This window comes from Nocardioides sp. NPDC023903 (genome assembly GCF_040639295.1).
Taxonomy (GTDB): domain Bacteria; phylum Actinomycetota; class Actinomycetes; order Propionibacteriales; family Nocardioidaceae; genus Nocardioides.
The window spans coordinates 1-109,405 of record NZ_JBEZZS010000003.1; the positions used below are offsets into that span (position 1 = coordinate 1).

Below are 109,405 nucleotides of genomic sequence, written 5' to 3' on the forward strand. Positions count from 1 at the left end.
GTAGCTGCCGTCGCAGACGAGGTCGGGCGGCAGCGCCTGGGCGCTGAGGACCGGCCCCACCACGGGTGCGAGCGCGCCGATGAGAAGGAAGACGACGAGCTTCTTCATGTGAACCCTCCGAGTCCGGGCGATGTGTGTCTTCATGACGCGCCAACGAGAACATGTGTTGCACCGGCTCGCCCAGGTTCCAGATAGCCGATGCGTACTTCCCGCCGCGCTCCCGCTGCGGCGCGTACCCGGCGGGGAGAAGTTCGACGAACAACGCTACTGAGCCCCTCTCCCGATGAAACGGGGGAGGGGCTCACGTCAGTCAGCGCTCTATGCCCGGCGACGCCACCGTAAGCGTGATGTCTGCCGTTGGCCACTGAATGTTGGAGCGGAATACGTGTCAAGAATCCCTGTCATCTGACACGTTTGCATCACTTGCTCACGTGCGTGCAAGGCTGGAGGAGTGGCCAACCGACTCGCCTCCGCGACCTCGCCCTACCTGCTCCAGCACGCTCAGAATCCGGTGGACTGGTGGGAGTGGTCGCCCGAGGCGTTTGAGGAGGCGCGGCGGCGGGACTTACCTGTCCTGCTGTCGGTCGGGTACGCCGCGTGCCACTGGTGCCACGTGATGTAGCCCCTGCTCAGGAGCAGTCAGTCGGCTTCGTTCCCGATGCGGAACGTGTCATCTCGTGATGCGACGTTCGATTGGCGCCGCCAGGTCCAGGTCAATACATGTCCCGAATAGGTTCCGCTTCGCCGTGGTCGGTCCTGGGTCCTGCCATGTGGATGAGGTGCACACTGCGGGCCAATGGACATCCCGGACGACTTCTTGGATCGATTGTCCTTCCACTAGGTAGACCACGGCAGCCCGGGCCACTGGCGGGACACTTCCGCATCGAACGGCGTCATGCGACAGGCGGCAGGATCGCGTCACCGATTCGGTGCGGCGTGGCGAGAGCGATTCAACCCAAGGCGCGCCAGTCCACCATTTCGTGCATGCCCGCCCCGGCCGTCACGAGTGGCAGGACCGGCACGAAGCAGCGGGGCGACTGGCCCAGCAGGAAGCGAACAGCCGCTGCAACGTCGTCGGCTGGGATCATGCGATCGCGCGTGTGTTCGGGGGCCCAGCTGGTGCCTGGAGTGTCGACGAGTCCGGGTGTCAGCGCGGTGATGTGGATGCCGTCGGGGCTGAGCTCGGCGTGGAGGGAGCGCGAGAGGGCAACCAGGGCTGCTTTGGTGGCGGAGTAGACGGACGCGTACGGCGGTGTCTCGGTCGCCGTCATCGAGCTGACGTTGATGATCCAGCTCGCGCCGTTGGTCCTGGCGGCGTCGCTCAGTTGAGGTAGGGCTTCCTGGATGAGTCTCACAGCGCTGCGGAGGTTCAGCGTGAGCTCCAGATCGAGCTCCTTGGAGGTCTTCCGCTGGATCGGGCCGATGAGGCCGGCGCCGGCGTTGTTGACCAGGAGGTCCAACCTAGCGTGGCGGCGTACGTGTTCGGCGACCACATCCTTGGCAATGTCGGTGGCCAAGTTGGCGGCGACGACGTGGACCCGGTCGGTGCCGAGGCGGGCAGCGGCGCTCAGCAGCTTGTCGCGGTCGCGTCCGACCAGGGTGACCGACCAGCCCTGGTCGACGAGCATGGCAGCGATAGCCAGCCCGATGCCTGCCGAGCCGCCGGTCACGAGTGCGGCCGGGGCGCTCATGCGAGCGAGCGCCGCTCGTCATCGACCCGTGCCGCGATCTCTGCATGCAGACGCTTCTTGTCGATCTTGCCTACCGCGGTCTTGGGCATCTCCTCGATCCACTCGAGTCGCTCGGGCCACTTGAACTTGGCCACGCCGAGGCCGTCGAGGTGGCGTTGGATGTCGGCCATGGAGAGCGGCTCTCCGCGTCCGACGAGATATGCACACGACCGCTCCCCGAGTCTCTCGTCGGGCATGGCTACTACGGCAGCGCCGATGATGTCGGGGTGGCGCAGCAGCAGGACCTCGACCTCCTCGGCGTTGATCTTCTCGCCGCCGCGGTTGATGACGTCTTTGAGTCGCCCCTCAACCGAGAGGAATCGTGAGGTTCCGTAGGTCTGCACGGCGACCAGGTCTCCCGTCCGGTAGAGCCCGGTCGAGGTGAACGCGCCGAGGTTGTGCTCGGCGGCATCGAAGTATCCGCGCAGGGTGTAGGGCCCGGCGCAGCAGAGCTCGCCCACCTCGCCGTCGGCAACCTCCTGCTCGGATCCGGGGGCCAGGACCACGAAGGAGTCCGCGGGAGAGAGTCCGGAGCCGACAGTCGTGAGACGGGCCTCGCGGGGTGCGTCGAGCGGGGTGACCGCGAAGAATCCCTCGCCCATCCCGAACAGCTGACCGCTCCAGATGTCGAGTCCCTCGAGACGCTCGAAGATCGGAAGGGGCACCTTTGCGCCTGAGAGCACCACCGTCCGAAGGGTCGGTGCGAGTTCGTCGAACTCGGGGGATCGGATGGCGTTGTAGTGGCCGTGGCCGAGGAGAACGTCGGTGACCTGGGAAGCCGCGAGGAGTGGAAGAGCCTCGGAGAGGTCGGGGGTGGCGAGGATGAGCGCGCCCCCGACACTTTGGGGGCCGTGCAGTCCGCAGACGATCCCGGCGTTGTGGATCAGTGGGATCAGGTGACCGTTGCGCGTGCTTTCGTCCCAATCCCAGGCAGCGGCGTAGGCGCGTGCGTTGTACCAGTACTCGGCGTGCAGGCGCGGGATGACCTTCGGGACGCCGGTCGTTCCTCCCGACAGCTGGAAGACCGCGACTTCGTCAGGATCGATCCCCGCCTGAATGGAGTCAACGACCTTGCGGGCGGTGGCGGCATCCAGGTGCTGGCCGAGATCCTCGATCCGAGTTCCTGCCCGGTCGGGGCCGGCCGCGATCGTGAGGAGATGACGTAACTGGGGATGCTCGGCCTGCTGCTCCTCGGCGAAGGCGACGAGGTCGAAGCCGCGGGTCCCCGACTCGACCAGGTGCGCGACGGCGCCGGTGCGCTCCGCGATGGTTCCGATCTCGTGCGCACGGTGTACGGCCAGCGTGCAGACCGGGATGAGGCCGGCCTTGAGGACGGCGTACCAGGCAACGACCGTCAGGAGTCGGTTTGTGACCTGGAACAGGACGCGTTCCCCGGGTTCGAGGCCGAGCTCGACAAGTCCAGCGGCCACGCGGTCGGCTCGTTCGTCGAGCTCGGTATAGGAGAGCCGACCCTCTGAGGTGATGACCGCGTCGCGCGCGGCGTACTTCTCGGCGACCGCGCGAAACTCGGCCGCGATGGGGAGCGTCCCCCAGAGACCTTCGGCACGGTACGTCGACACGAGCTCCTGCGGGAACGGGACGACTCGTCCCGACCAGTCGATGCTGCCCATCCTCTGCCCCTCGGCATCTCGCCGCGACGGCCCTGTGACCGTCGACACCAGTCTGCACCGTAAACCGAATTCAACGAGAGCGTCAACTTCTTGACGCACATGTAGAACGAGGCTACCGTGGAGGTACTTGTTGTCGGCCGAAAGGCATCATCGTGGAACTGCGTTCCGTCGCCGTCCTGGGCGGAGGCCCAGGAGGCCTGTACGTCGCTCGCCTCCTCAAGCTGCGCCATCCCCACTGCGCCGTGGACTTGTACGAGCAGAGCCAGCCACATCAGACGTTCGGCTTCGGTGTGGGGCTCGCGACTCGGACCCAGCGCAACCTCGAGGCCGCGGACCCGGAGAGTTTGGCCGCGATCGTCCAGCGGTCGTTCCAGCACGAGATGGCAATGGAGGTCCGCGGACAGCGTGCGCTACTACCTGTCGACAACCTCATTGCCATCGGTCGCTCGACACTGTTGGACGTCTTGCGCCGGCATGCGGAGGAGGCCGGGGTCCGGTTGCATTACGGTGAGCGGGTGTCGGCGGCGGAGCTCGACGCCGAGTTGGTGATTGCGGCGGACGGCGTGAGCAGCGCGACCCGGGAGGGGGCCGAAGACGCCTTCGGTGTCACCGTCGACACTCACGATTCCCTCTATCTGTGGTGCGGAACCGACTTCGCTCTCCCGAGCGCCGTATTTCTGCCTGTCGAGACCGAGCACGGCACGTTCGTGGCGCACGGATACCCCTACGCGCCGGACCGCAGCACGTTCCTCGTCGAGACCGACGAGGAGACCTGGCGTCGGGCCGGCTTCGACCTGACGACGGTTCGCACCCCGTTCGACCAGACCGACGAAGAGTCGCTGACATACCTCAGCGCTGCGTTCGCGGACGAGCTGCAGGGCCACCCCCTCATCGGCAACCGGACCCGCTGGCTTCAGTTCCGCACCGTCCGCTGCGCCCGATGGCACCACCGCAACGTAGTGCTGCTGGGGGACGCGGCCCATACGGCGCACTACTCGATCGGCTCAGGGACGAAGCTCGCCATGGAGGACGGCATTGCTCTCGACGCCGCCCTCGCGGTGGCACCGGACCTGCCGTCGGCGCTCGCCCGCTACGAGACCGAGCGTCGGCCTGCGGTCGAGCATCTACAGGACACCGCCCGGCGCAGCATGCGCTGGTGGGACACGTTCCCCGACCGGCTCGACCTTCCTGTCGACCAGCTGCTCATCGCCTATATGACGCGTGCCGGGAAGGTGAGCGTCGACCGTTTCGCCACCCTCGCCGGCGAGGTCGTTCGTCGCGGGCTGAGCCAGTACGCCGGGTGCGCGGTCTCCGATGTGCCCGACGACGACCGCACCCCGTGGATCCTGTCGCGGCCCTTGGTTCGAGACGGCCGGACCTGGTCATCGCGGTCCGTCTCCCTCGAGGAGCTGGGCGACCATCACGAGCTCGTCGTCGACGTACGCGACCCCTGGGGTCCGGAAGGGGACGCCTTGGTGAAGCAGCTGGCCACCGGTATCGACCACTCCGCGAGCAGCGTGCTCCTTCGCGCCGAGGGTGACCTCGGATCGACGCTCACGATGTTCGACCTGGGGGAACGACTGCGCCGGGAGACTGGCGCAGTCGTTGCGGCGCGGGTCGATGAGCGCTGGATCGAGCATGCCATCGCCGGGCTGGCCAGCGGCCGAATCGACCTGGTGGTCCGAACAACGTCCTGATGCGCCGCCCAGCCTCACGAGGGCCCGATCGCCGAGAACGAGATCGGGCCCTTTGTCGTCCGGATTGATCTCCACTAAGACAGACGGAAGACAAATGGAAACCGCCGGGCCACGGGAACTCCCGTGGCCCGGCGGTTGCGTTCGGTGTTCAGAACCGCTGGCGGAGCCAGTCCTCGATACGCGTCGCCGCCAGCGATGTGCCGGTCGGCGCGCCGGAACGGATCGGCCCACCGAAGTGGGTGCCCTGCACAGCATCGACGGTCAGGTCGCTCGCCGCCAGGGCATCGCTCATCGCCGTGATGTCCGCGGGGAACGACGCCTGATCACCGGTGAACTCCAGAAGGAGGGTGGGGACGGTGACTCCCGAGGCGCAGCGGACGAAGTCGGCGTTGGTGGTGTTGGCCGACCACGTCGAGAGCCAGGCTTCAGCCGTGCTCAGTCGACCGAAGCCGACGAGGCCGTAGTTCGTCAGGTCCGGGCGCCGCCCGAACAGGGAGCCGTATGGCCGCTCGTTGGGATCGAGAGTGAGGTCGACGTTGCGCAGATCCGCATCGGTCCGGTGCACAGTGATCAGCCGCGGCGCCAGCGCGCGCCGCCGCGCGGCCGGGTCGCCGCTCTCGCGGAACTCCTCGTTCGCGAGGCGGGCATGCTCGACGTGCCTTCGTGCGACCGCGTCGATCCGGCGTAGCCGCTGCTCCTGTGCTTCGCGGTAACGCTCGATGAACTCGGCGGCGTACCGGGTCCGCTGCGGGGCCGCCCGGTAACCGTTACGGGCGTCGAATGGGTCGAGTTTCGGATCGACCGACAAAGGGTCGGCCTCGTCCACGACCGACGGGTCGATCACGCGCCGGAGCAGGGCGCCTTGGCCCGGGTGAGGCGCAAGGAAGACGACTCCGTCCGGCAGCGGCATATCGGCGCTGGACAGAGCGACCGGACGTCCCGAGGGTGCCGTGGCCAGTCGCTGCGCCGGATCGAGATCAGCCTGCTGACAGTAGAAGGCGGCCAACGTACCGCCGCCCGAGTGACCAAGGGACACCACGCCGAGTCCTCTCGACCGCAGGAAAGCATGCCCCGCCGCGAAGTCGAGGAGCGCTTGCTCATGAATGAGTGAGAGGTCGTTGTTGGGTGAGCGCGATCCCTGGGTCCACACCGCGTAGCCCGAGCGAAGGAGGTACGGCACGAGAGAGTGGTGGGTGACGTCCTGACGCGGGTGCATGATCGTCACGACGGTCTGCGCGCCCGTGGGCATGCGCAGCACGCCGGTGACCTTGGCGTCATCGGCCGTGACGAGCTCGTGGATCGAGGTGACCACGCCGTCGGGCGCGTCGATCGCATCGACGTAGCGGCCGGCACCGAGCCGGGTCGTTGTGTGCGCCGCTGAGCTGGTCATCGCCGCTCCAGCCGGAGCGCGTCCTTGTCCCACTGGGCGATTCGGCAGCCATCGAGGCCGCCAACGCAGCTGTACCAGACGGCGTGACGGGCGCCCGTCGCACGGCGATCGATGACGATGGGGTCCTCGGACGCGATGACGAAGTACGGGCCGAGTTTGTCGACCTCAACGCCCGGTACGTCCTTGGCCACGGTGGCGATCGCGGTATTTTCGGGGACATCGAGCATGAAGAGCCGGTGCGTCATCGCGCCACCGGCCCTTCCGGCCCGGCAAGCTGATCGGAGCGTACGTCCTCGACGAGGGCCTTCTGATGCTCCTGCCAGGTCTGGGCCCGTTCGACGATGAGCTCGGCCTTGCGTACGAGCAGGTCGTCCATGCCGGCGCCGGGACGCTGAGCGATGTCGACGAGGGCGTCGATGGTCAGGTTGGCGTCCAGGTCCTCCTGCGGGGTGACAGGGCGCAGTGCACGGGTGATCTCGACCATGTAGCCGTTTGGATCATGGGTGTAAATCGACTCGATCGTTTCGTGCTGGATCTGCATCTCGACGGGCCACTGGCTCGCATCGAGCCGCTTGCGGTACTCCAGCAGGTGGTCCTCGCTGTCCACATGGATCGCCAAGTGGCGCGAGCGAACGAACCACTCCGGCGTCTCGTCTCCGAACTGGGCGTACACGTCGCCTTTCGATACCTCGGGCGCGGGCAGACCGAAGTAGTAGAAGAAGGCGATGCGGTCGTCGTTGCCGATGTCGAAGAAGAAGTGGATGAAGTCCGGGTGGTCATCAGGGCCCCAGCCGGCGGCACAGATCGAATGGACGACCGGAAAACCCAGGGCGTCCCGGTAGAAGCGCACTGTGCCGACGGGGTCGAAGGTGGGGAAGGCGGCGTGGTCGACGCCGCGGACCAGGTGCTGGTCGGAGAGCGAGCTCATCGGATTCCTTTCGGCGTGGATCGCAGGGGGTTTCAGGTGGTGGGCTGCAGGCTGTCGGCGCGCAGCAGGGAACCGGCGCTAGGGATGTCCACAGGCAGTCCCGCGGCGCGCAGGATGCTGTAGGCGCCGGCCGTCGCGGCGGACAGTACTGGCACACCCAGCTCCTGCTCGGCCGTCTCGACGAGAGGGAGCGACGGCATCTGGACGCATGCCGAGATGACGAGCGCGTCGACATCGGCCAGGTCGAGGCTTCGGGCTGCCTCCATGACCCGGTCGCCGGGGATGCAACCGACCTCGCGGTTGTCCTCGACCTCGAGCGCACGCCAGTCGGCGACCTCGAAGCCTTCGGCCTCGAGGTAGGTCACGACCTTCTGCGCGAGCGGCTTCATGTAGGGGGTGACCAGCGCGATGCGTCGCGCCGACAGCGCTTGGAGTCCTTCGACCAAGGCCCCTGCGCTCGAGCGGACGCGCGCATCGGCACCGCCGGTCGCGAGCTGCTCGGCGACGAGACCCTCGACTCGCTGGTGTTCGCCCGGCCCTACAGACATCAGGGCGACCAGGCAGGCGTAGAGGATGACGTCGGTCGAAGCGTCACCGAGCTCGAGGATGCAGCGCTCGCGTTGCGCGTTCATTGCGGCGAGCTGTTCGGGCGAGACCTTTGCCATCCGCATGCGGCTGGCGTGGAACGAGAAGCTCGCCTGCGGGTGCCGGTTCAGAATCGCCGGCATCTCCGTCTCGACCGTCACGTTGGAGCTCGGGACGACCAAGCCGATTCGTAGGTGGTTCATGAGGGTCCTTTCCTTCTTGATCCATGATTCAACGCATGCGACAAAAAGTCAACGTATGCGTCAATTGCTCGGGTTCCCTGCTCTTGACGTTCAAGTCAAACTATTGACGGAGATGTCACATCGATCTACCGTCTGCGTCGACACCAAGGAGTTCGACATGCAGACATCCACGACCGTGACTGGAGCCGGGCTCAATGTTCGGCGGACCCCAAGAGCCGTTCTCGCGCTGAGCTTCGCTGCGCTTGCCCTCGAGGGCTATGACCTGATCATGTACGGCACGGTGGTTCCGAGCCTGCTGAGCTACCAGGCCTGGGATCTGACCACCGAACGAGCTGGCTTCCTCGGGTCGCTCGCCGTCTTCGGCATGCTGATGGGTGCCCTGGGCTCGGGTGCCCTGACGGACAGGATCGGGCGACGCAAGACCATGGTCTTGAGTGTGACCCTGTTCTCAGTCGCGATGGGCTTGTGCGCCGTCGCCGGGAGCCCTGGCCAGTTCGGGTTCTTCCGGTTCGTCGTCGGTCTCGGCGCCGGCGGGCTCATGCCAACCGTCGTCGCGCTCATCGTCGAGTATTCGCCGAGACACCGGCGAAGCCTCAACACGGCCATCGCCTTCACCGGCGTCGGCATCGGCGGCGCATTCGCTGGCTTGCTCGCCATCGTCCTCGTGCCCACCTATGGTTTCCGGGCGATGTTCGCCGTTGGGCTGGCGCCTCTGATCGTCGTGCTACCTCTCTTGCTCCGCCACCTTCCCGAATCGGTTGAGTACCTTCGAGCACGAGGCCGCGCGGACGAGGCTCGCGCGGTGATCGAGCGCCATGGCCTAGAGGTCGACCTCGAGAGCGTCGACGGTTCGGCCGCCCCCGTAGCCGCCGGGGACGCGACCGGACGACGGGCGCAGGTGCGCACCATCTTCGGTAAGGACTTGCTTGCGACCACGCTGCTCTTCTGGGTGGCGACGTTCCTGTGCCTCCTGGTGCTGTTCGGCGCGAATGCCTGGCTGCCTGCGCTTATGGTCAAGGCCGGCTACGGGCTGGGCTCGGCGCTGTCCTTCCTTCTGGTGCTCAACCTTGGCGCTGTCTTCGGAACTCTGGCTGCCTCGCCACTGGCCGATCGATTCGGCTCGAAGCCGGTTGTCGCCGCAGCGTTCTTGGCCGCCGCGGGGTCACTCGCGCTGCTCGCTCTGCATCCGCCGACCGCTGTCGTCTACCTCCTCGTCGCCGTAGCGGGCGTGGGCACCACCGGCACCCAGATCCTGATCAACACGTATGTCGGGAGCTCCTACCCGACCGACAGCCGGGCGACGGCCCTCGGCCTGTCCCTGGGGGTCGGCCGCCTGGGCGGGGTCCTTGGGCCTATCTATGGTGGCTATCTGCTGGCTACCGGTCTACCGGCCTCCGGCCAGTTCTACGCGTACGCCGTACCCGCGCTCGTCGGCTGCCTGGTCATTCTCGCCGTCCCTGGCGCCAAGCGCACCGGCCTGATGACTGGGGCTGGTACCCGTGCGTGAGGCGGTAGTCGTCAGCACCGCGCGGACGCCGATCGGAAGGGCGTACCGGGGCGCGTTGAGCGGGGTCTCTGCGCCGGAGATGGCGGCGCACGCCATCACGGCAGCCCTCGGTCGCACGCCGGTCGAGGGCGGCGAGGTGGAGGACGTCGTCCTGGGTTGCGCCATGCAAGAAGGAACGTCCAGCTACAACGTCGCACGACAGGCGGCCCTGCGCGCAGGGCTGCCGACCAGCGTCCCAGGCATGAGTCTTGACCGGCAATGCGCATCGGGCCTGATGGCGATCGCGACCGCAGCCAAGCAGATCATTGCGGACGGAATGCAGGTGACGGTCGGAGGTGGAGTTGAGTCGATCTCCTTGGTACAGAACGACCACCGCAACACCTACCGCGCACAGGACGCTTGGCTCGCGGAACGAGGACACGCCATCTACGTGAGCATGCTGGAGACGGCAGAGACCGTCGCGGAGCGCTACGGCGTCACGCGGGAGACGCAAGACCAGTACGCCCTGGAGTCCCAGCGGCGTACTGCGACGGCGCAGGCGGCAGGTCTGTTCGGCGAGGAGATTGCTTCGTTCCACCTCGATGCGGATGAGGGCAATCGCCCCTCGACGACGATCGAAGGTCTCCGTGCTTTGTCGCCCGTACTCCCAGACCGTCCGGCGCACCCGGCGTCGGTTACTGCGGGGAACGCGTCGCAACTGTCGGACGGCGCTGCTGCTGTCGTCCTCATGGAGGCCGGCGAGGCGTCCAGGCGCGGCCTTGATCCGCTGGGCGTCTATCGCGGGATGGCGGTGGCAGGGTGCGAGCCGGACGAGATGGGAATCGGCCCGATCTTCGCGATCCCCCGACTATTGCGTCACCACGGCCTCAGCGTCGAGGACATCGACCTGTGGGAGCTCAACGAGGCGTTCGCCTCTCAAGCGGTCTACTGCCGAGACCGGCTGGGGATCGACCCCGACCGTTACAACGTCAACGGCGGGGCCATCGCCATCGGCCACCCCTACGGGATGAGCGGAGCCCGCATGGTCGGCCACGCGCTTCTGGAAGGGCGGCGCCGCGGAGCGCGGTACGTCGTCGTCAGTATGTGTGTCGGCGGCGGCATGGGCGCAGCCGGACTCTTCGAGCTGCGATGACGCGCCAAGTCGCTTGACGTGACCGTAAAATCGATAACATCAACGTCATGAGCACCAGCAAGCCCCGCGCGAAGACCAAGGCCGGCAAGGACGCCGAACCGACCCGCACCGGAGTCCGCCGCGGCCTGGTCGAGCAGGAGATCTACGATCACGCAACCCGGCTGTTCGCGGAACGTGGCTTCGCGGGCACCAGCTTCCAAGACATCGCCGACGCCGTCGGGCTGACTCGGCCGGCGCTCTATCACTACGTGAGCAGCAAGGACGAGCTCCTTGCGAAGCTGGTCGCTGAGATCACTCAGGACTCCGCCGCCGGCATCCAGGCGATTGCTGGTCGTGACGACATCGATGCCACCCGCAAGGTGCATGAGATCGTCGCCATGAGCGTGCGCCGCCAGGCGGAGAGTGCAGCGCGATTCCAGCTCCTGATCCGGTCCGAGGCCGACCTTCCCGAGGGCATCGCCGCCACGCACACGGCCGGTCGCCGCGCCGTGCTCAAGGCCATGGCCGGGGTCATCGAGGACGGGGTTGCACAGGGCGTGTTCCGGCCCGTCGATCCGCGCGTGGCCGCACTCGGCCTGCTGGGCATGAACAACTGGGTCGCCTGGTGGTATCACCCCGACGAGCGCAACGACCTCGACCAGATCTGCGAGCAGCTGGCCGACATGGCCGTGGCGTCACTTGTCAACCCTGACGGCAGCGCCACCACTCGCGCTGAGCCGCGCGACGTCCTGCGACTGATCCGCCGCGACCTCGACCACCTCGAGGATCTGCTCGACGGCTGAGCGGCCACGACTCATCACCCTCTGTCAGGCCCCCGCGAGATCGCGGGGGCCTGACGCGTTTTGCGACCGGCCAGAACGGGAGGTGGAGCATCTTTCGATTTACGCATACGTCAACCTATTGACGTTACTGTCGAATCGTTCTAGCGTCTGTGACTACGGACACAACGAAACGAGGATGCTCATGGCTTACGTCATCGGTGTCGACGTCGGCGGAACCTTCACGGACGCCGTACTCGACGACGACGCAGGGAACATCGTCGCGGCGAAAGCGCCGTCGACACCGCCGGACTACTCGCAGGGCGTGATGGACGTGCTGGGTGTGTTGGCCGAACAGCTCGGCATGCCGGTGGAGCAGATGCTCGCCGACACGCACCACATCGCCCACGGCACAACGTCGTCGCTGAACGCGCTGGTGATGGGCAACGTGCCTCCAGTCGGCTTCCTGACGACAGCCGGACATCGCGACTCGATCTTCATCATGAACGTCGAGGGCCGCTACCTCGGCGGATCACCCGACCAGCTCCAGAACGTGTTGGGGCAGAGCAAGGACCACGGCCTGCTGCCCAAGCGGCACGCACTGGAGGTCATCGAGCGCGTCGACCGTGATGGCACAGTCGTCGTTCCGCTGGACGAGGAGTCGGTGCGTACCTCGGTCCGCAAGCTTCTCGACGCAGACGTCAAGGCGATCGCCGTGTCCCTGCTGTGGTCCTTCAAGAATCCAGCCCACGAGCAGCGGATCCGCGAGATCGTCCACGAGATCGACCCGGACATGTTCGTCGCCCTCTCGTGCGAGGTCAGCCCGCGGATCCGGGAGTTCGCCCGTAGCTCCACGACAGTGATGAGCGCCCAGATCGGTCCCGGCCTGCGCGACTATCTCGGCTCCTTGGAGGGCCAGCTTCGCGAGCACGGCCTCATTGGCCCGCTCCTTGTCATGCAGAGCAACGGTGGCGCCATCGCCGCCGCCGAGGCGCCTGCCACCGCCATCAGCACGGTGGGATCGGTGCTCACCGGTGGCGTCGTCGGTGCTGTCTCGCTCGGCGAACAGCTGGGACACAGCAACATCATCTCCACCGACGTCGGTGGCACCACGTTCCTCGTCGGCCTGGTCGTCGATGGTGAACCGGTGCGGACCAGCAGCACCATCATCAACCACCATCCGATCAACGTGCCGACCCTCGAGGTCCACGCCATCGGCTCCGGCGGTGGAGCGATCGCGTGGCTCGACAAGGGCGGCAACCTGCAGGTCGGGCCGCGCAGCGCGCAGTCGGTGCCTGGACCCGCGTGCTACGACGCCGGAGGCACCGAGCCGACCAACACCGACGCAAACCTCGTGCTCGGGATCCTCCCGGAGACCGGTCTGCTGGGTGGACGTAAGGCGCTCAACGTCGAGGCGGCGCGTGAAGCCATCCGTGTGCAGATCGCCGAGCCCCTCGGTCTCAGTGTCGAGGACGCCGCTGCTGCGATCTACGCGATCCAGAACGCACAGACCGGCGACCTCCTCCGCAAGACCGTGGTCGAGACCGGCCACGACCCGCGCGACTTCGTCCTCTACGCATTCGGCGGTGCCGGCCCTGCCTACTGCGGCTTCTACTCCGCCGAGGTCGGGGTCAAGGAGTGCATTGTGCCGCTCGGCCCGGTGGCTTCCGCCTTCTCGGCCTACGGTCTTGCCTCCTCCGACATCGTGCTGGCCTCCGAACTCTCGGACCCGGGCCAGATGCCGCTCGACCCGGCTCGTGCGATGGATAACTTCACCTCATTGGAGGAGCAGGTCAACGCCGCGCTGGAACGGCAGGGCCTCGACTTCGAGCGGATTGAAATGGTCCGTTCCCTCGACCTGCGCTACACCGCGCAGCTCGCCGAGGTCGCCGTCGAGGTCCCGGGCGGCGAGCTCGACACGGCGGCGATGGCCCAGGTGATGGCCGACTTCGAGCAGCGCTACGCCGAACTCTTCGGTGAGGGCACCGGCTTCAGTGCCGCCGGCGTCCAGGCGATCACCTTCCGTGTCCGCGGCACCGGCGTACTGCCGTTCTCACCTGCCCTGCCGAAGGTGGACCCCGCGACCGACCCTGACCCGTCCGTCGCGCTCCACGCGATCCGCAAGGTCTGTCTCGACCCTCGCTTGGGGTACGTCGACACCCCGGTCTACGACTACCGCAAGTTGCGCGCCGGCCACCGGATCACCGGCCCGGCGATCATCGAGGTCCCCACGACCACCGTTGTCGTACCGCCGGAGATGACCGGCACCGTCGACCACCTCGGCAACCTGACCATCACCACCAGGAACTAAGAGGAACTGACATGACGATGCAGATTCCCGGCTCGGAGCACTTCTCCAGCCGTCCCACGAACCTTGACGAGATTGCCGCCGGACTGCCGGACTCCCTGGAGGTCCACACCGTCAGCCAGGAGCAGATCGACGACCTGGATCCGCTGACGTACGAGGTCGTCCGGCACCGGCTCTGGTCGGTGACCGAGGAGATGGGCGAAGCGCTCAAGCGAATGTCCGGCTCGCCGATCGTCACCGACGCCAACGACTTCGACTTCGCCATCTGCGACGAGCTCGGCCAGGAGGTTCAAGTCGGTCTCTACAACACCATGCTCGCCGGCGCGGTCGACCTGGCGATCTATTGGACGCTGCGCAACCGGTCGCACAACCCGGGCATCCGCGAGGGCGACATGTTCCTCTGTAACGACCCGTGGGTCGGCGGCGGACTGCACCAGAACGACGTCATCGTCTTCCAGCCGGTCTTCCACGACGGCAAACTCTTCGCCTGGACCAGTGCTATCTGCCACGAACCCGACCTCGGCGGCGTGGGTCTCGGCTCCTTCAGCCCGGCCGCGCAGGACGTCTTCTCCGAGGCCCTGCCGACGCCACCGATCAAGGTGGTCAAGGACTTCGACCTGCAGGACGATGTCGTCGACGTATGGATCCGTCGTTCACGTGTGCCGATGCTCGTCAACCTCGACCTGCGCGCCAAGGTCGGCTCCAACACGGTCGGCCGCAAGCGGCTCGAGGAGGTCATCTCCCAGTACGGTGCCGACACTGTCAAGGCCGTCATGAAGCGGATGATGGCCGACGCCGAGGGCCGGATGCGCACCAAGCTCAGCGACCTGCCCGACGGCACCTGGGAGGCGACCGGCTATCAGGATCAGTCCCACGAGGGTGACCGTGGAGTCCACAAGATCACCGTGGCCATGACGAAGCAGGACGACCACCTGACCTTCGACTTCACCGGGACCGACCCGCAGGCCGGGATGATCAACTGCACCTACGCCGGCATGCGTGGCGGAGTGATGCTCGCCCTTCTCCCGATCCTCGCCAACGACATCCCTTGGTCTGCGGGTGGCCTGATGCGCTGCTTCGATCTGGTGTCGGAGGAGGGCACGATCAACAACGCGACCTTCCCCGCCGCCGTCAGCCGTGGCCCGATCGGGCCGGCGTGGTTGACCGGCACGTTGGTCGCCCAGTGCCTGTCCCAGATGCTCGACCGGTCCGCCGACCTCGGCAAGAGCGTCCAGGCGGCCTGCTGCGGCACCTGGGACACTGCAGTTGTCGCGGGTCTCGATGAGCGCGGTGAGGTACCGACGCCCTTCCTCAACGTGATGATGGAGCCGATGGCGGGTGGCTTCGGAGCCCGCCCTGAGGTGGACGGCATGGACACCGGCGGGCTGTTCTGCATCCCGATGGGCCGCATTCCCGACGTCGAGATGACCGAGTTCCTCTACCCACTGCTCACCCTGTGGCGACGCGAGGAACCCGACTCCGGCGGCCCGGGTCGCCAGCGCGGGGGAGTGAGCGCCTCGCTGGCCGTCACCCTGCACGGATCCTCGCAGCCAGCCGGTCTCGTACTCGCCTCGGCAGGCAAGGCAGTCTCGCAGAACAACGGCCTCGCGGGCGGCTATCCGGGCAACACCGGGCTGGACGCCGTCGTCCGCCAGGCAGACGTTGGGCAGGTCCTCGCCGACGGCCGAATCCCCCAGTCTCTGGAGGAGTTCGGCGGCGAGGTGGAGATCGGGAACTGCTATGCCCAGTCGTACCTCGCGCCCGGCGAGGTCCTCTACATGAACTGGCAGGGCGGCGGCGGGTACGGCGACCCGCTGCTCCGCGACCCGCAGGCCGTCCTCCACGACATCGTCGAGGACAAGGTGAGCCCCACCGCTGGTGCCACCGTCTACGGCGTCGTTCTCACCGACGGCGTGATCGACCAAGCGGCGACCATGACCCGACGAGCGGAGCTGCGCGACGAGCGACGGACGCGGTCACGGACAGAGCCCCGGGACCGCGGCACGATCGACACGACGCAAGCGCGTCGCATCGACGACAACCTCGTCATCGACGGCGACACGGTCGGCTGCGCGCACTGCGGCCACGGCCTGGCTGACGTCACCCGCGACGTGTCGCTCGGTCTCGCGATCTACGACGGACCGTCAACCGACGCGGGCCCGCAGGTCACCTCAGATCCGGCGCACTACGTGGACGACGCGATCGTCTTCCGCCAGCTCTGCTGCCCCGGCTGCTGGACTGCGATCACTTCGTCGATCGTCCCGGCCGACCACATCGACACGACCGGAGACGTCTCCCGCCTCGGAGTCCGGGGTGTCGTCACGACACAGTAGGTTTCGGTGCGTCGCAGCCCCGGCCTGGTGCGGTCGGGGCTGTCACGCAGTTCGTCGAATGGCGACACAACGCCGGCAGTGGAGTTGCCCAGCGTGAGTTCGCAGCGCGTGACCTGCCTTGTCCGTGCAAGGCTGGGGGAGTGGCCAACCGACTTGCCGATGCGACCTCTCCGTATCTCCTTCAGCACGCCGCGAACCCCGTCGATTGGTGGGAGTGGGGACCTGACGCGTTCGCGGAGGCACGACGGCGGGAGGTTCCTGTGCTTCTCTCCGTCGGTTACGCCGCGTGCCACTGGTGTCACGTGATGGCGCACGAGTCGTTCGAGGACGAGACGACGGCGGCGTACATGAACGAGCACTTCGTCAACATCAAGGTCGACCGGGAGGAGCGGCCGGATGTGGACGCGGTCTACATGGCGGCGACGACGGCGATGACCGGGTCGGGTGGGTGGCCGATGACGGTGGTGCTGGACCACGACGGGAACCCGTTCTTCGCCGGCACCTATTTCCCGGACATGCCTCGGCACGGGCAGCCGGCGTTCACGCAGGTGCTGCAGGCGCTCTCGGAGGCGTGGACGCAGCGGCGGTCGGAGATCGGGGCGGTGGCGGAGAACGTACGCCAGCATCTGGCCAACATCTCCGGGGCGGCCGGGGCCGCGGGCGACTGGCAGGTCGACGTCGATGCCGCGGTCGAGACGCTGGCCAAGGAGTTCGACCCGATGGCGGGCGGGTTCGGAGGCGCCCCGAAGTTCCCGCCGTCGATGGTGCTGGAGTTCCTGCGGCGGGCGGCCGGGGCGCTCGGGGCGGACGCGCGGGTCTCGCACATGCTCTCGCGCACCGTCGCAGCGATGGCCGGCGGCGGGATCTACGACCAGCTCGGGGGCGGGTTCGCCCGCTATGCCGTCGACCGCGGCTGGGTCGTTCCGCACTTCGAGAAGATGCTCTACGACAACGCGCAGCTGATCGGCCTCTACGCCCGCCTCGGCACCGAGCTCGGCGACCGGGTGGCCCGGGAGAGCGCGGACTGGATGATCCGCGAGCTCGGCACCGCCGAGGGTGGGTTCGCCTCCGCGCTCGATGCCGACAGCGAAGGGGTCGAGGGAAAGTTCTACGTCTGGACCCCGGGCGAGCTCGTCGACGTCCTCGGCGCCGAGGACGGAGCCTGGGCCGCGGAGGTCTTCGAGGTGACCGAGGCCGGCACCTTCGAGGAAGGCGCCTCGACCCTCCAGTTGCGGCACCGGCCCGACGACACCGAGCGGCTCGAGTCGGTCAAGGCGCGGCTCCTGGCCGCGCGTGCGGAGCGGGTACGCCCGGCCCGCGACGACAAGGTCGTCGCGGCCTGGAACGGCCTGGCGATCAGCGGTCTGGTCGACGCCGGGCTGCTGCTGGGGGAGCGGCGCTACGTGGACGCGGCGGTCACGGCCGCGGAGCTGCTGTGGCGGGTCCACGCTCAGGGCGCGCGTCTCCTCCGCGTCAGCCGTGACGGCCTGGCCGGGGCTCACGCGGGAGTGCTGGAGGACTACGGCTGCGTCGCGTCGGGATTCCTGGCGCTGACCCAGGCGACCGGCGACAGCACCTGGCTCGACCGGGCGACGGCGCTGCTCGACACCGCACTGACCCACTTCCGCGCTGAGGACGGCGGCTTCTACGACACCGCCGACGACGCGGAGGCGCTGGTCACCCGGCCGCGCGACCCGTCCGACAACGCCAGCCCCAGCGGCACCAGCGCGATGGTCCACGCGCTCGTCACCGCCCACGCGCTCACAGGAGAGGGCCGCTACCGCACGGCCGCCGAGGAGGCGCTCGCCGCCACGAGCAACCTGATGACCACGGCGCCCCGGTTCGCCGGCTGGTCGCTGGCGGCCGCGGTGACGATGGCCGAGGGCCCGCTCGAGATCGCGGTCGTCGGACCGCCGGGACCCGACCGCGACGCCCTCGAGGACGCGGCTCGGCGCAAGCCGGGCGCGGTGGTCGTCGTCGCCGACGAGGCCCGCGACGACATCCCGCTGCTGAGCAGCCGCACTCCCGTGGACGGGAAGGCGGCGGCGTACGTCTGTCGGGGGTTCGTCTGCGAGCGTCCCGTCACCACCGTGGGGGACCTGGCCAAGACCCATACCTGATCCCGGGCAACTATGTGGTGATCCCCTATGTCGGTGCGCGCGTAGAAGTGTAACTTCGGTCACATGACGGTCGATGTGGTCGCGTTCCTGGAGCTGCTGGCCGGGGATGCCGCGGAGGCCGACTTCGAGGGACCGTCGCAGGCCGCGCGAGCGGCGGGGGCGACCGTCGAAGAGCAGGACCGCATCGACTACGCCAAGCGGCTCGCGCTGCAGGTCAGGGCGACCCTGGAGGCGCGCCGCCGGCGCGAGGGCGAGCTCGGGGCGCTGTTCGAGTCGGCCAACGACCTGGCGATGCTGACCAACCTGGAAGCGGTGCTGCAGGCGATCGTGACCCGGGCGAGGCAGCTGCTCAACAGCGACGTCGCCTACCTGACCCTCAACGACGAGCGTCGTGGCGAGTACATGCGGGTGACCGAGGGGATCCTGACCAAGGCCTTCCGCTCCACCCGGATCCCCTACGGCATCGGGCTCGGCGGCCTCGTCGCCCAGACGATGAAGCCCTACTCGACCGCCGACTACATCCCCGACGAGCGGTTCCGGCACGCCCCCGACATCGACGGCGCGGTCAGCGGCGAGGGCATCCGGGCGATCATCGGCGTACCCCTCCTGCTCGGCACCCAGGTCATCGGCGTCCTCTTCGCCGCCAACCGCACCGTACGTCCCTTCGGAGCCGAGGCCAGCGCACTGCTCGTCTCCCTGGCCGCCCACGCCGCGATCGCGGTGGACAAGGCCCGGCTGCTGGAGGAGACCCGCGCTGCGGTCGCCGAGCTCGAGGTCACCACCCGCAAGCTGCAGACGCGCAACGAGACGGTCGAGCGCGCCGCCGACGCTCACGACCGGCTCACCCGGATCGTCGTCGAGGGTGGCGGGGTCGACGATGTCGTACGCAGCGTCGCCGAGGTCCTCGGCGCCCGGGTCGTGGTGCTGGACCTGAGCGGTGAGACCATCGCCAGCAGCGCCCCGGATCAGCCCGTCTCCGACTACGAGGCGGCCGTGACCAGGCGCAGCCTCGACCTGAGCCGCACCGCCGGCAGCGGCGACATCTATGCCACCCCGGTCCTCGCCGGCGCCGAGCAGCTCGGCTCGATGCTCCTCGGCCCACGCGAGGCCGACCGTGAGGACGGCGACCTGGAGGACGGCGACCAGCGGATCCTGGAGCGTGCCGCGCTGGTGACGGCGCTGTTGCTGCTCTTCCGCCGCAGCGTCGCCGAGGCCGAGGGACGCGTACGCGGCGAGCTCCTCGACGAGCTCCTCTCCGGCACCACGCCGGACCCGGAGACGCTGCGCGAGCGCGGCCGGCTGCTGCAGGCGGATCTGTCCCGTTCCTATGCCGTGGTCGTCGCGAACGTCCCCGGCGACCGAGCCCGGGTCGGTCAGGCGGCGACGTTCGTCGCCGCCACCCACGACGGGTTCGCGGCGGTGCGGCAGGGGCAGGTCGTGCTGATCTTCCCCGACTGCGATGCCCGCGCCGCCGGCGAGCTGGTCGTCGAGGGGCTGCGGCTGTCCGCGGGCGCCCCGGTGACGGTCGGCGCCGCCGGCCCGGTGCCGGGACCGCTGAGCAGTCCCGGCGCCGTGGTGAAGGGCTACGACGAGGCCCGCCGCTGCCTGGCGGCCGCGATGACCCTCGGGCGCGAGGGCCAGGTGGTCACCGCCGACGACCTCGGCTTCGTGGGGCTGCTGCTCGGCTCCGACGGCCACCCGGCGGCGTACGTCACCTCACGGCTGGGGCCGGTGATCGACTACGACACCGCGAAGGGGTCGAAGCTGGTGGAGACCCTGCGGGCCTACTTCGCGGCCGACCGCAACCTCACCCGCACCGCCGGCGCGCTGCACGTGCACGTCAACACCGTCACCCAGCGGCTGGAGCGGGTCACCCGGCTGCTGGGCAAGGGCTGGCAGGAGCCGGAGCGCCAGCTCGAGGTGCAGCTGGCGCTCCGGCTCCATCAGCTCGTCGCCTAGAACTGCCTAGGAACGCCGCCTGCTCAGCCAGAGATGACGGGCGGTGCCCCAGATCCCGCGCCGGAAGAGCAGCACCACGGTCACGAACACGCCGCCGGTGACGATCCCGATCCCGTCGAACCCGGACGAGGCCAGGTAGTCGGCGAGCATCACGATCAGCCCCGCGCCGATCACGCCGCCCCACAGGGTTCCGATCCCGCCGAGCACGGTCATCAGGACGACCTCGCCGGAGGTTGCCCAGTGCAGCTCGGGCAGCGCCACGAAGCCGTGCGAGACGGCGAAGACGCCGCCGGCCAGCCCGGAGAGCCCGGCAGAGAGCACGAAGACGATCAGCTTGTAGCGCTCGACGTCGTAGCCCAGTGCCCGGGCCCTCGGCGCGTTGTCACGGATCGCGACCAGGACCCGGCCGAAGGGGGAGTGGACGATCCGCCAGGCGGCCCACATCCCGAGCAGGATGATCGGCAGCGCCGCGTAGTAGAAGAAGAACGAGTCGGTCTCGACGGCCTCGATCCCGAAGAACGACCGCGGCACGCCCTGGAGCCCGTTCTCCCCGCCGGTGAGCGAAGAGGCCTGGTTGGCGATGAAGAAGAGCATCTGTGCGAAGGCGAGGGTGACCATCGCGAAGTAGATCCCCGACCGCTTCACCGACAGGTAGCCGATCGGCACCGCCAGGACCATCGCGAAGAGCGCCCCACCGAGGACCGCCACCGGGAACGGGACGCCGAAGTGGATGGCGATCAGGCCCGTGGCATAGGCGGATCCGCCCCAGAACGCGGCATGGCCGAACGAGAGCAGCCCGCAGTAGCCCAGCAGCAGGTCGAGGGCCACCGCGAAGAGCGCCCACGCGGCGATGTCCATCGCCACCGGCGGATAGACGAACCACGGCAGTGCCAGCGCCACCACCAGCCCGACCGCCAACAGGACCAGTCGCTGCCACGGGCGTGCGCCCGCGATCGCCGCATGTTGCTCGGTGACGCTCGCACCGGCCGTCGCGATCGACGTCATGCCGTCGCCTCCTCTCGGCCGAAGAGCCCGGCAGGCCGGGCCAGGACGACCACGGCCATCAGCACGAAGATGAGCACCTGCGCGAACGTCGGTGCGTACGCCTGCCCGAATGCCTCCACGAGTCCGACCAGGAACCCGCCGACGACGGCGCCCACGATCGAGCCGAGCCCGCCGATCACCACGACCGCGAACAGGATGATGATGAAGTCGCTGCCCATCTCGGCGGTGATCGCCCGGAACGGAGCCGCCAGCACCCCGGCCAGGCCGGCGAGCGCGACCCCGAAGCCGAACACCGGTGTCACCCAGCGCCCGACGTTGATCCCGAGCGCACCCGCGAGCTCGGGCCGCTCGGTCGCGGCGCGGACGATCATGCCCACCCGTGTACGCGTCATCAGCAGCCAGACGCCGAGGCAGACGAGCAGCGCGACACCGATCACGAAGAGCTGGTAGACCGGCAGCCCGACGCCACCCACCTGCACCCGGCCGGACAGCACGTCGGGACGCTCGTAGGGCAGACCGCTCACGCCGTAGCGGCGCTTGACGAGGTCGACCAGCAGCAGGGTCAGCCCGAAGGTGAGCAGGAGGTTGTAGAGCGGGTCGAGCGGCAGCAGCCACTGCACCAGCAGTCGCTCGACGAGCATCCCGAAGACCAGCATCAGCAACGGCACCACGATCAGCGCCAGCCACAGGCTCATCCCGACGGTGTCCAGGAGCACCGCCGCGGCGACCGCTCCCAGCATGTAGAAGGCGCCGTGGGCGAAGTTGACCACGCCCAGCACCCCGAAGATGACCGCCAGGCCGAGCGCGGCCAGCGCGTAGAAGCTGCCGGCCGCGAGCCCTTGGACGGTGTACTGCAGAACCGCGTTCATACCTATCCCTCTAGACCTCGCGCCTACATCGAGCAGCCGGACTCGGCCGCCGGTCGGAACGCCTCCTCGGCCGGGATGGTCTTGATGATCTCCTCGTAGTCCCAGTCCTCCTTGACGTCGTCCGGGCCCTTGACCCGAGCCAGGTAGACGTCGTGGATGACCCGGTGGTCCTCGGCGCGGATCTCACCGTTGCGCAGGAACATGTCCTCGACCTTCTTGCCCTCGAGCTCCTCGACGACCTTGTCGGCGTCGTCGGTGCCGGCCGCCTGGACCGCCTCGAGATACTGCAGCGCCGCCGAGTAGTTGCCCGCGTGGGCGTACGTCGGCCGGTCGCCCGTCTCCTCCATGAAGCGGTCCGCCCACTCGCGGGACTCGTCGTCGAGGTTCCAGTACCAGGCGTCGGTGAAGATCGTGCCCTCGAACGCCTCGACACCGAGCGAGTGGATGTCGGAGATGAACATCAGCCCGACGGCCAGGTCGATGCCCTGGTCCTTGAGCCCGGACTCGTTGTACTGCTTGACCAGGTTGATCAGGTCGCCACCGGCGTGCATGGTGCCGATGACCTGCGGTTTCGCGGCTCCCGCCTTGGTGATGTACGTCGCGAAGTTGTCGTTCGGGAACGGCGTCGCGATCGTGCCCGCGACCTCACCGCCGCCGGCCTCGATGGCGCCGGTGAACGACTTCACCATGTCCTGGCCGAAGGCGTAGTCGGGGTAGATCAACTGCCAGTTCTTGTCGCCCTCCTCGGTCACGACGGTGCCGGTGCCGTTGGCCAGCATCCAGGTGTCGTAGGCGTAGTGGAAGGTGTACTTGTTGCACTGCGCGCCGGTCAGCTCGGTGGTCCCGGCGCCGATGTTCATGTAGAGCTTCTTCTTGTTCTTCGCCTGCGTCGCGACGGCCAGCGCCGCCGACGAGGTCGGCACGTCCAGGATCACGTCGGCGCCCTCGCGGTCGTAGAGCTCCTGGGCCTTGGTGTTGGCGATGTCCGGCTCGTTCTGGTGGTCGGCCGAGGTCACCTCGATGTCGTCGACGACGGCCTCGTCGCCGTACTTCTCCTGGTAGTCGTCGATCGCCATCTGGATCGCGATCTTCGAGTTGGGGCCGGAGACGTCCTTGTAGACGCCGGAGGCGTCGTTGAGCAGGGCGAGGACCACCTTGTCGTCGGTGAAGTCGCCTCCGCTCGCGCTCGGACCGCCGGCTCCGCAGCCTGCGGTGACCAGGACACCGGACATCAGTACGGACGCGCTGGCAACAAAGCGTTGCTTGTTCATCGTGTCTCTCCTCGTGGGGTTGGGGGACTGCGATATCTGCTTGGGGTCAGATCCCGAGGTGTTCGAGGAGCTCGTCCTGACGTTCGACGAACTCGGCGTTGTCGAGGCTCTCGACCAGGCGGCCCTGGGCGAGCAGGTAGTGGCGGTCGGCGACGGTGGCGGCGAAACGTACGTTCTGCTCGATCAGGAGTACGCCGATCCCGGACTGCTTCGCGGTCCGCACGATGTCGCCGATCTGGGCGACGATGACGGGGGCCAGCCCTTCGGAGGGCTCGTCGAGCAGGAGCAGGCGGGCGCCGGTGCGGAGCACCCGGGCGACGGCGAGCATCTGCTGCTCACCGCCCGAGAGCGTCGTGCCACCCGCTCGCCGCCGGCTGCCGAGAGCCGGAAAGGCGTCGTAGACCTGTTCCAACGTCCAGGCGGACTCGGAGACCTTCGGAGGCAGCAGGAGGTTCTCCTCCACGCTCAGGTTGGCGAAGATGCCGCGGTCGTCCTGCACCCAGCCGAGCCCGGCGCGGGCTCGCTTGTGCGCGGGCAGCGAGGTGATCTCGCGGCCGTCGAGCCGGATCGATCCGGTCAGGTGCTTGTGGAGGCCCATCAGGCAGCGTACGAGCGTGGTCTTGCCGGCGCCGTTGCGACCCACGAGGGTGACGACCTCGCCCTCGGCGACGCTCAGGGTGGCCTCGCGCAGGGCCTGCGCCTCGCCGTACCACGCGCTCAGGTTCTCTATCTCAAGCACTGTGGGCCTCTCCGAGGTAGGCGGTGATGACGCGCGGGTCGGCGCGCACCTCGTCGTAGGGCCCCTCGGCGAGCACCGAGCCCTGCTGCAGGACGGTGACCCGGTCGGCGAGGTGGGCGACGACGTGCATGTTGTGGTCGACGAAGACGACCGTGCGGCCCTCGGCGATGCGCCGGACGAGCTCGATGGTGCGGTCGACGTCCTCGATGCCCATCCCCGCCGTCGGCTCGTCGAGCAGCAGCAGCCGGGGCTCGACGGCGAGGACGAGGGCGAGCTCGAGCGCCCGCTTCTGGCCGTACGCCATCAGCCCGGTCGGCTTGTCGGCCAGCTCGGTCAGGCCGACCTCGGCCAGGAGCCGGTCGACCTCCTCGCCGCGCCGGCTCAGCAGCTTCTCCGAGCGCCAGAACTTCAGCCCCTGGTTGGTGAGCCCCTGGAGCGCGATCTCGACGTGCTCGCGCGGGGTGAGGTTCTCGAAGAGGCTGGTGATCTGGAAGGAGCGGGCCACCCCGTGGCGGGTGATCCGCTCCGGTGCCATCCCGGTGACGTCGTCACCGAAGACCGTGATCCGCCCGCCGGTGGGCTTGAGGAACCCGGTCAGCAGGTTGAACAGGGTCGTCTTGCCGGCGCCGTTGGGGCCGACGAGCGCGTGTACGGTGCCCTCGGCGACCTCGAGGTCGACGGAGCTGACCGCGCGGAAGCCGCGGAAGTCCTTGGTGAGACCCTCGGTCCGTAGTGCGCACCTCGGGGTCGGTGTGGTGCTCGTCACAGGGGCGACGCTAGGGAAGTGGTGAGACGTACGCCATAGGGGTTCGGGACACACTGAGCCCGCTCAGTGTGTGGTTCATCCCCATGCTGGCCCGCGAGTGTCCGGCTCGCGCCCGCCCACATCTCGACCGCCGGAGTTGTGTGCGGCGGCCACATGGCGCACGTCACACCGCGTCGCGATCCTTGAGCAATGGCCCCCACCCTCGTACGCAGATTCCTGACCGTCGGCTCGTCGCTCGCCCTCGCCGCCGCGGCCCTGGTCGTCGGCCAGGCACCCGCGAGCGCCGCGCCGTCCACGACCGCCGACTGCGAGTCGCTGGTCGGGCTGAGGATCCCCGCCCACCGCATCGGCCTGCCGACCACCGGTGCCGAGGTGACCGCGACAACGTCGATGCCAGCCTCCGGGACCGGCCCGACCGCGCTCCCGGCCTACTGCCGCGCCGACATCGCGATCCATCCGGTCGACCCCGCCGCCCCGGACATCCGGATGGGCCTGGCACTGCCGCAGGGTTGGAACGGAAAGACGATGATGTTCGGCGGTGGCGGCTACAACGGGACCGTCCCGAACCTCGCCCAGAACGTGCCCTTCGGGCCGGTCGATCAGCGCACCCCGCTCGGCCGCGGCTACGCCACCTACGCGAGCGACTCCGGCCACCAGGCCGACACCACGCGCCACCCGATCGGCAGCCTGGACGGCTGGTTCGGCCAGAACGACGAGGCGGTGCGCAACTTCTCCGGTGACGCGCTCAAGAAGGTGCACGACACCGCCACGTATGTGATCACGGGGGCTTTCGGCCGCGCGCCCGCCACGGCCTACTTCGCCGGCGGCTCGACCGGTGGCCGGGAGGCGCTGGCGGTCGCGCAGCGCTGGCCGCGCGACTTCGACGGGGTGATCTCCGCCTACCCCGCCTGGAACGCCGCCACCCTCGACCTCTTCTTCGGCCGGATCACCCACGAGTTCGGCAAGCCCGGCGCTTTCCCGTCGAAGGTCCAGCAGGACCTCGTCGCGCAGCGGGTCCTGGCCGCCTGCGACGGCGGCGACGGGCTCGCCGACGGGGTGATCTCCGACGAGGCCGGCTGCGACTTCGACCCGGAGACGCTGCTGTGCGGCGACGGCGAGACGCCCGGCGCCACCTGCCTCTCTCGCGAACAGGTGGATGCGATCGTCGCAGCCGACAGCAGTTGGCGGCTGCCCTACCGGGTGGCGAGCGGGGAGTGGGGCTACCCCGGGTTCCCGGTGCTGTCCGGGGCACGGATGTCGACGCCGGTCCTCGGCTTCGGCACCACCGCGCCGGCCGACCCGATGCCGGTGACCGCCGGCTACGGCATGCAGTTCTGGAACCAGTGGGTCAAGTACTTCGTCGCCCGCGACCCGCAGATCAGCCCCTTCGCTATCGATCCAGCAGACCCGGGGGAGTGGCAGCGTCGGATCAGCGAGCTGACCGCGCTCCAGGACGTCAACGACGCCGACCTGCGCCCGTTCGCCCGCTCCGGTGGCAGGCTGATCATGGTCCACGGTGCCGCCGACGAGCTGGTCAGCCACCGCTCCACGATCGACTACTACCAGCGCGTCCAGCGGGTGATGGGCAAGCGGGCGACCGAGGGTTTCTCCCGGTTCTACCTGGTGCCCGGAGCCAACCACGCCAACTTCGCCCCGGTCGCCTTCTCCGCCTCGTACGACTCGCTCACGGCCCTGGAGAAATGGGCCGAGCGCGGCGTCGCTCCGAGCGCGAATCAGGTGGTCGCAGACGGAAACGTCGGGGCCGGCCGCACACGCCCGTTGTGCGAATGGCCGGCCTGGCCCGCGTACGTCGGAGGGCCCGCCTCGGAGGCGAGCAGCTTCCGGTGCGAGATGTGACGGACTACACCCCCGACCTTTCAAGTCCATCAGCCGAGATGGTTTCCTATCCCTCATGTCTGTTTGGCGCACCAAATCCATCGAGCAATCCCTTGCCGATGCCGAAACCCCGGAGTTCAAGCTCAAAAGGCGGCTCACTTCGGTAGACCTGACCGTCTTCGGGATCGGCGTCATCATCGGAGCGGGAATCTTCACCCTGACCGGTAGAGCCGCGGCCGAGTACGCCGGACCGGGTGTCGTCTTCTCCTTCATCATCGCCGCGATCTGCTGTGGCTTGGCGGCGCTGTGCTACGCCGAGTTCGCCTCGACCGTGCCGGTGTCGGGGTCGGCGTACACCTTCTCCTACGCCACCCTCGGCGAGATGCTCGCCTGGATCATCGGCTGGGACCTGATCCTGGAGATGGTGCTCGGTGCGTCCGTGGTCGCGCAGGGCTGGAGCAGCTACCTGGTGACGTTCCTCGAGGAGATCGGCCTCGGCTGGCCCAAGGGCTACGGGCCGGACGCCAACGCCGACTTCGGTCAGCCCAACCTGGCCGCGCTGCTGCTCGTGATCGTCCTGGTGGGCCTGATCGCGATCGGCATCAAGGAGTCGCTGCGGGTCAACCTCGTGCTGGTCGCGGTCAAGCTGTTCATCGTCCTGTTCGTCATCGTTGCCGGCATGTTCTACATCACCGGCTCCAACTACGACCCGTTCATCCCCGACCGTGCCGGTTCCGTCAGCGGTGAGGGCATCCACCAGCCGCTGATCCAGTGGGCCTTCGGCCTCGAGCCGCAGACCTTCGGTGTCCTCGGCATCATCTCGGCCGCGTCGGTCGTCTTCTTCGCCTACATCGGCTTCGACGTGGTCGCCACGACCGCGGAGGAGGCCAACAACCCGCAGCGCGACCTGCCTCGCGGCATCATCGGCTCGCTGGTGATCTGCACGATCCTCTACGTCGCCGTCGCCCTGGTCATCACCGGCATGGTGAAGTACGACCAGATCGATACCGAGGCCGCGCTCGCCACCGCGTTCCGCGACGTCGGCCGCGGCGGCTTCGCAACCCTGATCTCGGCGGGCGCCGTGGCCGGTCTGACCACGGTCGTGATGACGCTGATGATCGGCGCCATCCGGGTCATCTTCGCGATGAGCCGCGACGGCCTGTTCCCGGTGAGGTTCGCCCACGTCAACCCGAAGACCGGCACCCCGGTCCGGATCACCCTCACCGTCGGCGTCTTCGTCGCGATCGTGGCCACCTTCACCCCGATCGGCAAGCTCGAGGAGATGGTCAACATCGGTACCCTGACCGCGTTCGCGCTGGTCTCGATCGCCGTTCCGATCCTGCGCAAGCGTCGCCCGGACCTGCCGCGCTCGTTCAAGGTGCCGTTCAGCCCGGTGCTGCCGATCGTGGCCGCGCTGATCTGCATCTACCTGACGCTCAACCTGAGTGTCGAGACCTGGCTGCGGTTCCTGGTGTGGATGGCGATCGGCTTCGCCATCTACTTCCTCTACGGCTACCGCAACTCGCGGGTCGGCAAGGGCGGCGACGACAAGGCCGTCGAGCCGCTGCACATGTGAGGCTCTCCTAGAGGAGTTCTCCTGACGAGGAAGGGGCGCGCGGCCGGTGGCCGCGCTCCCCTTTCGTCGTCTCGATGTCACCTGACGGCGTCGACCAGACGATCGCCCAGGTCGGAGCGGAGATAGAGGACCGACCGGCCGTGGCGGGCCGAGGTGAGCAGCCCGGCGGCGCGCATCGCCCGCAGGTGCTGGTTGACGGCCGTGGCGGTGACCCCGAGACGTACGGCCAGCTCGGTCGACGATGCCGGAGCCGCCAGCAGGGTGAGGAGCCCGGAGCGGGTCTCGCCGATGAGATCCCGCAGTGCCCGCGGCGCCTGCGGCCGGTCGCTGGTCCAGAGGGTGCCGAGACCGCGCGCCGGGTAGAACATGACCGGCGGCTCTTCGGGCGAGATCGGCGTCGACGGGTTGCGGCTGAACAGGGTGGGCACCAGGGTGAGCCCGTCGCCTGCGGTCGTACGCCGGTAGTCGACCTTCGACGTGGTGAGCCGGATCGTGAGGAGGTCGTCGGCGAGGGTGACTCGCGGCGAGATACCGGCGAACATCGACGCCATGCCGGAGTGGACGATCGTCCGGCCGCGATAGACGATGTCGGCCTCCAGCACTGCTCGCATCCGCTGCCAGTGCGGTTCGAAGCACGCGTCCCAGTAGTCGCGCAGCGCGGTGAGGACGCGGCGCAGCACCACCTGCGGGCGTCCGCTCAGGATCGCCGGCGGTCCGCCGTCGAAGTGGACCGCGGCGAGGTCGGCACGTACGCGCTGCGGCGAGGTCGCCGCGATCACCTCGAGCTCGTCCTCGAGCCGGGCGAGCGGCGTTCGCGGGCGCGGGTTGAGGAAGTCCGGTGTCCAGAGTCGCTGGTTGGTCAGCGCCAGCAGGGTCTCGCGATCCAGGTCCGCGCTGCCGACCGTACGGAGCCAGGGCAGGTGGAGCGGGAACCGCCCGGGGTCACGCAACGCCCGCAGCGACAGGGTGAGCTCGTTGAGCGGCGAGATGGCGAACCGGACCTCGCTCAGGTCGGGACCGGCCAGCTCGTACCTGATCATGAAGCAATACGCTACATCGTTAGCGCGCGCGGGCGCGGGGTGCGACAACTGGGCCCATGATCCGCCTTCCCAGCGACCCGGTCGAGCGCCCGCTCGTCGGCGCGGTCGCCGCCCTCTCGCTCGCCCGCGGCATGTTCTTCGCCGTCAGCGCGCTCTACTTCACCCGCACGGTCGGCCTCTCGGCGGTGACAGTCGGCATCGGCCTGACCGTCGCCGGAGCGGTCGGAGTCGTGGCGACGTACGCAGGTGGGCGGCTCAGCGACCGGTGGGGCGCCGACCGGGTGCAGCTATGGGCGATGGCGAGCTACGGTATCGCCCTGCTCGCTTACGCCCTGGCCCGCGACGTGGTCGCGTTCGTGCTGGTCGCGACGTGGGTCTCGGCCTCGCGAGGCTTCCAGTCGAGCGCCCAGTCGACGCTGGTCGCGCGCTGGTTCACCGGCCCCGAGCGGGTCGCCGTACGTGCCCGGCTGCGCGTGGTCATGAACGTGATGATCGGCGCGGGCACCCTGCTCGCCGCACTGGCCCTGGTGGTCGACACCGGGGCCGCCTATCGCACCACGATGGTGGTCGTCGGAGTGCTCACCACGCTCGCGGCGGTGCCGCTCATCGGGCTCAGACGACGGGTCGCCGGCCTGGCCGAGTGCATGGACGCCGGCTCCGGACCGACGGTGACCCCAGGGCCCTCACCGCTGCGCGACCGCACCTATGTGACCGCCACCGTGCTCAGCGGCGTGATGGCGATCCACTTCGGGGTGACCTCGATCGGGGTGCCGCTGTGGGTGGCCGACCACACCGATGCGCCGACGGTCCTGGTCTCGCTGCTCCTGGTGGTGAACACCGCCTACGTCGCGCTCTTCCAGGTGCGGGCCTCGCGCGGCACCCACGACATCGCCACAGCGGGCCGGGCCGTACGAGGTGCCGGGTTCCTGCTGCTCGCCGCCTGCCTTCTCTTCGCAGTGGCGGCCTATGCGGGCCCGGTCTTCGCCACGTGCCTGTTGCTGCTCGCCGCGCTGGCGGCCTCAGCCGCCGAGACGCGCGGCGAGGCGGGCAGCTGGGGACTGGCCTTCGAGCTAGCCGACCAGCAGCGGGCCGGCGCCTACCAGGGCGTGAGCCAGATGGGCTACGCGCTGGCCCACATGCTCGCGCCCCTGGTGGTGACCGCGACCGCGATCGACCACGGCACCGGCGGCTGGATGGTGCTGGGCGGGCTCTTCGCCGTCACCGGCATCCTCACCGCGCTGCTCGCCCGGCAGACCGCCGCGGCGCGCGCCCAGGATCAGCGCAGCGAGTACGTCGCCAGCGAGACGCCGGTGTAGTGCACGATGAACGCGAGGATCGTGAAGGTGTGGAAGACCTCGTGGAAGCCGAACCACTGCGGCCACGGGTTGGGCCGCTTGAAACCGTAGATGACACCGCCGGCGGTGTAGAGCGCGCCGCCGACACAGATCAGCGTGAAGGTGGCGATCCCGATCCCGACGCCCAGTGCGACGGCACCGGTGAAGAAGGACGGGATGAAGAAGATCGCCGCCCAGCCGAGCGCGATGTAGTTCGGGACGTAGAGCCAGCGCGGTGCCTCGGGCCAGAAGACCCGGAAGAAGACGCCCAGGATGGCCCCGGTCCAGACCACCGAGAGCAGCACGACCTGGGTGACGCCGTCGAGGAGCAGCAGCGAGAACGGGGTGTAGGAACCCGCGATCATCAGCATGATGTTGGCGTGGTCCCAGCGCTTCAGGATCGTGTGGGAGCGCGGGCTCAACTTCCCCATCGCGTTGCTGCGGTGGTAGATCGCGGAGACGGTGAAGAGCAGCAGCGCGGCCATCGTGAACACCGCCGCGCCGATCCGTGGCGCGCCGGCGGGAGCGAGCACGATCAGCACGATCCCGGCCGCCAGGGTGAGCGGGGCGCTGGCCAGGTGGATCCAGCCGCGCAGCTTCGGGAGGGCCTCGTGAACGGTCGAGGAGACCGAGTCGGTGATCGTGCCGACCTTGAGGCGCATCGCGTCCGTCATCTCGCTCATAAGGGCCAAGGCTATCGGTCCACCCTGAAGATCAGGTGAACCCCGTCCCGCTGGGAGATGTGGGCGCGGCGCCGATACCCTTCTGCACGTGGCAGACTGGAAGGAAGGCGTACGTCGGGTTCTCTACCCAGCCTACGAGGCGCGGATGCTCCGCAAGCTCGACACGTCCAAGCTGCCCAAGCACGTCGGGGTGATGCTCGACGGCAACCGTCGCTGGGCCAAGGAGGTCGGCCAGTCCACGGCCCACGGCCACCGCGCCGGCGCCGCCAACATCGAGCCGCTGCTGACCTGGTGCGACGAGATCGGCATCGAGGTGGTCACCCTGTGGCTGCTCTCCACCGACAACCTCAACCGCCCCGCCGACGAGCTCGCACCGCTCCTCGAGATCATCGCCGACGCGGTCGACTCGCTTGCAGACGTACGCCGCTGGCGGCTGCACCCGGTCGGCGCGCTAGATCTTCTGCCCGACTGGCTGTCCCAGCGCCTCAAGGCCGCCGAGGAGGCGACCCGGGACGTCGACGGGATGCTGGTCAACGTCGCGGTGGGCTACGGCGGCCGCCGCGAGATCGCCGATGCCGTACGCGCCCTGCTCAACGAGCACGCCACCCGCGGCACCTCGCTGGAGGAGCTTGCCCAGATCATCGACGTCGAGCACATCGCCGACCACCTCTACACCAAGGGCCAGCCCGACCCAGACCTGGTGATCCGTACGTCGGGGGAGCAGCGCCTCGGCGGGTTCCTGCTCTGGCAGAGCGCGAAGTCGGAGTTCTACTTCTGCGAGGCCTACTGGCCCGACTTCCGGCGCACCGACTTCCTGCGTGCCCTGCGGGCCTACGCCCACCGCGAGCGTCGCCTCGGAAGGTGATCGCTGTCCTGACCACTGGACGGAACATTTCGGTGGTGTCACCAGGTGTTCACAAAGAAAAATCGTTCGTGTTGCCACAGACCGTTGGTCCGGCGTCGTAGCGTTGTACCAACGGCGGGGAACAAATTCCCGTCGCACCTGGAGGCCCGTTACGTGAGTAGTCACGAACCGAACCTGCGTCAGGATCTCATCGATCCCGACGGGTGTGAGGCGGTCGGCACCCCGACTGACGGTCCACCGTCCGGTCCATCTGATTAGTGATGAAATGACCGGACTCATGGGTGTATGAGCCGGTCGCGAGAGGTGATCCGCGTGGCCAACCGAACCACGAACGAGCATGTCACCGAGGCCGATACGTCGGCCGCTCCGACACCGGCGTCGGAGTCTTCCCCCTCGGAGAGCGAGTCGCCTTCAGTGCGTACTTTCGTTCTCGACACCAGCGTCCTGCTCTCGGACCCGAAGGCAATGACGCGCTTCGCCGAGCACGAGGTCGTGCTCCCGGTGGTGGTGATCACCGAGCTGGAGGGAAAGCGGCACCATCCGGAGCTGGGCTACTTCGCCCGTTCCGCACTCCGGCAGCTCGACGAGCTGCGGATCACCCACGGCCGCCTGGACACCGCGGTCCCGGTCGGAGAGACGGGCGGCACCATCCGCGTCGAGCTCAACCACACGGACCCGTCCTCGCTGCCGAGCGGATTCCGGCTCGGGGACAACGACACTCGGATCCTCGCGGTCGCGCGCAACCTGAAGGGCGACGGGCTCGACGTCACCCTGGTCTCCAAGGACCTGCCGATGCGGATCAAGGCGTCCGCGGTCGGGCTGAAGGCCGAGGACTACCGCGGTGAGCGGATCAACGACTCCGACCCGGGCTACTCCGGGATGGCCGAGCTGGACGTCGCCGCGGCGGACGTCGACGAGCTCTACGACGACGGCGTCCTCGACCTCGACACGGCCCGCGACCTGCCCTGCCACACCGGTCTGGTGCTGATGTCGGACCGCGGGACCGCGCTCGGCCGGGTCGGTCCCGACAAGCAGGTCCACCTCGTCCGCGGCGACCGGGAGGTCTTCGGGATCCACGGCCGCTCCGCGGAGCAGCGGATCGCGCTCGAGATGCTGCTCGACCCCGAGGTCGGCATCGTCTCCCTCGGTGGCCGGGCCGGCACCGGGAAGTCCGCGCTGGCGCTGTGCGCCGGCCTGGAGGCGGTCATGGAGCGCAACCAGCACAAGAAGGTGCTCATCTTCCGTCCGCTCTTCGCCGTCGGCGGCCAGGAGCTCGGCTACCTGCCCGGCACCGAGGGCGAGAAGATGTCGCCGTGGGGCCAGGCGGTCTTCGACACCCTCTCCGCGGTGACCACGCAGGACGTGATCGACGAGATCATCGACCGGGGCATGCTGGAGGTGCTGCCGCTGACCCACATCCGCGGCAGGTCGCTCCACGACTCGTTCGTGATCGTCGACGAGGCGCAGTCGCTGGAGCGCAACGTGCTCCTGACGGTGCTCTCCCGCATCGGCGCCAACTCGAAGGTCGTGCTCACCCACGACGTCGCCCAGCGCGACAACCTCCGGGTCGGACGCCACGACGGCGTGGTCGCGGTGATCGAGAAGCTGAAGGGCCACCCGCTCTTCTCCCACGTGACCCTGACCCGCTCCGAGCGCTCGCCGATCGCCGCGCTCGTCACCGAGATGCTGGAGAACGTGGTGCCGTAGTTCTTCCGCCGTAATCATTGTCACGTCAACGGCCCCAGACCTGTAAGGTCTGGGGCCGTTGTGATTTCTGTGACTCATGTTACGGAAGTGATGCTCAGGACGGTCATTTCTGACCTACAAACGGTGCGTCCGGTTTGATACGGGGTTGGCGCTCATGCATTGTTTGCGGGTCTGCAATGCCTCAGCCCCCGAATGAGAGCCCGTGACCAAGCCAGTTCATCGTGCCCCGCGACATCGCGGTGCGCCAGCGAATCCGCTTGTCGACGTTCCGCACAAGGCTGCGCGTACGACCGCCAAGACAACCCTCCTCCTCTCCGTCCTCGCCCTAGGCGGGACGGGCGCCGCAGTCGCGGGTGGGGTGGCCTACACCGGCCCCGCCACCGACGACCCGACGCTCAGCGCGGGTGAGTCGGCAGCCGCCGACATCCCCGAGCTCACCGACGCCCAGCGCGCCGCGATCGAGGCCGAGTCCGCCGCCCGTGGCGGCGAGACCTCCCTGTCGCGTTCGGCCGGTGACCGCCGCGAGGTCGCCGACCCCGGCAAGCAGGCCGCATTGTCGGCCAGCAACGACGTACGGGCCATCGCCGGCGTCGAAGAGATCGAGATCGATCTGCGCAACCCCAAGGACATCGCCAAGTCGATGCTCGGCGACTTCGGCTGGGGGATGGACCAGTTCTCCTGCCTGGAGCCGCTGTGGGAGAAGGAGTCCGGCTGGAACCACACCGCCGCCAACCCCTCCTCCAGCGCCTACGGCATCCCGCAGGCCCTCCCGGGCTCAAAGATGGCCAGCGCAGGCGACGACTGGGAGACCAACCCCGCCACCCAGATCGAGTGGGGCCTCGGCTACATCAACGACCGCTACGGCTCCCCCTGCGGCGCCTGGAGCCACTCCCAGTCCGTCGGCTGGTACTGAGCCAACGCCGAGTCGGCTCATCCTGACCTGAAATCTCGCCGAGTCGGCGCGTTAGAACGCGCCGACTCGGCGTGGTTCTTCGTCAGTTCGAGCCGACTCGGCGCCTGATCCGGTCAGGATGAGCCGACTCGGCGTTTCAGGGGTGGGTCATCGACTCGACGTCCAGGGCTTCGTCGAGCTGGGCCTCGGTGAGGGTGCCGTTGGCGACGTAGCCGAGCTCGAGGACGGTTTCCCGGATCGTGGCGCCGTTGGCGAGGGCCTGCTTGGCGACCTTGGCGGCGGCCTCGTAGCCGATGTACTTGTTGAGCGGCGTGACGATCGAGGGGGAGGACTCGGCGTAGGCGCGGAGGCGCTCCGGGACGGGGACGATCCCGTCGACGGTGCGCTCGGCCAGGACGGTCATCGAGGTGGCGAGCAGACGGATCGACTCCAGCACGTTGCGGGCCATCACCGGCATCGCGACGTTGAGCTCGAAGGCGCCCGAGGCGCCGGCGGCGGTCACCGCGGCGTCGTTGCCGATCACCTGGAAGGCGACCATCAAGGTGGCCTCGGGCACGACCGGGTTGACCTTGCCGGGCATGATCGAGGAGCCCGGCTGGAGGTCGGGCAGGTGGATCTCGGCCAGGCCGGTGGTGGGGCCCGACGACATCCAGCGCAGGTCGTTGTTGATCTTGATGAGGCCGACCGCGATCGTCTTCAGTACGCCGGAGAGCTCGACCAGCGAGTCGCGGGTGCCCTGGGCCTCGAAGTGGTTGCGGGCCTCGGTGAACGGCTGACCGGTGCGGCTGGAGAGGTCGGCGATCACGGCCTGCGGGAACCCGGCGGGCGTGTTGATGCCGGTCCCGACCGCGGTCCCGCCCAGCGCCAGCTCGCGCACCCTCGGGAGCACCGACTCCAGCCGCTCGGCCGCGTAGCGGACGGTGGCTGCGTACCCTCCGAACTCCTGGCCCAAGGTGACCGGCGTGGCGTCCATCAGGTGCGTACGCCCCGACTTCACCAGGCCGGAGAACTCCTCGGCCTTCGCCTCGAGCGAGCCGGCCAGCACGTCGATCGCGGGCAGCAGCTGCTCGGTGACGGCGACGGCGGCCGCGACGTGGATCGCGGTCGGGAAGGTGTCGTTGGAGGACTGGGAGGCGTTGACGTGGTCGTTGGGATGTACCTCCCTGCCGGCCCGAGCCACCAGGGAGGCGATCACCTCGTTGGCGTTCATGTTGGAGGACGTGCCGGACCCGGTCTGGAAGACGTCGATCGGGAACGCGTCGTCGTGCCGGCCCTCGGAGACCTCGCCCGCGGCGGCGATGATCGCCTCGGCCTTGTCGCCGGGCAGGACGCCGAGGTCGAAGTTGGCCTTGGCAGCGGCCGCCTTCACATGACCGATCGCATGGATCAGCGCGGGCTCGATGGGCGTGCCCGAGATGGGGAAGTTCTCCACGGCCCGCTGGGTCTGGGCGCGCCACAGCGCGTCCTTCGGGACCCGGACCTCTCCCATGGAGTCGTGCTCGATACGAAAGCTCATGTCGTCCATGTTTGATTCAACCTTTGACTAGTTGGTGCCATTCCCTCGCGAGACCCCACCGGCAGAGAGCCGGCCCACATAGAGCCAGTACGTCTCGGAGTGCCCCTGCAGGTCGACCGGGTAGGAGAGCGCCTCGGCCTCGTCGAAGACCTGCGCCATCACCTCCAGCAGCGCCGGAGCCTTCGCCGCAGACCACACCACCACGGTGCCACCCGGGGCCGTGGCCCGCCGGGCATCCGCCAGCGCGGGCGCCTCGTAGAGCGCTCCGTTGGCGTCGTGGACCAGGTAGCCGGGGCCGTTGTCCACGTCCAGGAGCACGACGTCGTACGCCTCGGCACGGCTCTCCCGCAGGACCACGGCCACGTCGGCGACCTCGATGTGGACGCGCTCGTCCTTCAGCAGGTCGGGGCCGTGGGGGATCCGGCCGACCCGCATCCACTCGACCAGGCGCGGCTCGATCTCGACGACCGTGACCGCCTCGACCCGCGGGTCGGTCAGCACGGCCTCGAGGGTGAACCCGAGCCCGAGGCCGCCGATGAGCACGTGCCTCGGCTCCGGGTGCAGCTCGAGGGCGTGCGTCGCCAGCGCCTTCTCGGTCGAGGTCTCCCGGGTGTCCATCACGAAGATCCCGTTGGCCCGCAGCTCCAGGTGGCCGTCCGCTCGATGCCGTAGGGCCAGGCCACCGTCGACGATCACCGATTCAGTCCCGCTCACGCGTCCATTGTGTCGGATGTGGGTACCGGGCCCTTCATGAGCGATGACAACACCCAGTTCCCAGCCCAGCAGCAGGAGCCTCCCGGGCTCACCGGTGAGATGGACCCGCTGCCCGACCACGGCGAGTCCAGCTACCAGGGCCACGGCCGCCTCGATGGCAAGGTCGCGCTCATCACCGGTGCCGACTCCGGCATCGGCCGCGCGGTCGCCATCGCGTACGCCCGTGAGGGGGCCGACGTGGCCTTCACCTACCTCCCGGAGGAGGAGCCGGACGCCCAGGAGACCTCGAAGCTGGTCGAGGAGGCCGGACGTACGCCGCTGGCCATCCCGATCGACCTGCGCGAGCGTGAGGCGTGCGACGAGGTCGTCGAACGCACCGTGCAGGAGCTCGGCGGCCTCGACATCCTGGTCAACAACGCCGGCTACCAGTTCGCCCGCGACAAGGGCCTGACGGACATGGACGACGAGCGGATCGACCGGACCTTCAAGACCAACCTGTACGCCCTCCTCTGGCTGAGCCGGGCCGCCGTCCCGCACCTGAAGAAGAGCAAGGGCTGCGTCATCAACAACGCCTCGATCCAGGCGTACGAGCCGACGACCAGCCTGCTCGACTACGCGGCCACCAAGGCGGCCATCAACAACTTCACCGTCAACCTCGCCGCCGAGCTCGGCCCCGACGGGGTCCGGGTGAACGCGGTGGCCCCGGGGCCGATCTGGACCCCGCTGCAGCCGGCGACGCAGGCGCCGGAGAAGGTGGAGAAGTTCGGGGCCAACACGCCTTTGGGGCGCGCCGGCCAGCCGGCCGAGGTCGCGCCGGCGTTCGTCTTCCTGGCATCACCGGCCGAGGCGTCCTACGTCTCCGGCACCGTTCTCGGGGTGACTGGGGGACGGCCGGTGTTCTGATGGCCGCGAGCAGCTTTCACGACGAAAAGATCGAGGGCGGCGGTCCGGACGAGCGGCCGGAGGAACGGATCACCCGCAACTGGAACGAGCTCCTCCAGGAGCTGCGGGTGCTGCAGACGGGTGTGCAGATCCTCACCGGCTTCCTGCTGACCGTCCCGTTCTCGCCCCGCTTCACGGACCTGGCCGACCATCAGCAGACGATCTACCTCGTCGTGCTGGTCGGCTCGGTCATCACCACGTCCCTCATCATCGCTCCGGTCTCCTTCCACCGGATCCTGTTCCGGCGCCGCCAGCGGCCGTGGCTGGTCAAGGCCTCGCACGGCTGTGCACGGGCCGGACTGGCAGGCTTCGCAATCACCTCGGCGCTGGTCGTGCTGCTCGTCTTCGACGTCGTCCTCTCCTTCGGAGCCGGGGTCGTCGCCGCCGTCTGCGTCCTGGTCCTGTTCGTCTCGCTGTGGGCGGGGCTGCCGCTGATGAACGGGAAAAACAACTCCCACTGATCCGATGTGATGACCACCACAGCGGGAGTACGCTGGGGGGAAACCGAGTCTTGGTGGGCTTATGTGGTCGATCTTCTGGATCCTCGTCGCGGTGCTGCTCGGAGTGGCCGAGGCGTTAACGATGACGCTGGCGTTCGCGTTCGTCGCCGGCGGGGCGCTGCTTGCCGCGGGCAGCGCGGCCCTCGGCGCGCCAGTGCTGGTGCAACTGCTCGTCTTCGTCCTCGCGGGCGGTGGCAGCGTGCTGCTGGTGCGGCCGGTGGCGCGTCGGCACCTGGCGATGCCGCCGCCGTCGCGTGACGGCACCGACGCGCTGGTCGGCCGCCAGGCGGTCGTTCTCGCGGAGGTGAGCTACGCGCACGGGCTGGTCCGGCTCGCGGGTGAGGAATGGACCGCCCGGCCCTATGACGAGGACCTGGTCATCCCGGTCGGATGCCGGGTCGACGTGCTCGAGATCGAAGGCGCGACGGCGCTCGTGCACCCGCGCGACCCGCTGTCGCTGTCCCCCTAGAGGAGGGCGTACGAGATGGAACTTCTGCTGATCGTTCTGGTCATGGTCGCGCTGGTCGTGGGGGCGGTCGCCTCGACGGTGCGGATCGTGCCGCAGGCCCGGCGCTACAACATCGAGCGCTTCGGGCGCTACCGGATCACCCTGCAGCCGGGGCTCAACTTCGTGATCCCGCTGGTGGACCGGGTCAACACCAAGCTGGACGTACGCGAGACGGTCTACTCCTCCAACCCGCGGCCGGTGATCACCGAGGACAACCTGGTGGTCAACATCGACACGGTGCTCTACTACCAGATCACCGACCCGCGGTCGGCCGCCTACGAGGTCGCCAACTACCTGCAGGCGATCGACCAGCTCACCGTCACCACGCTGCGAAACCTGATCGGCTCGATGGACCTGGAGAGCACCCTGACGTCGCGCGAGACGATCAACGCGCGGCTGCGTGAGGTGCTCGACGACGCCACCGGGAAGTGGGGGATCCGGGTCAACCGGGTCGAGATCAAGGCGATCGACCCGCCGGCCTCGATCAAGGAGGCGATGGAGAAGCAGATGCGGGCCGAGCGCGACAAGCGCGCCGCCATCCTGCATGCCGAGGGCAAGCGGGCCTCGCTGATCCTCGAGGCAGAGGGCACCCGGCAGAAGTCCATCCTGGAGGCGGAGGGCAACCAGCAGGCCAGGGTGCTCGAGGCCGACGGTGAGGCCACGGCGCTCGAACGGGTCTTTCAGGCGGTCCACGCCAACGACGCCGACGCCAAGGTCCTGGCCTACAAGTACCTCGAGATGCTGCCGTCGCTCGCCTCGCACGGCAACTCGTTCTGGGTCATCCCCGGCGAGCTCACCGAGGCGATGCGTACGGTCACCGGCGCCTTCGCCGACAACGCCTCCTCTATGCGGTCGGCGAAGGTCTCGGACAACGGCCACGAGGCAGGACGTACGCCGCCGGTTCCCTCTCCTCACGAAGCGATCGAGCAGGCCGAGCACGAGGCGGCCAAGGCGGTCGAGGCGGCTCAGGAGGAGTCGGCCCGGGCCGATCGCATCATCGGGTGACGCCGCGGGAGGTGGCAGAAACCCGTTTCCTAGGGCACCTGGCCGCTGACAGGATGGCCGGGTGCCGCTGCCCACTCCGACGCTGAAGACCGAGCGGTTGCGGCTACGGCCGTTCGCCGACACCGATGCCGAGCCGCTGTTCGCGCTCCAGAGCGATGCGTACGTCCTGCGCTACTGGGACTCGCCGCCGTGGACCGACCCGGCGCGTGCCGAGCAGTTCATCGCCCGGAGCCATGAGATGGCCGAGGAGGGGAGCGGGGTGCGGCTGGTCATCGAGAGCGACTCCACCTTCGTCGGCTGGTGCACCGTGAACTCCTGGAATCCCGAGTTCCGCAGCGCGTCGCTGGGCTACTGCCTCGCCCGGGCCGGGTGGGGCCACGGCTTCGCGACCGAGGCCGTGGGCGCGGTGCTGGGGTGGGCGTTCGAGACGCTGGACCTGAACCGGGTCCAGGCGGAGGCCGACACCCGCAACGCCGCCTCCGCACGCGTGCTGGAGAAGCTCGGGTTCACGCTGGAGGGGACGCTGCGCGAGGACTGCGTCGTGAACGGCGACGTCTCGGACTCGTGGGTGTTCGGCCTGCTCCGGCGGGAGTGGATCTCCCGGTAACGGGGTACCGCACCGGACATGAGCCAGCAACCGCTACCAGCAGAGGGGCCCGACGACCCCGAGTACACCGAGGAGTCCGGGCAGGTCTCCGAGACCCAGCGCCTCGACGAGGACGAGGCCGGCACGCCGATCGCGCCCGCGGACTCGACGGCGGGCTATCCCGACTCCGAGTCCGGCGACCCGGACACGCGGGGGTCCGGACCGAGCGAGGCGCCGCCGGAGAACCGGCGCGACAACGAAGTCTAGGGACCCCCTCGGCCCGGGTGCAGGAGAAGCTGGGTTCAGGCTCGAGGGGGCATCAGGCGCGTTCGTGGCCTCCAGCAGGATCAGCCGAAGAGGTCACCCAGCCAGGACTCGCGGTGGTGGCCGCGTCGGTTGTCCTGGCGGCGGTCGTCGTCATAGTCGCGCCGCTCGTACTCCCGCTTGTCATAGCGTCGCTCGTCGCGCTTCTCCTGGCGCTGCTCCTGACGCGGCTGCTGGTAGCCGCCGGGCTGCGGGGCGCCGACGGACCGTTCGACGATCTTGTCGATCTCGCCTCGGTCCAGCCACACGCCACGGCACTGCGGGCAGTAGTCGATCTCGATGCCTTGGCGCTCGCTCATCATCAGGGTGGCACCGTCGATGGGGCACTGCATGGGGGTCTCCTCGTCGTCGGGGATCGGCGCCCATCAACCTATCCGGTCGTCCGGCACCGCCGATGCTCAGCGCCGGCGGACGTCCGGTCTTCGGCCGTTCCGGAAGGAATGGGATCAGTCGCCGAGACGCTTGAACGGCTCGATGGCGAAGACGACGTCGACGGCGACGTCGAAATAGGCGGCGATCCGCAGAGCTAGATGCAGCGAGGGGCTGTATTCGCCCCGCTCCAGGTAGCCCACGGTCTGGTAGTGGACGCCGAGGGCGTCGGCGAGCTCCCGACGGGAGATGCCGCGTTCGGCGCGTAGCATCGCGATCCGGTTGTAGACGGTGTCCGATTCGTTGGCCACAGGTCAGTAGCCCCTGGACATGACCTTGTCGCGCGCCGCCGCGATCGCGGAGCCGGTCTGGCGGCGAGCCATCCGGCGGAGCACGATCGGTGCCAGCACGAGGCCGACCACGGCCCAGACGCCGAGGACGCCGAACATCTCGACCGTGCGCCAGGAGTCTCCGATCTCCGCGGCCTCCGCCCCCGCGGGCATCATCGCGGACCGCGTGCCGAGCCCGAGCCAGTAGAAGGGGAAGATCTGCCCGACCCACTGCAGCCAGGTGGGCATCGCGGTGATCGGGTAGAAGATGCCGGAGATCGCGATCAGCAGCATCGAGGCCAACATGATCAGCATCGACTGGGCGCTCGACTTGAAGATCGAGCCGAGCGCCGACCCGATCGGAACGGTCGCGACCATGCCGACGACGAAGATGACCGGGAGCAGCAGCGCCGTGCGGCCGTCGATCCGGAGGTCGCCGATCACCGTCATCGCGGGAATCGCGAGCAGCACCAGGCTGGCCAGCGTGGTCAGCCCGAAGAACCAGATCTTGCCGATCAGGTAGCCGAGCATTCCGTCGGGCGTCGCTTTGGCCCGCAGCAGCGTGCCGTCCTCACGGTCGGTGGCGATCTGCATCGCCGGGCCCGCGAGGCCGCCGAAGGCGATCGACATCCCGATCAGGCTCGGCAGCACCATCGCACCCAGGGCGAGGTCGGTGCCGGGCACGGTGTTGCCGCGCATGAACAGCAGCGTCACCGTGAAGCTGACCGGGAACAGGAGCATCCAGAAGATGTCGCCGACGTCGGTCAGCGAATACTTGGTCTCCAGCCAGCCGCGGTGCAGCCCGGCGCGTACGGCAACGCCGCGCGTGCTTGTCGTCCCGGTGGTGATCATGAGAGCGCCTCCAGCTTCTCGTGCTCGTCGGCCTGGCCGCTCTCGACCCGCTGGACGAGCGCGAGGTAGGTGTCCTCGAGGTTGGCCCGTTTCACCTCGAGCTCGGTCACGTCGGGGTTGGTCGCGAGCAGGCGGCGTACGAACTCGGTCGGATCGCGGTCCTCGACGGCGTGCACGTGCCGCTCGCCTCCGGCGGTCCAGCGGACCTCCGCCTTGGTCGCGAGGTCGAGGGCCAGCTTGTCGGGACTGCCGTCGGCGATGATCGTGCCGCGGTCGAGCACGAGGATCCGGTCGGCGAGCTTCTCCGCCTCGGCCAGGTCGTGGGTGGTCAGCAGCACGGTCGTGTTCTCGAAGTCGGAGAGCCGGTGCACGAGTTCGTGGAACTCTCGTCGCGCGTGCGGGTCGAAGCCGGCCGTCGGCTCGTCGAGGAACACCAGCTCAGGACGGCCGACGATACCGATCGCGACGTCGACCCGGCGGCGCTGGCCGCCGGAGAGCCGCATCACCCTCTGGTCTGCGTGGGCGGTGAGGCCGACGACGGCGAGGAGCTCGTCGACGTCCCACGGGCGAGGGACCTCAGCGGTGGCGTACGGCGCATAGAACCGCGCGTGGTAGTCGAGCAGGTCGCGCACCCGCCAGCGGCTGTGGTCCCGCCATGACTGGAGCACGACGCCGACCCGCGCTCGCCACCGCTCGTCGCCCCGTGCCGGGTCGGAGCCCAGCACCGAGACGTCGCCCGAGGCCGGCATCCGGAATCCTTCAAGGACCTCGATGGTCGTGGTCTTGCCGGCGCCGTTGGGGCCGAGCAGGGCGACGACCTCGCCGCGACGGGCGGAGAAGGTCACGCCCTTGAGCACGTCGTTGCTGCCGTAGCGCACCCGCAGGTCGCGTACGTCGAGCGCGAGGTCGGTGAGCGCTGTTGTGCTCTCGCTATCGGGCATAGCAGGAATACTACGACCGATAGACGAAGTGTGACAGCGAATTGGGTAGGCCCCCCGCTCAGCGCTCCTTGGAGCGCACCCGGATCCCGGTCAAGGGGACGGTGGTCGTCCCGCTCGGGTCGGTGAAGAAGTCGTTGCCCTCGCCGTCGACGACGATGAAGGCCGGGAAGTTCTCGACCTCGATCTTCCAGACCGCCTCCATGCCGAGCTCGGGGTACTCGAGCACCTCGACCGACTTGATGCAGTCCTGCGCGAGCCGGGCGGCGGGGCCGCCGATGGAGCCGAGGTAGAAGCCGCCGTAGGTGCCGCAGGCCTCGGCCACGACCTTGGAGCGGTTGCCCTTGGCGAGCATGACCATCGAGCCGCCCGCGGCCTGGAACTGCTCGACGTAGGAGTCCATCCGGCCGGCGGTGGTCGGGCCGAAGGAGCCCGACGCCATCCCCTCGGGCGTCTTGGCGGGCCCGGCGTAGTAGACCGGGTGGTTCTTCAGGTAGTCCGGCATCTCCTCGCCGGCGTCGAGGCGCTCCTTGATCTTGGCGTGCGCGATGTCGCGGGCCACGACCATCGGGCCGGACAGCGACAGGCGGGTCTTGACCGGATGCTGCGAGAGCGTCGCCAGGATCTCCGACATCGGCTGGTTCAGGTCGATGTCCACGACCTCGCCGGCCGCGATCTCCTCGGCCATGCCGGCATCGGGCATGTACTGCGCCGGGTCGGTCTCGAGCTGCTCGAGGAACACCCCGTCGCGGGTGATCTTGCCCAGCGCCTGGCGGTCGGCGGAGCAGGAGACCGCGATCGCCACGGGGCACGAGGCGCCGTGGCGGGGGAGCCGGACGACGCGTACGTCATGGCAGAAGTACTTGCCACCGAACTGGGCCCCGATCCCGAAGGACTGGGTCAGCTCGAAGACCTTCTCCTCCAGCTCCGTGTCGCGGAAGCCGTGGGCGCTCATCGAGCCCTCGGTCGGGAGGTTGTCGAGGTAGTGGGCCGAGGCGTACTTGGCCGTCTTCAGCGCGAACTCCGCGGAGGTCCCGCCGATGACGACGGCGAGGTGGTACGGCGGGCAGGCGGCGGTGCCGAGCGAGCGGATCTTCTCGTCGAGGAAGGTCAGGATCCGGTCGGGGTTGAGGATCGCCTTGGTCTCCTGGAACAGGAACGACTTGTTGGCCGAGCCGCCGCCCTTCGCCATGAAGAGGAACTTGTACTCCGGGCCGTTCTCGCCCTCGGTGGTCGAGTAGATCTCGACCTGCGCGGGCAGGTTGGAACCGGTGTTCTTCTCCTCGTACGTGGTCAGCGGCGCCAGCTGGGAGTAGCGCAGGTTGAGCTTGGTGTAGGCGTCGAAGACACCGCGGCTGACGGTCTCGGCGTCGTCGGCGCCGGTCAGCACGCCCTCGGACTTCTTGCCCATCACGATCGCGGTGCCGGTGTCCTGGCACATCGGCAGGATCCCGCCGGCGGAGATGTTGACGTTCTTGAGCAGGTCGAGCGCGACGAAGCGGTCGTTGCCGGAGGCCTCGGGGTCGTCGATGATCTTGCGGAGCTGCTGGAGGTGGGCCGGGCGGAGGTACTGGTTGATGTCCTTCATCGCCTCGGCGGTCAGCCGGCGGATCGCCTCGGGGTCGACCTTGAGGAACTTGCGCCCGTCGACCTCGATCTCTTCCACCCCCTCGCTCGTGATCAAGCGGTAAGGAGTGTCGTCCTTGCCGGTCGGGAGGAGGTCGGAGTATCGGAACTCAACGTCAGCCACGGAAGAGAATCGTACGCCGCCACGGCCCCGGTCCCGGCGTCGGCTCCGGAGCCGAGACCAGGACCGAGACCAGGACCGTGACCAGGGGAAGCGACAACCTCAGGAGTGGTCGTGGACGACCACGCCGCGGATGTTGGCTCCGTTGAGCAGGTCGTCGTACCCCTCGTTGACCTGCTCGAGCGTGTAGGTGCGGGTGATCAGCTCGTCGAGCTTGATGTCGCCCTTCTGGTAGAGCCCCAGGATCCGCGGGATGTCGTACGTCGGGTTGCAGTCGCCGAACAGGCTGCCCTTGATCGTCTTGCGGAACAGCGTGGTCACCGCGCCGGAGAGCTGGATCGTCGGCTCGGTGAGCTTGTTGAGACCGGTGAGGACAAGCACCCCGCCCTTGCCGATCGCGTCGAAGCCGTCGGTGACGTTCTCGGCGGTGACCAGGCCCTGGGTGAGGATGGCGGAGTCGGCGAGCTGGCCGCGGGTCAGGTTGGTGACCTCGGCCAGCGCGGAGGCGGCGTCGGCGAAGGCGTGGGTGGCGCCGAGCTGGAGCGCGGCCTCGCGCTTGTTCTCCAGCGGGTCGACGGCGACGACGTACTTCGCGCCGGCCAGTCGCGCGCCCTGGACGGCGTTGATGCCGATGCCGCCGATGCCGTAGACCACGACGGTGTCGCCGGGCTTGACCGCCGCGGTGTTGACCGCGGACCCGAAGCCGGTGGGTACGCCGCAGCCGACCAGCACGGCCGACTCGAGCGAGAGGTCGTCGTCGACCTTGACCACCGAGTTCTGGTGGATGACCCCGAACTGGCTGAACGTGCCGAGCATGCACATCGCGCCGTACTGCCCAGCGGGTCCGGTGATCGGGAACCGCTCACCCGGCAGGTAGCCCTCGAGGATGGTCGCGCCCATGTCGCAGATCGACTGCTGGCCGTTGGAGCAGTAGCGACAGGTGCCGCAGTTGGGGATGAAGGAGCAGACCACGCGGTCGCCGGCCTTGACCCGGGTGACGCCGGGGCCGACCTCCTCGATGACGCCGGCGCCCTCGTGACCGAGGACCATCGGCAGCCGGGCCTCGAGGTCACCGTGGGCGATGTGCACGTCGGAGTGGCACAGCCCGGCATGCGTGTAGCGGATCAGCACCTCGCCCGCCTGGGGCTTGTCGAGGTCGAGCTCCTCGATCACGATCGGCTTGCCGGGTTCGTAGACGACTGCAGCCTTGGTCTTCATGCTGACTCCTAGCGTGTTCCGGGATGGGAGCGGGGGATCCTTGCCACAGTCCCAGCGCCGTCGGCCGCCGGGTGTTCAGAACCTGAACAGTTCGCTTCCGGTCGACAGGACCGCCGGTTAATGTGACGTAAGCCACATTCGATGGGGGGATGCTGTGCCGACCACGACGTCATCGCATGACCCGTCGTCGCCTGAACCGTCAGCGCCGGAGCGGATCGCCGCGTCGTGGCATCGCTCGCGGCTCGCCGGGGTCGACCCGGTGCGCGCCCACGGTTCGCTCTCACCGGTCGACATCGACCCGCACGGATCCCTCTACGTGGCAGCCGATCCGGTCCTGAACGAGCTGGCCGAGAACCTCGACGGCACGACGTACGCCACCTTGCTGGTCGACCGGGACTGCCGGATCGTGCACCGCTGGTGCGGCCGGGCGCAGGTGGCGAGGGCGTTCGACGGCCTCGGGGTGGACCTGGGTGCCAGCCTGCTCGAGGAGCGGCTCGGCACGAACGCGCCGGGAACCGCGCTCGAGACCAGGCTGCCGGTGCTGGTGCACGGCCCCGAGCACTTCGCCGAGATGCTACGCGACTTCAGCTGCTTCGCGATGCCGATCCGGCACCCGGTGACCCACCGGATCGAGGGCGTCCTCGACATCACCTCCCTGGCCAGCGACGCCAACCCGCTCCTGCGGCCGGTGGTGCAGCGCGCGGTGACCGACATCCAGCGGCGTCTCCAGGACGGCAGCCGCACCACCGACAAGCAGCTGCTCCTGGCCTTCCATGAGGCCGTGGTGGCGTGCCGGGGTGCGCTGGTCGCGGTCGGCGAGAACCTGACCGTGGCCAACCAGACGGCCCAGGACACCCTGACCGGCGCGGATATCGCCGTGCTGCGGATCCTGCTCCAGGACGTACATCTTCCGGGGGCGACGGTCATGGACATGAACCTGGAGTCGGGGGAGTCGGTCCATGTGCATGCCGAGGTGCTCGACACCCGCCGGCTGGCCGCGCTGGTACGCATCGAGCCCCGCGAGCCGCGACGTGGGCTCTCGGTCAGCGCGATGACCGAGGAGGCACGGGAGCCGGGGACGATCCTGGTGGCCGGACCTCCGGGGTCCGGACGTACGTCGCTGGCCAGGGAGCTCGCGCCGTCGTCGCCGATCACTCTGCTCACCGGCGCCACGACGGTCCTGGAGGGCGACGGCAACTGGGCCAAGCAGTTCCGGCGCCGGATGGCGGCCGGAGTGGGCACCGTCATCATCGACGGCCTCGAGCTGCTCTCCGACGCGCTCCTCGGTGTCGTCGCGGATGCGCTGGAGAGCCGGACGCGCGCCCACGTGGTGATGGTCTCGGCCCCGTTGGCGGAGCTCTCCGAGCACACCGCGGCGGTGGCCGCGCTGGCCTCCCGCGTCGAGGAGAAGCTGCCGCTGGCGGCGCGGCGCGACGAGATCCCCGGGCTGGCCCGAGAGCTGCTCTCCGGGATCAACCCGGACGCCTTCCTGACGCCCGGCGTCGAGCGGATGCTGGTCGAGCACCGCTGGCCGGGCAACGTACGCGAGCTGCGGGCCGTGCTCGCACATGCCGCCGCCCGCCGTCGGTTCGGCGCGATCGTCGCCGCCGACCTGCCGCCGAAGCTCGGCTCCGTGCCGGGGCCGCGGGCGGCCGTCCGGCCGCTCGACCAGGCCGAGCGCGACGTCATCCTGCACGAGCTGATCAAGCACGACGGCAACAAGGCCGCGGTCGCCCGCGAGCTCGGCATCTCGCGCACCACGCTGTACGCCAAGATGCGGGCGCTGCGGATCTCGACCTACTAGAAGTATCCCGCTGTGCGGGCCCTCGGGCTGCGGCCGCTCGGGGATGCGCGCTATGGTCGGAGACGTCCACACGGGAGTCCGCGGCAGCGGGCTGAGAGGGAGCTGGAGCCGCTCCGACCGTTACACCTGATCCGGATCATGCCGGCGAAGGAAGTGATTGGTTGTGCTTCTTCCACGTATTTTCTGTCTGGTCTCCTCGACCGATGACCTCGCCCTGCTGCCCGACTTCGCCGAGGCCGGGGTCGCCGGCTTCCAGGTCCGGGACAAGGCCGCGACCACCCGGGAGCTGCTCGCTCTGACGGCGACCGTGATCGAGCGGGTCGGTGCGTACGACGCCTGTGTGGTGGTCGACGACCGGCTCGACGTGGCGCTCGCGTCCGGTGCGCACGGCGTCCACCTCGGTGCCTCCGACCTTCCGCTGGCCGAGGCCCGGCGGATCGCCGACGCCGTCGCTCCGGGGCTGGTCATCGGCGCGACCTGCCGGGACCGTGCCGCGGTCGAGGCGGCCGCCGCCGTGGGCGCGGATTACGCCGGCTTCGGCCCGATCTTCGCCACCACCTCCAAGGCCGGGCTCCCCGACCCGCTGGGGGTCTCCGCGGTCTCCGACGCTGCCGGTGTCCTCCCGCTGATCGCGATCGGCGGGATCTCGACGGCTTCCGCCGGGGCTGTACGCGCCGCCGGTGCCCACGGGGTCGCCGTGATCGGCGGGCTCTGGCGACAACCCGACCCACGCCAGGCCGCGAAGGAGCTCGTGGAAGCCGTCGGCTGATGCGGGCGCGGATCCTCGGTGCCGGGATCGTCGGGCTCTCCGTGGCCGACGAGCTGATCCGCCGTGAGCACGAGGTCACGGTGGTCGATCCGGCGCCGGGCTCGGGGGCGTCGTACGCCGCGGCCGGCATGCTCAGCCCGGCCGGTGAGGCCTGGTACGGCGAGGAAAAGCTGACCCGGCTCTGTCTGTCGTCCCTGGCGCTCTGGCCCGACTTCGCCGCCCGGCTCGGGGTGCCCGTGCACACCCGCGGGACCCTGCTGGTCGGCCTCGATGCCGGGGACGTCCAGCAGGTCGAGCGGCAGCTCTCGGTGCTCGATCTCGCCGGGGTCTCCTACGAGAGGCTCCTACGCCGCGAACTGCTCGCCCGTGAACCCGGACTCGGCCGCGTGGCGGGCGGGGCCTTCCTCGCCGAGGACCACTCCGTCGACCCGCGTGCGGTCGTCGCGGCCCTGCTCGATCGGGTCGGGGACCGTGTTGGTCTCGACACGCCTCCGCCTAGCGGCTCCGGCGGCTCGACCGACGGAACCGCTGGTCGAGCCGCCGTCGTGAGGGACGAACGACGGCGTGTCGAGACCAACACGGTCACCGTCATCGCGACCGGCGCGAAGCTGCCCGCTCCGTACTCCTCCCTTATCCGCCCGGTGCGCGGCGATGTGGTGCGCGTGCGGACGCAGGAGCGAGTGGAGCGGACGGTGCGGGCCTGGGCGCACGGCGAGCAGATCTACGTGGTGCCGCGGATCGACAGCGACGAGGTGGTCATCGGGGCCACCACCGAGGAGCGCGACGGTCCGCTGCTGCCGACCGTCGAAGGCGTGTGGAGGCTGCTCGACTCCGCCCGCCGGGTGGTGCCGGCGCTCGACCGCGCGAGCGTGGTGGAGGTGACCTCGCGGGACCGCCCCGGGACCGCCGACAACCTCCCGCTGGTCGGTCCGACCCACGAGCCGGGCGTCGTGCTCGCCGCGGGCGCCTACCGCAACGGGGTCCTGCTGGCGCCGCTCATCGCGCAGCTGGTGGCCGACCACATCGAGACAGGGTCAGTGGAGCCCGCGGTCGATCCGCGCCGGTTCCGGATGAAGGAGGACGGATGAAGATCACCGTGAACAGCGAGCCGACGGAGGTCAGCGGCACCGTTGCCGACCTGCTCGAGGCACGTACCGGCGACCGGCGGCCGAGTGGCATCGCCGTCGCCGTGGACGAGGAGATCGTGCCGCGCGACGACTGGGCGCGATGGCAGCTCCAGGACGGTCATGTCGTCGAGATCGTGACGGCGGTGCAGGGCGGATGACCACCCCACCGATGACCAGCCTGAAGATCGCCGGGCGCGAGCTCTCCTCACGCCTCTTCCTCGGCACCGGCGGCCTGCCCAACCTGGCCCTGCTCCCCGACGTCATCGACGCTGCCGAGCCCGGTCTGGTGACGGTCTCGATGCGGCGTACGTCCTCGACCGCGTCCGGTGGACTGCTCGAGACACTGCGCGCGGCGGAGGTGCCGATCCTGCCCAACACCGCGGGCTGCCTCTCGGCACGCGAGGCCGTGCTGACCGCCGAGCTCGCCCGCGAGGCGCTGGAGACCGACTGGGTCAAGCTGGAGGTGATCGGTGACGAGACCTCGCTGATGCCCGACGCCGTCGAGCTCGTCGAGGCCGCCGAGCAGCTGGTGCGCAAGGGCTTCACGGTCCTTCCGTACGCCACCGACGACCCCGTCCTCGCCCGCCGGCTCGAGGACGCCGGCTGCGCGGCGGTGATGCCGCTCGGCTCGCCGATCGGGTCGGGGCTGGGGCTGCTGAACCCGTACGCGATCGAGGCGGTCGTCGCCGCGGTGTCCGTGCCCGTCGTGCTCGATGCCGGTGTCGGGACGGCCTCGGACGCGGCCCTGGCGATGGAGCTCGGCTGCGCCGCCGTCCTCGCCGCCACCGCGGTGACCCGCGCCGACGATCCGGTCGGGATGGCTCACGCGCTGCGCCTGGCCGTCGAGGCCGGGTACACCGCCCGCGCCGCCGGCCGGATCCCGCGGCAGGCGGTCGCCCGGGCCTCCTCGCCGATGGAGGGCCGGATCGCATGAGCGCGCTACCGCGACTGCTCGTCCTCACCGACCGCTCCCAGCTGCCGCTCGGCCGCAGCCTGTTCGCGACGATGGCAGCGTGCGCCGAGGCCGGCCTGACCCACGTCGTGCTCCGTGAGCTCGACGAGCCCCTGGAGCATCGAGCAAAGCTGGCCGACCTGCTCGCCGGACTCGGCCTGAACGTGATCGCCGCCCACACCGCTCTACCCGCCGCAGTGGGCCTGCACCTGCCCGCATCCGCGAGCTGCAACACCTCACCCGTAGGACTACACCGCGGTCGCAGCTGCCACAGCGCCACCGAGGTCGCCACCGCGGCCGAGGAGGGGTTCGACTACGCGATGCTGAGCCCGTACGCGCTGACCGAGTCCAAGCCCGGCTACGGGCCGCCGCTCGGACCGGATGCGTTCGGAGACCTGCCGCTCCCGACGTACGCGCTGGGTGGGATCACCCCGGACAACGCCGCCGAGGCGGTGGCGGCCGGGGCCCATGGCGTGGCTGTGATGGGCGCGGTGATGCGCGCGGAGGAGCCGGCCGAGGTCGTACGTGACCTGCTGGCCGCCCTCGGCACTGCGGCGGTGGCGTCATGAACCCGCCGGTCGCTCTCACCGTCGCGGGCACCGACTCCGGGGGAGCGGCGGGTACGGCGGCCGATCTGGCCACCTTCGCCGCGCTCGGCGTGCACGGAGCCTGCGTGATCACCGCCGTCACCGCCCAGGACACAACCGGGGTCAGCGACATCCACGCCGTCCCGATCGCCACCGTCGAGGCTCAGCTCCGCGCCGTCTTCGACGATCTTCCGGTCGCGGCGGTCAAGACCGGCATGCTCGGCAGCGCCGAGGCGGTCGAGCTCGTCGCGCGTCTCTGCGCCGACCGGCCTCTCGTCGTCGACCCCGTCCTGGTCGCCACCTCCGGCGCGGTGCTCGGCGGCGAGGACGTACGCCGCGCCTATCTCGACCATCTGCTCCCCGTCGCCACCGTCGTCACCCCCAACCTCGACGAGGCCCGGGCCCTGGCCGGGCGCGACGGATCGCCCGAGGGGCTGGCGGTTGCTCTCGCTGATGGCTCGACCAGCGGGTGCGCCGTGATCGTCACCGGAGGCGACCCGGAGGCAACGGGGACATGCACAGACTGGCTCGCCGAGCCGGGGAAGCCGCCGATCCCGCTCACTCACCCCGCCGTCCCCACGAACAACGACCACGGCACCGGCTGCACCTACAGCTCGGCCCTGGCCGCTCACCTCGCCTACGGCGCCCCGCTGCACGAAGCGGCGGAGCAGGCCGCTGCGTACGTCATCCGACAGCTCACCAGAAGCCAGCACTGGACCCTCGGCCGCGGCCGAGGACCGATCGCCCACACCAAGGAGACCGCATGACCGTCCACCCCGCCCACACCCGCCTCGAGATCGGCGACCTGAAGGTCCCGGTGACCCGGGTCGCGCTCACCAACGGCGAGACCTTCGACCGCTACTGCACCGAGGGCCCCGGCTCCGCTCCGGAGCAGGGCCTCCCGCCCCGCCGCCTCGAATGGATCGAGGAGCGCGGCGACACCGAGCAGTACGAGGGACGCCCGACGGACCTCCGGGACAACGGCAAGACCGCGGTACGCCGCGGCGAAGCCACCCAGGAGTGGCAGGGCGAGCGCCGGCAGCCCCGGAAGGGCAAGAACATCTCGCAGATGCACTACGCGCGACAGGGCATCATCACCAAGGAGATGGCCTACGTCGCGGTGCGCGAGAGCTGCGACCCCGAGCTGGTCCGCGAGGAGGTCGCGGCGGGCCGGGCGATCATCCCCAACAACGTCAACCACCCCGAGTCCGAGCCGATGATCATCGGGAAGCGGTTCCTGGTGAAGATCAACGCCAACATCGGCAACTCCGCGGTCACCAGCAGCATCGCGGAAGAGGTCGACAAGCTCACCCACGCGATCACCTGGGGTGCCGACACGGTGATGGACCTGAGCACCGGCGACGACATCCACACCACCCGCGAGTGGATCCTGCGCAACTCACCCGTCCCGATCGGCACCGTCCCGATCTACCAGGCCCTGGAGAAGGTCAACGGCGAGGCCGACAAGCTGACCTGGGAGGTGTTCCGGGACACCGTCATCGAGCAGGCCGAGCAGGGCGTCGACTACATGACGATCCACGCCGGCGTACTCCTCCGCTACGTCCCGCTCACGGCCAACCGCGTCACCGGCATCGTCAGCCGCGGCGGCTCGATCATGGCCGGCTGGTGCCTCGCGCACCACGAGGAGAGCTTCCTCTACACCCATTTCGACGAGCTCTGCGAGATCTTCAAGCAGTACGACGTCGCCTTCTCCCTCGGCGACGGCCTCCGCCCGGGCTCCACCGCCGACGCCAACGACGAGGCCCAGCTCTCCGAGCTGCGGACGCTGGCCGAGCTCACCGAGCGCGCCTGGGAGCACGACGTACAGGTCATGGTCGAGGGCCCCGGCCACGTCCCGCTCAACCTCGTGGAGGAGAACGTACGCCTGCAGCAGGAGTGGTGCCACGGCGCGCCGTTCTACACGCTGGGCCCGCTCGCCACCGACATCGCGCCCGGCTACGACCACATCACCAGCGCCATCGGCGCGGCCACGATCGCCATGCACGGCACCGCGATGCTCTGCTACGTCACCCCCAAGGAGCACCTCGGCCTGCCGGACAGGGACGACGTGAAGACCGGCGTGATCACCTACAAGCTCGCCGCCCACGCCGCCGACATCGCCAAGGGTCACCCCGGCGCCCGCGACCACGACGACGCGCTCTCCAAGGCGCGCTTCGAGTTCCGCTGGCGTGACCAGTTCGCCCTCTCGCTGGACCCGGTCACCGCGGAGAGCTTCCACGACGAGACCCTGCCGGCCGAGAACGCCAAGACCGCCCACTTCTGCTCCATGTGCGGCCCGAAGTTCTGTTCGATGAAGATCAGCCAGGACGTACGCGACCGCTTCGGTGGAAAGGACGGCGCGTCCGCCGAGGAGATCGAGGCGGGGATGCTGGAGAAGTCGAAGGAGTTCGCGGCAGCGGGCAGCCGCGTGTATCTCCCGCTCGCCGACTGACCTGACTCGGCGGGGCCCTGGCCGACCGGCGGCCAAGGCCCCGCCGCCCCCAGAGCTACCCCTCGGCGCGCAGGCTCTCGACGACCCGGGGCAGCCCCTCCGAGCCGTACCCCGCATCGATCTGTCTGGCGATCAGCGCCTGGACGGCAGCGATCGGGGCGGGATCGATCCCCTGCTCCTCGCTGGCACGCACGATGTGCGAGAGGTCGGAGAACTCCAGGCTCTGCTGGCCCGCGACGGTGTAGTCGCCGCCGTCGATGACCTTGGCGTAGCCGGCGAGCTCCCCGGTCATGGCGGCGAGGAACGCGGCCTGTCGAGCGGCGAAGTCCGACGCGCTCATCCCCATGGTGGCGACCATCGCGGCACCGTGGAAGAAGCCCGTGAACATCTGGTACATCCCCGACAGCATCGCCAGGTCCACCAGCGACGCCCGGCCGGCGTCCTCGCCGTGGAACTCGCTCGTGGCCCAGACGTCGAGCGTCGGCAGGAGGGCGTCGTACGCAGCCCGCGAGCCGCTGTAGAAGATCTGGCCCGCGCGGGCCCCGATCATGGCGGGCACGGCCATGATGGCGCCGTCGAGGTAGTCGATGCCGTGCTCGGCCGCCCAGGAGGCGAGCGCACGCGACTCGTTCGGCGTCGTGGTCGTGACGTTGACCAGGGTGCGGCCACGCAGCTCGCCGGTGGCCAGACCGAGGGTCTCCTCGACGGAGGAGTGATCGAGCAGGCAGGCGATGACCACGGGGCTGGCCAGCACCGCCGCGGGGACCGAGTCCGCGGCACCGGCGCCGCGGGCCACCAGGTCCTTGGCGCGGCCAGGCGTACGGTTCCAGACGGTCACGGAACGGCCGGCGTCGAGCAACGCGCTCGCCAGCGCGCTGCCCATCGCGCCGAGGCCGAGCACGCTGATGTCGGTCGAAGGGATCGAGTTTCGATTGGTTTCTGACACGTCATCCATGCTGGAGGACATCGCCCGGCTGCGGGAGTACCCACTATTTACTGGGGTACGCACCAATCGGTCAGTGCCCAGTCTCAGGGTTGAACCTGAGAGACGGGCGACACCTACGCCGATAGCATTCAGGATCATGGGACTCCCTGAACCGCACCCCGGCCAGCCACGCCGAGCCGACCTGCGCGTCAGCGATGCCGACCGCCATGCGGTGGCCGAGATCCTGCGCGAGGCCGCGGGCGAGGGCCGGCTGGACATCGACGAGCTCGAGGAGCGGCTCGAGGAGACCTACAAGGCCAAGACGTACGCCGACCTGGAGCCGATCACGCAGGACCTGCCGATCGCGGGGCAGGCGCCCGTGATGCCCGCGGCGCCGGCCGCCGGCGCGGTGCCGGTCGTCTACAGCGAGGGCGAGGCGAGCGACAGCGCCAGCGCGTTCCTGAGCAACGTCGAGCGCAAGGGCGTGTGGGTGGTTCCTCAGCAGTTCTCGGTCCACGCGGTGCTGGGCGACGCCAACATCGACCTGCGCGAGGCGCACTACTCAGCTCGTGAGGTGGTCATCAACGCGACCTCCGTCCTGGGCAGCGTGAAGGTCACCGTCCCACCGAACGTGCACGTGATCGTGGAGGGCAATGGCGTTCTCGGGGAGTTCAACGAGCCGTCCGCGAAGGTGCCCGAGGCGCTCACCGCGGACTCCCCGGTGGTGCGGGTGCGGGGCCTCGCTGTGCTCGGCGACGTGACCGTCAAGCGTCGGGGCCCGCGCGGCCCGAAGCGCACGCTGAGGCAACACCTCGGCCTGGAGTGATGCCATCGGGGGATTGTTGAGGCGTTCCTCCGAGCCCCCCACTAGCATTCGCCCCATGGGAACGACCCCCGAGCCATTCCGCGGCCAGAATCCTGATCCGAACCTCCGGATCAGCGATGCCGACCGCCACAAGGTGGCCGACATCCTGCGCGAGGCCGCAGGCGAGGGCCGCCTGGAGATCGACGAGCTCGACGACCGCCTCGAGGCGACCTTCAAGGCCAAGACGTACGCCGACCTGATCCCGATCACCGTCGACCTGCCGGCCGTGGGCACCCCGGCGCCGCCGGTCCCGGTGTCCAAGCCCGCCACCGGGAACAGCCCCGCGGTCTTCGCCGCCAACCCGATCGAGAGTCAGCTCTACGTCGCGGTCATGAGCGGCGTCGACCGTCGCGGGGTCTGGACGGTGCCGGCGACCGGCAACGTGATCGCCCTGATGGGCGGTGCCGACCTCGACATGCGTCAGGCGCAGTTCTCCGCGCAGGAGACCGTGATCTACGCCAACGCGATCATGGGCGGGGTCAACATCACCGTCGGCCCCGATGTCCAGGTCGTGATGCAGGGAGTCGGGATCATGGGCGGCTATGTCGGTCCGCGCGGCATCGAGCCGACCGGTGGTCCCGTGCTGCGGGTCAAGGGCCTGGCGCTGATGGGTGGCGTCACCGTCATCCGCAAGCCGTTGAAGGAAGCGAAGGGCTCGCGGCAGCTGAGGATGCCGCCGCCGCACGAGCTGCACTGAGCAACACATCTCGGGGGATGGTCCGCTCCGCGGACCGATTTTGTCGTGCCTGGAAATCAGGCACTAACCTCACCTGAACAAGATATTGTGTAGTTACATAATAGACAAAGGAGTCTCGGGATGAAGCCGAAGTGGAGCGCACTGCTGGGCGCCGCACTCGTGGCCGTCGTGGCCCTGATCGCCGGACTCCTGGTCCTCGGACCGAAGACGGTCGCCGCCGGGTCTGCCGCCGCCGACCCGTCGGCCGCACCGGTCGAGGACGCGGCGGAGCTGGCCGCCACGACCGACGAGCGCCCCAACATGGTCCTGATCCTGATGGACGACTTCTCCCTGGAGCTGCTCCGCACGATGCCGGAGGCGACCAGGATGGCGGCCGAGGGCGCGACGTACCAGAACTCCTTCGTCATCGACTCGCTCTGCTGCCCCTCGCGCGCGGCGCTGCTGACCGGGCAGACGCCGCACCACACCAAGGTGCTCACCAACACCCAGAACGACCCTGAGCACCCGGTCGGCGGCTGGTCGGCCTTCCAGCGCTACGGCAACGTCGAGAAGCAGTTCAGCATCGGGCTCCAGGAGGCCGGCTACACGACCGGGTTCGTGGGGAAGTACATCAACGCCTACGAGGCCACCATCGGTGCCGACGGCAAGCGCGTCCCGCCGCCCAAGGTGCCCGGCTGGGACTCCTGGAACGCGCTCCTCGGCGGCGCCTATGGCGGCTGGGGCTACCAGAGCACCTTCCTCGACGGCAACGGCGCGGTGCAGCTGCGCAACCACCCGCGACCGCCGACCTCGGCCGGTCCGGCCGTGAAGGACGCCGGGTACGCCGGCAACGTCACCCGCGACTATGCCTTGGACTTCATTGAGAAGCACCGCGACGACGAGGACCCCTACTTCCTCGAGATCGCCGCCTACGGGCCCCACTCGCGTCTCGGCCACCACTACCCGGGCCTGGACACCTGGTTCCCGCCCGCGTTCGCCGACCAGGCGCCTGCGGGCAACCCCGCGGGCGGCAACTGCGGCCGGGTCGAGTGCGCCGACCTGACGCTCAAGGACCTGGCCGGCTACGGCGACGACCGCTGGGACAACGCGCCCACCTACCTCGGCCGTGGGGGACGTACGTCGCAGGCTCCTGCCTGGCGCACCAACAAGGTCTCGCTGACCGACGAGACCGCGCTGAGCCAGTACCGCGACCGTGCCCGGATGGTGCAGTCGATCGACCGGATGATCGCCCAGGTGCGAGAGGCCGCCGGCGAGGACACCTACATCGTGCTGACCTCCGACAACGGCTTCCACCTGGGCCAGCACCAGCTCAACGGGGGCAAGGGCGCGCCGTACGACTCCGACACCCGCGTCCCCCTGGTCGTCGTCGGCCCCGACGTGGTGCCCGGCAAGCGCAGCCAGTTCGTCAACAACATCGACCTCGCGCCGACGTTCCTCGACATCGCGGGCGCCCCGACCCCGTCGTACGTCTCGGGGAGCTCGTTCGCGGAGACCCTGAGCCGGCCGCGGCTGCCGGGCGGGCGGTACGCCTTCTTCGAGCACACCTACGCCAAGTCGCATCCCGGTGAGGTCGACCTCGACAACGGCTCGGGCGGCACCATCGACATCATCCCGTCCTACATCGCGGTGCGCGGATCGCAGGGGCTGCTGGTCCGGTTCGACCTGGACAAGTCCTGGAAGGGCACCGACTACGCCTACGAGCTCTACCGCTACGACCGGCCGTGGGAGGACCGCAACGTCTTCGCCGAGGACCACGCGAAGCCGTATGCCCGCGACCTGATGCGCCGGCTCAATGCCTACGAGGGTTGCGCACCAGCTGTGTGCCGGGCTTTGACCCGCTGATAACTGATCTGGGCTATGGTGTCTCCGCCGAGGAAATGTGTCCTCGGTCACTTCACAACGGATCGTCCGGCACGTACCTGCCGGTGAAGGAGACAACGGAATCATGGCAACAGTTACGTTCGAGAAGGCGCAGCGGTGGTATGCCGGCGCCAACGAGCCCGCGGTCAAGGGCATCGACCTCGAGATCCAGGACGGCGAGTTCATGGTGCTCGTCGGTCCGTCCGGATGCGGTAAGACCACCACCCTGCGCATGCTCGCCGGGCTGGAGGAGGTCAACTCGGGTGCCATCAAGATCGGCGACCGCGAGGTCACCAACGTGGCCCCCAAGGACCGCGACATCGCGATGGTCTTCCAGAACTACGCGCTCTACCCACACATGAGCGTCGCCGAGAACATGGCGTTCTCGCTGAAGATGGCCAAGGTCCCGAAGGCCGAGCGTGACAAGCTCGTCGCCGACGCCGCCAAGACCCTGGGCCTGACCGACTACCTCGACCGCAAGCCGAAGGCGCTCTCCGGTGGTCAGCGCCAGCGCGTCGCCATGGGCCGTGCGATCGTCCGCCAGCCGCAGGTCTTCTGCATGGACGAGCCGCTCTCCAACCTCGACGCCAAGATGCGCGTGCAGACCCGCACCGACATCGCCAAGCTCCAGGCCGACCTCGGCATCACCACCGTCTACGTCACCCACGACCAGGTCGAGGCGATGACGATGGGCGACCGTGTCGCGGTGATGAACAACGGCGAGCTGCAGCAGGTCGCCACCCCGCTCGAGCTCTACCGCAAGCCGGTCAACCTCTTCGTCGCCGGCTTCATCGGCTCGCCGCAGATGAACCTCATCAAGGCCACCGCCGCCGACGGCGGCGCCAAGATCGAGGAGTACGTCGTCCCGGTCGGCGCCACCGACCTGCCCAAGGAGATCACCATCGGCGTGCGCCCGGAGAGCTTCCGGATCGTCGGTGAGGGCGAGGGCGGGCTGCCGGTCCAGGTGACCGTCGTCGAGGAGCTCGGCTCCGACTCCTACGTCTACGGCACCAGCGACGTCGAGGGTGTCCCGTCGACCCTGATCGTCCGGGTCTCCTCCAAGGACCACGTCGGCAAGGGCGACACGATCTACGTCACCACCGACCCCGAGGACGTCCACGTCTTCGACACCGAGTCGGGCCTGCGCGTCAACTGACGCTCTACCGACGCACTCAGTGCTGCTGGTTCATTCTGGCCAGCATCGCGTTGTAGGCATCGAGGGCCTCGTCGCTGTCGGGATCCACGGATCCCGGCTCGGCGGGGCCCTCGGTCGTGCCCCGGGCGCTCTCCTCGGCGAGCCGGCTGCTGCGTACGCCGTCGAGGAAGCGGCCGGTCATCTTGGCCCGGCGCTCGGGTGAGGAGACAACGGCGATGACCAGGCCGATGGCGAGCAGCATCATGCCGCCGTCACCGCCGGCCCACATCAGGCCGCCGGCGGTCTGGATGTCGCTCACCGCGTCGAGCGCCCACTCGGGCCGGGCGCCGGAGTAGACCGGGTAGAGGTCGCGCTCGGTCTGCAGCATCACGATGCCCACGATCGTGTCGGGCACCATGCCGACGACGAGGAGCGCGATCCGGCCCAGGTAGGGAAAGTCGGGACGTACCTTCTCCTCGCCGATCGCGCCGGTGAGGAAGAGGAAGCCGGCGACGACGTAGAGCACCTGCTCCCCGACCATCAGCGGCGTGCTCTCCGCCATCGAGTCCATGAACCCGGACAGGTGGGTGCCGATGATGACCACCGAGTAGAGCAGGGTGCCGGTGACCGGGTGGATCAGGATGGTGACCGGGAGCGATCGCATCGCCCGCTCGGCCCGTGGGCCGGTCTCGGCGATGACGGTGAGCGGGTGCCCGAGCACCAGGAGCGTCGGCACGACCATGATCAGCGTCAGGTGGAGCACCATGTGCATCCAGGCCAGCGCCATCGCGTAGCCGTTGATGGCCGAGGCGACCACGACGTACATCAGGCCGAGACCGGTCAGGAACGACGCCACCCGCCAGCCCTTGACCGTCGACGCCGGGCCGGCGGCGTTGCGGAGCGTGAGATAGCCCGCGGCGAGGATGACCACGGCGAGCAGCCAGCCGGGCTGGAGACTCCAGGTGGTGAAGAACTCGGACCAGCCGAGCGCGGGCAGCGAGCCGTGGTCGTGCATGGTGCTCACGGTATCTCCGGTCCGCGATCGGGGGCTATTTCGGGCGGCTCGTGGGGTCGATCAGGGGGACGAGGAACAGCCGGGCGAGCGCGCGCAGCTGCGCCTCGTCGTCGATGTCGACGACCTCGCTCGGGGTGACCAGGAACGAGGTCGAGGTGCGGACCATCAGCTCGGCGACGAGGTCGACCTCGACCTCTGCAGGTACGTTGCCGGCCCGCTGCTCGCGACGCAGTTGGCCCGCGACGAAGCGCGCGATCGTGGCCACGGTGCGGCCGCCGTCGCCGACGATCGAGTGCACCAGCGAGTCGGCCTCGACGGTGAGCAGGCCACCGATCAGCGGGTTGCCGCGGATCGCCCGCATCGCGCTGGCGAAGCCGATCTCCACGCGCTCGGCGGCGTCGGCGGCATCGGCGATGTCGAGGACGAACTGGTCGAAGTAGCGCCGGAACTCGCGGCGTACGACCTGCTCGACGAGTGCGTCCTTGTTGGCGAAGCGGCGGTAGACGGTGATCCGGGCGACCCCGGCGCGGTTCGCGACCTCCTCCATGGTGGTGCGCCTGATCCCGATCTGGCGGAACTGCTCCGCGGCGGCGTCGAGGAGCTTCGCGGTCACCGCCTCGTCCTCGATGGGCTCGGCGACATCCGCGAGCGCCCGCGCGAGCAGCGAGCCCGACTCGCCCTCGGGGACCGTGGCGCGCATCCGCTACGCGGTGACGGTGCGGTCGGCGGCTCGGTCAGCGGTGCGGCGTACGACCTTGATGAAGGCCGGCCACAGTGCGCGGGGAAGGTCGTGGCCCATGCCCTTGAACAGGGTGATCTCCGATCCAGGGACGGCGGCGGCGGTCGCCCGGCCGCCGGAGACGTGGACCATCTTGTCGGTCAGGCCGTGGATCACGCTGAACGGGACCTGGATGCGCCCGAGGTCCTCGGTGCGGTCGGGCTGGGTGAGGACGGCGAGCATCTGCCGCGCGACCGCCGGCCCATTGACGCCTCGGTTCCAGGTGTCGATCGCCCGCCGGCGTACCTCGTCCTCGGGCTCGGGGAACCCGGGGGAGCCGATCTGGAGACCGCCCTTGATCTGGCGCTCGATGTAGCCCTCCAGGCCGGGCTTCTTGATGACCAGCGCGGGCAGCAGGGTCGGGTGCTGGAAGCCGACGCCGCGACGGCCGGTGGTGGACATCGTCGAGCAGACCGAGCGCACCCGGTCGGGGTGGCGGATGGCGAGGGTCTGGGCGATCATCCCGCCCATCGACACGCCCCACACGTGCGCCGAGTCGATGCCGAGATGGGTCAGCAGCGCGGCCGCGTCGTCGGCGAGGTCGTCCATCGCGTACGGCGCAGGCGTCGGCAGCCCCGCGAACGCCCGCGCCAGCCGCGCGAGCGTGATCCGCTCGTCGGACGGGTGCGGCGAGGAGTGGCCGATGTCGCGGTTGTCGTAGCGGACCACGTAGAACCCGGCCCGGGCCAGCTGCTCGCACAGCTCGGTGTTCCACCAGGTCATCGGGCCGCCGAGCCCCATGATCAGCAGCAGCGGATCAGCGTCGGGACTGCCGAACGTGTCGTACGCCAGCTCGACTCCTCCGGGGAGGAAGGCGGTGGACTCGGTCGGCTCGGCGGCGGTGGTCATGTGCAAACTTTACCGGGTCGTCATTGCAGGTCGACCGGTTCACCGACGACGAAGCCGTCCCAGTCGCTCATGTCTTCCTGATCGATCTCGATCGGGGGTCCCTGAACGACGAGGCCGACCGCCCCGGGGGCATTCGGGTAGGTCTGGAAATGGGCGGTCAGGTCACCGTGCGAAAGTCGCAGCGAGTTCCCACTGAACGTTGGGCTGAACTCCTCGAGCTCGTCGCGCAGCGCGTTGAGCGGGTCCTGTTGCTCCGTGACGAAGTCGGCTTGGACGTCGTACTTGTACGACTTGTACTTGTCCGAGACCCCCTTCTGATCCACGCCGTCGTACGCCTCCGTTGCGTTCTTGGGGGACGTGGCGAGCCTCGTCGAGGCAGCGGCCGACAGCTCGCGTGCCCACGTGAGTACGTCGTCTCGCTGTTGTTCGAGCTCGGCGTAGGTCTTGTCGCTCACTCCGCCACATCCTCCGGTAAGCAGGATCGTCAGTGTCGCCATCACGGCGGCTAGGGCCCGAGCCCTCATCGGCCGTCCGTGTCCGGGCTGGTCGGGGTGCGGTCGCTCTCGGGGTCGACCGGGTCGCGGTACCACGGGTCGTACACCTGCCCGGCGCGCACCACGTCGTCGTACTGGCCGTTGACGATGTGGGCCATGTTGGCGAGTGACTCCGAGTCGTGGTCGTAGTACTTGACGTGGTCGTCGATGTTGGGGACCGACCCTCTGCTGGTGCTCTCGGCCTGAAAGCGTACGGCACCGAAGTCGTCCTCGGCCGGGTTATGGCCGAGGCCGGCACCGGCCAGCTGGGCGAAGGCGCCGCCGAGGGGGCCGGTGAGCACACCCGCGCCCAGGGCAGCGGGGCTGACCCATCCCGTCTGCCCCAGCCGGCCCACGAGGTCTTCGCTGTTCGTGCCGACGAAGACGTGTCCCGAGCCGACGCCCAGGTCGTCGGCGGAGTCGGCATCGTCGCCGGCTCCGGGGCTGCCCAGCAGGACGACGTCGTCGACGTCAGGACGGCCGTCGGTCATCGCGTGCGCGACGGTCGTCGAGCCGTAGCTGTGGCCGATGGCGGTGAGGTGGAAGTCGTCGGAACGCATGGCGTTGAGGCCGTCGAGGGTGTCGGCGAGCCGCTCCCCGCCGGCGGTCGCCATGCCCTCAGCCGCAACACCGGCCGAGTCGGCTCCGCTGGGCGCGTCATAGCCGATCCAGAACATGGTGGCTGTGCTGGTGCCGCCTTCGAACGAAGCTGCCTGATGGAGGTTGATCACATCCTCGGCATTCGACTGGGACGACTCCATGTCGGTGGTCAAGCCCGGCACACTGACCGATACATTGCTCGCCGTGTCGAGGTCGCCGACCGCCATCGCGACACGCCCGTCTCCGCCAAACGCCATCGGGTCATAGATGTAGACCTGGGCGTCGTAGTTCTCGTTCGTCATCGGGTCCTTGGACCTCTCGATCTTGTCACGCGCGACATCTGCGGCCTTCGCGTTGTCGTAGCGGGTCTGCTCATCCTCGGTGCGCTGGTCCTCGGGGATGGCGCCGAGCTCGGCAAGGTCACGGTCGAGCGAGATCGTGTTTGCGTCACTGCGGTCGGCCGCGGGGATGCCGTCGGTGTTCCCCACGATCTCGGGGTACGCGGCGGTCATGCCCGCTCGTTGCTCTTCGGTGAGGCCGTCCCACCAGGCCTTGATCGCCTTGGGGTCCTTGCTGGACGGCATCGAGTCCTTGGCGGTGTCAGCGGGATCGGCGACTCCGGCGTACTTCTGATCGACCTGCCGCTCGGTCATCGCACCGCGGAGTGCGGCCGCGACCTTCTCCTCGCTGGCCTCGAGATCCTCGGCCCACTTCACCAAGTCCGATTCGTACGTCTCGACCTGGCTGGTGCAGCGGTCGCAGTCCGACTTGAGGATGCGTAGATCGGTCTCGTCGGTGGGCAGCGGGTTCGCTCGGGCGGTGAGCTCGTCGACCTGGCGGGCCAGGCGCTCTCGTTCGCCCTTGAGATCCTGGTGACGTCGCTTGAGGTCGACCAGGTCGTCGCCATGGCCGAGGACGGCGTTGGCCGCGGCGCGCAACGCCAGCGAGCAGGCATCGGCGTGCGTGCCGATGGGGCTGAGCGCTTGCGCGTACGCGGCGGCCGCCTGACCGTCGAGGAGGCCGGAGTCCTTCGCCTTTCCGCCGACGAACGAGCCGTGGTCGTCGAAGATCGATGACGAGGTACGCAGCGTGGACCCCATCTCCTGCACCTTCTGGCCGTCCGCGGTGAACTCGGGCGTCTCGCTCGGCCTCGGGGGCAGGGAGACGGTGATGGTCACCGGATCTCCTTGATGGTGCTCAGCACCAAGGATGCGTTGATGTCGCTCTTCGCGTCGGTCTCGAGGATGCCGATCGCGGTGCTCCTCAGCCCGTCGGCCTGGGACTCGGCGGAGCGGGCGGACTTCGTCGCGATCGCCTGCCACGCCTCGATGAACTGACCGACGAGGCTCGCCACGGTCGGCGTGAAACCAGCAGCGCCGACACCGTGGATCTGCCTCGCCGCAGCGGTGAGATGGAGATTCTCCGTATCCCACGCGGCAGCCGTGGACTGGACCTTGGCGGGTTCGACGTGCAGCGTCATACCAGCGCCTCCCGCACGTTCGCAGGGGGCCGGAGGAGCTGGCCGGTCACAGTCACCACGAGCCCGTGATGGCTCTCGGACCAGGTGCCGACGATCTGGACGTCCGCTCGTGAAGCGGTCCATCGATGGAACGCCTTCACCACGACCGTCGAGTGCCACCTCGCGTCTCGGAACGCCTGGTCAAGGCCAGCCAGAATCGCGTCGCCGTCGGCTGTTCGAGCCTCGAGTTGGGTCCAGCGGCGTACGTTCTCGCTGTTGTACGCCTCCCACCTCGGCCCGTCCGAGGTCGGCTCCGGCACGCGTGCGGCGATGGCTGCGACGGTCGCGTCCACCACCTGCGCCGACCGGCTCAGCTCAGCAGCCGTCGCCTCGGGCAGCGGCTCGGAAGGATCTGCCGGAGGCAGGATGACGATGTCGACGTCTGGACGACGCTCGCGCAGCGCGGCGAAGAATGGGTCCGTCACGTTGATGCCTCCCCGAGTGACATACACCTGAGACGCTCATTGATGCTCGTGTCGAACCACAAGATAGCAACAAAATGACACCACGGACGGTCTCTTCGGCGACGAGAAGGACAACGAGAAGCGCGGCAAGAACCAGGAGGTCCTTGCCGCGCATGTGGTCCGGCGCAAGCGCCGGGCGAGGATCAGAAGTCGATCGCGCTGTAGGCCTGGAGCTTGGCGAGCTGGTGCTCCGAGGTGACCTTGCGGATCGTGCCCGAGCGGCTGCGCATCACCAGGGAGTCGGTGACGATGGCGCCGTGGGGGAGGTACTGCACGCCCCGCATCAGGTCGCCGTCGGTGATGCCGGTGGCGACGAAGAAGCAGTCGTCGCCGGTGACCAGGTCGTCGGTGCGGAGCACGAAGTCGGGGTCGAGGTTGTGGCCGGCGTCGAGGGCGCGCTGGCGCTCCTCGTCGTCCTTGGGCCACAGCCGGCCCTGGATGGTGCCGCCGAGCGCCTTCATCGCGCACGCGGCGACGATGCCCTCGGGAGTGCCGCCGATGCCCATCAGCAGGTCGGCGCCGGAGCCGGCGCGGGCGGCCGAGATGGCGCCGGCGACGTCGCCGTCGACGATGAACTTGATCCGGGCGCCGGTCTCGCGGATCTCCTCGACCAGCTTGTCGTGGCGCGGCCGGTCGAGCACGATCACGGTGATGTCGGAAGCCTTGGTGTCCTTCGCCTTGGCCACCGCGGCGATGTTCTCGGCGACGGGAAGGCGGATGTCGACGACGTCGGCGGCCTCGGGGCCGGTGACCAGCTTCTCCATGTAGAAGACGGCGCTGGGGTCGTACATGCTGCCGCGCGGGGCGACGGCCATCACCGCGACGGCGTTGCTCATGCCCTTGGCGCACAGGGTGGTGCCGTCGATCGGGTCGACCGCGACGTCGCAGTCGGGGCCGGTGCCGTCGCCGACGCCCTCGCCGTTGTAGAGCATCGGGGCGTTGTCCTTCTCGCCCTCACCGATCACGACGGTGCCGTTCATGGCGACGGTGGAGATCATCGTGCGCATCGCGTTGACCGCGACGCCGTCCGCGCCGTTCTTGTCGCCACGACCCACCCAGCGGCCGGCGGCCATCGCCGCAGCCTCCGTCACGCGCACGAGCTCCAGGGCCAGGTTGCGGTCAGGAGCGGTGGGGGCGACGCCGAGCGGCTGGGTGTCGTTCATAGGGGTCAATCTATCGGCCGGGCGCGGTGGAGCGGCCACGGTGTCACTTGATCGATCCAGAGACAAGCCTCACAGCAAAACCCGACTGCGGGTCGTTCAGAACCTGGGCGGTGGGGCCGTCCTCGACGATGTGACCGTGCTCGATCACCACCACCCGGTCGGCGAGGGCACGGGCGTCGGCCGCGTCGTGGGTGACGATGATGGCGGTCCTGTCCTCGAGGGCGGTGCGCAGCGTCTGCCTCAGCGCGGGACGTACGTCGACGTCGAGCGAGGCCATCGGCTCGTCGAGCAGGAGCAGCTCGGGGTCGGCAGCGAGGGCTCGAGCCACCGCCACGCGCTGGGCCTGACCGCCGGAGATCTCCGTCGGTCTGCGCCCGGCGAGCATCTCGGCGCCGACCTCGGTGAGGTGGCGGGTGGCGAGCTCGTTGGCCTGACGGCGGTGTACGCCGCGGGCGCGGGGTGCGAAGGCGACGTTGGCCAGCACCGACAGGTGCGGGAAGAGCAGCGGGTCCTGGGCGAGGAGCGCGATCCCGCGGGCGTGCGGGGGAGTGCGGTCGAGGATGCGGTCGCCGAGGCGTACCTCTCCTTCGTCGGGACGAAGGAGTCCGGCGATCACGCCGAGGATGCTCGACTTGCCGGCGCCGTTGGGGCCGGTGAGCGCGACCGTCTCGCCGGCGGCCACGTCGAGGGTGACGTCGATGCCGCGCTGGGGGATGACGGCACGCAGGTGCAGAGAGCTCATAGGGCCCTCCCGTGGCGGGCGAACCCGATCACGGCGACCGCGACGACGACCAGCACCAGCGAGAGCGCGACCGCCGCGTCGGGGTTGTCGACGCGGAGCAGGTAGACCTGCAGCGGCATCGTGCTGGTGACCCCGGGGAGGTTGCCGGCGAAGGTGATCGTGGCGCCGAACTCGCCCAGGCAGCGGGCGAAGGCCAGGACCGATCCGGAGAGCAGGCCGGGTCCGACCAGAGGGAGGGTGACGCGCCGGAAGACGGTGGTCGGGCGGGCGCCGAGCGTCGCCGCGACCGCCTCGTAGCGGGTGCCGCTGGTGCGCAGCGCGCCCTCGAGGCTGATCACCAGGAACGGCAGCGCGACGAAGGTCTGCGCCAGCACCACGGCAAGCGTGGTGAACGTGATCTGGATGCCGACGAGGTCCAGGGACTGGCCGAGCAGCCCGCGGCGGCCGAAGGTGTAGAGCAGCGCCAGCCCGCTGACGACCGGCGGCAGCACGAGTGGAAGGAGCACCAACGAGCGCACGAGCCCCTGGCCCCGGAAGCTGGTGCGGGCGAGGACGGTGGAGAGAGGCACGCCGAAGAGGATGCACAGCGCCGTGCTGGCTGCCGCGGTGCGCAGGCTGAGCCAGAGCGCCTCCAGCGCGGACGGCGAGGTGATCAGCGCCGGGAAGCTCGCCAGGTCGACGCGGAGGATGATCGCGGCGAGCGGAATGATGATGAACGCCGCGGCGACGGCCGCCGGGAACCACAGCCAGCGCGGCATACCGACGGACGGACCGGCCCCCCGCTGCCGGTCCGTCCGCCTGGTGGTCCCGAGAAGATCAGGGCTGGCTGAAGCCGGCATCAGTCAGAACCTTCTGCCCGGTCTCGCTCAGCACCAGGTCGACGAACTCCTGGGCGAGGTCGGCGTCGTCGGAGCCGTCGAGGGCGCTGATCGGGTAGGTGTTCACGACCTGGTCGGACTCCTCGAACTCGACGCCCGTCACGGTGTCGCCGGCGGCGGTCACGTCGGTGACGTACACGACCCCGGCGTCGGCGTCACCGGAGGTGACCTTGGCGAGTACGTCGCTGACCGACTGCTCCTCGCTGACCGGCTCGATGTCGACGCCGGTCTCCTTCTCCATCTGAGCGGTCGCGCTGCCGCACGGGACCTCGGCCGCGCAGACCACGACCTTGGTCCCGGCCTTGGCGAGATCCTGGAAGCCGGTGATATCGGCCGGGTTGCCCGGCGGCGTGGCGATCTCGAGGGTGTTGACGGCGAAGTCCTGCGGGTCGGTGGCCAGGTCGCCGAGCTTGTCCATGTTCTTGGTGTCGGCCGAGGCGAAGACGTCCGCTGGGGCGCCGTCCTCGATCTGGGCCACCAGGTCGGAGGAGCCACCGAAGCTGGTGGTCACCTTCACGCCGGGGTGGTCCTTCTCGAACTCTTCGGCCAGCTCGGTGAACGTGTCGGTCAGCGAGGCTGCCGCGAAGACGGTCAGCTCCCGGTCCTCCGACCCTTCGCTCGAGCTCCCGCAGCCGGCGAGGGCGAGAACGGCCGCCATCGCGACGACGGCACCGATTCCAGGGTTCTTGATCATGGGCGCTCCACGACGACGTTGGTTGACTTGATGGATGCGACTGCGCTGACGCCTGGCTCGAGGCCCAGCTCGATGGCGGCCTCGGCGCTCATCAGCGAGACGATCCGGTAAGGCCCGCAGACCATCTCCACCTGGGCCATCACGGTGTCCAGGGTGGTCTTGGTGACGATCCCGAGCATCCGGTTGCGGGCGCTGACTGCCTTCGCCCGGTCCGGGTTGGGGGCATCGGCCAGCTCCGAGGCCAGTGCGGCCAGGACGACGCCGTCGATGACGGCCCGGCCGTTCTCCGTGCTCGCCTCGATCCGTCCCGCGTCGATCCAGCGGCGCACCGTGTCGTCGCTGACGCCGAGCAGGTCGGCGGCTTCGGCGATACGGTAGGTGGTCACCGGAGGAGTATCGCATCTGCGGCGAAATCCCGTCGCAGATGTCCTCATCTGCGGAACAACTGGTCCAGGTTTCGCGGCGTTCGCGGTCGAGTGGGACCATGGAGGGCGTGAGCGACACCGATCAGCAGCAGCCCGCCCAACCGTCGAACCAGCCGGCGAGCGAGCAGCCGGAGACCCCGGCGCGCAGCTACCCACGCACATTCGGTGCCCTGATCGGGTCGATGATCTTCCTGCTCGTCCTCGTCGTCCCGATCGTGCTGATCGTGCAGTGGCGCGGCAACCTCGAGCGCGAGGTCAGCGGCGCCAACGAGACCTACAAGGCCGACTGGGCCGAGGCCGTACGCAGCGCCCAGGCCGCCGACCTCGACGTCGTCTACCCGCGCGAGCTGCCCTCAGGCTGGTACGCCAACACCGACCCGTCCTACAAGGGCGGCGAGGAGCCGGCCTGGACCATGTCGTTCGTCAAGGGCGAGACCTCCTACGTCGGCCTGGAGCTCTCGGCCCGCTCGGCGCAGTCCCTGGCTCAGAAGAACGTCGACACCCAGGCCAAGGAGGGCGACGAGGTCACCATCGAGACCGACGTCGCCGACACCTGGACTGAATGGTCCGACTCCGACGGCGACACCGGCTACTCGGCCGAGGTCGATGGCCAGACGCTGATGCTCTGGGGTCCCAAGGACGGCGACGTACGCGACTACCTCGCCCTCATCACCACCGAGCCCCTGAAGTAGGGCCCGCCGCTGGTCGAGCCGCCGGAGCCGCTAGGCGGAGGCGTGTCGAGACCAACACGGTCCCCTCGGCGCTCGACGGCACCGTGTTGGTCTCGACACGCTCGCTGGCGCTCGCGGCTCGACCAGCGAGGCGAGGTCGTCAGTCCTGGATGGCGGCGTCGATCTTCTTCCGGGCGCCGTCGAGCCACTCCTGGCACAGCGTGGCCAGCTTCTCGCCGCGCTCCCACAGGGCCAGGGACTCCTCGAGGGTGATGCCGCCGGCCTCGAGCTTGCGGACGACCTCGACCAGCTCCTCGCGGGCCTGCTCGTAGGACAGGTTCTTGTCGTCGTCAGTCATCGGCTACGTCCTTAGTGGGCTCAGTCTTCTCGATCGAGGTGATGGTCGTTGTCAGGCGGCCGTCGGCGAGGCGGATGCTGACCGCCTCACCCTCGGCGGCGTCGGCGACGCTGGTCAGGACGTGTCCGTCGGCGTCCTGGGCGACGGCGTACCCCCGTCTCAGCGTCTCCAGGGGTGAGAGTGCGCGAGCGCGGGCGCGATGGTGGCCGATGTCGTCGGCGGCGCGGTCGAGGGCGTGCCCGACGGTGCGGCGGGCGCGGTCGCGCAGCGAGGTGACCTCGTCGCGCCGGGCGTCGATCAGCGAGCGCGGGTCGGCCAGCACCGGCCGTGAGCGCAACGCGTCCAGGAGCGTCTGCTCGCGGTGGATCAGGGCGGCGATCCCACCGCGGAGCCGGTCGCGTCCGGTCGCGACGATCCGTTGCTCCTCGACCACGTCGGGTACGACGAGCTTGGCGGCGTCGGTCGGCGTCGAGGCGCGTACGTCGGCGGCCAGGTCCAGCAGCGGCGAGTCGGGCTCGTGGCCGATCGCGGAGACGACCGGGGTGCGAGCGGCGTGCACCGCACGGATCAGGTGCTCGTCGGAGAACGGCAGCAGGTCCTCGACCGAACCGCCGCCGCGGGCGATGACGATCACGTCGACCTCGGGGTCGCGGTCGAGCCGCTGCAGCTTCTCGACGACGTCGGCAGCGCTGCGCGCCCCCTGCATCGCGGCGTACGCCACCTCGAACCGCACCTGCGGCCACCGTCGCTTCGCGTTCTCGAGCACGTCCCGTTCGGCCGCGGAGTTGGCTGCGGTGAGCAGCCCGACCTTGGTCGGCAGGAAGGGCAGCGGCCGCTTGAGCTCGGCGGCGAAGAGCCCCTCGGCGGCGAGCAGCTGCCGGCGCTGCTCGAGCCGGGCGAGCAGCTCACCGAGCCCGACCGGACGGATGTCGCGGGCCTGGAGCGAGAGCGTGCCGCGGTTGGCGTAGTAGGACGGCTTCGCGTGGATGATCACCGACGCGCCCTCGACCAGCGGTGGATTGAGGCTGTCGAGCAGGAACCGGGTGCACGTCACCGGCACCGAGATGTCGGCCACCGAGTCGCGCAGGGTGAGGAAGACGGTCTGCATTCCCGGCCGCCGGCTCATCTGGGCCACCTGCCCCTCCACCCAGACCGCACCGAGCTTGTCGATCCAGCCGCCGATCGCGTTCGCGATCTGCCGCACCGGAGCGGGCGACTCGGGGGAGGTGTCCAACGCCATGGCTGCAACCCTAATGCTGCCGAGTCGGCTCATCCTGACCCAGATCCCTGCCGAGTCGGCGCGTCATGACGAGCCGACTCGGCGCGGGCGGCGGTCAGGATGAGCCGACTCGGCGTTCTCGGACCGGGTCTCTAGACTGGTCCCCATGAGCATCGACCTCGGCACCCCACGCCTGATCTCCGACGACGAGAAGGCTGTCCTCCTCGCGGAGCCGCGCGGTTACTGCGCCGGTGTGGACCGGGCCGTGATCACCGTCGAGGAGGCGCTGGACCTCTACGGTGCGCCGGTCTACGTGCGCAAGGAGATCGTGCACAACAAGCACGTCGTCGACGATCTGCGCAACCGTGGCGCGATCTTCGTCAACGAGCTCGACGAGGTGCCCTCGGGTGCGACCGTCGTCTTCTCCGCCCACGGCGTCTCCCCGGCGGTCCACGCCGATGCTGCCGTGCGCGAGCTGAAGACGATCGACGCGACCTGCCCGCTGGTCACCAAGGTCCACCTGGAGGCCAAGCGGTTCGCGCGCGAGGGCTACAGCATCCTGCTGATCGGCCACGCCGGTCACGAGGAGGTCGAGGGCACCATGGGCGAGGCGCCGGAGGCGACCACGCTCGTCGAGGGCCCCGGTGACGTACCCAGCATCGAGGTCGCCGACCCCTCCAAGGTCGTCTGGCTCTCCCAGACCACCCTCTCGGTCGACGAGACCATGGAGACGGTCGCCGCGCTCCGGGCGAAGTTCCCCGAGCTGCTGGACCCGCCCAGCGACGACATCTGCTACGCCACCCAGAACCGTCAGCAGGCGGTCAAGGAGATCGGCGGGGCCAGCGACCTGGTCATCGTCGTCGGCTCCGGCAACTCCTCCAACTCGGTCCGCCTGGTCGAGGTCGCCCTCGAGGCCGGCGCCAAGGCCGCCTACCGCGTCGACGACGCCAGCGAGATCGACGAGTCCTGGCTCGAGGGCGTACGCAGCGTCTCGGTCACCTCCGGAGCCAGCGTGCCCGAGAACCTGGTCGAGGGTGTCGTCGAGTTCCTCAAGGAGCGTGGCTTCCCCGACGCCAAGGCGCACAAGAGCGCCGAGGAGTCGCTGATCTTCGCGCTGCCCACGGAACTCCGCAAGGACCTGAAAGCCGCTGCCGCGAGGGGTTGATCCCCGACCCGTGATGGGCGTTAGGGTCGAGGGGTGGCCCGATTTCTCGACGTACACCCTGACAACCCGCAGTCCCGTCTGATCAGCCAGGTCGTCGATGCCCTGCGTGACGACCAGCTGATCGCGTACCCGACCGACTCCGGCTACGCGCTCGGCTCGCGGATCGGCAACAAGGACGGTCGCGACCGGATCCTCAAGATCCGTGGTCTCGACGACCGCCACCACTTCACGTTGATCTGCAAGGACTTCGCGCAGCTCGGCACGATGGTCCACGTCGACAACAGCGCCTTCCGGGCGATCAAGCATGCGACTCCGGGGCCCTACACGTTCATCCTCCCGGCGACCCCCGAGGTGCCGCGACGGCTGATGCACCCGAAGAAGAAGACCGTCGGCGTACGCATCCCCGAGCACGCCGTCGTGCAGGCGCTGCTCGAGGAGCTCGGTGAGCCGCTGCTCTCCTCCACGCTGATCCTGCCCGGCGAGACCGAGCCGGAGGTCTTCGGGTGGAACGTCAAGGAGGCGCTCGACCATCAGGTCGACATCGTCATCGAGGCCGGAGAGACCCCGGCCGAGCCGACCACGGTCATCGACTGGTCCGACGGCGAGCCTGAGGTCATCCGTGAGGGTGCCGGCGACGTCTCCGGGTTCCTGGCGCTGGACTGATCGTTCAGTTCAAGAGGCGAGGGCGCGTTCGCGCTCGACCTCGTCGCGAGTCTCGATGCGCTGTTTCAGGACCCGGCGGCGCATCACCAGGCAGCCCAGGCACAGGGCGTAGCCGATGAACAGGCTGATCGCGTGGTGTCCAAGGCCGCTGACCACGGCCTGGATGAAGCCGTCCCCGGCGTCGGCGATCGACCCGGGTTGGGTCGCGGCCAGCAGGATGAAGATGCCGAGCATGATCAGCGGCGGGAGCACGCCGACCACGAAGAAGTCGCTGGGTCTGACGATCAGCGCGAGCGTCAGCGCGATCGCCACGAAGGTGAAGTCGAAGAGCAGGCCGATCTGGTCGTCGATGAGCAGATCGACGAAGGTGACCGTCAGCGAGGTGGCGGATCCGAGCGCGACAACATGGCGGCCGGACTCGCGTCCTTCCTCCCAGATGGTGCGCTGACTCATGGGGTCACGATCTCTCGTATGCAGCCTGTGTATCCGAACCCACGGTAGGGCCCGGCACACCGTCATTTTCGGCGGCGCGCCGATCATCCTCCCTTACGCTGCTCAGCCTTTCCACAGCGCGTATCTCCACCGGACGCGGCGTCTCGAGTTCATCGTCGGTTACCGATAATTCATTGAAACGACGGGCGGCCACCAGGACCCGATTGTCGAGGGATCCGATCGCCTGGTTGTAGCGGGTCACCGCGGTGTTGAGGGAGCGCCCGATCCCGTCCAGGTGACCGGACATCGTGGACAGACGCTGGTGCAGGTCACGGCCGAGCCGGTGGATCTCCCGGGCCTGCTCGGCGAGCGCCTCGTGGGACCATCCGTGCGCCACCGTGCGCAGCAGCGCGATCAGCGTCGTCGGTGAGGCCAGCACGACCCGGCGCTCCGCGGCGTACTCGATCAGGCCGGGCTCGGTCTCCAGCGCCGCCGAGAGGAACGACTCCGCCGGCACGAACAGCACGACGAACTCGGGCGACTCCTCCAGGAAGCGCCAGTAGGACTTCGAGGCGAGCTGGTCCACATGCGTACGCAGCTGGGCGGTGTGTCGGCGCAGGTGAGCGCGGTAGTCGTCCTCGTTGTCGGCGGACGCGGCGTCGAGGTAGGCGTCCAGGGGGACCTTGGAGTCGACGACCAGCTCCTTGTTGCCGGACAGGTGCACCACCAGGTCGGGGCGCAGCCGCCCGTCCTCGAGATGGACCTGCTCGGAGAAGTCGCACTTGTCCACCAGACCGGCGAGCTCGACCGCGCGGCGCAGGTGCATCTCGCCCCAGCGGCCCCTGACCTGGGGCTTCCGCAGCGCCGTCGACAGCGACCGGGTCTCGGTCTGGAGCCGCCCGACCTCTGTCTCGAACTGCCCCTGCCAGCGGGCCCGCTCGCGGTCGAGATGCTGCATCTGGTCGCTGAGCCGGTCGAGCCCCTGCATCACCTCGGCCTGGTCCACCATCCCCGCCGCGACCGTCCCCACGCTCCGCGCTCGCGCCCACAGCACGCCGAGCACGACACCCAGGGCAAGACCGATCACCAGTCCGAGCACGAGGATCCAGATCTCCATGACATCGATCCTCGCAGGGACCACCGACAATTTGTTCGGATGGGCACGGTCGGTTCGTGGTTCCATGGAGGTATGGCCCACAACGTCGAACTGGCCGAACGCGTGCGGGACCTGATGCCCGCCGGCACCACCGAGGTGAAGATGTTCGGTGGGCTGGCGTTCATGGTGAACGGCAACATGGCGTGCGCGGTCGGCGCCGACGACATGCTCGTACGCACCGGCAAGTCGGCCTACGAGGCCGCCCTCGCGGCAGGCGCCGAGCCGATGATCATGGGCGCGCGGACCATGTCCGGCTACGTCAACGTCGCCGCCGACCTGCTCAGTGGCGACGCGCTCGCCGGCTGGGTCCAGCGCGGCATCGCCACGGCCGAGTCACTGCCACCGAAGTAGCGCGACCACGGGAAGGTGATCGCTCCCGGTCCGGTCCAGCGGTCGTACGTCCTCGACCTCGGCGCCACGGGCGAAGACGTGGTCGATGCGGATGGCCGGCAGTGCTGCCGGGAAGGTGAACCCGAAGCGGTCCTGCGGTTCGCTGACCTGGGAGATGACCGCACGTAGCGCGCGGTCGCGCGCTTCTGCGTTGAAGTCGCCGGAGACGATCACGACATCGGCGTCGTCGGCCCGCAGGGCCTCGGCGAGAAGGTCGATGCTCCCGTTGCGGGCCCTGACGTCCAGGCCGCGCACGCCCAGCCGGATGGAGGGCAGGTGCACGGCATAGACGGCGACGTCCGGGGCGTCGGCGGCCGGCTTGGTCTCCACCCGCAGCCCGCGTCTCCACGACGCGTCCACGCCCGCCTGGCGCAGGTCGAGAGGTGTCGCGTTCTCCAGAGGTTGTGCCGACCAGACCCCGACGGTCCCGTACGTCTCGTGGTACGGAAGGGCGTCTCCGAACGCCCGGCTGTAGTCGTCGACCCGCTCGGGAACGACCTCGTTCAGCGTCACGACGTCGGGCGAGGCAGAGAGGATCTCGCGGGCGGTCCCGGTGATGTCCGTGTTGGTGTCGCTCACGTTGTGCTGGACGACGACCAGATCATGGTTCGAGGCGGGAGCTTCGGAGAGCTTGGGGTGAAACATCCAGCCCCAGGCCACGGCGGGCACGATGAACGCGATGACTGCGGCGGCCGACCGTCGTGCCAGCCCGACGAGCAGGACCAGCACCGCCACGGCTCCGAGCCACGGGAGGAACGTCTCCACGAGGCTGCCGATGCCGAGCGCCGACGGGAGGTGGGCGTGGAAGACGATCGCGCCGCCTATGGCGAGAAGCAGGACCGCGCACACCGTTCCACGGGACCAGACCGTGCTCCGGCCCTCCCGCTTCGCGGCCTCGGGGTCAGTCGGCGAGATCGACGATCACCGGCGCGTGGTCGGAGGGAGAACCGGTGCCGATGGCGGGGTTGCGCTCGTCGAGATCGACGAATGCGCCCGTCACCCGCGAGGCGAACGTCGGGGAGCCGAGGACGAAGTCGATGCGCAGGCCGCGGTTGCGCTCGAAGCGCTGCCGGTAGTAGTCGAAGTACGTGTACGCCTCCGGACCGGGCACGAAGGGGCGTACGACGTCCTTGAAGTCCTTCTCGATGGCGAAGAAGGCGTCGCGCTCGGCGGGGGTGAGGTGGGTCTTGCCGACGAACTGCTTGGGATCGAAGCAGTCCTCGTCGAAGGGGCAGACGTTCCAGTCGCCGACCATGGCCGAGGGCCCGTCGTGCCAGGCCTGCGCGGCCTTCTGCAGGGCCGCGAGCCACTCCAGCTTGTAGGCGTAGTGGGGATCGTCCGGCTTGCGGCCGTTGGGGACGTAGACCGAGGTCACCCGTACGTCGCCGCACGTCGCGGTGAGCGCCCGCGCCTCGGCGACGTCCTTGAACGACGGCATCCCCTCGAACCCGACCTGGATGTCGGTCAACCCGACCCGGGAGATCAGCGCGACGCCGTTCCACTGGTCGTAGCCGACCGAGGCGAACTCGTAGCCACGGGCCTCCAGTCCCATCGTCGGGATCTGGTCGGGCTTGGCCTTGGTCTCCTGCAGGGCGAGCACGTCGATCGAGTGCCGCTCGACGAAGGCCTCGACTCGGTCGATGCGGGAACGGATGGAGTTGATGTTCCAGGTGGCGATACGCACGCCCGTCAGACTATCCAGAAGACGTATTGGACTACCGTTTGAGGCGTGGGCAGCGCGACGATCGAGATGCACGGGGTCCGTCGTCTCTATGAGCAGGCCGATCTCGCCGAGCTGATCGCCCTCGACGATATCGACCTGACCATCGAGCCAGGCACGTTCGTGAGCATCATCGGGCCCTCCGGCTGCGGCAAGTCGACGCTGTTGCGGCTGATCAGCGGGCAGGAGTCGGCCGACGCCGGGAAGATCACCGTGTGCGGTCTGACGCCGAAGGAGGCGGCCGAGGCGAAGGCCTTCGGGTTCGTGCCGCAGTCGCCGGCCCTGCTGCCGTGGCTGAGCGTGCTGGGCAACGTGACCCTGCCCCACAGAGTCAATCGGCGAGGGGCGAATCGCCGCAGCGACCGCGGCCGGCCCGACCTCGAGGCGATGCTGCGTGAGGTCGGCCTGGGGGAGTCGCTCCACAAGCTCCCCGCCGAGCTGTCGGGCGGCATGAAGCAGCGGACCGCGATCGTACGCGCCTTCGGGCTGCGCCCCGACGTACTCCTTCTCGACGAGCCCTTCGGTGCGCTCGACGAGTTCACCCGCGAGGCGCTCCAGGAGCAGCTGCTGGAGCTGTGGGAGCAGACCCGCGCGACGGTCGTCTTCGTCACCCATTCGATCTCCGAAGCGGTCAGGCTCTCCGACAAGGTCGTGGTGATGGCTCCGCGACCGGGACGGATCACCGACGTCATCGACATCGACCTGCCCCGCCCCCGTCACCAGGAGCTCCTCACCTCGCCCGAGTTCCACGCCTACGAGCTCGCCCTCCGGGGCAGCCTGCGAGACGCCTTCAGCCACGGAGAGGTCGTCTCGTGACCCTGGACTCAGGTACGCAGCCGGCGCCTCCGCGGCGGCCACATCTCGTCGTGCCCACCCCCGAGCAGCTCGCCGCGCGCCGCCTGCGCCGTCGCACCCGGCTGCTCCGCCCGGGCTACTGGCTCCCGTTCGTCCTCCTCGTCGTGGTGCTCGGGTTCGCCTGGGAGCTGGGTGCGCGGCGGATGCCTTACCTCTTCGCGCCGCTGGGCGACATCGCGGGAGTGCTGAGCGAGGACCCGGGCTACTTCCTGAGCAACACCCTGGTCACGCTCAGCGAGGCGCTGGTGGGGCTCGGGATCGGGTTCGTCGCCGCCTTCGCCCTCGCCGTCGTGGTGAGCGAGATCCCGGTGGTGCGGCGTGCGGTGATGCCGGTGGCCGTAGTGCTCTCGGTGACGCCGCTCGTGGCGATCGCACCGCTCCTCGTGGTCGCGCTCGGGTTCGGGATGGGGCCGAAGGTCGTCCTGACCGCACTGGTCTGCTTCTTCCCGATCCTGATCAACGTGGCGACCGGGCTGCGGGCGGTGCCGGCACCGGTGCTGCAGGTCTACCGCACGGTCGCCGCGAGCCGGCTGGAGGTGCTGCGCCACCTGCGGGTGCCGGCCTCGCTGCCGTACGTCTTCGCGTCCCTGCGGATCGTCTTCCCGCTGTCGATGATCGGCGCCGTCGTGGCCGAGCTCTCCGCTGCGGGGTCGGCCGACGGCCTCGGCAGCGTGATACAGGTGGCCAGCTCGCAGAACAGACTGGCTACGGTGTGGGCAGCGATCTTCGTCCTCGCGGCGCTCGGGTCGTTGCTGTTCTGGCTCGTGACGCTCGCCGAGCGTCGAGTGCTCCACTGGCACGAGTCCTGACCTGAGTTGAAGGAGCCCTTCATGTCTCGCGTACGTCCGTTCGCCGCTGCCCTCACGTCGGCGGTCGTCCTGCTCGGTGCGCTGACCGCCTGCGGGTCCTCGCAGAACTCCGCCGACCCGCAGGGGAGCGCGGTCTCGGCCGAGCGCTGCGAGCAGAACGAGAAGGCCGGCAAGATCACCTACATGTCGGGCTACTACTGGCAGGCGTCGGCCTCGATCATGGAGGCCATCGCCGCAGATCAGCTGGGCTATTTCAAAGATCTCTGCCTCGACGTCGAGCTCCAGCCGGGGTCGGGTGACGTCTCCCAGAACGCCAAGCTGATCGCCGCCGGGAAGGTGCAGGTCGGGCCGCTCTCCGAGCAGGACATCATGACCTCCAACGCGAGCGGCCTGAAGGTGCTCGGCGTCTCGTCCTACTCCAACGCGGGTCTCGACGTGCTGATGACCGGCACCGAGATCACCGACCTGAAGCAGCTCGAGGGCAAGACGCTCGGCCACAAGGGCTGGGTGCCGGTCGGCGTACAGGCAATGCTCGCCGAGGCCGGCGTCGACATGGCGAAGGTGAAGCAGGTCAAGGTCGGCTACGACCCCGGCGTGCTGCCGCGCGGCCAGGTCGACGCGCTGGTCGGGTTCGTCTCCAACGAGCCCAACCAGCTGAAGGAGGCCGGAGAGGACGTCACCGTCTGGGAGCCGACCGACTTCGAGGTGCCCGGCTCCCTCGGCGCCTACTCCGTCAACCCCGCCTGGGCCGAGAAGCACCCCACCGCCGTCGAGGACTTCCTGCGGGCCGTCTTCAAGGCTTACACCTACTGCGCCGCCGCCGACCACGTCGAGGAGTGCATCGGCTACCAGCACGACCTGGCCGGCGCCGAGTCCGACGAGAAGCACGAGACGGCCATCTGGCGCACCGAGGTCGCGGTCGCGGCCGACAATCCGCTCCCGGGCAGGTTCGGCTCGGTCGACCCCGCCAACGTCGCGGCGCTGGCCGGGGTCGTAACGGCGTACGCAGGTGAGAAGGTCACGCCAGAGCAGGCCGCCTCCTGGTTCGACACGTCCTTCGCCGAGGCCGTCGTCGACGACAACGACAAGGTGATCTGGCCCGCTCCGTGATGCTCCTGATGGCAAACATAGGAATTCGACTCGAAAGTTTTGCCTGTTCAACGGTAATTTCGCCGCAGTTTCTATAGTCCATCCCTGGCCGCAACGCTTGAATCTCCTGTGGCCGCCGGCGTCAATCGCCGGCGGTCGTTCACGAATCCAGGAGGAAGAGCTATGCGAGTTCGTATTCCCATGATGATCGCCGCGGCTGCGGGTGCCGCGGCGCTGACTGCGTCGATGGTTCCCGCATCCGCCCAAGAGGCACCGAGCTACCAGGAGTTCGAGGCGTCCACGTACGTCGACTTCGACGGTCAGTACGTCGTCAACGGCGACGAGGTCGTCTCCAACCAGGGTGACCTGCACAAGTTCTACGAGTCGATGGTCTCGGCGCCGAAGCACGTCCCGGAGGACGGCCTCATCGTCAACACCGTCAGCGGCAGGGACGACAAGTGGTCGGCCTCGCAGGCGCTCAACCTGACCTACTGTGTCTCGGACAAGTTCGGCACCAACAAGGCCGCCATCGTCACCGCGATGGCGCAGGGCGAGGGCCTGTGGGAGGCGGCCAGCTCGGCCGTCGAGTTCATCTACGTCCCCACCCAGGACGCGTCCTGCAACACCCGCAACTCCAACGTGCTCTTCTCAGTCGAGCCGGTGAGCACCTCGCAGTACATCGCGCGGGCGTTCTTCCCCTCGACCTCGAAGCGCTCCCGCAACGTGCTCATCGACGACTCGATCTTCTCGTCGGGCAACTGGGAGGCGGGTGACATCCTCGGCCACGAGCTCGGTCACACTCTCGGGTTCCGCCACGAGCACACCCGGCCCGAGTCGGCGACCTGCTTCGAGGACAACAACTGGCGTGCGCTGACCCCGTACGACTCCTCCTCGATCATGCACTACCCGCAGTGCAACGGTGGCTCGGAGGACCTGGAGTTCCAGGCCTCCGACGCGGCCGGGGTCCGGGCGCTGTACGGCTCCTGATCCTCTAGCAGCAAGAGAGCGGCCCTCCCGGTTTCCGGGAGGGCCGCTCTCATGGGGTTCCTAGTAGGACAGCCCGTGCCCGAGCGGGAAGAGATCCGGGATCTCCACCGGGAGCTTGCCGCTCGGGTTCACCTCGCCGTAGAGCACCCGCACCAGCGACTCGAGCTGGTGGGAGGTGTAGCCGTAGGTGTCGAGCACCGTCGCGGCCTCGGGGAAGGACGTGACGTCGTAGGGGTTGCGCATCGCGGTCACGATCACCGGGGTTTCGGTGGCGAGCAGCGCCTTGACCAGCTTGGTCTGGGCCACGGAGGCCGGGGTCGGCTGGCCGGTCGCCGGGTTGATCTGCCAGGCGTTGTTGGTCGGCACGACCACCAGATCCTTGCCCGCGGCGGCCTCGACGGCGGCGTTGATCTGCGCGTCGGTCGGGGTGGTGCCCGACTGCAGCACCTGGGTCGTCGCGCCGCGCTTCTGGAGTCCGGCCGCGATGCCCGCTGTCGTGTCCACACCCCAGCCCGCGACCAGGACGTTCTTCGCCCCAGGCGCCAGCGGCAGCAGGTCGTCGTCGTTCTTCACCAACGTGGTGGTGCGGTCGGAGATCGCCTGGGCGTCGGCCTTGTGCAGCGGGTTGCTGAAGACCGCCGGAGCTGCCGCCGGGTCGACGTAGGGGCTCTCGAAGATCTTGTTCTCAAGCTTGTGCTCGAGGATCCGGTAGACCGACTCGTCGAGCCGCTGGCGCGAGATGGTGCCGTCCTTGACGGCGCCGAGGACCGCGGCGTACGCCGTGTCCATCTGCGGCGGGATGAGCAGCTGGTCGGCGCCGGCGAGGAAGGCCTCGACCGGGGCGACGTCGGGCGGGTACGTCGCGCTCGCGCCCTGCATGTCGAGGGCGTCGGTCACGATCAGGCCGTCGAAGCCCATCTCCTCGCGGAGTAGGCCGGTGAGGATCGGCTCGGACATGGTGGCCGGCTCGCCGCTCGGGTCGATCGCGGGCACGGTCACGTGGGCCGTCATGATCGCGTCGATCCCGGCGTCGATCGCAGCCTTGAACGGCGGCAGGTCGATCGCCTCGAGCTCCTCGCGGCTGTGGGTCACCTCGGGCAGGCCGTAGTGGCTGTCGGTGCCGGTGTCGCCGTGGCCCGGGAAGTGCTTGGCGATCGAGGAGAGGTCGCCGTCGTCGAACCCGCCGACCTCGGCCTCGACGATATCGGAGACCGCAGCAGAGTCGGCCCCGGCCGAGCGGATCCCGATCACCGGGTTGTTGGGGTTGAGGTTGACGTCGGCGACGGGGGCGTAGTCCTGGGTGACCCCGACGGCGGCCAGCTCGGTGCCGATGACCTCGGCAGAGCGGGCTGCGTCCTCGGTCGAGCCGCCGGCGCCCAGCGCCATCTGGCCGGGCATCTGGGTCGCGCCGCTGGCCGGACCGAAGCGGGCCACGAGCGCGCCGCCCTCCTGGTCGACCGCTATGTTGAGCGGGATCTTGGGCCGCTGCTGGAGCGCGGCACGCTGGAGGCCGTTGGAGAGCGTCGCCACCTGGGCCGCGTCGCCGATGTTGTCGGGGCCGCGGGTGGTGAAGTAGATGACCCCGCCGGGCTGGTACTTCGCGATCGCCTGCGCCGGGGTGTCCACCCCGTAGAGCCGCTGGTTGCCGGCCTTCGCCGTGTCGCTGACGTTGTTGGCGTCGCGTCCGTAGACCTCGATCACGAAGAGCTGGCCGATCTTCTGCTGCAGCGACATGCGTTGCATCAGCGAGACGATCTGGTGGTGCTGCGTCGATGTCTTGGTGGCGGTCGTCGCGGACGGATCCGGCTCTGCGGCGTGCGTTGCTGCGTACGGCGTCGCAACGGCCACCGCGGCCGCGAGTCCAGCAGCCGCCAACCTTCCGCGTCTGGTCAGTGTCGTTCTGCTCATGACAACCTCCCCATCTGCACCGCTGGTGTGCGGCACGGCGATTCACTCTAGGGGCTACCAACCGGTCACGGAAGAAAATTCCCGAGTCCGCACTTCTGGCCTGCCGAATCTGCACTTGTGGAGGACGAAACTCGACATTCGGCGCCCACAACTACAGATTCGCCTGTCGTTGCCACTGATTCGACGGACGAGTTTTGCCGGATCGGTGGACAGAACGGCCCCGCAGGGCCAGGGTGATCCTTCGTGCGCATCGTTGTCGGAGCCGCAGCGGCGGCCACTCTCGCCCTCACCACCCTCACCTTCGCGCCGTCGGCGCAGGCTGTGCAGTCAGTGCAGTCGGGGGGTGCGTACGACTGGACGTCTGTGAACGTCGATACGACGCAGGGGTTCCGGGCGCTGGACGCCGTCGACGCGAAGACCGCGTGGGTCGGCGGCGACGGCGGGGGAGTGTTCCGTACGACCGATGGCGGCCGGACCTGGGACGAGGTCTCGCCCCCGGGAGCCGACGAGCTGCTCTTCCGCGACGTCGAGGCGCGCTCGGCGAGCGAGGCGGTGGTGCTCTCCATCGGCGAGGGCGAGGCGAGCCGGATCTACAAGACCGTCGACGGCGGATCGACCTGGACCGAGACGTTCCGGTCCGCGGAGCCGTCCGCCTTCTACAACTGCGTCGACTTCTGGCCCGGCGGCAAGCGCGGGATCGCGATGAGCGACCCGGTCGACGGCGAGTGGCGCGTCATCACGACCTCCGACGGCGGCGACACCTGGACGATCGCGGACACGCAGGGCCTGGAGGCGCCGGGCGAGTTCGGCTACTCGGCCAGCGGGACCTGCCTGGTCACGGCGGGGGCGCGCGACGCCTGGATCGGCGGTGGCGGCGCCGCCGCGAAGATCTACGCCACCCACGACGGCGGTCGCTCCTGGTCCTCCGCAGACTCCACGATCGCGACCGGCGAGGCTGCCGGTGTCTTCGGGCTCGGCTTCCGCAATCCTCGCCAGGGGATCGCGGTGGGTGGCGACTTCGGTCTCGAGGACGACGGCGTCGACCGCGCCGCCTACTCGACCGACGGTGGCCGCACCTGGACCAACTCGGCCTCTGACCTGGGCGGATACCGCGAGGCGGTCGCCTGGATCGGCGGCCGCACCGCGATCGCCGTCGGCCCCAACGGCAGCGACATCAGCCACGACAGCGGCCGCTCCTGGAAGCCGTTCGGCGCCACCCAGACCCGCTTCCACACCGTCGACTGCGCCAAGGGCACCTGCTGGGCCGCCGGTGCGGGCGGACGGGTCGGGGTCCTCGCCCGCTGAGCTCAGATCTTGAGCCCGATCGTCATCGGTCCGCTCGAGGCCATCTCGTGCTCGCCGCGCTCGATGCAGAACTCGTTGCCCTCAGGGTCGCGGAGCGCGACGAAGCCGGTCCCATCCTCCTTGCGGTGGTCGCCAAAGACGGTGGCGCCGAGCGAGAGCGCACGCTCGACGAGCTCGTCGCGAGTGGTGTCCTCCGGCTTGATGTCGATGTGGACCCGGTTCTTCGCCGACTTCGCCTCCGGCACCGGGATGAAGAGGAACATCAGCTCCTTCGACGGGAAGCTGCGCGCGACGATCACCTCGGGGTCCTCGTCGTAGAAGAGGTGCCAGCCGGTGATCGCCGACCAGAACTCCCCGAGCTTGCGTGCGTCGGCACAGTCGAACGTCAGATGGCGGATCTGGATTGTCATGGCCGGATCATCCACCGAAGCCCGTCCGAAGTAGAACGGGTTATTCGACGAACTCCGAGACCGTACGCGGCGTAGCCGCCGCCGCCAAGGCGACGGCGGTCTCGAGCGGCACGTCCGGGATGTCGACGTGCTCGTGGCCGGCCGCGGTCATCGCGGTGACCTGGGCCAGGCCGATGCGGCGGTCGAAGAACGTTTGCTTGACCCGCCAGCCGATGATGCCGTCGGTCTGCAGGGCGGTCCGCACCGCGGTGTACGAGCCCGAGCGGACCACCAGGTAGCGGTCGGTGAGCGCGTGGCCGAGGTGGCGGTGGCGCAGCTCGGCACCGAGCAGCCCGAGGACGAGGGCAAGCACCATCACGACGACCGGGATCCACCAGATCCAGGTGTCGCCGAAGACGCCGATCAGCACGGTCGGGACGAGCGCGACGAGCGTCCACACGAGGGTGGCGACGGCCGCCCGGAACCAGTAGCGCCGGCGTGGCCGTGGCCCGTGGCCGGTGAGCGCCGCCGAGAACGCGTCCTCGCCGAGGATGTCGGTGCCGACCTCGGAGACGACCTGCTCCGGGGCCGTCGGCAGGACCGCGGGGAAGTTGTCGTCGAGCCCGGTCGTCAGCAGGTTGAGGTCGGCCCCGCCGGCGAGGCCGATCAGCGGGCCGACGGTGGAGGTGGCGCCGCGTACCTTCGCCTCTTCCACCGTCGTCGCGCGGGTGCTGGTCAGGCCGAAGCTGCGTCGCAGCGTGGTGCCTTCCCGGCCCTGCTCGCGCACGACCTGGAGGTCCCACCAACGCACCGCATAGCCCACGCACGACCCGATCGCCCACACCGCGGCCGCCCCGACGATCGCGATCGGCACGGCGAAGAACAGCATGCGCACGAACTCGTCGACAGGGACGCCGTTGACCTCGCCGTTGGTGACCCGGACGCCGAAGGACTCCCACGGGATGAGATCGGAGAACGCACCGAAGACCGCACCCAGTCCGCCGAGCGCGATCGCGAGGTTTCTGAGGTTGAGCGGGGCGTACCTGATCCAGGACCAGTCGAGCTTGGCGATGATCTCGCCCTCGGGCGCGGCCGCGACGGGCTCGATCTCTGGCGAGGAGCCTTCAGCTGAGGGAACGTCGGACGCGGACGGCGCGGGCGCCGCGTGCAGGAGCTCGCGCCGCAGCCGGGCGGCGGCGTCCTTGGTCAGCGAGTCGAGGGTGATCTGGCCCTCGTCGACCCCGGTGCCGACGCTGACCTTGGTGACTCCGAGGGCGCGGTGGATGAGGGTCGAGCTCAGGTCGACGCTGCGCACCCGGTCGAGTCGGGCGGTCAGAGTGGTGCGGTTGAGCAGACCCTTGCGCACCTCGAGGTGTGTCGGCGTCACCCGAAAGGTCGTGGTAAGCCAGGGGACCAGACCGGCCAGGGCCGCGACCACCGCGATGCCGGCCGCGACCAGGAGACCGATGAACACGTTCGCCTGGCCGGCACCGAAGGCACCGACCGCGGCCGGGATGATCGCCTGGCGCAGCGTCGAGAGCGGGCTGACAACCGCGGTCCAGCCGGCCAGCCGCTGCCACTCCGCGTCCGGAACGGCAGGAGCCTCAGGGACGTCAGGTGTGCTCACGTCGCGTCCTCAGGCGTCGCCGCGGTGATCGCCACCAGCTTCGCGACGACCTCGAGCGCGAGGGCGTCGTCGAGGCAGGCGATCTGGACGATGCCCGCCGAGGAGGCGGTGGAGACCTTGACCGTACGCAGCCCGAACCGCCGCATCAGCGGCCCCTGCGTCGAGTCGACCGTCTGCACCCGGGAGAGCGGCACGATCTCGTCGACGACGGTGAGCCACCCGTGGCGTACGTGGACGGCGATGTCGGTCACCTCCCACCGGTGGATCCGGAATCGGATCGACGGCACGAAGGTCAGCCCCGGCACCGGCGCCAGCACGAAGACCACGGCGGCGAGCCAGAGGATCCAGGTCCAGAAGCCCTCCGGGACGAGGACCGCAGCCACGACAGCACTCACCGCGAGGGCCAGCCAGATCACCGCGCCGATCGCCTCAGCCGTACGCCAGTAGGCCGGCGCGCGCTCGGAGACCTGATGTGCGGGTTCGCGCAGTCGCTGTGGTGCGTCGGGGGCGTTCACGGGCGCGAGCCTATTGGGTGGGATCCCTTTGCCGTCGGAATTTGTGGTCGGCGATTACGGAGGCCGTACCACGCGACGGAGTCGCGCGGCCGCGTTTCGGCCGTGGTCGGCGTGCGGATCTCGACCCGCAGTCGCGGCTTCGCAAGCTCAGCCGCGCGCTCGCTCGATCTCCTCGCGTTCCCCGAAGCAGGCTTCGGGGAGGCTCGGACCTAGGATTGTCGATCGTGGCACTCACCATCGGCATCGTGGGACTTCCCAACGCGGGCAAGTCGACCCTCTTCAACGCTCTGACCAAGAACGACGTCCTCGCGGCGAACTACCCGTTCGCCACCATCGAGCCCAACGTCGGTGTCGTCGGGGTGCCCGACGAGCGGCTGGCCGAGCTGGCGAAGATCTACGGGTCCCAGAAGCTGCTGCCGGCCACGGTGCAGTTCGTCGACATCGCCGGCATCGTGCGCGGCGCCTCGCAGGGTGAGGGCCTGGGCAACAAGTTCCTCTCCCACATCCGTGAGTCCGACGCGATCTGCCAGGTCACCCGGGTCTTCCGCGACGACGACGTCACCCACGTCGACGGCAAGGTCGAGCCCGCCAACGACATCTCCACCATCCAGACCGAGCTGATCCTGGCTGACCTGGAGACGGTCGACAAGGCGATCCCGCGGCTGGAGAAGGAGTCGCGCAAGGCTCCCGACCTCAAGGCGAACCTCGCCGCCGCGGTCGAGGCCAAGGAGGCCCTCGAGGCCGGCACCCCGATCATCGCCACCAAGATCGACCGGGCCCTGATCCGCGACCTGATGCTGCTCACCGCGAAGCCCTACATCTTCGTCTTCAACTGCGACTCCGACGAGCTCGCCGACGAGGCGCTCAAGGACTCGATGCGCGAGCTGGTCGCCCCCGCCGAGGCGATCTTCCTGGACGCGAAGTTCGAGTCCGAGCTCGTCGAGCTCGACGAGGACGAGGCCCGCGAGTTCCTGGCCGACGCCGGCGTCGAGGAGCCCGGCCTGGACATCCTGGCCCGCGTCGGCTTCGACACCCTCGGCCTCTCGACTTACCTCACCGCCGGACCCAAGGAGGTCCGCGCGTGGGAGATCCCCAAGGGCGCCACCGCCCCCGAGGCCGCCGGTGTCATCCACACCGACTTCCAGAAGGGCTTCATCAAGGCCGAGATCGTCTCCTACGACGACCTCATCTCCGCCGGCTCCGTAGCCAAGGCCCGCGACCTCGGCAAGGTACGCATGGAGGGCAAGGACTACGTCATGGCCGATGGCGACGTGGTGGAGTTCCGCTTCAACGTCTGAGCGACGACCCGGGTCGATCCGCTCATCCCAACACTGGAGGTTCCATGCCCAAGGGCTACTGGGTCAGCGCGTACCGCACCATTTCAGACCCCGAGAAGCTGGCTGCGTACAACAAGCTGGCTCCTGCAGCCGTCCAGGCCGGCGGCGGTCGGGTCCTCACCCGTGGCAGCCGGGTTGTGGCGCATGACGCCGGAATCGCCGAGCGCACCGTCCTGATCGAGTTCGACAGCTTTGAGCAGGCCGTCGCGACGCACGAGAGCGCCGCCTACCAGGAGGCGCTGGCGGCCCTTTCTGACGGCGTCGAGCGCGACTTCCGCATCGTCGAAGGCCTCGACTGACCGAGTTCGGACGTTCGGTCAGGCGGTGACGGCCTGGAGCACTGCGCGGACGTAGGCCTCCGATCGGTCCGATCCGATGATGCCCGGGGCCATCTTGTTCATGACGTACGAGACCGTCATCTTCTGCAGCGGGAACATGATCGTCATGGACCCGCCCCATCCGCCCCAGAAGCAGATTCGCTCGTCCGGGATGTACGGCAAGGTCGTCGGCTCGGGCAGACCGAAACCGATCCCCCAGCGCAGTGGGACGCCGAGGACGAGGTCATCTCCGTGAACCTGCTCGTCGAAGATGCGGTCGATGGTCTTCTCCGACAGCAAGTGGATTCCTCCCACCTCCCCACCGCGGGAGATGACCGACATGGTCCGCGCCAGGGCACGCGCGTTCGTGTGGCCGTTCAGCGCGCCCATGTCGGCGCGCCGCCACGCAGGCATGTTGGCCGCGGCGGCGTTAGCCGCGGGCCCGGTCAGGGTCTTGACCATCACCGAGTCTGCTGGGATCGACCCGAGGTCGAACGCGAGCGGGGGCGGCGGAACGATCTCCGCGATCCGGTCATCGTCTTTTGCCTCTGCGCCGATCTGTAGGTCGACGCCCAGCGGTTCCGCGATCTCCTCGGCCACGAATTGCTTGAGCGTCTTTCCACTCACTCGACGCACGATCTCGCCGAGGAGGTGGCCCTGGTTCTGAGCGTGGTAGCCCGATGCGGTGCCCGGCTCCCACCACGGAGCCTGGCCGGCGAGGCGCGCCACCGACGTCTCCCAGTCGTACATCTCCTCGACGACAAAGGGCTGCTCCCAGCCCGAGACCCCGGAGGTGTGGGCCATGAGGTGACGGACCTCGATCGCTTCCTTGCCGGCCTGGCCGAACTCCGGCCAGTACGTCGCGACAGGGGTGTCCAGGTCCACCAGGCCGCGGTCGACGAGCATCAGGACCGCGAGCGCGGTGATCTCTTTCGTGGTCGACCAGACGTTGACGATCGTGTCTCGATCCCACGGGAGGGTGCGTGCGACGTCGCGGTAGCCGCCCCACAGGTCGACGACCAGCTCACCATCGATGTCGATGGCGACAGCTGCGCCGAGCTCTTCACCGGACTCGAGATTCGCGGAGAGCTCGTCTCGCAACCGGGCGAAGCGCTCGTCGTTGTGGCCGTTGAGTTCCATGTGTTCTCCTCTAGTTCCCGTGCCTGCTCAGCAGTGCGACGAAGACGGTATGGGCCGCGTCGGCGTCCGGTTCTGCGCCGGCGATGATGTCCGCATAGATGTACGTCTCGGCGACGCGCACGAGCAGTCGAGCGAGATCCAGGCGGCTCAAGGCGATCGCCGGTGCCGGCTCTGTCGCGAGCAGGCTCTCCACGCGTTCGACCATGCGCGTCTGGTTCGGTGCGGCGTTCGTCGTCAGGATCCTCAGAGCGCGTTGCGGATCACGGTGCAAGAACGCACGGAAGTACGGCGCTTCGATGAGGTATCGCACGAATGCCGACAGCGCCTCGGCAGTCCGATCCGGAGTGCCTTCGGGTGCCTCCCGCAAGCAGCGTGCCCAGGTGTCCTCGCCAAGGGTCCAGAGGGCCTCGGCGAGCAGCAAGTCACGACGCCCGACGCGGCGGAAGACCGTAACGCGGTCAACCCCAGCCCCAGCAGCGACCTTGCCGACGTCGACCGGCTCACCCGCCAGCACCATGCGGCGCGCCTCGGCGATGATCCTCGCCGTTGTGTGACCTTCATCACTCACGGATTGGAGCATACGCACGGGCTGCAACATTTTCAATATTTGTTGCAGATCCCAGGTCTGCGGTGCTGATGCGCGTGGTCGCCGCCCGGGTGTGTTGCGCTGCTTAGGATCATCAAATGCCGCGAATCGAGCTCACGACGGAGGTCTCGGCGACGCCGGCGGAGTGCTTTGAGCTGAGCTTGTCCGTCGACGCGCACCAGTCGTCGATGACCCACTCGGGTGAGCGCGCCATCTCCGGCGTCACCTCAGGTGTGATGCGTCGCGGCGACTCGGTGACCTGGCGAGCTCGCCACTTCGGAATTCCGTTCATCATGACCTCGGTGATCAGTCAGTACGACGCTCCGCACCGATTCGTGGACGAGCAGGAGTCGGGCCCGTTCCGGCGGTGGTGGCATGAGCACCGATTCGAACCGGTCGCCGGCGGCACGTTGATGACGGACGTCGTCGAGTTCGAGTCGCCTGCCGGGTCGGTCGGGCGGTTGGTGAACGCCCTCGTGCTGACTCGGTACATGACGAAGTTGTTGAAGCAACGGAACGCGTGGTTGGTGGACGCACTCTCTATGCCGGAGGTCTGATGGCTCTGCGCGGCTAGGCTCTGCCGAAGTCTCGGCTGACGGAGCGGAGCTGTGATGGTTGGCCAGGTTGAGGCGATGTGGATCGCGACGGTCTTGGTGCTGTCGTTCGCCCCGACGATCGTCGCGCTGTGCCTGATCGTCCGTGGTGCTGTTGCCCGGGGACGGGTCGTCGGGCTGGACGTTCTCGACATCGTGATGGTGTTGGTCTTCGGCTGGGCTGGTGCCCTTGTCTACTTCCTCATCGCGTTCCTGCGTCGCCGAAGGAAGGCGCGGACCGTCGTCGCTGTGCTGCCTGCAATCGAGGAGAGCGAGGAGACCTTGAACCGGGTCGACGAGGCGTATGCGCGGGCCTGGGCCGAAGCGCGTACGGCCGCCGACGACGTTCTGATCGACGTGCTCCACCAAGCAGGACTGGGGCCCAGGTGGACCGAGCCGGGTCGGCCACGGGCGGATCTGTTGCTGGCCATCTGGCGGTCGGGCGCTACTCCGCAGTCAACCTCGAGACAGCTTCGTGAAGCGCTCAGTGCACGGTCCGGGTGTGCCGGTGATCTGTCTTGCGACGACCCTGTCCCCTGAGCCGGAGAGGTGCTTGGAGTTCCGCTTCAACGGCTGAGTGCCTAGGCAGCGCGAGTGTGTGGATAGGCCGGGTCGCGGCCTTGGAAGCTCAGGATGCTCGGGTTGCTGATCACGCCGTGGTCGATCTCGATCGCCCGGGAGACGGTCAAGTTCGTCGCCCAGGCGGTCGGCCCCTCCATGACCGTGCGCAAGAAGGGCAGCAGCGCCTCGCTGATCTCCCAGGTGGCCGAGTTCCACAGGTACGACGGGGTGTGGTCGACCGCGTAGTAGTTGACGCCGTTGCCGACCGTGAACATCGGGGCGTCGAACGTGGTGGGCTTCGCCCAGTCGAACCCCATTCCCTCGTCGCACGAGACGTCGACGATCAGGCTGCCCGGGGCGAACCCCGCCAGGTCCTCGGTGCGCAGATAGGTCAACGGTGCGGCGACGTCCTGGAGCGTGCAGTTGACGACGATGTCGTGCGACGCCAGGAACTCGGGGAGCAGGACGTTGCCGTCCTTCGTGAGCACCTCGCTGAGGTGGGTCTCGCCGTCGTCGGTGTGGAGCTGGGCGATGTGCGCGCCGTGGATCGGGGAGCCGACCGCAGCTGCGCCGCGCTGGGTGAGGACCTGGATGTCGTGGATGCCCTGCGCCGTGAGCGCAGTCACCGCACCCCGTGCCGTCGCACCGAAGCCGATGACGACCGCGCTGCGACGGGGCCCGTACATGCCCGTGGATCCGGTGAGGCTCAGGGCATGAAGCACCGAGCAATAGCCGGCGAGCTCGTTGTTCTTGTGGAACACATGCAGGCTGAAGTCACCGCGGCCGCTCCAGTGGTTCATCGCCTCGAATGCGATCAGCGTGAGCCGGCGGTCGATCGCCGTCTGTGTCAGGGCGGGGTCCTGCACGCAGTGCGGCCATCCCCACAGCACCCGGCCCTCGGGGATCGCGGCCACGTCGGCCATCTGCGGCTTCGGAAGCAGCAGCACGTCAGCCGTCTCGATCACCGTGGAGCGATCCGCGACCCTGCCGACCCGCGACTCGACGTACCCGGGCTCCAGCTGGAAGTCGGCGCCGTAGCCACGCTCGACGATCATCCGCGCACGGAGATCCGGGTCGATCAGATCGAGGTGATGAGGGTGGATCGGCAGTCGCTGCTCGTTCTCCATCGAGGAAGCCGCGAGCATCCCGAGGGTGAGCAGCGTGCTGGTCGACGAGCTGGTGGCGGTGGAAAGGGGTGGAACAGCGCCGGACATCCGGACTCCCGTCATTGGGGAACCAAGGTCAGCTCCTGCCTCGAGCGTACGTGCACCCTGTCCAGACCGCGATGTCGTCGAGCTCCGGTTCAATGTCTGGCGTCACCACATGCCGCGTTGTAGAACAGCACGGTGATCATGGCTGCTCTTGGCGAGGTGAGGACATGGTGAGAGTCGTCTTCATGTGCGGGCCGGCGGGCTCAGGCAAGTCGACCATCGCGCGCCGCCTCGAGGCCGAGGGCATGGTCAGGCTCTCGTTCGACCAAGAGGCTTGGGAGCGCGGCATCCGGCGGATGCCGTTGTCCGACGACGCCAGCCGCGAGATCGAGTCCGATCTCCGGGAGCGGCTCGTGGGTCTGGTCCGTGAGGGGCGCGACGTCGTTTTGGACTTCTCGTTCTGGTCGCGCGCGATGCGCGAGGAGTGGCGTGGCCTGCTGGAACCCTTCGGAGTGATCCCGGAGACGATCTACCTCCCGACGGATCGGGCGACGTGCCTCGATCGGGTGATGGCGCGAGCCCGCGCGCACGGCGACGACTACGTCTTGGATCCAGAGACGGTGCTGATCTACTTCGACCACTTCGAACCGCCCTCCGCCGATGAAGGGCCATTGACGGTGGAATAGCAAACCACTCCGCTCCTGATCCTCCTCAGTCTCGAGACATCGCGGCGTGGAAGTCGCGCTCCAGATCGAGGTAGACGTCGTCGCCGATGTTGATCTCGACCACCCGGACCTTGGCCCTGGTGAGGGCGAACGGTGACGAGTACTCCCGCGACACCGGGTCGGCGCCGTCCTTGCCGATGGTGAGCCCCTCGCCGCACAGCGCGAAGTGACCGGGCTGCGTCTTCCATGCGCCCTTGGTGACGGCCTGATCGTCGACGTAGAGCGTCGCCGTTCCGATCGCCTCGTGGTGCTCGCCGTGGCTCTCCTTGGAGAACTCCATCCCGAGCACATGCGCTCCGGGCTTCAGCTCGTCCGGTGAAACCAGCTGCTGCTCAGGCGGGATGCCGAGGAAGTTGGAGGCGTACCAGAGCTTCCGGTCCTTGATGAAGAGCGTGTGGCCGCCGAACCGGGCGCCGTTCGCGATGATCACGCCCTCGGCATCGGCCTCGAGCTCCACCTGGGCCAGGATCTTGAAGGAGCGGCCGCGAATCTCCGCTGCGGCGAACTCCGGGACCGGCGAGGTGTTGGGGTAGTAGCGATAGACGCCGCCCTCTGGGATGTCGGCGACCGGCATTTCCTTGACCAGGTCGGCGATGGACCGGTTGTCGAGCGGCAGTACGTCGTACTTGCCGGCCTCGACGTACCAGAGGTTGACCAGCTCCTTGACCTTCTCGGGATGCTCCGCGGCGAGGTCGTGCGCCTCTGCACGGTCGGTCTCGGAGTGATAGAGCTCCCAGGTGTCGTTGACCAGGTCGGCCGCGGTGCCGCCAGCGTTCGGTGCGCGCCGGGCGACGACGTGCCAGCCGTCGTGCCACAGCGCTCGGGTCCCGAACATCTCGTAGTACTGGATGACCTTCTGTGTCGGTCCGTCCGTGTCGAAGCTGTACTTCATCGAGACGCCCGGCAGTGGCGACTGAGCGTAGCCGAGCACCTCCTCCGGCATCTCCACCCCGATGCACTCCAAGAGCGTGGGCACGATGTCGACGGCGTGGTGGTACTGGTTGCGCACCTCGCCGCGTGCGGCGATGGCCTTCGGCCACGAGATGACCAGCGGATCGGCGACGCCGCCCTGGTAGGTGTAGCGCTTGAACATCTTGAACGGCGTGGAGAACGCCGTTGCCCAGCCGGTCGGATAGTGGTTGTAGGTGTCCGGGGAGCCGAGCTGGTCGAGCATCGAGAGGTTCTGCTCGAGGTCCTCGGGATAGGCGTTGAAGAGCTTGTTCTCGTTGACGGTGCCGTCGGGGCTGCCCTCGCCCGAGGCGCCGTTGTCGGCGCAGTACATGACGATCGTGTTGTCGAGCTGCCCGGTCTCCTCGAGGTAGTCGATGATCCGGCCGACCTGCGCATCGGTGTATTCGGAGAAGCCGGCGTAGACCTCGGCGAACCGCGCGAAGAGCCGCTTCTCTTCGTCGTTGAGCGTCTCCCAGGGCCGCACGTGGTCCATCGGCTGCGCCATCTCGCCCGGCAGCGGGTTGATGTCCGTGAGCTCCGTGTCCTCCGGAAGGATGCCGCGCTCGACCATCCGTGGCAGCACCCACTCGCGGTAGGCCTCGTAGCCATCGTCGAACCGACCGGCGTACTTCGCGATGTACTCCTCGGGCGCGTGGTGCGGGGCGTGGTTGGCGCCGGGGCAGAACCAGAGGTACCACGGCTTCTTCGGTGCGGAGGTCTTGCTGTCGGCGATGAACGAGATCGCCTTGTCGGCAAGGTCCTTGGAGAGGTGGTAGCCGTCCTCGGGGAGGTAGGGCTGGTCGACGTAGTGGTTGTCCTCGGTCAAGGTCGGGTACCAGTTGTTGGTCTCGCCGCCGAGGAAGCCGTAGAAGCGGTCGAACCCGCGCGCCAGCGGCCAGTTTCGCTTGCTCGCCCCGACCGCCCACTCGTCGAGCGGGACGTTGTGGTTCTTGCCGACCCAGAAGGTGTTGTAGCCGTTCTCGCGCAGCACCTCGCCGATGGTGGCGTTCTCCATCGGGATGTGGCCGGTGTGCCCCGGGAATCCTTGGGCACCTTCGGCGATCTGGGCGAAGCCGTTCTCGTGGTGGTTGCGTCCGGTCAGCAGACAGGAGCGGGTCGGCGAGCAGAGCGCCGTGGTGTGCCACTGCGTGTAGGTCAGCCCGTTGTCGGCGAGCCGCTGCATGGTCGGCATGTTGATGCGGCCGCCGTACGGTGACCACGCAGCCATGCCGGTGTCGTCGTAGAGAACCAGCAGTACGTTGGGAGCACCCTCCGGCGCCGGTGGCTCGCGGAAGGGCGTCCAGTCCGGGACCGAGTCCCGTACGTCGAGATTGACGATTCCCTTGAACTGCTTGGCCATGTCGCCTCCACCCGTCGTTGTCTGTCCCAGACATTGATCTCGCGGTGGGCCTGACACATCCCCCGGTTCAGGTGAGTGCGCTGCTGCCGATCACCGGCGATGCCTCGCGCAGGACGAGCTCGAGCAGGCCGGGGAAGCGCGCCTCGAGGTCTTCGCGCCGCAGGCGGTTCATGCGGCGTACGCCCACATCATGCTGGTGGATGATCCCCGCCTCGCGCAGGGTCCGGAAGTGCCGTGTCCCTGCGGCCTTGCTGACGGGCAGCGGGAACTCTGTGCAAGGCGTGGGGTCCGCCGAGGCGGCGAGCTGGACCACGATGCCTCGTCGGATGGGGTCTACCAGTGCCGACATGACCTGGAACAGGTCGAGCTCGTCCCGCTCGGGGTGCGTGAGGGGAGTCGAGGTGCGGCTGGCCATGTTCTCAGTATCTCGCAGCCCTATGTTTAAATGAAGGTGAACATAGCGGCGGGACGTCTCCGCACGCACAGTCCACCATCTTCTTCGGATCGAGGATCAGATTGTCCAGGCTCGGAATCATCGGCAGCGGCAACATCGGGGCGGCCATCGCCCGGCTGGCCGTGGCCGGCGGCGTACCCGTCGTCATCGCCAACTCGCGGGGACCGGAGAGCCTGGCTGAACTGGTGGAGGAGCTGGGCCCGCTGGCCGTGGCGGGTACGACCGAGGAGGCGGCGGTCGCGGGCGACGTCGTGGTGCTCTCGGTGCCGCTGCCGGCCCACACGAGCATCCCGCCGGCGCTGCTCGCCGGCAAGGTGGTGCTGGACACCGGCAACTACTACCCGTACCGGGACGGCCGCATCCGCGAGCTGGACGACGAGCAGCTCACCACCAGCGAGCTCGTGCAGCGGCACTTCGCGGGCGCACGGCTGGTCAAGGCGTTCAACAGCATCCTGGCTCACCACATCCCACTGCTCGCCCGGCCTTCAGGCGCCGCCGACCGCACGGCCCTGCCGATCGCCGGAGATGACCAGCGGGCGAAGTCCGTCGCGGCCGCCATGATCGACCGCTTGGGCTACGACGTACACGATGCGGGATCCCTCGCGGAGAGCTGGCGCTTCGAGCCCGAGGCCGCCGGTTACACCCGCGTCTACCTCGCCGACCAGTCGACCCCCGTCGAGAACATGCAGACCGCGCCCGCCGCTCCGGTCGACGCCGCCCGACTCGCCGCCGCGCTCGAGCGCGCTGAGCGCGTACGGGTCGCCGACCGCATCTTCTGACGCCTCGAGTCGCCGGCGGTCATCCCTTCTGGGAGGAGTCGATCAGGCCCTGGAGGGCATCTCGGGTGGTGGTCAGCTCCGCGATGCGTCCGTCGTAGGCGTGGAGGTGCTCAACGAGCAGGGGGACGGCGCACGGCTCTATCCGGTCGGTGTCGTGGATGCAGTCGAGGAGCTCACGGATGGCTCCGACAGGCAGGCCCGCCCCGATCAGGCGACGGATGGAACGAACCTGCTCGATGGCCGAGGGGTCGAACAGGCGTTGGCCGGTCGAGGACCGTTGTGCCTCGATGACGCCCTGGTTCTCGTAGTGCCGCAACATCCTCGGCGTCGTGGACGTGAGTGCGGCGAGATCCCCGATCCGTAGCTGTCGACTCACGGTGTCGAGACTTGCCTCTGCCACTGGTGTCAGCTCCTACGGTCGCATCCATGACCACTTCGATCACTCAGTTCAATGGTAGGTCGGCCAATACGGCGGACCTCGCGCCGCTGGCCTTCGCCGGCTACGCCCACTTCACCGCGATGCAGGTCCGGGGTAGCCGAGTTCGCGGCCTGGACCTGCATCTGGCCCGTCTCCGAGAAGCCAGTGACGAGCTCTTCGGACGGCACCTGCCTGACGATGTGCTGGTGGAGCGTCTGCGCGGTGCTCTGGCGGTGAGTCCGCCCGACGTGTCCTTGACATGCACTGTCACCTCACGGCCCGGGGAGTTCGCCCCGGCGGGGGATTCCGTCGATCTCGATATCCTGGTCAAGGTCACCGAACCCGCCACGCCGCCGACGGGTCCGCTCTCCCTTGATGTCGTCGAGCACGAGAGGCACCTGCCGCACGTCAAGCATGTGGGCGAGGTGTCCAAGACCCTTCTGCTCCGGCGTGCCAAGGTGCGGGGCTTCGACGACGCCGCGTTCATCGATCGCTCGGGTCGGCTCAGCGAAGCGACGATCTGGAACCTCGCTTTCTGGGACGGGCAATCAGTGATCTGGCCCCGCGCAGAGATCCTCACCGGAATCACGATGCAGATCCTGGATCGCCGCCTGCGCATGCTCGGCATCGCGCAGCAGACTCGGGACGTACGCCGCGAAGAGCTCGGAGAGCATCTTTCTGCCGTGGTGATGAACTCGTGGACGCCCGGCATCCCGATCGCGCGACTCGGCGACTCAATCCTGGGGCAGGACGCCGAGTTCACGCGCCTTCTCCATTCGGCTTACCGCGACGAGCCGTTGGAATCCGTTTGAGCCGCCGCATCCAGCCAGGGCCGTCGGCCGGGGCCGGTCGGGTGGGTGCCGGTGACGCCCATGACGACGGAGTACAGGCTGGTCTCGGCGGTGATGAAGAGGCGGTTGCGCTTGGCGCCGCCCCAGGAGATGTTGGAGACGACTTCGGGGACGTTCAGGCGGCCGATGAGGGTGCCGTCGGGGTCGTAGCAGTGCACGCCGTCGTTCATCGCGGCGACCCACAGCCGGCCGCCGTCGTCGAAGCGGAGATTGTCGAAGCGGGCTTCGGCGCGGGCTTCGGCCTTGGCGAAGATTTCGCCGTCGGAGAGGGTGCTGTCCTCGCGTACGTCGAAGACCCAGATCTTGCCGGCGCGGGTGTCGGAGACGAAGAGCCGGCGCTCGTCGGGGGAGAAGACCAGCCCGTTCGGCGCGCCGAAGCAGTCCGCGACCAGACGGACCTCGCCGGTGGCGGGGTCGATCCGGTAGACGTTGTTGGAGCCGATCTCGCTCTCGGCGCGGTAACCCTCGTAGTCGCTGGTGATGCCGAAGTCGGGGTCTGAGAACCAGATCGAGCCATCGGACTTCACGGTCGCGTCGTTGGGGCTGTTCAGGCGCTTGCCCTGCCAGCGCTCGGCCAGCACGGTGATCGTGCCGTCGTGCTCGGTCCTGGTAACCCGGCGGTTGCCCTGCTCGCAGGTGATCAGCCGGCCCTCGTGGTCGAGGGTGTTGCCGTTGGTGTGCCCGGCGGCGCGGCGGAAGATGCCGACGTTCCCGGTCTCCTCGTCCCAGCGCAGCATCCGGTCGTTGGGGATGTCGCTCCAGACCACCTGGCGCCAGGCAGGGATGTAGACCGGCCCCTCGGTCCAGCGGCAGCCGGTGAACAGGACCTCCAGCGCCTCGTCGCCGTTCATGCATCGTCCGGTGCGGAACCGGTCGTCAAGCATCTCGTACAGCCCAGGGCGATCGCTGCTCATGGAGTCCCACTCCTCAGTGTCCAGTTCGCCGAACCTGAATCGGCATGATGTGAAGACTGCAAGATCAGGTACGGTCGGCGCAAGATATTTCTGAACGGAGTTCCTGTGGACCAGATCGATCGCGAGCTGCTGGCCGAGCTCCAGCGCGACGCCACCCAGTCCTACGCCGCCCTCGGCCAGTCCGTCGGCCTCTCCGCGGGCGCCGCTCACGAGCGCGTACGCAAGCTGCGTGAGGGTGGCGTCATCCGGCGCACCACCGCCGACGTGGATCCGGCTGCCGTGGGAGGCTCCGTCCTGGCGTACGTGATGGTCGACTCGACGTCGTGGATGGGGGACTCGGCGGAGGCGTTCGCCGCGCTCCCGGAGATCGTGGAGGCGCACATCATCGCGGGCAGCGCCTCCGTGCTCGTGAAGGTCAGGACCGCGACCACCGAGCAGCTGCAGGACGTGCTGCGCCGGATCTACGCCATCGAGGGCGTCAATGGAACGCAGGCGACGGTGGTCCTGGAGACCTTCTTCGAGCGGCCGCTCTCGCCGGTGGTCGCGGACCAGGCCTGATGTCAGGCCGGAACCTTGTCGAGGAAGCCGCGTACGTCACGGATCCGCTGGTCATCGTCGACCACGACCACGTCGAAGCCGATGACGACCGGCTCCTCGCCGGCCGGTCCCAGACCCCACTGGAACCGGGACTGCTGGTGGTGGGTGTCGACGGTCCCCACGGGCGTGAACACGAAGCCCGGGAACTGTGCGCGTACGGCCTGGATGGTCGCCCCGACGGCCTCACGACCCTGGACGTCCGCGAGCGGGTCCACGTAGACGCAGTCGTCGGACCAGTGCTTGGCCAGCAGCTCGGCGAGCACCGACTCGTCGGTGGCGTTCCAGGTGTCCAGGTAGCGCGTCACGATGTCGTTCATGGTGTCTTCCTTCTCTCGGATCGGGTTGCCAGAAGAAGGTTCGCCGCTGGTCGGTGCGCCGGTCGATAACCTCTGAGGTCATGGCCGTTGCGATGCCGGGTTGGCTAGCCTCGGGCCGTGATCTCAACCGCGACGTCACCATCTCCGTCAGCCTCGGTCGGCAGCGAGCTTCGCCGCTGGCGCGAGCTGCGATCCCTGAGCCAGCTCGCGCTCGCCACCCAGGCCGAAGTGAGCACCCGGCACGTGAGCTACGTCGAGAACGGACGCTCCCCGGCCGACTCCCGAGATGATCGTCCGGCTGGCAGAGGTGTTGCGCGTGCCCATGGCCGAGCAGAACCGGCTGCTGCTCGCCGGCGGGTTCGCCCCTCGCTATCCGCACCGGGCCACCGATGACGACGCGCTCGCGCCGGTGATGGCCGGGCTCCGCAGCCTGTTGGACGCCCATGCGCCGTACCCGGCCCTGCTCCTCGATGACCACTGGGGCATCGTCGATGCCAACGAGCCCGTCGACGGGCTGCTCGACGGCTGTGATCGCAGTCTGCTCGAGCCTCCGCTGAACGTGATCCGGCTCTGCCTGCACCCGCGCGGACTCGCGCCGCGCATCCGCAACCTTCCCGTCTGGCGAGCGCACCTGCTCCACCAGCTCGGCCGGCGCATCACGCACACCGGCGGCGATCCGGCCCTGGTCGCGCTCCGGGACGAGGTCACCGCGTACGCCTCCGGCGACGGGCCGTCCGTTCGGCCGCTGGCCGACCCGGTCGTCCCGCTGGAGATCGACGCGGGCGGCCACGTGCTGCGCTTCTTCAGCGTCGCCAGCCAGATCGAGAGCGCCTCGGACGTCACGCTCAACGGACTTCACCTGGAGACCTTCGTTCCGGCCGACGACCGAACGCGACAGACGCTCAGCCGGTGACCAGTCGTTCCCGCCGCATGGCGCGGTTCAGCTGTCGAGGGGCATGCGTACGCCGGTGAGCTCCTCGGAGACGGTCCACAGCCGCTGCTGAGTCTGCAGGTCGTAGGAGAGGGGGCTGGAGGTCACCAGCTTCGGGTGTCCGCGGACCTCGCCCCGGCCGCCTGGCCCGTAGTACTGGCCGCCGATGACGGCCGGGTCGGTGGCGGCGCGGAGGGTGGGCAGGGCGCCCATCGCGGCCGTCTGGGCGATCAGCGGCGCGAGCCAGGCCATGGGCACCCGAAGCGCGGCGGGGCTGTTGCGGGCGAGCTCGGTGTTGGATCCGCCGGGATGAGCGGCCACCGCGACCGTGGTGCCGTGCGGTGCCAGCCGGCGCTGGAGCTCGTAGGTGAACATCAGGTTGGCGAGCTTGGCCTGGCCGTACGCTGCGACGCGGCTGTAGGAGCGCTCCCACTGCAGGTCATCGAAGTGGATGTCGGCCCGGATGCGGTGGCCCAGGCTGCTGACGGTGACGACCCGGGAGCCAGGGACTGGGAGGAGGTGGTCCAGGAGCAGCCCGGTGAAGGCGAAGTGGCCGAGGTGGTTGGTGCCGAACTGCAGCTCGAAGCCATCCTTGGTGGTCTGCTTCGGCGTGTACATCACGCCGGCGTTGTTGATCAGGAGGTCGATCCGCGGATGGGCCGCGCGGAGATCGGCCGCCGCCGATCGGATCGAGTCGAGGGAGGTCAGGTCGAGGACCTGGACGGAGACGTCGCCGTCGATGCGCGCGGCCGCCTGCTTCCCCTTCTCGACGTCGCGGACGGCCAGGACCACGTGGGCTCCGTGGCCGGCGAGCATCCGCGCGGTCTCGAAGCCCAGCCCGGTGTTGGCGCCGGTCACGATCGCCACTCTGCCCTGCTGGTCGGGGATGTGCTGCTCGGTCCAGGTGTCGCTCATTGTCTCCTCCTAAGGAACCATCGGTCTGTTACAACGAATTTAAGAGACCGGTGGTCTAATGTCAAGGGACCGGCGGTCTTTAAGTTAGTCTGGGGCCGTGACATTCCAGCGGGCGCGAAGCGACGAGCAACGGGAGATCCGCCGCCGGGCGATCCTGGACACGGCGGCGGCGATGCTCGACGAGATGCCGGTGGCCGACGTGAGTCTGAACGAGCTCAGTCGGCGGGTGGGACTGGCCAAGTCGAACGTCCTGCGCTATTTCGAGTCGCGCGAGGCGGTGCTGCTCGAGCTGCTCGACGACTTCCTGGGAAGGTGGCTCGAGGAGCTGGCCGAGGAGCTGGCTGCGGGTATCGAGGCCGACGCGTCACCGGAGGTGCGGGCCGACCAGTTGGCCGATGTCCTCAGCCGGTCGCTGTCGGAGCGGATGGTGCTCTGTGACCTCTTCGGCGCGCAGGGTGGCGTCCTCGAGCACAATGTCTCGGTCGAGGTCGTCAAGCGTCACAAGCGCTCCACTCACGCGAACCTCGCGACCATGCTCGAGCTCGTACGCCGCCACTTACCCGAGCTCGGCGACGGGGCCCAGACGTTCTGCATGATGAGCCTGATCTCGGCGGGTGCCCTGGCGGCGTACGTTCCGCCGCCGCCCAGCGTCCTCGCCGCCTATGCGGACGAGCCGGAACTCGGCGTACTCCATCTAGATCTGCGCGACGCCCTGCGGACGTCGTTCACCGCGGCGCTCGTGGGCGTGCTGCCGCGCTGATCTACCCCTTGATCAGCCGCATGGTCTGGTGCGAGAGCAGCCTGTTCACCGCGGGCAGCCGGGAGATGGTCCCGACGATGAGGGCCTCGTACGCATCGGGGTCGGCGACCTGGACGCGCAGGTAGTAGTCGGGCTGGCCGAGCATGCGGCGCATCTCGGTGACCTCGGGGACGGCGACGGCGGCGGTCTCGAAGTCCTCGATGGTCTTGCCGTCGTTGACGGCGATGTCGATGGCAACGATGACCTCGAACCCGCGTCCGCCGCTCTTCGGATCGATGCTGGCGTGGTAGCCCTTGATCACGCCGTCGCGCTCGAGTCGCTGCACGCGGCGCAGGCATGGCGCCGGAGTGAGCCCGACCCGTCGGGCCAGCTCGGCGTTGCTCAGCCGGGCGTCGTCTTCGAGCTCGGCAATGATTGCTCGATCCAGGTCGTCAACCGCATGATCATTGCGCACAGAGGCACTTTAGCATCGCCATTGGGCAACCCAAGGGCGTCAGATCTTTCCTAGGCTTGCGGACATGCAAGTGATGGATTCGGAGGCAGTTCACCAGGCGCGCGACGAGGGGCGCAGCGAGGTCGCGGCGGGATGGCGCATCGCGCTTCCCGCCTGTGTCGCGGTCGTCCCGCTGGGGCTCGCGCTCGGCGTACTTGTGGTGCAGTCCGGGCTCGCCTGGTGGTGGGCGCCGGTGCTCGGCGCGGTCGTGTTCGCCGGCTCCATGGAGTTCCTGCTGGTCGGCCTCCTGGCCGCCGCTCCGCTGGCGCAGATCGCGGTCAGCACGCTGCTGGTGAACTTCCGGCACGTCTTCTACGCCATCTCGTTCCCGATGCACCGGGTGCGCGGCCGCGGATGGAAGGCCTACAGCACCTTCGCCCTGACCGACGAGGCGTACGCACTCACCGCGACGCCGGAGGCGGCCGGCTGGTCGCGGACACGGATCATCAGCATCCAGGCGTTCTTCCACGTGGCGTGGGTGCTCTGCGTGGCCGCCGGCGCCGGGCTGGGTTCGCTGATCCCGCCGCAGGTGGCTGGCCTCGACTTCGCCGTCACCGCGCTGTTCGTGGTGCTGGGGATGGAGGCGTACAAGGTCCGTCGGTCTCTGCCGATCTCGGTCCTTGCTCTGGGCTGCGCGATCGTCGCGGCGCTGATCTCGCGGGACAACATGCTGCTGATCGCGATGGGCATGTTCTGTGTCGCGCTTGTCTGCTCGTACGTCCTGGCCGCCCGTAGGAGCAGGCGTGACTGATCCCTGGTACGTCCTGTCCGCCGTCCTCGTCTCCGCGGCCGTCACCTGGACCCTTCGCGCGGCCCCGTTCGCGATGCTCGCTCCACTGCGGCACAGCGCGCTGCTGGCCTACATCGGCGACCGGATGCCCGTCGGGGTGATGGTCATCCTTGCCGCCTACACCCTCCGCGACACCGACCCTGTCGTGCTGACCTCTGTCGGTCCGGCCGCCCTCGCCCTCTCGATCACGATCGGCCTCCACCTGTGGCGAGGCAGCATGACGCTGAGCATCTTCGCCGGCACGGCAGCGTACGTCCTGGTCACCTCGGTCATCGCGGCCTGAGCGGCAGCGATCGGGGACTACGGTGTCCGCATGACCGTAGAGAACAGTGCCAGGAAGTCTCGTCAGAGAGGCGACGGACGGAACGGGTTCGAGCGCTTCGTGGAGGTGGTCACCTCTGTGGTCAGCCATGCTCCCTTCTTCTATGTGATCGTGGGCGTCCTGCTGTTGTGGGCGGTGAGCTTCCCGTTCTGGTCCTCGAGCACCAAGTGGGAGCTGGCCGTGCACACCGGCTCCTCGGTCCTCTCGCTGCTGTTGCTGGTGCTGCTCCAGAACGCCGGGCGGCGCTCGGAGGAGGCTTCCCACGAGAAGCTCAATGTGATCGCCTCTGCCCTCTCTGATCTGATGGAGTCGCGGGCCCGCGACGACGAGGACCTCACCGACTCGGTGCGCATCCTGCGCGAGGCCGTGGGGCTCGAGGAGCGACACTGAATCCTGGCCACACCACCCGATGAGAAGGAGTGCACATGACAGAGCAGACGATTCCTGAGCCGGTCGCGGCCTTCATCGAGGCCGTCAACCGGCACGACGAGTCCGCGTTCCTCGACGCCTTCACGGAGAGTGGAGCCGTCGACGACTGGGGTCGTGTCTTCACTGGCCGCGAGCAGATCAAGGGGTGGAGCGACAACGAGTTCATCGGCGCGCACGGCACCCTCGCCGTCGAGGAGGTTCAGGCCGCGGACGCCACCGTGACCGTGATCGGTGACTGGCGCTCCACTCACGCCAACGGCCGCTCGAAGTTCGTCTTCGACATCGACGGCGCCCGGCTCACCAAGATGACGATTCGCGAGGGCTGACACGCCTTGACCTCGATCCGCTGGGGGAGTGGGCGCTGGACCCATCCGCCCGTCGCCGCTGCCGAGCGCGGCTCCGATCTACTCGTCACCGCCGCCGAGGGGAGTGATGCGTGGCGTACGACCTCCTACGGGTTCGTCCACGACAGCGAGCACGCCCTGCTGACTCCCTTCGATCAGGACACCGCAGTCGAGGTCGAGTTCACGGCCGCCTTCTCGCAACAGTTCGACCAGGCCGGGATCTTCGTACGCGTCAGCGAGACGCACTGGGTCAAGGCAGGCGTCGAGTACGCCGACGGTCGTCCGCAGCTCGGTGCCGTCGTCACCGACGGCAGGTCCGACTGGTCACTGGCGCCGGTGCCCGACTGGCGCGACCGCAGAGTCCTCATGCGGGTCAGTCGATCCGGCGACGCGCTCACCATCCGGGCCGCGGTCGACGGTGGGTCTCTCCAGCTCGTCCGACTCATTCCCTTCGCACCGGACCTCGTCGCCGGGGCCGGGCCGTTCACCTGTGCCCCTACGCGGGCGGGGCTCACCATCGCCTTCCATGCCTGGCGCACCACTTCGGCAGACGCCGACCTCCACTGACCGGCCTAGTTGATGATCTCGGCCCGGTCGTCTGTCCGGATGGCGGCGAGACGGTCTCGCCACATCTGCAAGGCTTCGGGGGTCAGCCGGGTCCAGTCGTGGACCTCGGAGACGATCCGGAGCGGGGCCTTGCTGCGGTAGGAGCGGGTCGGGTTGCCGGGGAACTTCTTGTCCGTGACGTTGGGATCGTTCTCGTACGCCCCGGTCGGCTCGACTAGGTAGACCCGTGGCTCTCCGTCGCCGGGGGCGATCTCGGCGGCCAAGCCTGCGCCGTCGGGGAGCGCGGTGAAGTAGATGTGGTTCATCACGACATCCGGCTTGTAGTTGGAGCGGAACCCGGCGGTGAGTAGATCTCCTTCGCGAAGATCGGCCTTTGTGCCGTGGTAGAACGGCCCGTCGTCCAGCGGCTCACTCATGGCTGCAGGTTATTCGACGGATCGGGCATTTGTGTCTGGGTTCCAGCGTGGGTGGGGCCAATACCGGGATTGGGTTGGGAGATTTAGAACCAGGGTGCCTGGGTGGGTGCCATTTACCTGTCTTGCGGGCTTCCAGCAGCGGTCTGGCTTGGGTTTGGGATACCTGTCCCTGATTGGGTTCCCGAGAATTTTCGTGACTTGGTTTGCGTTGTGTGGTAGGCTCGGCGCAGGCGTAAACGTGAAGGCCGACCACCTCGAGAGAGGCGTGCCGCCACACTCGGAGATATCGGGTGTGGGGTAATCCAGGGGAACCAGGGGCGTGAACGCTGAGCTGCGAGGGTAAGTAATAGCCCGTACTCCGGGCCTCCGAGACCAGCGAACCAAAACACACCTGCATCAGCGGGTGTGAAGAGTTCGTACGTCGGGAGGTGACCGTGATGACCACGCTGCAACAGCCACAACACCCCGTCCTCGGGGCGGTGGTCGCGATCACCGCCTCCCTTGGTGCGGTTGCGGAGGCGAACCCGTCGTTCATGGCCACCGAGCAGAAGGCCGCCACGCTGCTCGAGATCGCCCGGGCCAAGGCCCAGCTGGCCGAGCTCGAACTGCGGGTGCTCGCCGCCGCTGATGATGTGGCCGCCGAGAGCGCGGCTCGGGATGTGGCGGCCTGGCTGCATCACCACACCCACCAGCGGCCCGAATCCCTGCGTGCCGACCTCCGGCTGGCTCAGGCCCTGGACCGGACCTACCACCACATCGCCGAAGCCATGCGCCGTGGGGACTGCAATCCCGCCCAAGCCACAGTGATCGTCGGCGCCCTCGACGACCTCCCCGCCGACCTCGACCCCGAGATCAAGACGAAGGCCGAAGAAGCCCTGGTCGCCTACGCGACCCAGTTCGACCCCACCCAACTGCGCCGCCTGGGCCGCCGGATCCTGGATCTGATCGCCCCCGAGATCGCCGAGGCCGAAGAAGCCCGACGACTCGCCGCCGAAGAAGCCCACGCCCGCAAGAAGACCCGCCTGGCCATGCGGCGCCTCGGGGACGGCACCACCCGCATCTCCGCGGTCATTCCGGACGCGGCCGCGGACCGGCTGACCACCAACCTCGAAGCGTTCGCCTCACCGCGCCGCGACGACGGCACCCGCACCGAGACCGGCGACTACCTGCCCTACGACCGACGCCTGGGACGTGCGTTCTGCCAACTCCTCGAAACCCTCGACCCGACCCGGCTCCCGATCCACGGCGGGGACGCCACGACCGTGATCGTCACCATCGATATCGACCAGCTCCGCAAGGAAGCCGGCATCGCCCAGATCCTCGGCGGCACCCCGATCACCGCGGCCGAGGCCCGCCGCCTGGCCTGCACCGCAGGCATCATCCCGGCCGTCCTCGGTGGCGATTCCGAGGTGCTGGACTTCGGTCGCAAGGAACGCTTCTTCACCGCCGCCCAACGCCGAGCCCTGCTCCTGCGCTCTGCGACCTGTGAGGCCGAGGGTTGCGACATCCCCGGCACCTGGGCCGAGGCCCACCACTGGATCGAATGGGCCCAAGGCGGGGCCACTGATCTCGACAACGCCGCCCTGCTTTGCTCCCATCACCACCACCGCGCCCACGACACCGCCTACCTCCACGAACGACTACCCAACGGCGACATCCGCTTCACCAGACGCAGATAGACCTCGGCCGTGCGACGTACGGTTGCCGCCATGAGCGCCATCCCGATCGGGCCGACACCGGAGGGCATCAGACCAGCGGAGCCGGGGGATGCCCCGCGGCTGAGGGAGATCGCGCTAGCGGCGTACGCGAGGTACGTGGAGCGGATCGGGCTCGAGCCGGGCCCGATGGGGGCGGACTACGAGGAGGCGATCGAGTCTGCCGAGGTATGGGTGGCGATGGCTGATGCCGTCGTTGCCGGATACGCGGTCACAAGGCACCCAGGGGACGACGGCGTGCTGTTGGAGAACCTCGCGGTGGCGCCGGACCATCAGGGGCGAGGGATCGGCCGGGCGCTGATCGCTCATGTCGAGGCTCGCGCGATGGCCAGCGGCGCGGCGTACGTCGAGCTCTTCACGCATGAGGCGATGACCGAGAATCGCCGACTCTACGCGCGGCTGGGGTATGAGGAGACCGGGTATCTGGTCGAGGATGGATACGGTCGTGTGCTCATGAAGAAGACACTCTGATGCGGGTATCGGTGGTCGGGTCGTCGGGTTCGGGCAAGTCGACGGTCGCCAGGAGACTGGCGGACATCCTTGGTGCGCCTTACGTCGAGCTCGACGCGCTTCATTGGCGACCGGGATGGGTCGAGGAGGAGCCGGACGTGTTCGTGGACCGGGTTCGCGAGGCGACCCGCGGCGATGCCTGGGTCATCGACGGGAACTATCAGAGCAAGGTCGGCACCCTGGTGTGGGGGCCGGCGGAGCTCGTCGTGTGGGTGAACCCGCCGCGGTGGCGGGTGATGGTGCAGGTCATCCTGCGTACGTTGCGGAGAGCCGCGAGGAGCTCTGGAACGGCAACCGCGAGGGCTGGGGCGGCCTTCGGATCTGGGATCCGAGCGACTCGGTGATCCGCTGGGCGTGGGACTCGTATGGTCCGCAGGTGAAGCGGTACGAATCCGCGATGGCCGATCCGCGTCACTCCCATCTGCGGTTCGTCCGACATCGTACGAGGCGGGACGTCGAACGGTTCCTAGAACACAGCACCGGCGTGCAGGATCTCGACGTCGAGTGCTGACAGCTGCTCGATGACCTCATCGGTCGGGGCGGCGTCGGTGATGACGCCGGTGATCTGACCCCAGGGAAGGACCCGGTAGGGGGAGGCGGTGCCGATCTTCTCCGAGGAGGCGAGGACGTACGTCTCGGCCGCACGCGCGGCCAGGGCACGCTTCATGGCGGCGTCCTCGGCGTCGCCGGTGGTGAGCCCGGCGTCCGGGTGAACGCCGGTGACGCCGATGAGGCAGAGGTCGGCGGAGACGTTCTGGGCTGCTTCGACGGCTGCCGCGCCACAGGCGACGGCGGAGTGCTTGAAGACCCGTCCACCGATGAGGAACAGGTCGGCGCTCGGGTGTTGCAGGAGGGCCGAGGCGACGGTCGGGCTGTTGGTGATGACGGTGCACTCCAGATCCCGGGGAAGCGCCTCCGCGACCGCGAGCGCCGTGGTGCCTCCATCAAGGATGAGCGTGCTTCCGGGGCGTACGAGGCCGGCGGCCGTGGCCGCTACCGCACGCTTTCCGCCGGGCTCGACGGTGTGACGGGTGGTGTAGTCGACCACCGCCGGGGAGACGGGGAGCGCACCACCGTAGACGCGCTGGCACAGACCTTCCGCGGCCAGATCACGCAGATCGCGACGGATGCTGTCCTCGGAGATGCCCAGTTCCGCGGCTGCGTCTTTTGCCACGATCTTGCCTGTTTCGTCCAGAAGACGAAGGAGATGAGCGCGGCGTTGCCCGACAAGCATGCACATTCCTTTCTGTTTCTGCACAGTATTGCATGTACGCTGCCGGCATGACGACAACCAAGCCGATGCTCATCCTCATTGCCGGCCCCTATCGCTCCGGCACCGATGGTGATCCGGAGGCCATGGCCGCCAACCTCGAGCGGCTCGAGTCGGCCGCCTGGCCGATCTTCGCCGCCGGCCACCTTCCGATGATCGGTGAGTGGGTCGCGCTGCCCGTGCTGAGCTCGGCTGGCGCCGGACCGAACGACCCGCTTGCCGAGGAGGTCCTCTACCCGACGGCGGAGCGGCTGCTCCAGCGTTGCGACGCGGTCCTTCGGCTCCCTGGAGACTCGACCGGAGCCGACCAGGACGTGGCCATCGCCGAGAGCCGTGGGCTTCCGGTCTACTACGACATCGCAGAGATC

The 109,405-nt window shown here is 68.7% G+C and carries 118 protein-coding genes and 1 riboswitch (1 of these 119 cut by a window edge); of the genes, 62 read left to right on the plus strand and 56 right to left on the minus strand.

Features of this window, described 5'->3' with window-relative positions:
• Positions 1–451 precede the first annotated feature (451 nt).
• Positions 452–622 carry a DUF255 domain-containing protein gene (locus AB0F44_RS04870; RefSeq protein WP_357353220.1) on the plus strand — a complete coding sequence of 57 codons (171 nt, stop codon included), beginning with the start codon at positions 452–454 and terminating at the stop codon, positions 620–622.
• Positions 623–950: 328 nt separating this feature from the next.
• On the opposite strand, the gene AB0F44_RS04875 is transcribed toward AB0F44_RS04870, so the two are convergent.
• On the minus strand, positions 951–1,691 hold the full coding sequence (locus AB0F44_RS04875; protein ID WP_357353222.1) for an SDR family oxidoreductase: 741 nt from the start codon (positions 1,689–1,691) through the stop codon (positions 951–953).
• Positions 1,688–3,361, minus strand: a complete 1,674-nt coding sequence (locus tag AB0F44_RS04880) for an AMP-binding protein (RefSeq protein ID WP_357353224.1) — start codon at positions 3,359–3,361, stop codon at positions 1,688–1,690. The genes AB0F44_RS04875 and AB0F44_RS04880 overlap by 4 nt, the downstream gene beginning before the upstream one ends.
• A gap of 152 nt (positions 3,362–3,513) precedes the next feature.
• On the opposite strand from AB0F44_RS04880, the gene AB0F44_RS04885 reads away from it, so the two are divergent.
• Positions 3,514–5,058 (plus strand): FAD-dependent monooxygenase, encoded by a 1,545-nt coding sequence (locus AB0F44_RS04885; RefSeq protein WP_357353226.1) that lies wholly within the window; start codon positions 3,514–3,516, stop codon positions 5,056–5,058.
• A gap of 148 nt (positions 5,059–5,206) precedes the next feature.
• On the opposite strand, the gene AB0F44_RS04890 is transcribed toward AB0F44_RS04885, so the two are convergent.
• The 4 genes from AB0F44_RS04890 to AB0F44_RS04905 are packed head-to-tail and all read right to left on the minus strand — an operon-like array spanning position 5,207 to position 8,164.
• Entirely contained in the window at positions 5,207–6,448 is a 1,242-nt protein-coding gene (locus AB0F44_RS04890; protein WP_357353228.1) for an alpha/beta hydrolase, read from the minus strand.
• Positions 6,445–6,693, minus strand: a complete 249-nt coding sequence (locus AB0F44_RS04895) for a hypothetical protein (protein ID WP_357353230.1) — start codon at positions 6,691–6,693, stop codon at positions 6,445–6,447. Before AB0F44_RS04895 ends, AB0F44_RS04890 begins: the two co-directional genes overlap by 4 nt.
• Positions 6,690–7,376: a VOC family protein gene (locus AB0F44_RS04900; RefSeq protein WP_357353232.1), complete on the minus strand. Its 687-nt coding sequence runs from the start codon at positions 7,374–7,376 to the stop codon at positions 6,690–6,692. Before AB0F44_RS04900 ends, AB0F44_RS04895 begins: the two co-directional genes overlap by 4 nt.
• Before the next feature lie 32 nt (positions 7,377–7,408).
• A complete protein-coding gene (locus tag AB0F44_RS04905) occupies positions 7,409–8,164 on the minus strand; it encodes a maleate cis-trans isomerase (protein WP_357353233.1) in 756 nt (251 codons plus the stop codon).
• Here AB0F44_RS04905 and AB0F44_RS04910 point away from each other — a divergent pair.
• The 7 genes from AB0F44_RS04910 to AB0F44_RS04940 all read left to right on the plus strand — a co-directional run bounded on the left by AB0F44_RS04910 (position 8,163) and on the right by AB0F44_RS04940 (position 20,281).
• The gene (locus tag AB0F44_RS04910; RefSeq protein ID WP_357353235.1) at positions 8,163–9,671 is read left to right on the plus strand and encodes an aromatic acid/H+ symport family MFS transporter; all 1,509 of its coding nucleotides are present in this window, start codon (positions 8,163–8,165) and stop codon (positions 9,669–9,671) included. The two genes, AB0F44_RS04905 and AB0F44_RS04910, sit on opposite strands and share 2 nt — an antisense overlap.
• Positions 9,664–10,803: an acetyl-CoA C-acyltransferase gene (locus AB0F44_RS04915; RefSeq protein WP_357353237.1), complete on the plus strand. Its 1,140-nt coding sequence runs from the start codon at positions 9,664–9,666 to the stop codon at positions 10,801–10,803. The genes AB0F44_RS04910 and AB0F44_RS04915 overlap by 8 nt, the downstream gene beginning before the upstream one ends.
• A gap of 47 nt (positions 10,804–10,850) precedes the next feature.
• Entirely contained in the window at positions 10,851–11,585 is a 735-nt protein-coding gene (locus AB0F44_RS04920; RefSeq protein WP_357353239.1) for a TetR/AcrR family transcriptional regulator, read from the plus strand.
• Between the two features lie 181 nt (positions 11,586–11,766).
• The gene (locus tag AB0F44_RS04925; protein ID WP_357353241.1) at positions 11,767–13,872 is read left to right on the plus strand and encodes a hydantoinase/oxoprolinase family protein; all 2,106 of its coding nucleotides are present in this window, start codon (positions 11,767–11,769) and stop codon (positions 13,870–13,872) included.
• A gap of 11 nt (positions 13,873–13,883) precedes the next feature.
• Positions 13,884–16,202: a hydantoinase B/oxoprolinase family protein gene (locus tag AB0F44_RS04930; protein ID WP_357353243.1), complete on the plus strand. Its 2,319-nt coding sequence runs from the start codon at positions 13,884–13,886 to the stop codon at positions 16,200–16,202.
• Positions 16,203–16,342: 140 nt separating this feature from the next.
• Positions 16,343–18,322 carry a thioredoxin domain-containing protein gene (locus AB0F44_RS04935; RefSeq protein WP_357353245.1) on the plus strand — a complete coding sequence of 660 codons (1,980 nt, stop codon included), beginning with the start codon at positions 16,343–16,345 and terminating at the stop codon, positions 18,320–18,322.
• Between the two features lie 63 nt (positions 18,323–18,385).
• A complete protein-coding gene (locus AB0F44_RS04940) occupies positions 18,386–20,281 on the plus strand; it encodes a GAF domain-containing protein (RefSeq protein ID WP_357353247.1) in 1,896 nt (631 codons plus the stop codon).
• 6 nt (positions 20,282–20,287) lie between these two features.
• Here the strand turns inward: AB0F44_RS04940 and AB0F44_RS04945 are convergent, their stop codons facing one another.
• Genes AB0F44_RS04945 through AB0F44_RS04965 form a run of 5 tightly spaced genes read right to left on the minus strand, consistent with a single transcriptional unit; the run spans position 20,288 to position 24,931 of the window.
• Entirely contained in the window at positions 20,288–21,286 is a 999-nt protein-coding gene (locus AB0F44_RS04945) for a branched-chain amino acid ABC transporter permease (protein WP_357353249.1), read from the minus strand.
• Positions 21,283–22,155, minus strand: a complete 873-nt coding sequence (locus AB0F44_RS04950; RefSeq protein WP_357353251.1) for a branched-chain amino acid ABC transporter permease — start codon at positions 22,153–22,155, stop codon at positions 21,283–21,285. Before AB0F44_RS04950 ends, AB0F44_RS04945 begins: the two co-directional genes overlap by 4 nt.
• A gap of 23 nt (positions 22,156–22,178) precedes the next feature.
• The gene (locus AB0F44_RS04955; RefSeq protein ID WP_357353253.1) at positions 22,179–23,426 is read right to left on the minus strand and encodes an ABC transporter substrate-binding protein; all 1,248 of its coding nucleotides are present in this window, start codon (positions 23,424–23,426) and stop codon (positions 22,179–22,181) included.
• A gap of 46 nt (positions 23,427–23,472) precedes the next feature.
• Entirely contained in the window at positions 23,473–24,165 is a 693-nt protein-coding gene (locus AB0F44_RS04960) for an ABC transporter ATP-binding protein (RefSeq protein ID WP_350662319.1), read from the minus strand.
• On the minus strand, positions 24,158–24,931 hold the full coding sequence (locus tag AB0F44_RS04965; protein WP_357353256.1) for an ABC transporter ATP-binding protein: 774 nt from the start codon (positions 24,929–24,931) through the stop codon (positions 24,158–24,160). Before AB0F44_RS04965 ends, AB0F44_RS04960 begins: the two co-directional genes overlap by 8 nt.
• 189 nt (positions 24,932–25,120) lie before the next feature.
• Between AB0F44_RS04965 and AB0F44_RS04970 the strand changes: the two genes are divergently transcribed.
• Positions 25,121–26,788: a tannase/feruloyl esterase family alpha/beta hydrolase gene (locus AB0F44_RS04970; RefSeq protein ID WP_357353258.1), complete on the plus strand. Its 1,668-nt coding sequence runs from the start codon at positions 25,121–25,123 to the stop codon at positions 26,786–26,788.
• 55 nt (positions 26,789–26,843) lie between these two features.
• The gene (locus AB0F44_RS04975) at positions 26,844–28,343 is read left to right on the plus strand and encodes an amino acid permease (RefSeq protein WP_357353260.1); all 1,500 of its coding nucleotides are present in this window, start codon (positions 26,844–26,846) and stop codon (positions 28,341–28,343) included.
• 77 nt (positions 28,344–28,420) lie between these two features.
• On the opposite strand, the gene AB0F44_RS04980 is transcribed toward AB0F44_RS04975, so the two are convergent.
• Complete coding sequence (locus tag AB0F44_RS04980; RefSeq protein ID WP_357353262.1) at positions 28,421–29,383, minus strand: DUF5937 family protein; 963 nt, start codon at positions 29,381–29,383, stop codon at positions 28,421–28,423.
• Positions 29,384–29,439: 56 nt separating this feature from the next.
• Here AB0F44_RS04980 and AB0F44_RS04985 point away from each other — a divergent pair, with 56 nt between their 5' ends.
• Positions 29,440–30,699, plus strand: a complete 1,260-nt coding sequence (locus tag AB0F44_RS04985) for an MFS transporter (protein WP_357353263.1) — start codon at positions 29,440–29,442, stop codon at positions 30,697–30,699.
• On the opposite strand, the gene AB0F44_RS04990 is transcribed toward AB0F44_RS04985, so the two are convergent.
• A complete protein-coding gene (locus AB0F44_RS04990) occupies positions 30,660–31,400 on the minus strand; it encodes a hemolysin III family protein (protein ID WP_357353265.1) in 741 nt (246 codons plus the stop codon). The two genes, AB0F44_RS04985 and AB0F44_RS04990, sit on opposite strands and share 40 nt — an antisense overlap.
• Before the next feature lie 88 nt (positions 31,401–31,488).
• Between AB0F44_RS04990 and AB0F44_RS04995 the strand changes: the two genes are divergently transcribed.
• The 3 genes from AB0F44_RS04995 to AB0F44_RS05005 all read left to right on the plus strand — a co-directional run bounded on the left by AB0F44_RS04995 (position 31,489) and on the right by AB0F44_RS05005 (position 34,885).
• Positions 31,489–32,265, plus strand: a complete 777-nt coding sequence (locus AB0F44_RS04995; RefSeq protein ID WP_141803327.1) for an isoprenyl transferase — start codon at positions 31,489–31,491, stop codon at positions 32,263–32,265.
• A gap of 312 nt (positions 32,266–32,577) precedes the next feature.
• Positions 32,578–33,972 (plus strand): PhoH family protein, encoded by a 1,395-nt coding sequence (locus AB0F44_RS05000; RefSeq protein ID WP_357353267.1) that lies wholly within the window; start codon positions 32,578–32,580, stop codon positions 33,970–33,972.
• Between the two features lie 202 nt (positions 33,973–34,174).
• Positions 34,175–34,885, plus strand: a complete 711-nt coding sequence (locus tag AB0F44_RS05005) for a lytic transglycosylase domain-containing protein (RefSeq protein ID WP_357353269.1) — start codon at positions 34,175–34,177, stop codon at positions 34,883–34,885.
• A gap of 136 nt (positions 34,886–35,021) precedes the next feature.
• On the opposite strand, the gene AB0F44_RS05010 is transcribed toward AB0F44_RS05005, so the two are convergent.
• Both AB0F44_RS05010 and AB0F44_RS05015 read right to left on the minus strand, forming a co-directional pair.
• On the minus strand, positions 35,022–36,410 hold the full coding sequence (locus AB0F44_RS05010) for a class II fumarate hydratase (protein ID WP_357353271.1): 1,389 nt from the start codon (positions 36,408–36,410) through the stop codon (positions 35,022–35,024).
• Between the two features lie 18 nt (positions 36,411–36,428).
• Positions 36,429–37,115 (minus strand): hypothetical protein, encoded by a 687-nt coding sequence (locus AB0F44_RS05015; RefSeq protein WP_357353273.1) that lies wholly within the window; start codon positions 37,113–37,115, stop codon positions 36,429–36,431.
• A gap of 36 nt (positions 37,116–37,151) precedes the next feature.
• On the opposite strand from AB0F44_RS05015, the gene AB0F44_RS05020 reads away from it, so the two are divergent.
• The 6 genes from AB0F44_RS05020 (at position 37,152) to AB0F44_RS05045 (ending at position 40,923) form a co-directional block, all read left to right on the plus strand.
• Entirely contained in the window at positions 37,152–38,018 is an 867-nt protein-coding gene (locus AB0F44_RS05020; RefSeq protein ID WP_357353275.1) for a glucose 1-dehydrogenase, read from the plus strand.
• Complete coding sequence (locus tag AB0F44_RS05025) at positions 38,018–38,518, plus strand: DUF6328 family protein (protein ID WP_357353278.1); 501 nt, start codon at positions 38,018–38,020, stop codon at positions 38,516–38,518. Before AB0F44_RS05020 ends, AB0F44_RS05025 begins: the two co-directional genes overlap by 1 nt.
• A gap of 61 nt (positions 38,519–38,579) precedes the next feature.
• Complete coding sequence (locus tag AB0F44_RS05030; protein WP_357353280.1) at positions 38,580–39,026, plus strand: NfeD family protein; 447 nt, start codon at positions 38,580–38,582, stop codon at positions 39,024–39,026.
• Positions 39,027–39,041: 15 nt separating this feature from the next.
• Positions 39,042–40,070, plus strand: coding sequence for an SPFH domain-containing protein (locus AB0F44_RS05035; RefSeq protein ID WP_357353282.1), 1,029 nt, complete (start codon positions 39,042–39,044; stop codon positions 40,068–40,070).
• 61 nt (positions 40,071–40,131) lie between these two features.
• Positions 40,132–40,677: a GNAT family protein gene (locus AB0F44_RS05040; RefSeq protein WP_357353284.1), complete on the plus strand. Its 546-nt coding sequence runs from the start codon at positions 40,132–40,134 to the stop codon at positions 40,675–40,677.
• 18 nt (positions 40,678–40,695) lie between these two features.
• On the plus strand, positions 40,696–40,923 hold the full coding sequence (locus tag AB0F44_RS05045; RefSeq protein ID WP_357353286.1) for a hypothetical protein: 228 nt from the start codon (positions 40,696–40,698) through the stop codon (positions 40,921–40,923).
• 80 nt (positions 40,924–41,003) lie between these two features.
• Here the strand turns inward: AB0F44_RS05045 and AB0F44_RS05050 are convergent, their stop codons facing one another.
• The 6 genes from AB0F44_RS05050 to AB0F44_RS05075 form a co-directional block, all read right to left on the minus strand.
• The gene (locus tag AB0F44_RS05050; protein ID WP_357353288.1) at positions 41,004–41,312 is read right to left on the minus strand and encodes a zf-TFIIB domain-containing protein; all 309 of its coding nucleotides are present in this window, start codon (positions 41,310–41,312) and stop codon (positions 41,004–41,006) included.
• Between the two features lie 114 nt (positions 41,313–41,426).
• Complete coding sequence (locus tag AB0F44_RS05055) at positions 41,427–41,660, minus strand: helix-turn-helix transcriptional regulator (RefSeq protein WP_292648302.1); 234 nt, start codon at positions 41,658–41,660, stop codon at positions 41,427–41,429.
• A 3-nt stretch (positions 41,661–41,663) separates the two neighbouring features.
• Positions 41,664–42,530, minus strand: a complete 867-nt coding sequence (locus tag AB0F44_RS05060; RefSeq protein ID WP_357353291.1) for an ABC transporter permease — start codon at positions 42,528–42,530, stop codon at positions 41,664–41,666.
• The gene (locus AB0F44_RS05065; protein WP_357353293.1) at positions 42,527–43,471 is read right to left on the minus strand and encodes an ABC transporter ATP-binding protein; all 945 of its coding nucleotides are present in this window, start codon (positions 43,469–43,471) and stop codon (positions 42,527–42,529) included. The genes AB0F44_RS05060 and AB0F44_RS05065 overlap by 4 nt, the downstream gene beginning before the upstream one ends.
• Before the next feature lie 58 nt (positions 43,472–43,529).
• Complete coding sequence (locus AB0F44_RS05070) at positions 43,530–45,218, minus strand: fumarate hydratase (protein ID WP_357353295.1); 1,689 nt, start codon at positions 45,216–45,218, stop codon at positions 43,530–43,532.
• Positions 45,219–45,317: 99 nt separating this feature from the next.
• Positions 45,318–46,433, minus strand: a complete 1,116-nt coding sequence (locus AB0F44_RS05075) for a Zn-dependent alcohol dehydrogenase (RefSeq protein WP_357353297.1) — start codon at positions 46,431–46,433, stop codon at positions 45,318–45,320.
• A gap of 154 nt (positions 46,434–46,587) precedes the next feature.
• Between AB0F44_RS05075 and AB0F44_RS05080 the strand changes: the two genes are divergently transcribed.
• The 8 genes from AB0F44_RS05080 (at position 46,588) to thiC (ending at position 54,124) form a co-directional block, all read left to right on the plus strand.
• Positions 46,588–48,237, plus strand: coding sequence for a helix-turn-helix domain-containing protein (locus tag AB0F44_RS05080; RefSeq protein WP_357353299.1), 1,650 nt, complete (start codon positions 46,588–46,590; stop codon positions 48,235–48,237).
• A gap of 60 nt (positions 48,238–48,297) precedes the next feature.
• Positions 48,298–48,407, plus strand: a riboswitch (TPP riboswitch).
• Positions 48,401–49,006 (plus strand): thiamine phosphate synthase, encoded by a 606-nt coding sequence (locus tag AB0F44_RS05085; protein WP_357353301.1) that lies wholly within the window; start codon positions 48,401–48,403, stop codon positions 49,004–49,006. (Overlaps the previous riboswitch by 7 nt.)
• The gene (thiO, locus tag AB0F44_RS05090; protein ID WP_357353303.1) at positions 49,006–50,094 is read left to right on the plus strand and encodes a glycine oxidase ThiO; all 1,089 of its coding nucleotides are present in this window, start codon (positions 49,006–49,008) and stop codon (positions 50,092–50,094) included. Before AB0F44_RS05085 ends, thiO begins: the two co-directional genes overlap by 1 nt.
• Positions 50,091–50,291: a sulfur carrier protein ThiS gene (gene thiS / locus AB0F44_RS05095; RefSeq protein ID WP_179656574.1), complete on the plus strand. Its 201-nt coding sequence runs from the start codon at positions 50,091–50,093 to the stop codon at positions 50,289–50,291. The genes thiO and thiS overlap by 4 nt, the downstream gene beginning before the upstream one ends.
• Positions 50,288–51,067, plus strand: coding sequence for a thiazole synthase (locus AB0F44_RS05100; RefSeq protein WP_357353305.1), 780 nt, complete (start codon positions 50,288–50,290; stop codon positions 51,065–51,067). The genes thiS and AB0F44_RS05100 overlap by 4 nt, the downstream gene beginning before the upstream one ends.
• Entirely contained in the window at positions 51,064–51,654 is a 591-nt protein-coding gene (locus tag AB0F44_RS05105) for a thiamine phosphate synthase (RefSeq protein ID WP_357353307.1), read from the plus strand. Before AB0F44_RS05100 ends, AB0F44_RS05105 begins: the two co-directional genes overlap by 4 nt.
• Positions 51,651–52,439 (plus strand): bifunctional hydroxymethylpyrimidine kinase/phosphomethylpyrimidine kinase, encoded by a 789-nt coding sequence (thiD, locus tag AB0F44_RS05110; protein ID WP_357353309.1) that lies wholly within the window; start codon positions 51,651–51,653, stop codon positions 52,437–52,439. Before AB0F44_RS05105 ends, thiD begins: the two co-directional genes overlap by 4 nt.
• Positions 52,436–54,124: a phosphomethylpyrimidine synthase ThiC gene (gene thiC, locus AB0F44_RS05115; RefSeq protein ID WP_357353311.1), complete on the plus strand. Its 1,689-nt coding sequence runs from the start codon at positions 52,436–52,438 to the stop codon at positions 54,122–54,124. Before thiD ends, thiC begins: the two co-directional genes overlap by 4 nt.
• Positions 54,125–54,179: 55 nt before the next feature.
• Here the strand turns inward: thiC and AB0F44_RS05120 are convergent, their stop codons facing one another.
• A complete protein-coding gene (locus AB0F44_RS05120; protein ID WP_357353312.1) occupies positions 54,180–55,079 on the minus strand; it encodes an NAD(P)-binding domain-containing protein in 900 nt (299 codons plus the stop codon).
• A 127-nt stretch (positions 55,080–55,206) separates the two neighbouring features.
• Between AB0F44_RS05120 and AB0F44_RS05125 the strand changes: the two genes are divergently transcribed.
• From AB0F44_RS05125 to ugpC, 4 genes are all read left to right on the plus strand, one after another.
• Positions 55,207–55,875, plus strand: coding sequence for a DUF1707 domain-containing protein (locus tag AB0F44_RS05125; protein WP_357353313.1), 669 nt, complete (start codon positions 55,207–55,209; stop codon positions 55,873–55,875).
• A gap of 55 nt (positions 55,876–55,930) precedes the next feature.
• Positions 55,931–56,611, plus strand: coding sequence for a DUF1707 domain-containing protein (locus AB0F44_RS05130; RefSeq protein WP_357353314.1), 681 nt, complete (start codon positions 55,931–55,933; stop codon positions 56,609–56,611).
• A gap of 120 nt (positions 56,612–56,731) precedes the next feature.
• A complete protein-coding gene (locus AB0F44_RS05135) occupies positions 56,732–58,453 on the plus strand; it encodes a sulfatase-like hydrolase/transferase (protein WP_357353315.1) in 1,722 nt (573 codons plus the stop codon).
• A gap of 103 nt (positions 58,454–58,556) precedes the next feature.
• Entirely contained in the window at positions 58,557–59,627 is a 1,071-nt protein-coding gene (ugpC, locus tag AB0F44_RS05140; protein WP_350662389.1) for a sn-glycerol-3-phosphate ABC transporter ATP-binding protein UgpC, read from the plus strand.
• A gap of 16 nt (positions 59,628–59,643) precedes the next feature.
• On the opposite strand, the gene AB0F44_RS05145 is transcribed toward ugpC, so the two are convergent.
• The 12 genes from AB0F44_RS05145 to AB0F44_RS05200 form a co-directional block, all read right to left on the minus strand.
• On the minus strand, positions 59,644–60,621 hold the full coding sequence (locus tag AB0F44_RS05145; RefSeq protein WP_357353736.1) for a cytochrome c oxidase assembly protein: 978 nt from the start codon (positions 60,619–60,621) through the stop codon (positions 59,644–59,646).
• Between the two features lie 34 nt (positions 60,622–60,655).
• Positions 60,656–61,321, minus strand: coding sequence for a helix-turn-helix domain-containing protein (locus AB0F44_RS05150; protein ID WP_357353317.1), 666 nt, complete (start codon positions 61,319–61,321; stop codon positions 60,656–60,658).
• A 3-nt stretch (positions 61,322–61,324) separates the two neighbouring features.
• Positions 61,325–62,248: an alpha/beta hydrolase gene (locus tag AB0F44_RS05155; RefSeq protein ID WP_357353319.1), complete on the minus strand. Its 924-nt coding sequence runs from the start codon at positions 62,246–62,248 to the stop codon at positions 61,325–61,327.
• Between the two features lie 20 nt (positions 62,249–62,268).
• Complete coding sequence (locus tag AB0F44_RS05160) at positions 62,269–62,703, minus strand: hypothetical protein (RefSeq protein WP_357353321.1); 435 nt, start codon at positions 62,701–62,703, stop codon at positions 62,269–62,271.
• A gap of 65 nt (positions 62,704–62,768) precedes the next feature.
• The gene (locus tag AB0F44_RS05165) at positions 62,769–64,559 is read right to left on the minus strand and encodes an alpha/beta hydrolase (RefSeq protein WP_357353323.1); all 1,791 of its coding nucleotides are present in this window, start codon (positions 64,557–64,559) and stop codon (positions 62,769–62,771) included.
• The gene (locus tag AB0F44_RS05170; RefSeq protein ID WP_357353325.1) at positions 64,556–64,861 is read right to left on the minus strand and encodes a hypothetical protein; all 306 of its coding nucleotides are present in this window, start codon (positions 64,859–64,861) and stop codon (positions 64,556–64,558) included. The genes AB0F44_RS05165 and AB0F44_RS05170 overlap by 4 nt, the downstream gene beginning before the upstream one ends.
• Positions 64,858–65,325: a hypothetical protein gene (locus AB0F44_RS05175; RefSeq protein WP_357353327.1), complete on the minus strand. Its 468-nt coding sequence runs from the start codon at positions 65,323–65,325 to the stop codon at positions 64,858–64,860. The genes AB0F44_RS05170 and AB0F44_RS05175 overlap by 4 nt, the downstream gene beginning before the upstream one ends.
• Positions 65,326–65,507: 182 nt before the next feature.
• Positions 65,508–66,527 carry a class II fructose-bisphosphatase gene (gene glpX / locus AB0F44_RS05180; protein WP_357353329.1) on the minus strand — a complete coding sequence of 340 codons (1,020 nt, stop codon included), beginning with the start codon at positions 66,525–66,527 and terminating at the stop codon, positions 65,508–65,510.
• A 43-nt stretch (positions 66,528–66,570) separates the two neighbouring features.
• Positions 66,571–67,269 (minus strand): ATP-binding cassette domain-containing protein, encoded by a 699-nt coding sequence (locus AB0F44_RS05185; protein WP_357353331.1) that lies wholly within the window; start codon positions 67,267–67,269, stop codon positions 66,571–66,573.
• The gene (locus AB0F44_RS05190; RefSeq protein ID WP_357353333.1) at positions 67,266–68,108 is read right to left on the minus strand and encodes an ABC transporter permease; all 843 of its coding nucleotides are present in this window, start codon (positions 68,106–68,108) and stop codon (positions 67,266–67,268) included. The genes AB0F44_RS05185 and AB0F44_RS05190 overlap by 4 nt, the downstream gene beginning before the upstream one ends.
• Complete coding sequence (gene modA, locus AB0F44_RS05195) at positions 68,086–68,841, minus strand: molybdate ABC transporter substrate-binding protein (protein WP_357353335.1); 756 nt, start codon at positions 68,839–68,841, stop codon at positions 68,086–68,088. The genes AB0F44_RS05190 and modA overlap by 23 nt, the downstream gene beginning before the upstream one ends.
• On the minus strand, positions 68,838–69,227 hold the full coding sequence (locus AB0F44_RS05200; RefSeq protein WP_357353337.1) for a helix-turn-helix transcriptional regulator: 390 nt from the start codon (positions 69,225–69,227) through the stop codon (positions 68,838–68,840). Before AB0F44_RS05200 ends, modA begins: the two co-directional genes overlap by 4 nt.
• Before the next feature lie 107 nt (positions 69,228–69,334).
• On the opposite strand from AB0F44_RS05200, the gene AB0F44_RS05205 reads away from it, so the two are divergent.
• A complete protein-coding gene (locus tag AB0F44_RS05205) occupies positions 69,335–69,958 on the plus strand; it encodes a DUF4245 family protein (protein ID WP_357353339.1) in 624 nt (207 codons plus the stop codon).
• A gap of 139 nt (positions 69,959–70,097) precedes the next feature.
• On the opposite strand, the gene AB0F44_RS05210 is transcribed toward AB0F44_RS05205, so the two are convergent.
• Positions 70,098–70,295: an exodeoxyribonuclease VII small subunit gene (locus AB0F44_RS05210; RefSeq protein WP_350662415.1), complete on the minus strand. Its 198-nt coding sequence runs from the start codon at positions 70,293–70,295 to the stop codon at positions 70,098–70,100.
• Entirely contained in the window at positions 70,288–71,535 is a 1,248-nt protein-coding gene (xseA, locus tag AB0F44_RS05215; protein WP_355018489.1) for an exodeoxyribonuclease VII large subunit, read from the minus strand. The genes AB0F44_RS05210 and xseA overlap by 8 nt, the downstream gene beginning before the upstream one ends.
• Before the next feature lie 145 nt (positions 71,536–71,680).
• Between xseA and AB0F44_RS05220 the strand changes: the two genes are divergently transcribed.
• A complete protein-coding gene (locus AB0F44_RS05220) occupies positions 71,681–72,679 on the plus strand; it encodes a 4-hydroxy-3-methylbut-2-enyl diphosphate reductase (protein WP_357353341.1) in 999 nt (332 codons plus the stop codon).
• A gap of 33 nt (positions 72,680–72,712) precedes the next feature.
• Positions 72,713–73,342, plus strand: coding sequence for an L-threonylcarbamoyladenylate synthase (locus tag AB0F44_RS05225; protein ID WP_357353343.1), 630 nt, complete (start codon positions 72,713–72,715; stop codon positions 73,340–73,342).
• A 9-nt stretch (positions 73,343–73,351) separates the two neighbouring features.
• On the opposite strand, the gene AB0F44_RS05230 is transcribed toward AB0F44_RS05225, so the two are convergent.
• Together AB0F44_RS05230 and AB0F44_RS05235 are read right to left on the minus strand one after the other, a co-directional pair.
• Positions 73,352–73,795, minus strand: a complete 444-nt coding sequence (locus AB0F44_RS05230; RefSeq protein ID WP_350662423.1) for a DUF6542 domain-containing protein — start codon at positions 73,793–73,795, stop codon at positions 73,352–73,354.
• A 4-nt stretch (positions 73,796–73,799) separates the two neighbouring features.
• Complete coding sequence (locus AB0F44_RS05235; RefSeq protein ID WP_357353345.1) at positions 73,800–74,891, minus strand: DNA recombination protein RmuC; 1,092 nt, start codon at positions 74,889–74,891, stop codon at positions 73,800–73,802.
• 72 nt (positions 74,892–74,963) lie between these two features.
• Between AB0F44_RS05235 and AB0F44_RS05240 the strand changes: the two genes are divergently transcribed.
• Complete coding sequence (locus tag AB0F44_RS05240; protein WP_357353347.1) at positions 74,964–75,281, plus strand: TfoX/Sxy family protein; 318 nt, start codon at positions 74,964–74,966, stop codon at positions 75,279–75,281.
• Here AB0F44_RS05240 and AB0F44_RS05245 read toward each other — a convergent pair.
• Positions 75,264–76,169 (minus strand): endonuclease/exonuclease/phosphatase family protein, encoded by a 906-nt coding sequence (locus AB0F44_RS05245; protein WP_357353349.1) that lies wholly within the window; start codon positions 76,167–76,169, stop codon positions 75,264–75,266. The two genes, AB0F44_RS05240 and AB0F44_RS05245, sit on opposite strands and share 18 nt — an antisense overlap.
• 52 nt (positions 76,170–76,221) lie before the next feature.
• A complete protein-coding gene (locus tag AB0F44_RS05250; protein WP_357353351.1) occupies positions 76,222–77,004 on the minus strand; it encodes an exodeoxyribonuclease III in 783 nt (260 codons plus the stop codon).
• A 45-nt stretch (positions 77,005–77,049) separates the two neighbouring features.
• On the opposite strand from AB0F44_RS05250, the gene AB0F44_RS05255 reads away from it, so the two are divergent.
• The 4 genes from AB0F44_RS05255 to AB0F44_RS05270 all read left to right on the plus strand — a co-directional run bounded on the left by AB0F44_RS05255 (position 77,050) and on the right by AB0F44_RS05270 (position 80,780).
• Positions 77,050–77,856, plus strand: coding sequence for an ABC transporter ATP-binding protein (locus AB0F44_RS05255; protein ID WP_357353353.1), 807 nt, complete (start codon positions 77,050–77,052; stop codon positions 77,854–77,856).
• Positions 77,853–78,704 carry an ABC transporter permease gene (locus tag AB0F44_RS05260; protein WP_357353355.1) on the plus strand — a complete coding sequence of 284 codons (852 nt, stop codon included), beginning with the start codon at positions 77,853–77,855 and terminating at the stop codon, positions 78,702–78,704. Before AB0F44_RS05255 ends, AB0F44_RS05260 begins: the two co-directional genes overlap by 4 nt.
• A gap of 21 nt (positions 78,705–78,725) precedes the next feature.
• Entirely contained in the window at positions 78,726–79,814 is a 1,089-nt protein-coding gene (locus AB0F44_RS05265) for an ABC transporter substrate-binding protein (RefSeq protein ID WP_357353357.1), read from the plus strand.
• A 162-nt stretch (positions 79,815–79,976) separates the two neighbouring features.
• Complete coding sequence (locus tag AB0F44_RS05270) at positions 79,977–80,780, plus strand: M57 family metalloprotease (protein ID WP_357353359.1); 804 nt, start codon at positions 79,977–79,979, stop codon at positions 80,778–80,780.
• A 60-nt stretch (positions 80,781–80,840) separates the two neighbouring features.
• Here AB0F44_RS05270 and AB0F44_RS05275 read toward each other — a convergent pair whose 3' ends face one another.
• Positions 80,841–82,688, minus strand: a complete 1,848-nt coding sequence (locus AB0F44_RS05275; protein WP_357353361.1) for a glycoside hydrolase family 3 protein — start codon at positions 82,686–82,688, stop codon at positions 80,841–80,843.
• Positions 82,689–82,931: 243 nt separating this feature from the next.
• Here AB0F44_RS05275 and AB0F44_RS05280 point away from each other — a divergent pair, with 243 nt between their 5' ends.
• On the plus strand, positions 82,932–83,993 hold the full coding sequence (locus AB0F44_RS05280) for an oxidoreductase (RefSeq protein WP_357353363.1): 1,062 nt from the start codon (positions 82,932–82,934) through the stop codon (positions 83,991–83,993).
• Positions 83,994–83,995: 2 nt separating this feature from the next.
• On the opposite strand, the gene AB0F44_RS05285 is transcribed toward AB0F44_RS05280, so the two are convergent.
• Genes AB0F44_RS05285 through AB0F44_RS05295 form a run of 3 tightly spaced genes read right to left on the minus strand, consistent with a single transcriptional unit; the run spans position 83,996 to position 86,524 of the window.
• Positions 83,996–84,403, minus strand: a complete 408-nt coding sequence (locus AB0F44_RS05285) for a VOC family protein (protein WP_357353364.1) — start codon at positions 84,401–84,403, stop codon at positions 83,996–83,998.
• Between the two features lie 40 nt (positions 84,404–84,443).
• Positions 84,444–86,009: a PH domain-containing protein gene (locus AB0F44_RS05290; RefSeq protein WP_357353366.1), complete on the minus strand. Its 1,566-nt coding sequence runs from the start codon at positions 86,007–86,009 to the stop codon at positions 84,444–84,446.
• Positions 86,006–86,524 (minus strand): PH domain-containing protein, encoded by a 519-nt coding sequence (locus AB0F44_RS05295; protein ID WP_357353368.1) that lies wholly within the window; start codon positions 86,522–86,524, stop codon positions 86,006–86,008. The genes AB0F44_RS05290 and AB0F44_RS05295 overlap by 4 nt, the downstream gene beginning before the upstream one ends.
• Positions 86,525–86,748: 224 nt before the next feature.
• Here AB0F44_RS05295 and ychF point away from each other — a divergent pair, with 224 nt between their 5' ends.
• On the plus strand, positions 86,749–87,822 hold the full coding sequence (gene ychF / locus AB0F44_RS05300) for a redox-regulated ATPase YchF (RefSeq protein ID WP_357353370.1): 1,074 nt from the start codon (positions 86,749–86,751) through the stop codon (positions 87,820–87,822).
• Between the two features lie 44 nt (positions 87,823–87,866).
• Entirely contained in the window at positions 87,867–88,160 is a 294-nt protein-coding gene (locus tag AB0F44_RS05305; protein WP_357353372.1) for a DUF1330 domain-containing protein, read from the plus strand.
• Between the two features lie 18 nt (positions 88,161–88,178).
• Here the strand turns inward: AB0F44_RS05305 and AB0F44_RS05310 are convergent, their stop codons facing one another.
• The gene (locus tag AB0F44_RS05310; RefSeq protein ID WP_357353374.1) at positions 88,179–89,318 is read right to left on the minus strand and encodes a serine hydrolase domain-containing protein; all 1,140 of its coding nucleotides are present in this window, start codon (positions 89,316–89,318) and stop codon (positions 88,179–88,181) included.
• 10 nt (positions 89,319–89,328) lie between these two features.
• Positions 89,329–89,886: a QsdR family transcriptional regulator gene (locus tag AB0F44_RS05315; protein ID WP_350662459.1), complete on the minus strand. Its 558-nt coding sequence runs from the start codon at positions 89,884–89,886 to the stop codon at positions 89,329–89,331.
• 116 nt (positions 89,887–90,002) lie between these two features.
• Here AB0F44_RS05315 and AB0F44_RS05320 point away from each other — a divergent pair, with 116 nt between their 5' ends.
• Positions 90,003–90,461, plus strand: coding sequence for an SRPBCC family protein (locus tag AB0F44_RS05320; RefSeq protein WP_357353376.1), 459 nt, complete (start codon positions 90,003–90,005; stop codon positions 90,459–90,461).
• A 54-nt stretch (positions 90,462–90,515) separates the two neighbouring features.
• Positions 90,516–91,037 (plus strand): hypothetical protein, encoded by a 522-nt coding sequence (locus AB0F44_RS05325; RefSeq protein WP_357353378.1) that lies wholly within the window; start codon positions 90,516–90,518, stop codon positions 91,035–91,037.
• 41 nt (positions 91,038–91,078) lie between these two features.
• Here the strand turns inward: AB0F44_RS05325 and AB0F44_RS05330 are convergent, their stop codons facing one another.
• Complete coding sequence (locus AB0F44_RS05330; RefSeq protein WP_357353380.1) at positions 91,079–92,272, minus strand: N(5)-(carboxyethyl)ornithine synthase; 1,194 nt, start codon at positions 92,270–92,272, stop codon at positions 91,079–91,081.
• A gap of 164 nt (positions 92,273–92,436) precedes the next feature.
• Here AB0F44_RS05330 and AB0F44_RS05335 point away from each other — a divergent pair, with 164 nt between their 5' ends.
• Positions 92,437–92,895, plus strand: coding sequence for an ATP-binding protein (locus AB0F44_RS05335; RefSeq protein ID WP_357353382.1), 459 nt, complete (start codon positions 92,437–92,439; stop codon positions 92,893–92,895).
• A gap of 25 nt (positions 92,896–92,920) precedes the next feature.
• Here the strand turns inward: AB0F44_RS05335 and AB0F44_RS05340 are convergent, their stop codons facing one another.
• Entirely contained in the window at positions 92,921–95,245 is a 2,325-nt protein-coding gene (locus tag AB0F44_RS05340) for an arylsulfatase (protein WP_357353384.1), read from the minus strand.
• Positions 95,246–95,312: 67 nt separating this feature from the next.
• Positions 95,313–95,660 (minus strand): helix-turn-helix transcriptional regulator, encoded by a 348-nt coding sequence (locus AB0F44_RS05345; RefSeq protein ID WP_357353386.1) that lies wholly within the window; start codon positions 95,658–95,660, stop codon positions 95,313–95,315.
• Between the two features lie 77 nt (positions 95,661–95,737).
• Between AB0F44_RS05345 and AB0F44_RS05350 the strand changes: the two genes are divergently transcribed.
• Positions 95,738–96,478 (plus strand): NADPH-dependent F420 reductase, encoded by a 741-nt coding sequence (locus AB0F44_RS05350; protein ID WP_357353738.1) that lies wholly within the window; start codon positions 95,738–95,740, stop codon positions 96,476–96,478.
• Positions 96,479–96,497: 19 nt separating this feature from the next.
• Here the strand turns inward: AB0F44_RS05350 and AB0F44_RS05355 are convergent, their stop codons facing one another.
• Complete coding sequence (locus AB0F44_RS05355) at positions 96,498–96,854, minus strand: MerR family transcriptional regulator (protein ID WP_357353388.1); 357 nt, start codon at positions 96,852–96,854, stop codon at positions 96,498–96,500.
• Between the two features lie 50 nt (positions 96,855–96,904).
• On the opposite strand from AB0F44_RS05355, the gene AB0F44_RS05360 reads away from it, so the two are divergent.
• Positions 96,905–97,708 (plus strand): aminotransferase class IV family protein, encoded by an 804-nt coding sequence (locus tag AB0F44_RS05360; RefSeq protein ID WP_357353390.1) that lies wholly within the window; start codon positions 96,905–96,907, stop codon positions 97,706–97,708.
• Here the strand turns inward: AB0F44_RS05360 and AB0F44_RS05365 are convergent.
• Positions 97,678–98,661 (minus strand): SMP-30/gluconolactonase/LRE family protein, encoded by a 984-nt coding sequence (locus AB0F44_RS05365; protein WP_357353392.1) that lies wholly within the window; start codon positions 98,659–98,661, stop codon positions 97,678–97,680. The two genes, AB0F44_RS05360 and AB0F44_RS05365, sit on opposite strands and share 31 nt — an antisense overlap.
• Before the next feature lie 105 nt (positions 98,662–98,766).
• Between AB0F44_RS05365 and AB0F44_RS05370 the strand changes: the two genes are divergently transcribed.
• Positions 98,767–99,219 (plus strand): Lrp/AsnC family transcriptional regulator, encoded by a 453-nt coding sequence (locus AB0F44_RS05370; RefSeq protein ID WP_357353394.1) that lies wholly within the window; start codon positions 98,767–98,769, stop codon positions 99,217–99,219.
• 2 nt (positions 99,220–99,221) lie between these two features.
• Here AB0F44_RS05370 and AB0F44_RS05375 read toward each other — a convergent pair whose 3' ends face one another.
• Positions 99,222–99,575, minus strand: a complete 354-nt coding sequence (locus tag AB0F44_RS05375) for a nuclear transport factor 2 family protein (protein ID WP_357353396.1) — start codon at positions 99,573–99,575, stop codon at positions 99,222–99,224.
• 117 nt (positions 99,576–99,692) lie between these two features.
• Between AB0F44_RS05375 and AB0F44_RS05380 the strand changes: the two genes are divergently transcribed.
• Both AB0F44_RS05380 and AB0F44_RS05385 read left to right on the plus strand, forming a co-directional pair.
• The gene (locus AB0F44_RS05380; RefSeq protein WP_357353398.1) at positions 99,693–99,968 is read left to right on the plus strand and encodes a helix-turn-helix transcriptional regulator; all 276 of its coding nucleotides are present in this window, start codon (positions 99,693–99,695) and stop codon (positions 99,966–99,968) included.
• Entirely contained in the window at positions 99,898–100,488 is a 591-nt protein-coding gene (locus AB0F44_RS05385; RefSeq protein ID WP_357353400.1) for an XRE family transcriptional regulator, read from the plus strand. The genes AB0F44_RS05380 and AB0F44_RS05385 overlap by 71 nt, the downstream gene beginning before the upstream one ends.
• 27 nt (positions 100,489–100,515) lie before the next feature.
• Here the strand turns inward: AB0F44_RS05385 and AB0F44_RS05390 are convergent, their stop codons facing one another.
• The gene (locus AB0F44_RS05390; protein WP_357353402.1) at positions 100,516–101,421 is read right to left on the minus strand and encodes an SDR family NAD(P)-dependent oxidoreductase; all 906 of its coding nucleotides are present in this window, start codon (positions 101,419–101,421) and stop codon (positions 100,516–100,518) included.
• Between the two features lie 97 nt (positions 101,422–101,518).
• On the opposite strand from AB0F44_RS05390, the gene AB0F44_RS05395 reads away from it, so the two are divergent.
• Entirely contained in the window at positions 101,519–102,181 is a 663-nt protein-coding gene (locus tag AB0F44_RS05395) for a TetR family transcriptional regulator (protein ID WP_357353404.1), read from the plus strand.
• A 1-nt stretch (position 102,182) separates the two neighbouring features.
• On the opposite strand, the gene AB0F44_RS05400 is transcribed toward AB0F44_RS05395, so the two are convergent.
• Positions 102,183–102,635, minus strand: coding sequence for an Lrp/AsnC family transcriptional regulator (locus AB0F44_RS05400; protein ID WP_350662492.1), 453 nt, complete (start codon positions 102,633–102,635; stop codon positions 102,183–102,185).
• A gap of 64 nt (positions 102,636–102,699) precedes the next feature.
• Between AB0F44_RS05400 and AB0F44_RS05405 the strand changes: the two genes are divergently transcribed.
• Genes AB0F44_RS05405 through AB0F44_RS05425 form a run of 5 tightly spaced genes read left to right on the plus strand, consistent with a single transcriptional unit; the run spans position 102,700 to position 105,126 of the window.
• The gene (locus AB0F44_RS05405) at positions 102,700–103,425 is read left to right on the plus strand and encodes an AzlC family ABC transporter permease (protein WP_357353406.1); all 726 of its coding nucleotides are present in this window, start codon (positions 102,700–102,702) and stop codon (positions 103,423–103,425) included.
• On the plus strand, positions 103,418–103,747 hold the full coding sequence (locus AB0F44_RS05410; RefSeq protein ID WP_357353408.1) for an AzlD domain-containing protein: 330 nt from the start codon (positions 103,418–103,420) through the stop codon (positions 103,745–103,747). The genes AB0F44_RS05405 and AB0F44_RS05410 overlap by 8 nt, the downstream gene beginning before the upstream one ends.
• Before the next feature lie 30 nt (positions 103,748–103,777).
• Positions 103,778–104,176 (plus strand): low affinity iron permease family protein, encoded by a 399-nt coding sequence (locus tag AB0F44_RS05415; protein ID WP_350662499.1) that lies wholly within the window; start codon positions 103,778–103,780, stop codon positions 104,174–104,176.
• Between the two features lie 35 nt (positions 104,177–104,211).
• Positions 104,212–104,541, plus strand: a complete 330-nt coding sequence (locus AB0F44_RS05420) for a nuclear transport factor 2 family protein (protein ID WP_357353410.1) — start codon at positions 104,212–104,214, stop codon at positions 104,539–104,541.
• 6 nt (positions 104,542–104,547) lie between these two features.
• Positions 104,548–105,126, plus strand: a complete 579-nt coding sequence (locus tag AB0F44_RS05425; RefSeq protein ID WP_357353412.1) for a DUF1349 domain-containing protein — start codon at positions 104,548–104,550, stop codon at positions 105,124–105,126.
• Between the two features lie 5 nt (positions 105,127–105,131).
• Here the strand turns inward: AB0F44_RS05425 and arr are convergent, their stop codons facing one another.
• Positions 105,132–105,542: an NAD(+)--rifampin ADP-ribosyltransferase gene (arr, locus tag AB0F44_RS05430; protein WP_357353414.1), complete on the minus strand. Its 411-nt coding sequence runs from the start codon at positions 105,540–105,542 to the stop codon at positions 105,132–105,134.
• 437 nt (positions 105,543–105,979) lie between these two features.
• On the opposite strand from arr, the gene AB0F44_RS05435 reads away from it, so the two are divergent.
• The 3 genes from AB0F44_RS05435 to AB0F44_RS05445 are packed head-to-tail and all read left to right on the plus strand — an operon-like array spanning position 105,980 to position 108,111.
• Entirely contained in the window at positions 105,980–107,221 is a 1,242-nt protein-coding gene (locus tag AB0F44_RS05435; protein WP_357353416.1) for a DUF222 domain-containing protein, read from the plus strand.
• Between the two features lie 30 nt (positions 107,222–107,251).
• On the plus strand, positions 107,252–107,728 hold the full coding sequence (locus tag AB0F44_RS05440; RefSeq protein ID WP_357353418.1) for a GNAT family N-acetyltransferase: 477 nt from the start codon (positions 107,252–107,254) through the stop codon (positions 107,726–107,728).
• Positions 107,728–108,111 carry an AAA family ATPase gene (locus AB0F44_RS05445; protein WP_357353420.1) on the plus strand — a complete coding sequence of 128 codons (384 nt, stop codon included), beginning with the start codon at positions 107,728–107,730 and terminating at the stop codon, positions 108,109–108,111. The genes AB0F44_RS05440 and AB0F44_RS05445 overlap by 1 nt, the downstream gene beginning before the upstream one ends.
• A gap of 122 nt (positions 108,112–108,233) precedes the next feature.
• Here the strand turns inward: AB0F44_RS05445 and AB0F44_RS05450 are convergent, their stop codons facing one another.
• Positions 108,234–109,007 carry a DeoR/GlpR family DNA-binding transcription regulator gene (locus AB0F44_RS05450; RefSeq protein WP_357353422.1) on the minus strand — a complete coding sequence of 258 codons (774 nt, stop codon included), beginning with the start codon at positions 109,005–109,007 and terminating at the stop codon, positions 108,234–108,236.
• 41 nt (positions 109,008–109,048) lie between these two features.
• Between AB0F44_RS05450 and AB0F44_RS05455 the strand changes: the two genes are divergently transcribed.
• Positions 109,049–109,405: the 5' portion of a DUF4406 domain-containing protein gene (locus tag AB0F44_RS05455; protein WP_357353424.1), read on the plus strand. Its footprint extends 27 nt past the window's final position; the window shows 357 of its 384 coding nt (coding positions 1–357); the start codon lies at positions 109,049–109,051; the stop codon falls past the right edge of the window.

Coding starts and splice junctions, on each gene's coding strand:
- AB0F44_RS04970 (WP_357353258.1), top strand. CDS start 25,121: ATGGCCCCCACCCTCGTACGCAGATTCCTGACCGTCGGCTCGTCGCTC.
- AB0F44_RS04925 (WP_357353241.1), top strand. CDS start 11,767: ATGGCTTACGTCATCGGTGTCGACGTCGGCGGAACCTTCACGGACGCC.
- AB0F44_RS05240 (WP_357353347.1), top strand. CDS start 74,964: ATGGCCCACAACGTCGAACTGGCCGAACGCGTGCGGGACCTGATGCCC.
- AB0F44_RS05155 (WP_357353319.1), bottom strand. CDS start 62,248: ATGACCACCGCCGCCGAGCCGACCGAGTCCACCGCCTTCCTCCCCGGA.
- AB0F44_RS05365 (WP_357353392.1), bottom strand. CDS start 98,661: ATGAGCAGCGATCGCCCTGGGCTGTACGAGATGCTTGACGACCGGTTC.
- AB0F44_RS05420 (WP_357353410.1), top strand. CDS start 104,212: ATGACAGAGCAGACGATTCCTGAGCCGGTCGCGGCCTTCATCGAGGCC.
- AB0F44_RS05415 (WP_350662499.1), top strand. CDS start 103,778: ATGACCGTAGAGAACAGTGCCAGGAAGTCTCGTCAGAGAGGCGACGGA.
- AB0F44_RS05340 (WP_357353384.1), bottom strand. CDS start 95,245: ATGGCCAAGCAGTTCAAGGGAATCGTCAATCTCGACGTACGGGACTCG.
- AB0F44_RS05335 (WP_357353382.1), top strand. CDS start 92,437: ATGGTGAGAGTCGTCTTCATGTGCGGGCCGGCGGGCTCAGGCAAGTCG.
- modA (WP_357353335.1), bottom strand. CDS start 68,841: ATGATCAAGAACCCTGGAATCGGTGCCGTCGTCGCGATGGCGGCCGTT.
- AB0F44_RS05390 (WP_357353402.1), bottom strand. CDS start 101,421: ATGAGCGACACCTGGACCGAGCAGCACATCCCCGACCAGCAGGGCAGA.
- AB0F44_RS05190 (WP_357353333.1), bottom strand. CDS start 68,108: ATGCCGGCTTCAGCCAGCCCTGATCTTCTCGGGACCACCAGGCGGACG.
- AB0F44_RS05170 (WP_357353325.1), bottom strand. CDS start 64,861: ATGACGCTGCACGTCGAACCCGCCAAGGTCCAGTCCACGGCTGCCGCG.
- AB0F44_RS05010 (WP_357353271.1), bottom strand. CDS start 36,410: ATGGACGACATGAGCTTTCGTATCGAGCACGACTCCATGGGAGAGGTC.
- AB0F44_RS05105 (WP_357353307.1), top strand. CDS start 51,064: ATGAGCGCGCTACCGCGACTGCTCGTCCTCACCGACCGCTCCCAGCTG.
- AB0F44_RS05325 (WP_357353378.1), top strand. CDS start 90,516: ATGGTTGGCCAGGTTGAGGCGATGTGGATCGCGACGGTCTTGGTGCTG.
- AB0F44_RS04900 (WP_357353232.1), bottom strand. CDS start 7,376: ATGAGCTCGCTCTCCGACCAGCACCTGGTCCGCGGCGTCGACCACGCC.
- thiD (WP_357353309.1), top strand. CDS start 51,651: ATGAACCCGCCGGTCGCTCTCACCGTCGCGGGCACCGACTCCGGGGGA.
- AB0F44_RS05060 (WP_357353291.1), bottom strand. CDS start 42,530: ATGATCACCACCGGGACGACAAGCACGCGCGGCGTTGCCGTACGCGCC.
- AB0F44_RS05310 (WP_357353374.1), bottom strand. CDS start 89,318: ATGGAACTCAACGGCCACAACGACGAGCGCTTCGCCCGGTTGCGAGAC.
- thiC (WP_357353311.1), top strand. CDS start 52,436: ATGACCGTCCACCCCGCCCACACCCGCCTCGAGATCGGCGACCTGAAG.
- thiS (WP_179656574.1), top strand. CDS start 50,091: ATGAAGATCACCGTGAACAGCGAGCCGACGGAGGTCAGCGGCACCGTT.
- AB0F44_RS05150 (WP_357353317.1), bottom strand. CDS start 61,321: ATGCGCGCCACGGTCCCCGAGGGCGAGTCGGGCTCGCTGCTCGCGCGG.
- AB0F44_RS05050 (WP_357353288.1), bottom strand. CDS start 41,312: ATGCAGTGCCCCATCGACGGTGCCACCCTGATGATGAGCGAGCGCCAA.
- AB0F44_RS05065 (WP_357353293.1), bottom strand. CDS start 43,471: ATGCCCGATAGCGAGAGCACAACAGCGCTCACCGACCTCGCGCTCGAC.
- AB0F44_RS05185 (WP_357353331.1), bottom strand. CDS start 67,269: ATGAGCTCTCTGCACCTGCGTGCCGTCATCCCCCAGCGCGGCATCGAC.
- AB0F44_RS05435 (WP_357353416.1), top strand. CDS start 105,980: ATGACCACGCTGCAACAGCCACAACACCCCGTCCTCGGGGCGGTGGTC.
- AB0F44_RS04945 (WP_357353249.1), bottom strand. CDS start 21,286: ATGACGTCGATCGCGACGGCCGGTGCGAGCGTCACCGAGCAACATGCG.
- AB0F44_RS05125 (WP_357353313.1), top strand. CDS start 55,207: ATGGGACTCCCTGAACCGCACCCCGGCCAGCCACGCCGAGCCGACCTG.
- AB0F44_RS05265 (WP_357353357.1), top strand. CDS start 78,726: ATGTCTCGCGTACGTCCGTTCGCCGCTGCCCTCACGTCGGCGGTCGTC.
- AB0F44_RS04890 (WP_357353228.1), bottom strand. CDS start 6,448: ATGACCAGCTCAGCGGCGCACACAACGACCCGGCTCGGTGCCGGCCGC.
- AB0F44_RS05405 (WP_357353406.1), top strand. CDS start 102,700: ATGCAAGTGATGGATTCGGAGGCAGTTCACCAGGCGCGCGACGAGGGG.
- AB0F44_RS04895 (WP_357353230.1), bottom strand. CDS start 6,693: ATGACGCACCGGCTCTTCATGCTCGATGTCCCCGAAAATACCGCGATC.
- AB0F44_RS05360 (WP_357353390.1), top strand. CDS start 96,905: ATGACCACTTCGATCACTCAGTTCAATGGTAGGTCGGCCAATACGGCG.
- AB0F44_RS04930 (WP_357353243.1), top strand. CDS start 13,884: ATGACGATGCAGATTCCCGGCTCGGAGCACTTCTCCAGCCGTCCCACG.
- AB0F44_RS04975 (WP_357353260.1), top strand. CDS start 26,844: ATGTCTGTTTGGCGCACCAAATCCATCGAGCAATCCCTTGCCGATGCC.
- AB0F44_RS04920 (WP_357353239.1), top strand. CDS start 10,851: ATGAGCACCAGCAAGCCCCGCGCGAAGACCAAGGCCGGCAAGGACGCC.
- AB0F44_RS05145 (WP_357353736.1), bottom strand. CDS start 60,621: ATGCACGACCACGGCTCGCTGCCCGCGCTCGGCTGGTCCGAGTTCTTC.
- xseA (WP_355018489.1), bottom strand. CDS start 71,535: ATGGCGTTGGACACCTCCCCCGAGTCGCCCGCTCCGGTGCGGCAGATC.
- AB0F44_RS05270 (WP_357353359.1), top strand. CDS start 79,977: ATGCGAGTTCGTATTCCCATGATGATCGCCGCGGCTGCGGGTGCCGCG.
- AB0F44_RS04940 (WP_357353247.1), top strand. CDS start 18,386: ATGACGGTCGATGTGGTCGCGTTCCTGGAGCTGCTGGCCGGGGATGCC.
- AB0F44_RS05375 (WP_357353396.1), bottom strand. CDS start 99,575: ATGAACGACATCGTGACGCGCTACCTGGACACCTGGAACGCCACCGAC.
- AB0F44_RS04980 (WP_357353262.1), bottom strand. CDS start 29,383: ATGATCAGGTACGAGCTGGCCGGTCCCGACCTGAGCGAGGTCCGGTTC.
- AB0F44_RS04880 (WP_357353224.1), bottom strand. CDS start 3,361: ATGGGCAGCATCGACTGGTCGGGACGAGTCGTCCCGTTCCCGCAGGAG.
- AB0F44_RS05345 (WP_357353386.1), bottom strand. CDS start 95,660: ATGGCCAGCCGCACCTCGACTCCCCTCACGCACCCCGAGCGGGACGAG.
- AB0F44_RS05210 (WP_350662415.1), bottom strand. CDS start 70,295: ATGACTGACGACGACAAGAACCTGTCCTACGAGCAGGCCCGCGAGGAG.
- AB0F44_RS05275 (WP_357353361.1), bottom strand. CDS start 82,688: ATGAGCAGAACGACACTGACCAGACGCGGAAGGTTGGCGGCTGCTGGA.
- AB0F44_RS05130 (WP_357353314.1), top strand. CDS start 55,931: ATGGGAACGACCCCCGAGCCATTCCGCGGCCAGAATCCTGATCCGAAC.
- AB0F44_RS05025 (WP_357353278.1), top strand. CDS start 38,018: ATGGCCGCGAGCAGCTTTCACGACGAAAAGATCGAGGGCGGCGGTCCG.
- thiO (WP_357353303.1), top strand. CDS start 49,006: ATGCGGGCGCGGATCCTCGGTGCCGGGATCGTCGGGCTCTCCGTGGCC.
- AB0F44_RS04955 (WP_357353253.1), bottom strand. CDS start 23,426: ATGAACAAGCAACGCTTTGTTGCCAGCGCGTCCGTACTGATGTCCGGT.
- AB0F44_RS05330 (WP_357353380.1), bottom strand. CDS start 92,272: ATGTCCGGCGCTGTTCCACCCCTTTCCACCGCCACCAGCTCGTCGACC.
- AB0F44_RS05440 (WP_357353418.1), top strand. CDS start 107,252: ATGAGCGCCATCCCGATCGGGCCGACACCGGAGGGCATCAGACCAGCG.
- AB0F44_RS04875 (WP_357353222.1), bottom strand. CDS start 1,691: ATGAGCGCCCCGGCCGCACTCGTGACCGGCGGCTCGGCAGGCATCGGG.
- AB0F44_RS05045 (WP_357353286.1), top strand. CDS start 40,696: ATGAGCCAGCAACCGCTACCAGCAGAGGGGCCCGACGACCCCGAGTAC.
- ugpC (WP_350662389.1), top strand. CDS start 58,557: ATGGCAACAGTTACGTTCGAGAAGGCGCAGCGGTGGTATGCCGGCGCC.
- AB0F44_RS05135 (WP_357353315.1), top strand. CDS start 56,732: ATGAAGCCGAAGTGGAGCGCACTGCTGGGCGCCGCACTCGTGGCCGTC.
- AB0F44_RS05120 (WP_357353312.1), bottom strand. CDS start 55,079: ATGGATGACGTGTCAGAAACCAATCGAAACTCGATCCCTTCGACCGAC.
- AB0F44_RS05075 (WP_357353297.1), bottom strand. CDS start 46,433: ATGAAGACCAAGGCTGCAGTCGTCTACGAACCCGGCAAGCCGATCGTG.
- AB0F44_RS05445 (WP_357353420.1), top strand. CDS start 107,728: ATGCGGGTATCGGTGGTCGGGTCGTCGGGTTCGGGCAAGTCGACGGTC.
- AB0F44_RS05020 (WP_357353275.1), top strand. CDS start 37,152: ATGAGCGATGACAACACCCAGTTCCCAGCCCAGCAGCAGGAGCCTCCC.
- AB0F44_RS05035 (WP_357353282.1), top strand. CDS start 39,042: ATGGAACTTCTGCTGATCGTTCTGGTCATGGTCGCGCTGGTCGTGGGG.
- AB0F44_RS05305 (WP_357353372.1), top strand. CDS start 87,867: ATGCCCAAGGGCTACTGGGTCAGCGCGTACCGCACCATTTCAGACCCC.
- AB0F44_RS05030 (WP_357353280.1), top strand. CDS start 38,580: ATGTGGTCGATCTTCTGGATCCTCGTCGCGGTGCTGCTCGGAGTGGCC.
- AB0F44_RS04905 (WP_357353233.1), bottom strand. CDS start 8,164: ATGAACCACCTACGAATCGGCTTGGTCGTCCCGAGCTCCAACGTGACG.
- AB0F44_RS04950 (WP_357353251.1), bottom strand. CDS start 22,155: ATGAACGCGGTTCTGCAGTACACCGTCCAAGGGCTCGCGGCCGGCAGC.
- AB0F44_RS05235 (WP_357353345.1), bottom strand. CDS start 74,891: ATGGAGATCTGGATCCTCGTGCTCGGACTGGTGATCGGTCTTGCCCTG.
- AB0F44_RS05320 (WP_357353376.1), top strand. CDS start 90,003: ATGCCGCGAATCGAGCTCACGACGGAGGTCTCGGCGACGCCGGCGGAG.
- AB0F44_RS04990 (WP_357353265.1), bottom strand. CDS start 31,400: ATGAGCGAGATGACGGACGCGATGCGCCTCAAGGTCGGCACGATCACC.
- glpX (WP_357353329.1), bottom strand. CDS start 66,527: ATGAACGACACCCAGCCGCTCGGCGTCGCCCCCACCGCTCCTGACCGC.
- AB0F44_RS04985 (WP_357353263.1), top strand. CDS start 29,440: ATGATCCGCCTTCCCAGCGACCCGGTCGAGCGCCCGCTCGTCGGCGCG.
- arr (WP_357353414.1), bottom strand. CDS start 105,542: ATGAGTGAGCCGCTGGACGACGGGCCGTTCTACCACGGCACAAAGGCC.
- AB0F44_RS05230 (WP_350662423.1), bottom strand. CDS start 73,795: ATGAGTCAGCGCACCATCTGGGAGGAAGGACGCGAGTCCGGCCGCCAT.
- AB0F44_RS05285 (WP_357353364.1), bottom strand. CDS start 84,403: ATGACAATCCAGATCCGCCATCTGACGTTCGACTGTGCCGACGCACGC.
- AB0F44_RS05385 (WP_357353400.1), top strand. CDS start 99,898: ATGGCCGAGCAGAACCGGCTGCTGCTCGCCGGCGGGTTCGCCCCTCGC.
- AB0F44_RS05100 (WP_357353305.1), top strand. CDS start 50,288: ATGACCACCCCACCGATGACCAGCCTGAAGATCGCCGGGCGCGAGCTC.
- AB0F44_RS04910 (WP_357353235.1), top strand. CDS start 8,163: ATGAGGGTCCTTTCCTTCTTGATCCATGATTCAACGCATGCGACAAAA.
- AB0F44_RS05220 (WP_357353341.1), top strand. CDS start 71,681: ATGAGCATCGACCTCGGCACCCCACGCCTGATCTCCGACGACGAGAAG.
- AB0F44_RS05450 (WP_357353422.1), bottom strand. CDS start 109,007: ATGTGCATGCTTGTCGGGCAACGCCGCGCTCATCTCCTTCGTCTTCTG.